The 113,390-nt window shown below is 73.6% G+C and carries 99 protein-coding genes, 1 tRNA gene and 2 pseudogenes (2 of these 102 only partly in view); 57 read left to right on the forward strand and 45 right to left on the reverse strand.

What is annotated here, in order from left to right:
• Positions 1-676, forward strand: partial view of an NAD-dependent epimerase/dehydratase family protein gene (locus ACQPW6_RS34130; protein WP_433893582.1) — the 3' portion only. 401 nt of this gene lie to the left of the window's left edge; the window shows 676 of its 1,077 coding nt (coding positions 402-1,077); its start codon lies beyond the left edge, outside the window; it ends in the stop codon at positions 674-676.
• A gap of 157 nt (positions 677-833) precedes the next feature.
• On the opposite strand, the gene ACQPW6_RS34135 is transcribed toward ACQPW6_RS34130, so the two are convergent.
• The gene (locus ACQPW6_RS34135) at positions 834-1,952 is read right to left on the reverse strand and encodes a sensor histidine kinase (RefSeq protein ID WP_433893583.1); all 1,119 of its coding nucleotides are present in this window, start codon (positions 1,950-1,952) and stop codon (positions 834-836) included.
• Entirely contained in the window at positions 1,945-2,724 is a 780-nt protein-coding gene (locus ACQPW6_RS34140) for a response regulator transcription factor (RefSeq protein WP_433893584.1), read from the reverse strand. The genes ACQPW6_RS34135 and ACQPW6_RS34140 overlap by 8 nt, the downstream gene beginning before the upstream one ends.
• A gap of 147 nt (positions 2,725-2,871) precedes the next feature.
• Between ACQPW6_RS34140 and ACQPW6_RS34145 the strand changes: the two are divergent.
• The 6 genes and pseudogenes from ACQPW6_RS34145 to ACQPW6_RS34170 all read left to right on the forward strand — a co-directional run.
• A pseudogene (locus ACQPW6_RS34145) lies at positions 2,872-3,561 on the forward strand (glycosyltransferase family 2 protein); the annotation flags it as partial.
• A gap of 170 nt (positions 3,562-3,731) precedes the next feature.
• Positions 3,732-4,403 carry a TIGR04282 family arsenosugar biosynthesis glycosyltransferase gene (locus ACQPW6_RS34150; protein ID WP_433893585.1) on the forward strand — a complete coding sequence of 224 codons (672 nt, stop codon included), beginning with the start codon at positions 3,732-3,734 and terminating at the stop codon, positions 4,401-4,403.
• The gene (locus tag ACQPW6_RS34155) at positions 4,400-5,104 is read left to right on the forward strand and encodes a methyltransferase domain-containing protein (protein ID WP_433893586.1); all 705 of its coding nucleotides are present in this window, start codon (positions 4,400-4,402) and stop codon (positions 5,102-5,104) included. The genes ACQPW6_RS34150 and ACQPW6_RS34155 overlap by 4 nt, the downstream gene beginning before the upstream one ends.
• A 501-nt stretch (positions 5,105-5,605) precedes the next feature.
• Entirely contained in the window at positions 5,606-7,213 is a 1,608-nt protein-coding gene (locus ACQPW6_RS34160; protein WP_433893587.1) for a glycosyltransferase 87 family protein, read from the forward strand.
• A gap of 76 nt (positions 7,214-7,289) precedes the next feature.
• Entirely contained in the window at positions 7,290-8,528 is a 1,239-nt protein-coding gene (locus ACQPW6_RS34165) for a M14 family zinc carboxypeptidase (protein ID WP_433893588.1), read from the forward strand.
• Positions 8,529-8,694: 166 nt separating this feature from the next.
• Positions 8,695-8,955 (forward strand): DUF1049 domain-containing protein, encoded by a 261-nt coding sequence (locus tag ACQPW6_RS34170; protein ID WP_433893589.1) that lies wholly within the window; start codon positions 8,695-8,697, stop codon positions 8,953-8,955.
• 30 nt (positions 8,956-8,985) lie between these two features.
• Here ACQPW6_RS34170 and ACQPW6_RS34175 read toward each other — a convergent pair whose 3' ends face one another.
• Positions 8,986-9,477, reverse strand: a complete 492-nt coding sequence (locus ACQPW6_RS34175; RefSeq protein ID WP_433893590.1) for a GNAT family N-acetyltransferase — start codon at positions 9,475-9,477, stop codon at positions 8,986-8,988.
• Positions 9,478-9,537: 60 nt separating this feature from the next.
• On the opposite strand from ACQPW6_RS34175, the gene ACQPW6_RS34180 reads away from it, so the two are divergent.
• The 6 genes from ACQPW6_RS34180 to ACQPW6_RS34205 all read left to right on the forward strand — a co-directional run bounded on the left by ACQPW6_RS34180 (position 9,538) and on the right by ACQPW6_RS34205 (position 15,301).
• A complete protein-coding gene (locus tag ACQPW6_RS34180) occupies positions 9,538-10,344 on the forward strand; it encodes an exodeoxyribonuclease III (protein ID WP_433893591.1) in 807 nt (268 codons plus the stop codon).
• Between the two features lie 158 nt (positions 10,345-10,502).
• Complete coding sequence (locus ACQPW6_RS34185; protein ID WP_433893592.1) at positions 10,503-11,759, forward strand: serine hydrolase domain-containing protein; 1,257 nt, start codon at positions 10,503-10,505, stop codon at positions 11,757-11,759.
• Positions 11,756-12,445, forward strand: coding sequence for an alpha/beta fold hydrolase (locus ACQPW6_RS34190; RefSeq protein WP_433893593.1), 690 nt, complete (start codon positions 11,756-11,758; stop codon positions 12,443-12,445). Before ACQPW6_RS34185 ends, ACQPW6_RS34190 begins: the two co-directional genes overlap by 4 nt.
• Before the next feature lie 188 nt (positions 12,446-12,633).
• The gene (locus tag ACQPW6_RS34195) at positions 12,634-13,515 is read left to right on the forward strand and encodes a L,D-transpeptidase family protein (RefSeq protein WP_433893594.1); all 882 of its coding nucleotides are present in this window, start codon (positions 12,634-12,636) and stop codon (positions 13,513-13,515) included.
• 305 nt (positions 13,516-13,820) lie between these two features.
• Positions 13,821-14,216, forward strand: a complete 396-nt coding sequence (locus ACQPW6_RS34200; protein ID WP_433893595.1) for a nuclear transport factor 2 family protein — start codon at positions 13,821-13,823, stop codon at positions 14,214-14,216.
• 2 nt (positions 14,217-14,218) lie between these two features.
• Positions 14,219-15,301, forward strand: coding sequence for an LLM class flavin-dependent oxidoreductase (locus ACQPW6_RS34205; RefSeq protein ID WP_433893596.1), 1,083 nt, complete (start codon positions 14,219-14,221; stop codon positions 15,299-15,301).
• A 111-nt stretch (positions 15,302-15,412) separates the two neighbouring features.
• On the opposite strand, the gene ACQPW6_RS34210 is transcribed toward ACQPW6_RS34205, so the two are convergent.
• Positions 15,413-16,504 (reverse strand): phosphatidylinositol-specific phospholipase C domain-containing protein, encoded by a 1,092-nt coding sequence (locus tag ACQPW6_RS34210; protein ID WP_433893597.1) that lies wholly within the window; start codon positions 16,502-16,504, stop codon positions 15,413-15,415.
• Positions 16,505-16,718: 214 nt separating this feature from the next.
• Between ACQPW6_RS34210 and ACQPW6_RS34215 the strand changes: the two genes are divergently transcribed.
• Positions 16,719-17,525 (forward strand): crotonase/enoyl-CoA hydratase family protein, encoded by an 807-nt coding sequence (locus ACQPW6_RS34215; protein ID WP_433893598.1) that lies wholly within the window; start codon positions 16,719-16,721, stop codon positions 17,523-17,525.
• A 47-nt stretch (positions 17,526-17,572) separates the two neighbouring features.
• Here the strand turns inward: ACQPW6_RS34215 and ACQPW6_RS34220 are convergent, their stop codons facing one another.
• The 4 genes from ACQPW6_RS34220 to ACQPW6_RS34235 form a co-directional block, all read right to left on the reverse strand.
• Complete coding sequence (locus ACQPW6_RS34220) at positions 17,573-18,436, reverse strand: hypothetical protein (protein WP_433893599.1); 864 nt, start codon at positions 18,434-18,436, stop codon at positions 17,573-17,575.
• Positions 18,437-18,555: 119 nt separating this feature from the next.
• Entirely contained in the window at positions 18,556-19,461 is a 906-nt protein-coding gene (locus tag ACQPW6_RS34225; RefSeq protein ID WP_433893600.1) for an SDR family oxidoreductase, read from the reverse strand.
• Entirely contained in the window at positions 19,458-20,153 is a 696-nt protein-coding gene (locus tag ACQPW6_RS34230) for a TetR/AcrR family transcriptional regulator (RefSeq protein WP_433893601.1), read from the reverse strand. The genes ACQPW6_RS34225 and ACQPW6_RS34230 overlap by 4 nt, the downstream gene beginning before the upstream one ends.
• A 104-nt stretch (positions 20,154-20,257) precedes the next feature.
• On the reverse strand, positions 20,258-20,929 hold the full coding sequence (locus tag ACQPW6_RS34235) for a DUF1772 domain-containing protein (RefSeq protein ID WP_433893602.1): 672 nt from the start codon (positions 20,927-20,929) through the stop codon (positions 20,258-20,260).
• 227 nt (positions 20,930-21,156) lie between these two features.
• Between ACQPW6_RS34235 and ACQPW6_RS34240 the strand changes: the two genes are divergently transcribed.
• The 3 genes from ACQPW6_RS34240 to alc all read left to right on the forward strand — a co-directional run bounded on the left by ACQPW6_RS34240 (position 21,157) and on the right by alc (position 24,515).
• The gene (locus ACQPW6_RS34240; protein ID WP_433893603.1) at positions 21,157-22,134 is read left to right on the forward strand and encodes an AraC family transcriptional regulator; all 978 of its coding nucleotides are present in this window, start codon (positions 21,157-21,159) and stop codon (positions 22,132-22,134) included.
• A 91-nt stretch (positions 22,135-22,225) separates the two neighbouring features.
• The gene (locus ACQPW6_RS34245; protein WP_433893604.1) at positions 22,226-23,149 is read left to right on the forward strand and encodes a LysR substrate-binding domain-containing protein; all 924 of its coding nucleotides are present in this window, start codon (positions 22,226-22,228) and stop codon (positions 23,147-23,149) included.
• 178 nt (positions 23,150-23,327) lie between these two features.
• Positions 23,328-24,515, forward strand: a complete 1,188-nt coding sequence (gene alc / locus ACQPW6_RS34250) for an allantoicase (protein WP_433893605.1) — start codon at positions 23,328-23,330, stop codon at positions 24,513-24,515.
• Here alc and ACQPW6_RS34255 read toward each other — a convergent pair whose 3' ends face one another.
• From ACQPW6_RS34255 to ACQPW6_RS34265, 3 genes are read right to left on the reverse strand one after another with little or no spacing between them, the layout of a single operon-like run.
• Positions 24,516-24,989: an ankyrin repeat domain-containing protein gene (locus ACQPW6_RS34255; protein ID WP_433893606.1), complete on the reverse strand. Its 474-nt coding sequence runs from the start codon at positions 24,987-24,989 to the stop codon at positions 24,516-24,518.
• A gap of 10 nt (positions 24,990-24,999) precedes the next feature.
• Positions 25,000-25,716: a hypothetical protein gene (locus tag ACQPW6_RS34260; RefSeq protein WP_433893607.1), complete on the reverse strand. Its 717-nt coding sequence runs from the start codon at positions 25,714-25,716 to the stop codon at positions 25,000-25,002.
• Between the two features lie 31 nt (positions 25,717-25,747).
• Positions 25,748-26,560 (reverse strand): maleylpyruvate isomerase family mycothiol-dependent enzyme, encoded by an 813-nt coding sequence (locus tag ACQPW6_RS34265; protein WP_433893608.1) that lies wholly within the window; start codon positions 26,558-26,560, stop codon positions 25,748-25,750.
• A gap of 222 nt (positions 26,561-26,782) precedes the next feature.
• Between ACQPW6_RS34265 and ACQPW6_RS34270 the strand changes: the two genes are divergently transcribed.
• Positions 26,783-28,849 carry a DUF5107 domain-containing protein gene (locus ACQPW6_RS34270; protein ID WP_433893609.1) on the forward strand — a complete coding sequence of 689 codons (2,067 nt, stop codon included), beginning with the start codon at positions 26,783-26,785 and terminating at the stop codon, positions 28,847-28,849.
• 36 nt (positions 28,850-28,885) lie between these two features.
• Here the strand turns inward: ACQPW6_RS34270 and ACQPW6_RS34275 are convergent, their stop codons facing one another.
• Positions 28,886-29,878 (reverse strand): ketopantoate reductase family protein, encoded by a 993-nt coding sequence (locus ACQPW6_RS34275; protein ID WP_433893610.1) that lies wholly within the window; start codon positions 29,876-29,878, stop codon positions 28,886-28,888.
• A 209-nt stretch (positions 29,879-30,087) separates the two neighbouring features.
• Here ACQPW6_RS34275 and ACQPW6_RS34280 point away from each other — a divergent pair, with 209 nt between their 5' ends.
• Positions 30,088-30,513, forward strand: coding sequence for an SseB family protein (locus tag ACQPW6_RS34280; protein ID WP_433893611.1), 426 nt, complete (start codon positions 30,088-30,090; stop codon positions 30,511-30,513).
• 28 nt (positions 30,514-30,541) lie between these two features.
• Here ACQPW6_RS34280 and ACQPW6_RS34285 read toward each other — a convergent pair whose 3' ends face one another.
• Positions 30,542-32,008: a bifunctional phosphatase PAP2/diacylglycerol kinase family protein gene (locus tag ACQPW6_RS34285; protein WP_433893612.1), complete on the reverse strand. Its 1,467-nt coding sequence runs from the start codon at positions 32,006-32,008 to the stop codon at positions 30,542-30,544.
• A gap of 54 nt (positions 32,009-32,062) precedes the next feature.
• Here ACQPW6_RS34285 and ACQPW6_RS34290 point away from each other — a divergent pair, with 54 nt between their 5' ends.
• The 3 genes from ACQPW6_RS34290 to ACQPW6_RS34300 all read left to right on the forward strand — a co-directional run bounded on the left by ACQPW6_RS34290 (position 32,063) and on the right by ACQPW6_RS34300 (position 35,643).
• Complete coding sequence (locus tag ACQPW6_RS34290; protein WP_433893613.1) at positions 32,063-32,746, forward strand: HAD family hydrolase; 684 nt, start codon at positions 32,063-32,065, stop codon at positions 32,744-32,746.
• 155 nt (positions 32,747-32,901) lie between these two features.
• Positions 32,902-34,095, forward strand: a complete 1,194-nt coding sequence (locus ACQPW6_RS34295; protein WP_433893614.1) for an aminotransferase class I/II-fold pyridoxal phosphate-dependent enzyme — start codon at positions 32,902-32,904, stop codon at positions 34,093-34,095.
• A 435-nt stretch (positions 34,096-34,530) separates the two neighbouring features.
• The gene (locus ACQPW6_RS34300) at positions 34,531-35,643 is read left to right on the forward strand and encodes an MBL fold metallo-hydrolase (RefSeq protein ID WP_433893615.1); all 1,113 of its coding nucleotides are present in this window, start codon (positions 34,531-34,533) and stop codon (positions 35,641-35,643) included.
• Here the strand turns inward: ACQPW6_RS34300 and ACQPW6_RS34305 are convergent.
• Positions 35,579-36,208 (reverse strand): annotated as a pseudogene (locus ACQPW6_RS34305) (DedA family protein); the annotation flags it as partial. The gene ACQPW6_RS34300 and the pseudogene ACQPW6_RS34305 sit on opposite strands and share 65 nt — an antisense overlap.
• Positions 36,208-37,011: an MBL fold metallo-hydrolase gene (locus ACQPW6_RS34310; protein ID WP_433893616.1), complete on the reverse strand. Its 804-nt coding sequence runs from the start codon at positions 37,009-37,011 to the stop codon at positions 36,208-36,210. The gene ACQPW6_RS34310 and the pseudogene ACQPW6_RS34305, both read right to left, overlap by 1 nt.
• A gap of 193 nt (positions 37,012-37,204) precedes the next feature.
• Here ACQPW6_RS34310 and ACQPW6_RS34315 point away from each other — a divergent pair, with 193 nt between their 5' ends.
• A complete protein-coding gene (locus tag ACQPW6_RS34315; RefSeq protein WP_433893617.1) occupies positions 37,205-39,286 on the forward strand; it encodes a phage holin family protein in 2,082 nt (693 codons plus the stop codon).
• Positions 39,287-39,304: 18 nt separating this feature from the next.
• Here ACQPW6_RS34315 and ACQPW6_RS34320 read toward each other — a convergent pair whose 3' ends face one another.
• Both ACQPW6_RS34320 and ACQPW6_RS34325 read right to left on the reverse strand, forming a co-directional pair.
• Positions 39,305-40,072 carry an SDR family NAD(P)-dependent oxidoreductase gene (locus ACQPW6_RS34320; RefSeq protein WP_433893618.1) on the reverse strand — a complete coding sequence of 256 codons (768 nt, stop codon included), beginning with the start codon at positions 40,070-40,072 and terminating at the stop codon, positions 39,305-39,307.
• A 128-nt stretch (positions 40,073-40,200) separates the two neighbouring features.
• Positions 40,201-40,782, reverse strand: coding sequence for a TetR/AcrR family transcriptional regulator (locus ACQPW6_RS34325; RefSeq protein WP_433893619.1), 582 nt, complete (start codon positions 40,780-40,782; stop codon positions 40,201-40,203).
• A 98-nt stretch (positions 40,783-40,880) separates the two neighbouring features.
• Here ACQPW6_RS34325 and ACQPW6_RS34330 point away from each other — a divergent pair, with 98 nt between their 5' ends.
• Positions 40,881-41,624: a Clp protease N-terminal domain-containing protein gene (locus ACQPW6_RS34330; RefSeq protein ID WP_433893620.1), complete on the forward strand. Its 744-nt coding sequence runs from the start codon at positions 40,881-40,883 to the stop codon at positions 41,622-41,624.
• A gap of 42 nt (positions 41,625-41,666) precedes the next feature.
• On the opposite strand, the gene ACQPW6_RS34335 is transcribed toward ACQPW6_RS34330, so the two are convergent.
• Complete coding sequence (locus tag ACQPW6_RS34335; protein WP_433893621.1) at positions 41,667-42,398, reverse strand: class I SAM-dependent methyltransferase; 732 nt, start codon at positions 42,396-42,398, stop codon at positions 41,667-41,669.
• Between the two features lie 207 nt (positions 42,399-42,605).
• On the opposite strand from ACQPW6_RS34335, the gene ACQPW6_RS34340 reads away from it, so the two are divergent.
• Positions 42,606-43,286: an SLATT domain-containing protein gene (locus tag ACQPW6_RS34340; protein ID WP_433893622.1), complete on the forward strand. Its 681-nt coding sequence runs from the start codon at positions 42,606-42,608 to the stop codon at positions 43,284-43,286.
• Positions 43,287-43,334: 48 nt separating this feature from the next.
• On the opposite strand, the gene ACQPW6_RS34345 is transcribed toward ACQPW6_RS34340, so the two are convergent.
• The 3 genes from ACQPW6_RS34345 to fdhD all read right to left on the reverse strand — a co-directional run bounded on the left by ACQPW6_RS34345 (position 43,335) and on the right by fdhD (position 46,769).
• A complete protein-coding gene (locus tag ACQPW6_RS34345) occupies positions 43,335-45,161 on the reverse strand; it encodes an AMP-dependent synthetase/ligase (RefSeq protein WP_433893623.1) in 1,827 nt (608 codons plus the stop codon).
• Between the two features lie 321 nt (positions 45,162-45,482).
• On the reverse strand, positions 45,483-45,857 hold the full coding sequence (locus ACQPW6_RS34350) for a hypothetical protein (RefSeq protein WP_433893624.1): 375 nt from the start codon (positions 45,855-45,857) through the stop codon (positions 45,483-45,485).
• Positions 45,858-45,896: 39 nt separating this feature from the next.
• On the reverse strand, positions 45,897-46,769 hold the full coding sequence (gene fdhD / locus ACQPW6_RS34355; RefSeq protein WP_433893625.1) for a formate dehydrogenase accessory sulfurtransferase FdhD: 873 nt from the start codon (positions 46,767-46,769) through the stop codon (positions 45,897-45,899).
• A gap of 164 nt (positions 46,770-46,933) precedes the next feature.
• Here fdhD and ACQPW6_RS34360 point away from each other — a divergent pair, with 164 nt between their 5' ends.
• The 3 genes from ACQPW6_RS34360 (at position 46,934) to ACQPW6_RS34370 (ending at position 48,329) form a co-directional block, all read left to right on the forward strand.
• Entirely contained in the window at positions 46,934-47,281 is a 348-nt protein-coding gene (locus ACQPW6_RS34360) for a chorismate mutase (RefSeq protein ID WP_433893626.1), read from the forward strand.
• Positions 47,282-47,461: 180 nt separating this feature from the next.
• Positions 47,462-48,127: an NAD(P)-dependent oxidoreductase gene (locus ACQPW6_RS34365; protein ID WP_433893627.1), complete on the forward strand. Its 666-nt coding sequence runs from the start codon at positions 47,462-47,464 to the stop codon at positions 48,125-48,127.
• 117 nt (positions 48,128-48,244) lie between these two features.
• Positions 48,245-48,329 (forward strand) — tRNA-Leu (locus tag ACQPW6_RS34370).
• Between the two features lie 80 nt (positions 48,330-48,409).
• Here ACQPW6_RS34370 and ACQPW6_RS34375 read toward each other — a convergent pair.
• From ACQPW6_RS34375 to ACQPW6_RS34390, 4 genes are all read right to left on the reverse strand, one after another.
• Entirely contained in the window at positions 48,410-51,340 is a 2,931-nt protein-coding gene (locus ACQPW6_RS34375) for a BTAD domain-containing putative transcriptional regulator (protein ID WP_433893628.1), read from the reverse strand.
• Positions 51,341-51,504: 164 nt separating this feature from the next.
• Complete coding sequence (locus tag ACQPW6_RS34380) at positions 51,505-53,901, reverse strand: DNAJC11 domain-containing protein (RefSeq protein WP_433893629.1); 2,397 nt, start codon at positions 53,899-53,901, stop codon at positions 51,505-51,507.
• A gap of 135 nt (positions 53,902-54,036) precedes the next feature.
• The gene (locus ACQPW6_RS34385; RefSeq protein ID WP_433893630.1) at positions 54,037-55,680 is read right to left on the reverse strand and encodes a family 43 glycosylhydrolase; all 1,644 of its coding nucleotides are present in this window, start codon (positions 55,678-55,680) and stop codon (positions 54,037-54,039) included.
• Between the two features lie 101 nt (positions 55,681-55,781).
• Positions 55,782-56,552, reverse strand: coding sequence for an AraC family transcriptional regulator (locus ACQPW6_RS34390; RefSeq protein ID WP_433893631.1), 771 nt, complete (start codon positions 56,550-56,552; stop codon positions 55,782-55,784).
• 162 nt (positions 56,553-56,714) lie between these two features.
• Here ACQPW6_RS34390 and ACQPW6_RS34395 point away from each other — a divergent pair, with 162 nt between their 5' ends.
• The 4 genes from ACQPW6_RS34395 (at position 56,715) to ACQPW6_RS34410 (ending at position 62,304) form a co-directional block, all read left to right on the forward strand.
• A complete protein-coding gene (locus ACQPW6_RS34395) occupies positions 56,715-58,061 on the forward strand; it encodes an MFS transporter (protein WP_433893632.1) in 1,347 nt (448 codons plus the stop codon).
• A 138-nt stretch (positions 58,062-58,199) separates the two neighbouring features.
• Positions 58,200-58,619 (forward strand): nuclear transport factor 2 family protein, encoded by a 420-nt coding sequence (locus tag ACQPW6_RS34400; protein ID WP_433893633.1) that lies wholly within the window; start codon positions 58,200-58,202, stop codon positions 58,617-58,619.
• A gap of 57 nt (positions 58,620-58,676) precedes the next feature.
• Positions 58,677-59,852: an epoxide hydrolase family protein gene (locus ACQPW6_RS34405; protein WP_433893634.1), complete on the forward strand. Its 1,176-nt coding sequence runs from the start codon at positions 58,677-58,679 to the stop codon at positions 59,850-59,852.
• A 187-nt stretch (positions 59,853-60,039) separates the two neighbouring features.
• Entirely contained in the window at positions 60,040-62,304 is a 2,265-nt protein-coding gene (locus tag ACQPW6_RS34410) for an alpha-L-rhamnosidase C-terminal domain-containing protein (RefSeq protein WP_433893635.1), read from the forward strand.
• Positions 62,305-62,386: 82 nt separating this feature from the next.
• Here ACQPW6_RS34410 and ACQPW6_RS34415 read toward each other — a convergent pair whose 3' ends face one another.
• The 5 genes from ACQPW6_RS34415 to ACQPW6_RS34435 form a co-directional block, all read right to left on the reverse strand.
• Entirely contained in the window at positions 62,387-62,896 is a 510-nt protein-coding gene (locus ACQPW6_RS34415) for a DinB family protein (protein WP_433893636.1), read from the reverse strand.
• A gap of 79 nt (positions 62,897-62,975) precedes the next feature.
• Positions 62,976-63,968: an aldo/keto reductase gene (locus ACQPW6_RS34420; RefSeq protein WP_433893637.1), complete on the reverse strand. Its 993-nt coding sequence runs from the start codon at positions 63,966-63,968 to the stop codon at positions 62,976-62,978.
• 104 nt (positions 63,969-64,072) lie between these two features.
• Positions 64,073-65,038 (reverse strand): carbohydrate kinase family protein, encoded by a 966-nt coding sequence (locus ACQPW6_RS34425; RefSeq protein ID WP_433893638.1) that lies wholly within the window; start codon positions 65,036-65,038, stop codon positions 64,073-64,075.
• Positions 65,035-65,970 carry a pseudouridine-5'-phosphate glycosidase gene (locus ACQPW6_RS34430; RefSeq protein WP_433893639.1) on the reverse strand — a complete coding sequence of 312 codons (936 nt, stop codon included), beginning with the start codon at positions 65,968-65,970 and terminating at the stop codon, positions 65,035-65,037. Before ACQPW6_RS34430 ends, ACQPW6_RS34425 begins: the two co-directional genes overlap by 4 nt.
• 89 nt (positions 65,971-66,059) lie before the next feature.
• Complete coding sequence (locus ACQPW6_RS34435) at positions 66,060-67,697, reverse strand: ABC-F family ATP-binding cassette domain-containing protein (protein ID WP_433893640.1); 1,638 nt, start codon at positions 67,695-67,697, stop codon at positions 66,060-66,062.
• Between the two features lie 475 nt (positions 67,698-68,172).
• On the opposite strand from ACQPW6_RS34435, the gene ACQPW6_RS34440 reads away from it, so the two are divergent.
• Positions 68,173-68,553, forward strand: a complete 381-nt coding sequence (locus tag ACQPW6_RS34440) for a hypothetical protein (protein WP_433893641.1) — start codon at positions 68,173-68,175, stop codon at positions 68,551-68,553.
• A 42-nt stretch (positions 68,554-68,595) separates the two neighbouring features.
• On the opposite strand, the gene ACQPW6_RS34445 is transcribed toward ACQPW6_RS34440, so the two are convergent.
• Positions 68,596-68,865 (reverse strand): DUF6343 family protein, encoded by a 270-nt coding sequence (locus ACQPW6_RS34445; protein WP_433893642.1) that lies wholly within the window; start codon positions 68,863-68,865, stop codon positions 68,596-68,598.
• Positions 68,866-68,995: 130 nt separating this feature from the next.
• Between ACQPW6_RS34445 and ACQPW6_RS34450 the strand changes: the two genes are divergently transcribed.
• Complete coding sequence (locus ACQPW6_RS34450; RefSeq protein WP_433893643.1) at positions 68,996-69,928, forward strand: GNAT family N-acetyltransferase; 933 nt, start codon at positions 68,996-68,998, stop codon at positions 69,926-69,928.
• A 41-nt stretch (positions 69,929-69,969) separates the two neighbouring features.
• On the opposite strand, the gene ACQPW6_RS34455 is transcribed toward ACQPW6_RS34450, so the two are convergent.
• The 7 genes from ACQPW6_RS34455 to ACQPW6_RS34485 form a co-directional block, all read right to left on the reverse strand.
• Positions 69,970-70,578 (reverse strand): TetR/AcrR family transcriptional regulator, encoded by a 609-nt coding sequence (locus ACQPW6_RS34455; protein WP_433893644.1) that lies wholly within the window; start codon positions 70,576-70,578, stop codon positions 69,970-69,972.
• The gene (locus ACQPW6_RS34460) at positions 70,566-71,363 is read right to left on the reverse strand and encodes an enoyl-CoA hydratase family protein (protein WP_433893645.1); all 798 of its coding nucleotides are present in this window, start codon (positions 71,361-71,363) and stop codon (positions 70,566-70,568) included. The genes ACQPW6_RS34455 and ACQPW6_RS34460 overlap by 13 nt, the downstream gene beginning before the upstream one ends.
• 11 nt (positions 71,364-71,374) lie before the next feature.
• Positions 71,375-72,565 carry an acyl-CoA dehydrogenase family protein gene (locus tag ACQPW6_RS34465; protein ID WP_433893646.1) on the reverse strand — a complete coding sequence of 397 codons (1,191 nt, stop codon included), beginning with the start codon at positions 72,563-72,565 and terminating at the stop codon, positions 71,375-71,377.
• Positions 72,562-74,655, reverse strand: coding sequence for an acetyl/propionyl/methylcrotonyl-CoA carboxylase subunit alpha (locus tag ACQPW6_RS34470; protein WP_433893647.1), 2,094 nt, complete (start codon positions 74,653-74,655; stop codon positions 72,562-72,564). Before ACQPW6_RS34470 ends, ACQPW6_RS34465 begins: the two co-directional genes overlap by 4 nt.
• Positions 74,656-74,665: 10 nt before the next feature.
• Positions 74,666-76,255: an acyl-CoA carboxylase subunit beta gene (locus ACQPW6_RS34475; protein WP_433893648.1), complete on the reverse strand. Its 1,590-nt coding sequence runs from the start codon at positions 76,253-76,255 to the stop codon at positions 74,666-74,668.
• On the reverse strand, positions 76,252-77,070 hold the full coding sequence (locus tag ACQPW6_RS34480; RefSeq protein ID WP_433893649.1) for a TIGR03084 family metal-binding protein: 819 nt from the start codon (positions 77,068-77,070) through the stop codon (positions 76,252-76,254). Before ACQPW6_RS34480 ends, ACQPW6_RS34475 begins: the two co-directional genes overlap by 4 nt.
• Before the next feature lie 235 nt (positions 77,071-77,305).
• Positions 77,306-78,271 carry an acyl-ACP desaturase gene (locus tag ACQPW6_RS34485; protein WP_433893650.1) on the reverse strand — a complete coding sequence of 322 codons (966 nt, stop codon included), beginning with the start codon at positions 78,269-78,271 and terminating at the stop codon, positions 77,306-77,308.
• Between the two features lie 204 nt (positions 78,272-78,475).
• On the opposite strand from ACQPW6_RS34485, the gene ACQPW6_RS34490 reads away from it, so the two are divergent.
• Positions 78,476-80,110 (forward strand): ABC-F family ATP-binding cassette domain-containing protein, encoded by a 1,635-nt coding sequence (locus ACQPW6_RS34490; RefSeq protein WP_433893651.1) that lies wholly within the window; start codon positions 78,476-78,478, stop codon positions 80,108-80,110.
• Between the two features lie 165 nt (positions 80,111-80,275).
• Here the strand turns inward: ACQPW6_RS34490 and ACQPW6_RS34495 are convergent, their stop codons facing one another.
• Entirely contained in the window at positions 80,276-82,312 is a 2,037-nt protein-coding gene (locus ACQPW6_RS34495) for a putative Ig domain-containing protein (RefSeq protein ID WP_433893652.1), read from the reverse strand.
• 302 nt (positions 82,313-82,614) lie between these two features.
• Here ACQPW6_RS34495 and ACQPW6_RS34500 point away from each other — a divergent pair, with 302 nt between their 5' ends.
• Complete coding sequence (locus tag ACQPW6_RS34500) at positions 82,615-83,430, forward strand: TrmB family transcriptional regulator (protein ID WP_433893653.1); 816 nt, start codon at positions 82,615-82,617, stop codon at positions 83,428-83,430.
• 97 nt (positions 83,431-83,527) lie between these two features.
• Complete coding sequence (locus ACQPW6_RS34505; protein WP_433893654.1) at positions 83,528-84,418, forward strand: DMT family transporter; 891 nt, start codon at positions 83,528-83,530, stop codon at positions 84,416-84,418.
• 53 nt (positions 84,419-84,471) lie between these two features.
• Here ACQPW6_RS34505 and ACQPW6_RS34510 read toward each other — a convergent pair whose 3' ends face one another.
• Together ACQPW6_RS34510 and ACQPW6_RS34515 are read right to left on the reverse strand one after the other, a co-directional pair.
• On the reverse strand, positions 84,472-85,596 hold the full coding sequence (locus tag ACQPW6_RS34510) for a winged helix DNA-binding domain-containing protein (RefSeq protein ID WP_433893655.1): 1,125 nt from the start codon (positions 85,594-85,596) through the stop codon (positions 84,472-84,474).
• 25 nt (positions 85,597-85,621) lie between these two features.
• Entirely contained in the window at positions 85,622-86,485 is an 864-nt protein-coding gene (locus tag ACQPW6_RS34515; RefSeq protein WP_433893656.1) for an enoyl-CoA hydratase/isomerase family protein, read from the reverse strand.
• A gap of 323 nt (positions 86,486-86,808) precedes the next feature.
• On the opposite strand from ACQPW6_RS34515, the gene ACQPW6_RS34520 reads away from it, so the two are divergent.
• On the forward strand, positions 86,809-87,279 hold the full coding sequence (locus ACQPW6_RS34520) for an ATP-binding protein (protein WP_433893657.1): 471 nt from the start codon (positions 86,809-86,811) through the stop codon (positions 87,277-87,279).
• 31 nt (positions 87,280-87,310) lie between these two features.
• Here the strand turns inward: ACQPW6_RS34520 and idi are convergent, their stop codons facing one another.
• Entirely contained in the window at positions 87,311-87,922 is a 612-nt protein-coding gene (gene idi, locus ACQPW6_RS34525) for an isopentenyl-diphosphate Delta-isomerase (protein ID WP_433893658.1), read from the reverse strand.
• Between the two features lie 176 nt (positions 87,923-88,098).
• Positions 88,099-89,040, reverse strand: coding sequence for a cation diffusion facilitator family transporter (locus tag ACQPW6_RS34530; RefSeq protein ID WP_433893659.1), 942 nt, complete (start codon positions 89,038-89,040; stop codon positions 88,099-88,101).
• Between the two features lie 436 nt (positions 89,041-89,476).
• On the opposite strand from ACQPW6_RS34530, the gene ACQPW6_RS34535 reads away from it, so the two are divergent.
• The 17 genes from ACQPW6_RS34535 (at position 89,477) to ACQPW6_RS34615 (ending at position 110,643) form a co-directional block, all read left to right on the forward strand.
• Positions 89,477-91,387, forward strand: a complete 1,911-nt coding sequence (locus ACQPW6_RS34535; protein ID WP_433894752.1) for a DUF5941 domain-containing protein — start codon at positions 89,477-89,479, stop codon at positions 91,385-91,387.
• Positions 91,384-92,136 (forward strand): sugar phosphate nucleotidyltransferase, encoded by a 753-nt coding sequence (locus tag ACQPW6_RS34540; protein ID WP_433893660.1) that lies wholly within the window; start codon positions 91,384-91,386, stop codon positions 92,134-92,136. The genes ACQPW6_RS34535 and ACQPW6_RS34540 overlap by 4 nt, the downstream gene beginning before the upstream one ends.
• Complete coding sequence (locus ACQPW6_RS34545; protein WP_433893661.1) at positions 92,124-93,185, forward strand: iron-containing alcohol dehydrogenase family protein; 1,062 nt, start codon at positions 92,124-92,126, stop codon at positions 93,183-93,185. The genes ACQPW6_RS34540 and ACQPW6_RS34545 overlap by 13 nt, the downstream gene beginning before the upstream one ends.
• Complete coding sequence (locus tag ACQPW6_RS34550) at positions 93,163-93,948, forward strand: CDP-alcohol phosphatidyltransferase family protein (RefSeq protein WP_433893662.1); 786 nt, start codon at positions 93,163-93,165, stop codon at positions 93,946-93,948. Before ACQPW6_RS34545 ends, ACQPW6_RS34550 begins: the two co-directional genes overlap by 23 nt.
• Positions 93,949-94,049: 101 nt before the next feature.
• The gene (locus tag ACQPW6_RS34555; protein ID WP_433894753.1) at positions 94,050-94,895 is read left to right on the forward strand and encodes a glycosyltransferase family 2 protein; all 846 of its coding nucleotides are present in this window, start codon (positions 94,050-94,052) and stop codon (positions 94,893-94,895) included.
• 81 nt (positions 94,896-94,976) lie between these two features.
• On the forward strand, positions 94,977-95,906 hold the full coding sequence (locus ACQPW6_RS34560) for an ABC transporter permease (RefSeq protein ID WP_433893663.1): 930 nt from the start codon (positions 94,977-94,979) through the stop codon (positions 95,904-95,906).
• Complete coding sequence (locus ACQPW6_RS34565; RefSeq protein ID WP_433893664.1) at positions 95,893-96,696, forward strand: ABC transporter ATP-binding protein; 804 nt, start codon at positions 95,893-95,895, stop codon at positions 96,694-96,696. Before ACQPW6_RS34560 ends, ACQPW6_RS34565 begins: the two co-directional genes overlap by 14 nt.
• A gap of 377 nt (positions 96,697-97,073) precedes the next feature.
• Positions 97,074-97,961 (forward strand): squalene synthase HpnC, encoded by an 888-nt coding sequence (hpnC, locus tag ACQPW6_RS34570; protein WP_433893665.1) that lies wholly within the window; start codon positions 97,074-97,076, stop codon positions 97,959-97,961.
• 8 nt (positions 97,962-97,969) lie between these two features.
• Positions 97,970-98,902, forward strand: a complete 933-nt coding sequence (gene hpnD / locus ACQPW6_RS34575) for a presqualene diphosphate synthase HpnD (RefSeq protein ID WP_433893666.1) — start codon at positions 97,970-97,972, stop codon at positions 98,900-98,902.
• A 127-nt stretch (positions 98,903-99,029) separates the two neighbouring features.
• Entirely contained in the window at positions 99,030-100,439 is a 1,410-nt protein-coding gene (hpnE, locus tag ACQPW6_RS34580; protein WP_433893667.1) for a hydroxysqualene dehydroxylase HpnE, read from the forward strand.
• Positions 100,436-101,506: a polyprenyl synthetase family protein gene (locus ACQPW6_RS34585; RefSeq protein WP_433893668.1), complete on the forward strand. Its 1,071-nt coding sequence runs from the start codon at positions 100,436-100,438 to the stop codon at positions 101,504-101,506. The genes hpnE and ACQPW6_RS34585 overlap by 4 nt, the downstream gene beginning before the upstream one ends.
• A gap of 97 nt (positions 101,507-101,603) precedes the next feature.
• Entirely contained in the window at positions 101,604-103,622 is a 2,019-nt protein-coding gene (gene shc, locus ACQPW6_RS34590; RefSeq protein WP_433893669.1) for a squalene--hopene cyclase, read from the forward strand.
• Positions 103,623-103,625: 3 nt separating this feature from the next.
• Positions 103,626-104,255 (forward strand): 1-hydroxy-2-methyl-2-butenyl 4-diphosphate reductase, encoded by a 630-nt coding sequence (locus ACQPW6_RS34595; RefSeq protein WP_433893670.1) that lies wholly within the window; start codon positions 103,626-103,628, stop codon positions 104,253-104,255.
• A 5-nt stretch (positions 104,256-104,260) separates the two neighbouring features.
• A complete protein-coding gene (hpnH, locus tag ACQPW6_RS34600; RefSeq protein WP_433893671.1) occupies positions 104,261-105,289 on the forward strand; it encodes an adenosyl-hopene transferase HpnH in 1,029 nt (342 codons plus the stop codon).
• 142 nt (positions 105,290-105,431) lie between these two features.
• Positions 105,432-107,414 carry a 1-deoxy-D-xylulose-5-phosphate synthase gene (dxs, locus tag ACQPW6_RS34605; protein ID WP_433893672.1) on the forward strand — a complete coding sequence of 661 codons (1,983 nt, stop codon included), beginning with the start codon at positions 105,432-105,434 and terminating at the stop codon, positions 107,412-107,414.
• A gap of 3 nt (positions 107,415-107,417) precedes the next feature.
• The gene (locus tag ACQPW6_RS34610; protein ID WP_433893673.1) at positions 107,418-108,881 is read left to right on the forward strand and encodes an aspartate aminotransferase family protein; all 1,464 of its coding nucleotides are present in this window, start codon (positions 107,418-107,420) and stop codon (positions 108,879-108,881) included.
• Positions 108,882-109,314: 433 nt separating this feature from the next.
• Positions 109,315-110,643 carry a serpin family protein gene (locus ACQPW6_RS34615; protein WP_433893674.1) on the forward strand — a complete coding sequence of 443 codons (1,329 nt, stop codon included), beginning with the start codon at positions 109,315-109,317 and terminating at the stop codon, positions 110,641-110,643.
• Between the two features lie 25 nt (positions 110,644-110,668).
• Here the strand turns inward: ACQPW6_RS34615 and ACQPW6_RS34620 are convergent, their stop codons facing one another.
• On the reverse strand, positions 110,669-111,538 hold the full coding sequence (locus ACQPW6_RS34620; protein WP_433894754.1) for a tyrosine-protein phosphatase: 870 nt from the start codon (positions 111,536-111,538) through the stop codon (positions 110,669-110,671).
• 236 nt (positions 111,539-111,774) lie between these two features.
• Between ACQPW6_RS34620 and ACQPW6_RS34625 the strand changes: the two genes are divergently transcribed.
• Positions 111,775-112,581 carry an SGNH/GDSL hydrolase family protein gene (locus tag ACQPW6_RS34625; RefSeq protein ID WP_433893675.1) on the forward strand — a complete coding sequence of 269 codons (807 nt, stop codon included), beginning with the start codon at positions 111,775-111,777 and terminating at the stop codon, positions 112,579-112,581.
• 59 nt (positions 112,582-112,640) lie between these two features.
• Here ACQPW6_RS34625 and ACQPW6_RS34630 read toward each other — a convergent pair whose 3' ends face one another.
• The gene (locus tag ACQPW6_RS34630; protein WP_433893676.1) at positions 112,641-113,012 is read right to left on the reverse strand and encodes an ATP-binding protein; all 372 of its coding nucleotides are present in this window, start codon (positions 113,010-113,012) and stop codon (positions 112,641-112,643) included.
• A gap of 266 nt (positions 113,013-113,278) precedes the next feature.
• Here ACQPW6_RS34630 and ACQPW6_RS34635 point away from each other — a divergent pair, with 266 nt between their 5' ends.
• On the forward strand, positions 113,279-113,390 hold the beginning of the coding sequence (locus ACQPW6_RS34635; RefSeq protein WP_433893677.1) for a helix-turn-helix domain-containing protein. The gene runs 713 nt beyond the window's last position; 112 of the gene's 825 nt are visible here — the first part of the coding sequence; it begins with the start codon at positions 113,279-113,281; the stop codon falls past the right edge of the window.

A 113,390-nucleotide genomic window follows, 5' to 3' on the forward strand; every position in this document is an offset into this window, starting at 1 on the left:
GCACGGCACCGTGCGGCCAGGACCCCGGCAGGTCGCCGACCTCGACGCGGGACGCTTCGAACCGCCCTGCCCGCGGTGCGGCGAACCGCTGGAACCCGGCCTGGTCGACGAGGACGCGCCCACCGATCCGCGCAACGTCTACGCGGCGACCAAGCTCGCCCAGGAGCACCTTTCCGCCGCGTGGGCCCGCGCGACCGGCGGCCGGGCGACGGCCCTGCGCTACCACAACGTGTACGGCCCCGGGATGCCCCGCGACACCCCCTACGCCGGTGTCGCCGCACTCTTCCGCTCCGCGCTGGCCCGCGGTGAGGCGCCGGCCGTCTTCGAAGACGGCCGCCAGCGGCGGGACTTCATCCACGTCGAGGACATCGCCGCGGCCAACCTCGCCGCGCTCGCCGGCCTGGACGCCCGCCCGCCCGGCACGCTGCGCGCGTACAACGTGGCAACCGGCCACCCCCACACGGTGGGCGGCATGGCCACGGCCCTCGCCGCGGCCACCGCGGGCCCGGCCCCCCGGGTGACCGGCGAATACCGCCTGGGCGACGTCCGCCACATCACGGCCTCGGCGGCCCGCATCGCCCAAGACCTCGCCTGGACCCCCAAGGTCTCCTTCACGGAGGGCGTCACCACCTTCAGCACCTCCCCGCTGCGCGGCGCTTCCCCCTCCGTCCCCTGACCCTGGCTCCCCGGCGCGGGCCGGAAACTACCGCAAGCGCCTGGGCAGTCGGCCGCCCGCAGACGCGCTCTGGCTGATCGCGCAGTTCCCCGCGCCCCTGGGGTGGCCGGGGATCGTTGTGCCCGGGTGGGCTCGCGTCGCTGGGGGTGGCCGGGGGTCAGGATCGGGCGGCGGGGAGGACTACCTCGAAGCGGCAGCCGCCGGGGACGTTGCTGACCGCGGCGCGGCCGTGGTGGGCCTCTACGATGCCGCGGACGATCGCCAGGCCCAAGCCGGCCCCAGCGGGAGGCGTCCTCGCTCCCGTGCCGCGCCAACCCGTGTCGAACACGCGGGGGAGATCGTCCGCCGGGATGCCGCCGCAGCCGTCGGTGACCGAGAGGACGACCACGCCGGTCACCGTGTCGTGCCGGGCGGAGACCGCCACCGTGCCGTCCGCCGGGGTCCGGTGGATCGCGTTGGCCAGCAGGTTCGCCAGCACCCTGGTCATCTCCCGGCCGTCCACCTCGATCGGCACCTTCTCCACACCGTCGCCGACCAGCCGCACGCCGTGCTCCGCGGCGAGCGGGTTCGCCCCGGCTATCGCGTCACCGACCAGGTCGTACGCCGACATCCGCGCCGTGGTCAGCGCCAGCACACCCGCCTGGATCCTGGACAGCTCGAACAGGTCGCCGACCATCCCGCTCAGCCGGTCCACCTCCGCCCGTATCTGCCGGTGGTAGCGCGCGGGATCCTCCGCGATCCCGTCCTCAAGCGCCTCGGTCATCGCGCGCAACCCGGCCAGCGGGGTGCGCAGGTCATGCGAGATCCACGCCACCAGCTCCCGCCGCGAAGCCTCGAGCGCCCGCTCGCGCTCCCGCGAGTCGGCCAGCCGGGCACTGGTGGCGGCCAGCTCGCGGCCGAGGTCGGCCAGTTCCGCGGTCGGCGGCCCGGCCGGCGGGGCGAACGGGCCGCCGTCGCCGAACGCCCGGGTCGCCGCCGTGAGCGCCCGGCTGCCCGCCACCACCTGGCGCCCCAGCAGCAGCGCCACCGCCAGCGAGACGACCGCCGCTATCGCGCACACCGTCGTCACCACCCCGAGGTCGTGCTCCGACAGGAACATCGCCCACGCCACCGACAGCGTCCCGGCGAGCATCGCGCCCACCGTGACGGCAGCGATCACCGCGAGCGACACCGCCAGCGAGCGATTCCGCAGCAGCCGCAGCGCCACCGCGCCGAGCAGCCCGACCACCGCGGCGCCGACCGCCGCATAGGCGGCGATGAGCAGCACGTCACGCATCGTCGCCCACCCCCTCCGGCGCCGCGCCGGCCCCCGCACCGCCGTCCGGCCCCTCCGCGTCGAACCGGTAGCCGACCCCCCACACCGTGCTGATCAGCCGCGGCCTGGCCGGATCGTCCTCGACCTTCTCCCGCAGCCGCCTGACGTGCACGGTCACCGTGGACAGATCGCCGAACTCCCATCCCCACACCCGCCGCATCAGCTCCTCCCGCCCGAGCACCCGGCCGGGGTGCCGCAGGAAGAACGCGAGCAGGTCGAACTCCCGCACCGTCAGCAGGAGTTCGTCCGTGCCGCGGAGCGCCCGCCGGGCGGCAGGGTCGAGCGCGAGGCGGCCGGAGCGCAGCCACGGCCCCGGGGCCGGCGCGCTGCCGGCCCGGCGAAGCACCGACTCCACCCGCAGCACCAGCTCGCGCGGGCTGAACGGCTTCGTCACGTAGTCGTCGGCGCCCACCTCAAGCCCGAGGATCCGGTCGTCCTCGTCGCCACGCGCGGTGAGCATCACCACCGGCAGCGGCCCGTCCTCCCTGATCCGCCGGCACACCTCCAGACCGTCCATGCCCGGCAGCATCAGGTCGAGCACCACCAGGTCCGGCCGCGCCGCCGCGGCCCTGGCCACCGCGGACGGCCCGTCCGCTGCCCGTTCCACCGCGAATCCGGCCCGGTCGAGATAGCTCGCCACGACCTCGGCCACGGTCGGGTCGTCGTCCACGACGAGGACCCGCCGGCGGGCCTGGGCCTGCGCGGGCGGAACGGGAGCGGATGCGGTACTCATGCGGACGAGTCTGACATCCACCACTGACAGTGACCACGGGCCCGGACCCCGGAGCGGCGGACGTCCGCGTTTCGTAAGGACCTCATGCCCGGAATGCCGGTTTCCGGTCCGTAGGGTGATCGCGTGACCAAGCCATCGCCCGCTCTCGTGGACGTCGTCCTGCCCTGCCTCGACGAGGCCGCCGCCCTGCCCTGGGTGCTGGCCCGCATCCCGCCCGGCTGGCGGGCGATCGTGGTGGACAACGGCTCCACCGACGGCTCCGCGCGGATCGCCGCCGAGCTGGGCGCGCACGTCGTCGCCGAACCCGTGCGCGGCTTCGGCGCCGCCTGCCACGCCGGGCTGCTCGCCGCCACCGCGGACGTCGTCTGCTTCCTCGACTGCGACGGCTCACTCGACCCCCGGCTGCTGCCGCGCGTCGCCGACCCCGTACTGGCCGGCACCGCCGACCTGGTGATCGGCCGCCGCCGCCCCACCACGTTCCGCGCCTGGCCGCCGCACGCCCGGCTGGCCAACCTCCGGCTCGCCCAGTTGGTCCGCCGCCGCACCGGCCTCCCCTTGCGCGACCTCGGCCCGATGCGCGCCGCCCGCCGCACGGCGCTGCTCTCCCTGCCGCTGACCGACCGCCGCTCCGGCTACCCGCTCCAGATGGTCGTCAGCGCCGCCGACGCGTCCTGGAGCATCACCGAGACCGACATCCCCTACACCCCGCGCACGGGCCGCTCCAAGGTCACCGGCACCTGGCGCGGCACCTGGCACGCGGTCCAGGACATGACCGCCGTCCTCCAAACCCCACCACCCCCGCCGGCGCCCGACCCCCGGTTTCCTGCGGGGCGCGGGGAACTGCGCGATCAGCCGACCACTGGCGGGGGGTCCGGTGGCGGCCGCAGGTGGCTGGGTGTGCGGCTGACCCCTGGGCCCCGGCCCCCCCAGGGGCGCGGGGAACTGCGCGATCAGCCCCCACCGGCCGGCAGGTCCGGCGACCGTTCAGGCCGCTCGGCGGTCCGCCGATGACCGCCGCCGCTCACACGACCCTCCTGGTCATCGCCAAAGCCCCCGTCCCCGGCCGGGTCAAGACCCGGCTGACACCCCCGTACACCCCCGCCCAGGCCGCCGCCCTCGCCGAGGCCGCCCTCATCGACACGCTCGCCGCGGGCCTGCGGCTGCCCGCCGCCCGCCGCCTGCTCGTGCTCGACGGCGTCCCGGGGGACTGGACCCCGGCCGGATACGAGGTCGTGCCGCAGGCTGCCGGCGGGCTGGACGCCCGGCTGGCCGCGGCCTTCGGGCGATGTACCGGCCCCGCCCTCCTCGTCGGCATGGACACCCCGCAACTGGACGCCGACCTGCTCGCCCCGGTCTTCGGCCCAGGCGGCTGGGACGGCCGCGACGCGTGGTTCGGCCCGGCGGCCGACGGCGGTTTCTGGGCGCTCGGGCTGGCCGAGCCCGACCGCCCCGACCTGCTGCTCGGCGTCCCGATGTCCACGGCGAGCACCGGAGCCGTACAGCGCGCCCGGCTGACCGACGCGGGCCTGCGGGTCGCCGACCTGCCCCTCCTGCGTGACGTGGACACCGCCGCCGACGCCGCCGAGGTCGCGGCCCTCGCCCCGCACACCCTCTTCGCCAGGACCCTGCGCGAGACGGCGGAGCACCGCACGCTCGCTACCGGCGGAGCCGGCCGGTGAGCCTGGTCGCGAGGGACGCGCCACCGCTGGCCGGCGGCACCGCGGTCTGGGGCGGCGACCCGTACGCGCGGGCGATGGTCCGCGGCCGGGGCCCGCTCTACCTGCGGCGGGACGACGGATGGCTGCTGCCGCTCGAAGTCGAACGCTGGTGCGCGCCGCCCGACGAGGCCGACCGCACGCTGCTGGCCCGCTGCCGCGGGTCCGTCCTCGACATCGGGTGCGGACCAGGGCGCCTGGTGGCGGGCGCGGCCCGGGCCGGGGAGCCGGTGCTCGGCGTGGACGTCAGCCCGGCCGCGGTCGCCAGGACCAAGGGCACCGGGGCACCCGTCCTGTGCCGTTCGGTGTTCGACCGGCTGCCGGGGGAGGGCCGCTGGGGCACGGCACTGCTCGCCGACGGCAACATCGGCATCGGCGGCGACCCCGGCGCCCTGCTGCACCGGGTGAGCCAACTCCTCGCGCCCGGAGGCCGGTTGCTCGCCGAGGCGGCGCCGCACGAGGTCGACGAGCGGCTGAACGTCCGGGTCGAGGACGGCCGGGGCCGCCGCGGCCGCGACTTCCAGTGGGCCAGGCTCGGACCGGCCGCATTGCGCGCGGCGGCCCGGGCGGCCGGCTGGACGGTGACGGAGGAGTGGTCGGCGGCCGGCCGGCACTTCGCCACGCTCGTCCCCGTCCTGCTCCCGGCCCCGGCCGAACACAACTAGCGGGCCCCGCAAGCGAGTCGAGCCAGGCCCAAGAGCCGCACCGCGAGGGCTACTTCACGCCTCGGCTTCACGTCCCGGCGGCGGCGCCACCGCGCCGCCGCCGGCCGCGCCCCCGCGCACAGCAGCGCCGGCCCCAGCACCGTACCGACCGGGATCGCCCAGCCGCGCGGATAGCCCAGCGGCAGCACGGACGGGTTCGCGGCCCGGCCCGACCAGTACCGGGATCGCCACCACCGTCAGCCTGCCCGCCACCACGAACGGCCGGCGCAGCCGGGCGCGCCGGCCGGCGCCGAGCCCGAGGCCGAGCCGGGACCACGGCGGGCGCCACGATGCCGTCGTGCAGGATCGCCGCGCCGACCAGCCACTCCAGCACGCCGGACCGGTCCCGTACGTCCTGATTGGTCAGCGGCCACCCGCCGAACCCCGTCGACCCCTTACGGATCACGGACGTCGGCCCTTCGAACCCGCGCCGGCCTGCTGACGGATGCGAGCGTGTGGGCTGTGGGAATCCGTTCGATCACCGTCATCGCCCAGCGCCGGGCCGCCACCGGCCCTCAGGAGCCCGGGGCCCCCGGCAAGACCCCGGCACCGCCACCCCCGAAGGCCGAACCGCCCCGGAACCCCGGAGCCGCCGGGGAGACAGGGACACCCCGGGAGCCCGGGACACCACTAGCGACCGGTGCGCCCCCCGCGCCCGAAAATGCGGCCCGCCGCGCCCTCCCCGTACTGCTCCTCACCCTGCTCCTCGCCGGCCTGGTCACCGTCGTCATCGAGACCCTCGCCGTCGGCGGCGACTTCGGGCACGTGTACCGGCTGCCGTACTGGTACGCGGCCGGCTGGGCGCTGTTCGGCGCGGCGGTGCTCGTCGTACGCAAGGTGCCGCGCCGGGCTGCCTGCTGGCTGATCGTGGCCGGCAGCGTCGCGCTCGCGCTGGCCGGGCTGAGCACCGCGCCCCGCACCAGCGACGACATGTACCGCTACGCGTGGGACGGCAAGGTGCAGGCGGCCGGCTTCTCGCCGTACGCCTACCCGCCGGACGCCCCGCAGTTGGCGGGGCTGCGCGAGCCGTGGCTGTTCCCGCCTCGGTCCGACCCCGCCTCCCGGGCCGGCGGCGACGGCTGCCCCGGATGGGACCTGCGGCCGGTCTCGGCCACCACCTGCACCCGGATCAACCGGCCCACCGTGCACACCATCTACCCGCCGGTGGCCGAGGGCTGGTTCCTCGCCGTGCACGCGCTGTCGCCGTCGGGGTCCCGGTGGAAGCCGATGCAGGCCGGCGGCGCGCTCCTGGCCGTCGGCACCACCGGGGCGCTGCTGCTCGCGCTGCGCCGCCGCCGTGCCGACCCGCGCGGCGCCGCCGTGTGGGCGTGGTGCCCGATCGTGCCGATCGCGTCCGTCAACGACGCGCATGTGGACACCCTCGGCGTGCTGCTCACCGTCCTCGCGTTCGGTCTGACCGCGGGACGGGCCCGGCGCGGCGCGCTGCTCGGCGCCGCCATCGCGGTGAAGCTGCTGCCGGTACTGGCGATGCCGGCCGCCCTCGCCCGGCGCGCGCCGCGCGAATGGCCGAGAATCGTGCTGCCCGCCGTCGCCGTGATCGTGCTGGCGTACCTGCCGTACGTGCTGCGCTCCGGTTCCGGTGTGCTCGGATATCTGCCGGGCTATCTGCAGGAGGAGGGCTATGAGGCGGGCAGCGTACGCCGGTTCGCCCTGTTGCGGCTGGTGCTTCCGGACGGCGCGGCCGGGCCGGCCGCCATGCTGTCGATACTGGCCGTCGCCGGGTACGTGCTGCTGCGCGGTGACCGGCGGCGGCCGTGGGGCGGGGCGCTGCTGGTCACCGGGAGCGCGCTGCTGCTGACCTCTCCGGCGTACTACTGGTACGCCCTGATCGTGGTCGCGCTGGTGGCACTCGACGGCCGCTGGGAGTGGCTGGGAGTACCGCTCGCCGGGCTCGCCGTCTACACCGGCAGCCGCACGGAACTGGACGCCGACACGCTCCAGACGGTCGCCTACGGCATCGCCGCGGCCCTGGTGATCGCGGGCGCGCTGGTCCGCGGGAACAGAATCGGTAGCACCGTTGACACCCCGCCGGAGCCCGTGCCGTACTGACTGGATTGAATCGATATCGACTCGATGTCGTAATGCGGTCGCGGCCATCACGCGCTTCGGCTCCAGGGGGATTGCGGTGACGGGAGAGCGGTATCCGACGACGGCGGAAGTCGTCACGGGGGCAAGGGAACTGACGCTGCGCTATCCGGACCTCTGCCATCTGGGGGTGGTCGGCAGATCGCGGGCGGGGCGGCCGCTGCTGATGCTGACGGTCGGCAACGGCTCGCGAAACGTCCTGGTGGTGGCCGGTCCGCACGCCAACGAGGCGGCCGTCGGCGGCGCCACGGTGCTGCGGCTCGCGGCCCTGATCGCCGCCACCCGGCAGCGCGGCGAGGACGACGGCAGCGCCTGGCACTTCCTGCTGTGCATCGACCCGGACGGAGCCGTGCTCAACGAGCCCTGGCTGCACGGACCTTACACGCTGCGCAGCCACTACGAGCACTTCTTCCGGCCATGCGCCGCCGAGCAGCCGGAGTGGCTGCCGCACAGCGGCGAGGCCGAGGCGGCGGCGCTGCCGGAGACCCGCGCGCTGGTCGGGGTGCTCGACTGGCTGCGGCCGGTGCTCCAGTGCTCGCTGCACGGCATCGACGTCGGCGGCAGCTTCGTCCAGCTCACCAGCGAGGTGCCGGGGGTGCCGGAGCGGATCAGCAAGTCCGCGGCCGAGCTGGACATCCCGCTGGAGCGCGGCTCGTCCGACGCCTTCCAGTGGCCGAGCCCGGGGCCCGGGGTCTACGTGATGCCGCCGCCGGACGACGAGGTCGCGGTCGGCGACGGCGCGCACTCCACCTGGGCGCATGCCAGGCGCTACGGGGTGACGGCGATCGTCGAGGTGCCCATGTGGGCCTGCGACCGCGCCGCCGACACCAGCCCGCACCCCGATCCCGAGCAGGCGCTGCGGATCGCCGGGGCCGCGCTGCGCCGCGATCTGCCGCTGGTGGCCGAGGTGTTACGGGCCATCGCCCCGCAACTGGGCGGCGGCGACTGCGCGCTGCTGCGCACGGTGCGCGAACTCGTCGCGCTCGGGCCGCGGCTGACCGCAGACTGGGACCCGGCGGTACGGGCCCTGGACGCGGCCCCGCTGCCGCCGATGACCAACGCCCGGGTCACCAGCATCGAGGTCTACGCCCAGCGGGTCCCGCTGCGCGCCGCGGCCATGCTGCGCAGGATCGCCGACGTGCCGCTGGTGGCCCGGCTGGTGGACGAGTGGTGCGCCGCCTACGAGCGCGCCTACAGCCCGCGCTGGATACCGGTCGCCGACCAGGTCGAGCAGCAGGCCCGCAGCGTGATCGCGGTCTACGAGGAGATGCACGTGTGACGGACACCTGCGTGCGGATCGTTCACCCGTTGGGAGGAGCCCGCGGCCGTGCCGCACGCGGAACCGGCCGCGGACGCCGATCATGAACGCACGGGGTGACCGCCAGGGGTGACCGCAGCGCCGAGCCGCCGTCGCGGCCCGGCCGAGCCGAGAGCAGGTGCGCGCGATGAGCTCCGACAAGACGACGTCCAAGGCGACGACGAGCGAACGGAGCATGAGCGCGCTGCTGACGCCGGCCCGGATCGTCGTCGCGGTGCTCGGCGTGCTGGCGCTGGTCTTCATCTTCGAGAACACCCGGCGGATCAAGATCCGGCTGCTGATCCCCGAGGTGACGATGCCGCTGTGGGCGGCGCTGCTCCTCACCTTCCTCATCGGCGGCCTGTGCGGGCTGTTCGCCCGCCGCAGCAGGCGGCGCAGCGCGCGGTAGATCCTTAGACCTGAGGAGGACGGGTCCGGCTCAGCCGGCCGGCGGGACCAGCGGCTTGCCGAGGCACCTGCTCAGCTCCTCGTGCCGGTAGATGCCGAACTTCGTCACCGGCAGATAGCCCGACGAGGTGTAGAGGGCGATGGCCTCGGGCTGCTTCGTACCGGTCTCCAGCACCATCCGGCGGCGGCCGGCCGCCGCCGCGCTCAGCTCGAGTTCCGCCAGGATCGCGCGGGCGATCCCGCGCCCGCGCGCCGCGGGCAGGACGAACATCCGCTTGATCTCCGCGTCGCCGTCCTCGTGCCCCTCGGGCGAGGCGTCCTGCGCCCGCCAGCCGCCGCTGGCCACCGCTTCGCCGTGCTCGTCGTAGGCGAGCAGGTACAGCCCGTTGGGCGGGTCGAAATGGGTCGGGTGCATCGGGGTGGCGTCGCCCTCGTCGCCGTACCGCAGCATGTACTCCTGCTGCACCAGGCCGTCCAGCTTCATCGCGTCGGGGTCGTCGTACCGAACCGTTCTGATCTCCACCCCGCCATCGTACTGGCGTACGGTACGGGACCTGTCCGAGGTCCCGGGTATCGTCCTGGGATGCTCACCGTCGCATCTGTCAACGTCAACGGGCTGCGCGCCGCCACGAGGAAGGGCTTCCTGCCCTGGCTGGAGGCCACGGCCGCGGATGTGGTCTGCCTCCAGGAGGTGCGCGCCGAGCCCGACCAGCTGCCGGCCGCGCTGCGTGATCCCGAGGGCTGGCACGCCTACCACGCCCCCGCCACCGCCAAGGGCCGCGCCGGGGTGTCCGTGCTCACCCGGCAGCAGCCGGCGGCGGTCAGGGTCGGCTTCGGCTCCGCCGGTTTCGACGGCTCGGGCCGCTACCTGGAGGTCGATCTGCCGTCCTCCGGCGGCGGGCTCACCGTCGGCAGCCTCTACCTGCCCTCCGGGGAGGTCGGCACCGAGCGGCAGACGGAGAAGTTCCAGTTCATGAAGGAGTTCTTCGTCCACCTCGAAGCGCTGCGCGACCGCGCCGCCGCGGCCGGCGGCCACGCCGTGGTCTGCGGCGACTGGAACATCGCCCACCGGCAGACCGACATCAGGAACTGGCGCGGCAACCAGAAGTCGGCCGGCTTCCTGCCCGAGGAGCGCGCCTGGCTCACCGAGGTCTACGGCTCCGGCTGGACCGACATCGTGCGCGAGCTGCACCCCGAGGGCGACGGCCCCTATACGTGGTGGTCCTACCGCGGCAAGGCGTTCGACAACGACTCCGGCTGGCGGATCGACCACCAGGTGGCGACCGGCGCCCTCGCCGCGGCGGCGACCTCGGCGGTCGTGGAGCGCGCCGCCTCGTACGAGCTGCGCTGGAGCGACCACGCGCCGGTGACGGTGACGTACGACGTGTGAGGCGGGCACCCCTCACCTGTCGCCGGGCGGACGAACGGTTCGTTTACCCCCTTACCGGACCCGTTCGCCGTTTCGCGGAACGCGCTGCCGCCGGAACCGATGAGTTCGCGCCGCGCCGCCGGTCTCCCCTGTGACCGTTACGAGGAGAGGGCCGGCCGATGACCGAACTGACAGACGTCCTGCGACGCCATGTGATCACCGCGGAGCCGGGGACGCCGGCCGCGCCCGGAGCGGTGGCACTGGTGGCGCGCGGCGACCGGGTCGAGGTGGCGGCCGTCGGCACCCGCGAGGCCGGCGGCGGCGCCCCGATGCGGCGGGACTCGATCTTCCGGATCGCCTCGATCGGCAAGCCGCTCACCGCCGCCGCGGTCATGATGCTCGTTGACGACGGCCTCATCGCCCTGGACGACGAGGTCAGACGCTGGCTGCCGGAACTGGCCGCGCCCATGGTCGTCCGGCTGCCGGATTCGGCCGTGGACGACGTGGTGCCCGCCGACCGGCCGATCACCGTCGAGGACCTGCTCACCTTCAGGGCCGGGTACGGCTTCCCGTCCGACTTCTCGCTGCCCGCGGTCCAACCGCTGTTCAGCGAGCTGAAGCAGGGCCCGCCGATGCCGCAGACACTGCCGGGGCCGGACGAGTGGATGGCGACGCTGTCGTGCATCCCCATGCTGGGCCAACCCGGCGAGTTCTGGCTGTACAACACCTGCTCCGACATCCAGGGCGTGCTGGTCGCCCGGGTCACCGGACGCTCCTTCCCCGACTTCCTCGCCGAGCGGCTGTTCGGGCCGCTGGGGATGGCGGACACCGGGTTCCACGTCCCGGCTGCCGAGTTCGACCGCTTCACCAGCTTCTACCGGCCTGACCCCGCTGAGGAGTCCGGCATGCGGCTCGTCGACGCCCCCGGCGGGCAGTGGTCGAGCGCGCCCGCGTTCCCGTCCGGCTCCGGCGGCATGGTCTCCACCGTCGACGACTGGTACGCCTTCGCCCGGATGCTGCTCGCCGGCGGCACGTTCGGCGGGCGCCGGCTGCTCAGCGCCGACTCCGTACGGCTGATGAGCACCGACCACCTCACCGCTCAGCAGCGCGCGGCAGGCACCCTGTTCCTGTCCGGCCAGGGCTGGGGCTTCGGCGGCTCGGTCGACGTCAACGCGACCGACCCGTGGACCACCCCCGGCCGCTACGGCTGGGTCGGCGGCTCCGGCACCACGGCGCACATCGACCCCGCCACCGGTATGACCGCGATCATGCTCACCCAGCTGGAGATGTCGGGGCCGGTCCCCGCCACCCCGATGCACGAGTTCTGGAAGTACGCGGCCTCCGCCACCGCGAAGGCGGCCGCCGGCACCGCAAAAACGGCCTCCGGCACCACGGAACCCGCCTCCGCCACCACAGAAACGGCTGACCGATCATGACGACCTTCGTTCTCGTTCCCGGCGCCGACGGCACCGCCTGGTACTGGCACCTGCTCGTACCGGAGTTGCGGGCCCACGGGCACCGGGCCGTCACCCCCGACCTGCCCTCCGAGGAGGGCGCGGGGCTCGTGGACTTCGCCGACGCCGTCGTGGCCGCGGTCGAGGCGAGTCCGCCGGACGCCGGCGATCCGCTGGTGGTGGTCGCGCAGTCGCTCGGCGGCTTCTCCGCGCCGCTGGTCTGCGACCGGCTGCCCGTCGAGGAGATCGTGCTGCTCAACGCGATGGTGCCGGTGCACGGCGAGAGCGCGGGGGAGTGGTGGGTCAACACCGGCCAGGCCGCCGCCAGATCGGCGTACGCGGAGGAGATCGGACGCGGCCCCGACCCCGAGTTCGACCCGCTCGCCGAGTTCTTCCACGACGTGCCGCCCGAGGTGGCCGAGCAGGCGATGGCGGCCGAGCCCCGGCCGGTGCCGTCCACGTTCTTCGCCGACCCGTGGCCGCTCGAACGCTGGCCCGCGGTGCCCACCCGCTTCCTCCAGGGCCGCGAAGACCGGCTCTTCCCGCTGGAGTTCCAGCGGCGCGTGGTGCGCGAGCGGCTGGGCATCGAGGTCGAGGAGATCCCCGGTGGCCATGTGCCGGCCCTCGGGCATCCCAAGGAGTTGGCCGCCGCGCTGCTCAGGTCCTGAGCCGGCGGCAGGGGCCGGCCGGTCGCGCGGTGCCGGCCGGTGCCGGCCGGTGCCGGCCGCCCACGTCTGCCCGCCCGGCCGGTACGACACCAGCGCGCCGCACCGGCGCAAAGGTGAGTCGGCGGACTAATCGGGCGGTTGGCGACCCCGGTGTCGGGGAGCGGGGGAGGCTTGGGAGGATTGTGGGGATGACTTCTGCTCCCGACCGCCCGTTCCCCGACAACACCACCTCGTCGGCCCGCGGCCGGCACCGCCATCGGCGCCGTCGCAGGACGATGCGCCGTGGTGTGTTCGCGGCTGCCTCCGGGGTGTTCGGGGTGGCGGTGATCGGCGCCGGGTACGTGGTGCTCGTCGAGGGCCACGGCTCGTCCGCCGAGGCCAGCGCGAAGGTCCCGCCGCGGCCGAGTTCGACCAGCGCGCCCGCGCCCGCCGCCACCAAGCCGGCCGCGCCCGGCACGATGAGCGTCCGCGACGCCGCGCCCAAGGTGATCACCGGCCTCGGCCCGAAGACCCGCGCCGCCATCCCGGCGTCCACCAAGCAGGTGCTGGTGGCCTCGGGCAAGGCGAAGAACTCGGCCGACTCCACCGTGACGCTGTGGACCCGTACCACCGACGGCGGTTGGAAGGCCGGTGCCGTCTGGCCCGCGCACAACGCGCTGCGCGGCTGGACCAGCGACCACCACGCCGGCGACCTGCACAGCCCGATCGGCGTCTACACGCTGCATGACGCCGGCGGCTTCGAGAAGAACCCGGGCTCGAAACTGCCGTACCACCACTCGTCCGCGTTCCAGGCGGGCGGCGTCGGCTTCGACGGCGAGCCGCTCGACGAGGCGTTCGACTACGTCATCGCGATCGACTACAACCGGGTGCCCGGCCACTCGCCGCTCGACGGCACCCAGCCGCTCGGCGCCGGCCGCGGCGGCGGGATCTGGGTGCACGTCGATCACGGCGGCCCCACGCACGGCTGCGTGAGCGTGGCCGCGTCGCACATGGTCGACCTGCTGCACACGCTGGTGCCCGCCGACCACCCGGTCATCGTGATGGGCGACCACGGCTCGCTCGCCGAATAGCCCCCGCCGCCGCCCGGGTCGGACGCCGCGGGCCGGTTCACCGCGTCACGGAGTCAACTGCCGCCGCTCCGTGGGGAGTCGGCCGATGGAGGCTCGGGGGGCCGGTTACTCCCACGGGAGTACGGGTCCCGGCGGCCCGCACTGACCGGGGGAGTACCGCCGAAACATCCTGCCGGTCGATGTCACATCGGGGCCCCTCCGGGAGTCTTGTGGTTACCGGAGACGTGTACCGGAAACCGCATCGACCGACGGGGGCCGCGCCCCCGGCCCGCACCGCACTCCCCGCGGGCAATGGAGGCATCGGCATGGGCATGGACCACGACCAGGATCTGGCGGACTTCGCACGGCGCTGGACCGAGGCGGAACGACTCGGCGACGTGGCGGCGCTGGACGCCCTGCTGACCGCCGACTTCACCGCGGTGGGACCCCGGGGCTTCGTACTCGACAAGAAGCAGTGGCTGGACAGGTACGCCTCGGGGGCGCTCATCCATGACGCGTTCACCTGGGAGGACGTGACCGTGCACCGGTACCGGGGCGCCGCCGTCGCGGTGGGGACGCAGGGGCAGCAGAGCATCTACGACGGGCGGGACGCGGACGGCTACTTCCGCGTGACGCAGATGATCGTCGAGGAGGACGGCGTCTGGAGACTGGCGGCCGTGCACCTCAGCCAGACCGGCGTCCACCGAGGACCGGAGGCATAGCCATGCGGATCAGCATCAGTGTCGACGAGTACGCACACAGTGCCGAGGGCGACGAGAACGCCCAGCGCTTCCAGAGCGCTCGGCGCGTCCAGGGCGTCCAGGACGTCCACGGATTCCAGAACGCACGAAGCGGCCAACCGCACGCCGGAGTAGCAGAGTTGGACGAGGTCGTCACGGCGGCCGAAGGGCTCGGCATCGACACGGTGTGGATCGCCGACCGGCTGCTGGGCGGCGGCGCGGCCGACGACGGCACCGGCGCGCGGGACGGGCTGCTGCCGGCCGGTTCGCCCGACGAGGAGCTGCTGACGGCCTACGCCACGCTCGGCTTCCTCGCCTCGCGCACCGAACGGGTCAGGCTCGGCGCGATGGTGGGCCCGGCGGGCCGGCTCGCGGCGGGACCGCTGATCAGGGCCGTGGGCGTGCTCGACGTGTTCTCCGGCGGCCGGGTCCGCCTCGGCGTCGGCGCCGAGACGGCCGAACCCGCCCCCGGGGCGGCCCCGTCGGCGCCCGCGGCGGAGTTCGAACGGATCGAGGACCTGCTCAGGGTCGCCCACCTGCTGTGGGCCGACGACCGGGACCCGTCAGCCGGCCTGCTGCCCGTTCCCGCCGAGCCGTACGACCGCCCGTACCCGCCGGTGCTGATCGCCGGGCACGGTGAGGCGCGGATGCTGCCGCTGGTGGCCCGCTACGCCGACGCGTGCGACCTGCTCGACGACGGCCAGGGGGACGCCGCGCTCAGCGGCAAGCTCGACGTGCTCGCCGTGCAGTGCCGCAAGGCCGGACGGGCGGTCGGGGAGATCGACGTCTCGGCCGGCGTCCGGCTGCACCCGGAGGAGCCGGCCGCCGAACTGGTCGCGCGCTGCCGCCACTTGGCGGAGCTCGGCATCGGCCATGTGCTGCTCGGGGTGGACGGTCCGTGGTCGGCGGAAGCGCTGCGCACCCTCGCCGGCGCCGCGCCCGCCGTCCGCGCTCTGCACGGCGATCCGCACGGCGATCCGCACCACGAGCCGGAACGGGGAGGGCAGTTCGCGCTCCTCGACACGGACGGGCTGTCCGCCGGGATCGCGCGGAGCATCCCGGCCTGACGGTCCCACCGGGCGCGTCGGGCGCCCGAACGGCAGGCACCCGGTGGCGAGTTCGCCTGCCACCGGGTGCCTGCCGCCGTTCACGGCCGTGCTGCTGTGCGTTGCCTGGTCTCAGCCGCGCGGTACGACCAGCGACTGGACCTGGGGCAGGCCCTTCCAGTCGTTGGAGGCGATGGTCGCGTGCGCCTTGGCCAGCTGCGCCACCCGGGCCGCCGCGTCGGCCGGCGCCGGGTTGACGTCGTCCAGGGCCGGCGCCACGTTCTGCGAGTCGGTCATGAACAGCAGGTAGTGGTTGGTGTCGTACCAGCTGGTGTCGATCGACCCGTTGAGGTAGGTCGCCGCGTCACCGTCGAACGCCACGAACCACGGCCGCAGCGAGGTGTCGGAGTAGCGCGAACGCGGGTCGCCCGCCTGGGCGTTGTGCACCGAAGGGAAGATGTTCGCCTGCGCCGTCTTGCCCTGGCTGTGCAGGTCGCGCAGGTAGGTCGCGTACTCCTTGTCCGTCCAGAGGCTGTCGGTCGGGTTGGCCTCCTCGACGGTGCCGGGGATGACTTCGAGCAGCACCCGTCCCGCGAGCTGCTGCCGGGTCGGCCAGTTGCCGGCCTTGGCGGCGTCGTCCAGGGTGGCGTACTGGCCGCCGCCCGGCTTGTTCAGCAGGTCGTTGGGCTTGTAGACCAGGCTGCCCAGGTGCGCGCTGATCGAGCTGTCGAGCTTGGCGGCGCTCATCCCGAAGGTCGCCTGGAAGCCGGCCTTCAGCTCCAGCTTGATGATCAGCGGACCGTGCCCCGGGTGCGCGCCGAGCCAGACCCGTACGTCGTCCAGGCAGCTCTCCAGGTCCTTGTTGGCGCCGCCGGAGTACAGCTGCGAGGCGGACGAGGCGTTCACGCAGTTGTTGCTGTTGCCCAGCGGGTTGGAGTGGCTGACCTTCCACTCCTGGGTGACGAAGTCGTCCCAGACGTCCAGTTCGATCATCGAGGTGCCCGTGTCGAGCGCCTGCGCGAGATAGCTGAACGTGGCGGGGTCGTAGGTGTTGTGCAGTCCGGACGCGGTGCTGCCGGACAGCGGAAGGGAACCGGTGTCGGCGGCGGACGCGGTCGCGCCCCCTCCGGCTCCGGCGAGGGTGAACGCCAGGCACGCGGTGAGCGTGCCGAGCAGTGCCGTGCGCAGTCGTGTGGCGACTCGGCTGGACAGCGGACGGGTCACGTGTGTCCTCCTGTGGGGGGCGGCTCTCTCCGTCAGGACGGTGCCGGGAACGCATGAATCGGCGGAGACATGACACATAACACCACCTGGAATCGCGCTGTCAGCTCCGATTCGAGCCGAACGCGTCGGCGGGGGGCGTGAGTTGGCGGCGGGCGGGAGTGGCTGCTCGGCGTCCGGGGTTGCGGCTGGCAGGCTGGTCCAGCCCAGGTGACGGATGTGCGAGCCCGTCACGCCCGACCGAGAGGTGATGTCGATGACCGAGGCCGGGACGGCCGTACGCACCGAGCGCGCGGCGGCGGTGAGCACCGTCGTGCTGTCCAGGCCCGGGACGCGCAACGCGGTGGACGGACCCACCGCGCGGGAACTCGCCGTCGCCTTCCGGGCGTTCGACGCGGACGAGGAGGCGGCCGTCGCCGTGCTGTGGGGCGAGGGCGGCACCTTCTGCTCGGGCGCCGACCTCAAGGCGATCGGCACCGAGCGCGGCAACGTGGTGGCGGAGACCGGCGACGGACCGATGGGGCCGACCCGGATGCGGCTCGGCAAGCCGGTGATCGCCGCCGTGGCGGGCCATGCGGTCGCGGGCGGCCTGGAGTTGGCGCTGTGGTGCGACCTGCGGGTCGCCGAGGAGGACGCGGTCTTCGGCGTGTTCTGCCGGAGATGGGGTGTGCCGCTGATCGACGGCGGCACCGTACGGCTGCCCCGGCTGATCGGCGCGGGCCGGGCCATGGACCTGATCCTCACCGGCCGCCCGGTGGACGCGGCCGAGGCGCTGGCCATCGGCCTGGTGGACCGGGTCGTACCGGTCGGCACCGCGCGCGCCGCGGCCGAGCAACTGGCCGCCGAGATCGCCGGCTTCCCGCAGACCTGCCTGCGGCACGACCGGCTCGCGCTGCTCGAACAGCAGGGCCTGTCCGAACAGGACGCGCTGGCCGCCGAGTTGCGGCACGGCAGGGTGTCGCTGGCCGAAGCGGCGGCGGGCGCGGCACGGTTCGCGGCGGGCGAGGGGCGGCACGGCTCCTGACGCTGTGTCGGCGGTGCCGCTTCCAGGGCGCGTCGGCGGCGCGGTGGTCAGCGGCTCGCGAGATACCGCAGTCCCTGCTGGAAGACGGCCCGCGCCCCGGAGTTGAGGCGGGCGGCCCACGGCGGATCGCTCTCGCCGCGCTGCCGGCACCAGCAGGCCAGCGCGTAGCCGAACTCCCGCTCGCTGAGGTAGCCGAGGTGGTGGGTGGGGTCGAGCGCGTTGCCGGTGAGCATCCGCTCGGTGAGGTCGCCGAGCGGCAGGACGGAGAAGCCCGACGCCGATCTGGTGAACCGGTAGGCGGCGTTGGCGTTGAAGACGCCCATCCCGAGGAAGACCGTCAGCAGGTCGGTGAGCCGCTCGTGATCGACGTCGATCCCGTCGATCCGGCGCTCGCCCAGCAGCCGGACGTGCCCGAGTTCATGGGCGATGATCGCGGCGAACGCGGCCGGGTCCGCGGCCTCCCGCAGGTCGAGTTCGATCAGCGAGCGGCCGAGCACCTTGCGGTAGGTGCCGACGGTCCGGTGCCGTTCGCGCGGCCGCGCGGGGAGTTCGTCCGGCGCGGGCCCCTCGAAGCAGTGCACCGCGAGCCGGTCGGAGTCCACGTCCATCACCGCGCAGACACCCGCGACCAGCCGGTTCACCTCGGCGAGGCCGCCGGTGAAGCCGGCCGGCAGCAGCGGCGGCAGCGGCAGGGCGACCTCGCGCCGTGCGGCCTCGACGCCGAAGTCCCGCTCGCACCACGCCAACCAGGTCTCGATCCAGTCCCGTTCGGCCGCCGGCACCGGACACGCGCCCGACGGCTCGGCGCGGACCCACGGCTTCTCGCCGGTCGTCGTCAACTGCGGCCTGCGCGGCGGCGGCCGCAGCCCGTCCCGCAGCACCCGCTTCCACCGGTCGTCTCTGCCGTTCACGTATCCGGCCCCCGCCGCTACGTGCCCGTACGCGCCCCGAACGGGGCTTCTTCCAGGATGACGCGCCATCCGCCGTCGCGGTTGCCGATCGCGCGGCCCGGGGCCGGCACCGGCGCGGGCTACAGCGGATCGCCCAGCGGGCCGGCCTCGGCCTCAAGGGACTCGGCCCAGTGCGCGGCCCAGTCCGGCCGTGAGCCGTCGGCGTCGGTGAAGCCGTACTCCCGCGACAGGTTCCACGTCGCCAGCGCCCGGCCGCTCTTGGCCATGATCTCCGGATCGGCGGCAAGCGCGGCGACCGCCCGGCCGAGATACGCGGGCGACTCGGAGAAGGCGAAGTGCTGGTCCTTCGCCGCGCCCTCCTGCCAGGTGTCCTCGGTGACGCCGAAGCCTTCGAGCAGCGCCTCCGAGCGCAGGAAGCCCGGGGTGAGCGCCACCGCCGCGATGCCGTACGGGCGTAGCTCCGCCGCCTGCGCGAACGCCAGCCTGATCACCGAGGACTTGGCGAGGTCGTAGAAGAAACTGCCCCGGTAGCGCGCCGAGTCGCCGTCGGTGATCTCCAGCACCAGGCCCTCGCGGCGGGCGACCAGCAGCGGCAGGGCGTAACGGCTCGTGATGATGTGGGTGTCGATCGCGCGGCGCAGCAGCCGCAGCCCCCGGTCGAGATCCTGCTCCCACAGCGGGTGGTCCCAGTCGGTGAGCGGATCGCCGCCCCAGACACCGTTGACGAGGATGTCGAGCCGGCCGTCCTGCTCGGCGCCGATCCGGTCCACCAGCGCGCGTACGGCGGCGGGTTCGCCGTGGTCGGTACGCACCGCGATGCCGCGCCCGCCGGCGGCCGTGACCCGTTCCGCCGTCTCCTCGACGGTCTCCGGCCGGTCGAGATCGGACCGGCCGGCCGTCGTACTGCTGCGGCCCGTGACGTAGACGGTGGCGCCGGCCGCGCCGAGTTCGACGGCGATCCCGCGTCCGCCGCCGCGGGTCCCGCCTGCCACCAGGGCGACCTTTCCTGCCAGCGAGGGTGTCATCGGGGCTCTCCTGTCGTGGGTGCGGGCGCGGTTGGAGCGGTGGGGCCGGTGGGCCGCGTGGCCGGGCCCGTCGGCGGCGGCGAACCGGTCGGTGGCGGGCCCGTGAGGTGCGGTGCCAGTACGGTGGCCAGCGCTGCGCTCAACCGCTGCGCGAGCGTGCCCTCGCGGTCGACGGCCCACAGCAGGCCGGCGCCCGAGGTGACCGCCAACGCCGCCTCCGTCAGGGCGCCGACGCCGGGGAAGCCGTCCCGCCGGAGTTCGCCCGCCTCGGCGGCCTCCGCCAACAGGCCGGTGACCGCGCCGCGTCGGGCACGCTGTATGGCAAGCGCCCGCTGGTGGAAGTCCGGGTCGGTCAGGTCGACGCAGAGGAACGCCAGGTGGTTGGCGTAGGACTCGGGGGTGGCCAGCGGCTCCGCCCACTCCACCAGGAGCGCCGTCAACGCGGCCACGGCGGACGGGTGTCGGGCGCGGATCCTGGCCGGCCGCTCGGTCATGCCGTCCAGCGAGTGGTCGGCGATGGCGAGCAGCAGTCCGCGTTTGGAGCCGAAGCGCTGCATCAGCGTGCCGGGCACCACCCCGGCCTGCTTGGCGACCGCCGCGAGCGTCAGCCCGTCGGGCCCGCTGCGGCCGATCACCTCGACCGCCGCACGCAGGATCGTCGCGTCGTCGATCGTCCGGGGGCGCCCGGCCATGGCAGCAGCTCCTTCGCAGTCGTCGCGGCTTTAATAAATGATCGTTCATTTATTAAAGCACACGGAGCGCTCCGGCAGATCCGCCCGGTGCCCGGCCCCGAGGTTCAGGCCCGGCCGGCGGTGCGCATCGCCCAGGCGAGGCAGCCGAGGGCGGCGGTGCAGGCGACGGTACGAGCGGTGTTCCAGTGCACCCAGGTGGACTCGAAGTGCGCCCGGACGGCGGCGGGATCGTGGATCCCGCCGACGCCGCCGGCCGCGGCGAGCTTGTCGTTGAGCGGCACGTTGAGGCCCATGGTGATGAACAGCGAGAGCGCGTAGAGCACCACCCCGGCGATGATCCAGGGCAGTGCGGAGCGTCCCTCGCCGCGCCAGTGCAGCGCGGCGGCGACCCCGCCGAGCACCAGGGCGCCGCCGAAGGCCAGCCCGAACCACCCGTTGAGTATCGACACGTTGATGCGCTGCATCGCCTCGATGAACGTCCCGTCGTCGGCCTTGCCGAGGCCCGGCATCACCGCGACGGAGAAGGCGAAGTAGAGGCCCGCCATCAGACCGGTGGTGAGGGTGGCGGCGAGCAGGACGAGGCTGCGGATGTCGCCGTTCACGGCAACTCCCTTCGAACGGGGGGCGGGTGGAGGCGGGACCGGCAGTCGGCCCGGCGGGCGCGGGAATCCCGGCTGCGGGCGGTGGTGTTGGCGCTGCTGGTGCTGCGGCTGGTTCGACCAGGGCTGCTGGGGGCCGGAGTTGGTGGGGTGCCCGTAGGGCGAGGTCGTCGTCATGTCCTCAGTGAAGCGGTGCGGGCGGGGGCCGGACCATCGCTGAAAAGCTCATCGGCATGCGCGGGCGTCCAGGGTCCTGGCCGGGCGCGGGTGTTGTGCGGCGGGGGCTCGCCGGGGCCGGTCGTTGCGCGTGCGGCGTCGTGCGACGGGCGTTCTGCCGGGTGGGCGGTCCGGCTGCGCGATCGGGGACCGTCCCCTTCGAACACCGGTCGAATAAGCTGAACGCCATGGACGCACTGGCGAGTCTGCTCGACGGCCCGCGGGCCCGCGGGGCCTTCCTGCTGCGGTCGGTCCTCACCACCCCCTGGTCGCTGCGGATCGCCGACCGGGCCCCGCTGACCTTGATGTACATGGTGTCGAACGGCGGTTGGGTGGTGCCAGACGGAGCACCGCCGGTGCGGCTGCGCCCCGGCGACATCGCGGTGGTGCGCGGCCCGGCGCCGTACACCGTCGCCGACGATCCGGCCACCGAGCCGCGGATCGTCATCCAGCCCGGCCAGGTCTCGACCACCCCGCAGGGCGAGGAGCTGTGCGAGGAGATGGACCTCGGCGTGCGCACCTGGGGCGACAGGACGGACGGCGAGGAGGAGCAGCCGGATTCGGCGGTGCTGATCAGCGGCACCTACCAGATGCACGGCGAGATCAGCGGCCGGCTGCTGACGGCGCTGCCGCAGGTCCTGGTGCTGCCGGGCGACGCCTGGAGCAGCCCGCTGCCCGCCCTGCTGTGCGACGAGATCGTGCGGGACCAGCCCGGCCAGGAGGTCGTCCTCGACCGGCTGCTCGACCTGCTGCTGATCGCGGTGCTGCGCGCCTGGTTCTCCCGGCCGGAGACCGGCACGCCGGCCTGGTACGCGGCGCAGAGCGACCCGGTCGTCGGCCCGGCGCTCGGGCTGCTGCACGAGGGTCCGGCGCATCCGTGGACCGTCGCTGAACTGGCGGCGCGGACCGGCGTGTCGCGGGCCGCGCTCGGCCGGCGCTTCACCGAACTCGTCGGCGAGCCGCCGATGTCGTACCTCACCGGCTGGCGGCTCGCGCTCGCCGCGGACCTGCTGCGCGAGCCGGACGCGACGATCGCCGCGGTCGCGCGGAAGGTGGGGTACGGGAGCCCGTTCGCGCTGAGTGCGGCGTTCAAGCGGGTGCGCGGGGTGAGCCCGCAGCAGTACCGGGAGGCGGCCGGGCGCGAGGCGGCGGCTGCCGCTTCGTAGGGCCGCGTTCTTCGCGGTTCTCCGCGCGGGGGCCAGGTTGCTGACGGTGGGCTGGGCGAACGGTTCGTGGCGCACTGTTTAGGCTGGCTGCATGAAAGACTGGGACCTACGGAAGCTGCAGATCCTCCGGGCGCTGCATGACACCGGCACGGTGACGGCCGCGGCGAACGCGCTGCGGATGACGCCCTCGGCCGTCTCGCAGCAACTTGCCGCGCTGTCCAAGCAGGTCGGCACTCCGGTGATCGAGGCGCGCGGGCGCGGGGTGCGGCTGACCGGCGCCGCGCACGTACTGCTGCGGCACGCCGAGGTGGTGTTCGCCCAGCTGGAACGGGCCGGCGCCGAGCTCGACGGCTACGCGCAGGGGGAGTCCGGGCTGGTACGGGTCGGCACGATCGCGACCGCCATCACCCGGCTGGTGGTACCAGCAGCCGAGCTGCTGCGGCGCGCGGCGCCCGGCATCACCTTGTCGGTCCGCGAGACCGAGGCCGCCGAGGTGTACGAGGACCTGGCCGCCGGCGACGTCGATCTGGCGCTCTCGCTCGCCGTGGACGCACCCACCGCCCGCGATCCGCGATTCGTGCTGTTTCCGCTGCTCACCGACCCGCTGGACATCGCGCTGCCGGCCGCGCACCCGCTGGCGCGGACCCCGGGACTGCGGCTGGCGCTGCTCTCGGAGGAGCCGTGGATCTTCGGCAGCCGGGGGCCGTGGCGCGAGATCACGCTCGCGGCCTGCGCGGACGCCGGATTCGTCCCGGAGCAGGCGCATGCCGCGGCTGACTGGCCGGCCATCTTCGCGCTGGTCGCGGCGGGGATGGGGATCGCGCTCGTGCCGCGGATGGCGACCTCGGGCGGGCTGCGGAGCGAGGTCGCGGTGCGGCCGCTCGAAGCGGACCGGCCGCGGCGGCGGATCGTGGGGGCGGTGCGGGCCGGGTCGGAGGACGCGCCGTTGCTGCGGCGGACGCTGGGGGCGCTGCGGCAGGCGGCGGAGCTGGATCCAACCGTTCAGTTGGACTGAACGGTTGGTTCAGTAAGTTTCGATGGACGTGAAGGGTCGGGCTGGCGGAGAGTAGTGGCATGACGACAGCGGGACCGCGCCGGAGGATCTGGCCTCTGGCCGGTGGGTCTGACCGCTTCTGATCGCTACATCTGACCGAGAGGTCTGACCGCCACATCTGACAGAGGGGGCAGCGGGGATGACGACGCAGGGGAGTGCTGTACGGCACGGCGCCGGAGCGGGTGCGGGGGCCGGGGCGCGGGGGGAGGCGCGGTCGTTCACCGACCTGACCTGCTTCACGGGGGACGCGCTGCCGTACGGGGGCGGGAATCCGTACGCCGACTACCGAAGTACGCCGCTGCCCTTCGCGCAGCTGCCGGATCTGGCCGACCGGCGGCTCGGGGCGGGGGTGGTCGCGGCCAATGACGAGTTCTTCGCCGACCGGGAGAACCTGCTGGTGCGCGAGCCCGCGGTCTTCGACCCCGAGCGCTTCGCCCACAAGGGCAAGGTGATGGACGGCTGGGAGTCCCGCCGGCGGCGCGGAGCGTCCGCGGGGGAGCCGCATCCGGGACCCGGTGACCACGACTGGGCGCTGATCCGGCTGGGGGCGCCGGGGGTGATCCGCGGCATAGTGGTCGACACCGCGCATTTCCGCGGCAACTACCCGCAGGCGGTATCGGTGGAGGCCACCGCCCAGCCGCTGTCCGCGTCGCCCGAGGAGCTGCTCGACCCGGCGGTGGAGTGGACCGAGCTGATCGCCCGCACACCGGTCGCCGGCCACGCGGAGAACGGGTTCGAGGTGCATGTGGAGCGCCGCTTCACGCATCTGCGGCTCCGGCAGTACCCGGACGGCGGGATCGCCCGGCTGCGGGTGTTCGGCGAGGTGGCGGCCGACCCGGCGTGGCTCGCCGCGCTCGGCACCTTCGACCTGGTGGCGCTGGAGAACGGCGGCGTCGTGGAGGACGCCTCCGACCGGTTCTTCTCGCCGCCCGAGCACAGCATCCTGCCCGGCCGCTCCGGCCGGATGGACGACGGCTGGGAGACCCGCAGGCGCCGCGACACCGGCCACGACTGGGTGCGCTACCGGCTGGTGGAGCAGGGCGTGATCAGGGCGGTCGAGATCGACACCGCCTACTACAAGGGCAACTCGGCCGGCTGGGTGGAGCTGTGGGCACGCGACGGCGAGGAGGGCGAGTGGGCGCCGCTGCTGTCCCGGGTCCGGCTCCAGCCCGACACCCTGCACCGCTTCCTGGTGGACCCGCTGCCGGCCACCCATGTGCGGATCGACATCTTCCCCGACGGTGGCGTGGCCCGGCTGCGGCTGCACGGCTCGCTGACCGACCGGGGAGCGGCCCGGCTCACGGAGCGGATAGCGGCGATCAGCTGATCAGCTCGCGCCGAACCGGGCCAGGAGCTTGTCGTTGCCGAACATCCGGGCGGTGTCGATCGCGGACGGCACCCCGGCGGCCGGATCCGCGCCGGCCTCGACCAGGGCGTCGATCACCTGCTGCTCGCTCTTGAACACCGCGCCGGCCAGCGGGGTCTGGCCCCGGTCGTTGGCCCGGTCGGCGTCGGCGCCGCGCTGGAGCAGCGCGAGGACCGTCTCGGCGTTCCCGTGGTAGGCGGCCAGCATCAGCAGCGTGTCGCCCCGGTCGTTCGTCAGGTCGGCCGGCACCCCGGCATCGACGTAGGCCGCCAGGGCCGCGGTGTCGCCCTGCCGGGCGAGGTCGAAGACCTTGGCGGCGAGCTCCAGCACCTCGGGGTCGGGAGCGGGCGCGTCCCCGGCGGCAGGTCCGTCCTCGGCGGCGGGGCCGTCCTCGGAGGAGGGCCGGGAGGTGGGCGCGGGGGTCGGCTCGGTCATGATCCACACCCTATGCGGAGCAGTCGCCCTTGAAGAAGGAGATCAGTACGCGCTGCGCCGGCTGGTCGCCGACGCGGACGTCGAGCGGCACGCAGGCGCGGCCGTCGCCCGCGACGAAGAAGCCGCCGGGGAAGCCGGTGGCGGCCTTCTGGCAGCTGCGGAAGACCACCGAGGTGGCGGGGGAGTTGTCGGAAACCTCGCCGTATTCGAGGCCGGCCCGGGCCCGTTGCTCGGCGCCGACGGTCACGGTGACCTCCGCGCCGGCCTGCAGCCGGGGGCCGATCTTGTAGAACCAGCCGCCGCCGCTCTGGCTGCCCCAGGTGTTCTGGTCGCCGGTGGCCAGGCTGCGCAGGTCCGGCCAGGTCAGCGGGCCGATCGTCACATCGTTCTTGTCGGAGGAAGCGGAAGGGGTGTCGGACGTGGACGGAGCGTGGGAAGCCGGCGGGCCCGATGCCGGGGCGTGCGAGGCGGGGGCGTGCGAGGCGGGGGCGCCCGATGTCGGGGTGCCCGACGAGGGGGGAACGGGCTGGCGGGGGCGGCTGATCCAGCCCTGGACGCACTCCACCGGCCGGGGGCGGTCGATGCTGCCCTCCGGAGGTGCGAAGGAGGTGCTGACCTGGGTGTCGGCGTTCGGACGCGAATGGTTGCCGCCGCCCGAGGTACAGGCCGACAGCAGGGCGGCCACCCCCACCGTCACAGAAGCCGCACGCAGCACTCCACTCCGCATGGACACCACCCCTCATCAGGACGGTACGTCCTCAGCCGAGCGGCGGCCAGACCACCAACTGCCGTATGAGATCGGCGTCCCCGGTCATCCGCAGGGCAGGACCGTCGAGCGGGTACCGGCGGTGGAGGGCCAGCAGCAGGTCGCCGGCCGAGCCGTGGAGTGTCGCACCCGGCTCCGGGCCGTCGCCCGGTCCGCCGCGCACCGCCGAGGCGCCGGTGGCGTCCAGGATCAGCGTCCAGGCCGGGCCCTCGTGGGAGACCAGCGCGACCCGTTCGGGGGCGTGCGGCCAGCCGTCCATCGAGCCGAAGCCGACATGCAGGAACTCGTCCACCGCGTCCAGGGCCATGTGCGGGGGCAGCGGCTGCTCGGCGCCCGCCGCCTCCTGGGCGTCCCAGGCGTGCATCGCGGCCTCCAGCACCTGGTGCCTGGCCACCGCCCCGGCCGTCGCGGGATGCCCGGAATCCGCCCACCACGTCCAGCAGCCGGCCTCCTCGCCCGCGGCGCGCAGCGCGTCGAGCAGCACCGCGGTGGACCGGGCCGACCAGTCGAGCAGGTCGGCCGATGGCTCGGCGCCGCGCACGGCCTGCTCCGCCGGCGGCCGTGCGGCGGGACCGGCCGCCACGGTGGCGGCCCAGAACCGCTGCACCTGGCTGACATGCGCGACCAGGTCGTGCACGCTCCAGTCGGGGCAGCCCGGGACGCGCGCCTCTGGCCGAGCCGAGCAGGCCGCCTCGCGCAGCGCGTCGGAGCGGTCCTCGATCCGTTCCAGCCGGTCGGCGAAGAGCGGCTCGGGGAACGGCGGTTCGGAGAAGCGGGAGCCGGACGGGGTGCGCGAGGACGTCATGGGGACCGTTGTAGCAGCGCCCTCGGACAGCGGCCGACCGCGGGGCCGGGCGCCGAGGGCCGGCCGGCGGATCGAACCGATGACCGTTTCCGTGGGTTTTGCCCAACCCTGACCATGGCAGGCCCTGTTCAGCGCGGCGGGAACCCTGTTCCATGGTCATCAGACGGCCGCCGCAGCAGAGGGCGGCCACGCGTGCAGGATGAGGTGGCCTTGGCTACGACCGTGCGACGTACCGCACTGAGCATTCCGGCGGCTCCGCTCGGCCCGGAGAACCCGCTGCCCGCGCTGCGCCCGCTCGCCGCACTGCAACCGCCCGCCGTTCCGGCCGGCCAGGTACTGCCCGCCGACATGGCCAGGCAGATCGGCTACGCGCCGCTGCGCTCGGTGCTGCCGGTCCGGATCCTCGACGGCTACGGGCGGGATCGCGCGCCGGCCGAGTTCGACGCGCTGGTGATCGAGAACGACCGGCTGCGCGCCACCGTGCTGCCAGGGCTCGGCGGCCGGCTGTACTCGCTGTTCCACAAGCCGACCGGTCGTGAACTGCTCTACCGCAACCCGGTGTTCCAGCCCGCCGCGCTGGCGCTCGCCGGTGCCTGGTTCTCCGGCGGCGTCGAGTGGAACCTCGGCGCGACCGGCCATGCCGCCCACACCTGCGCCCCGCTGCACGCGGCCCGGGTGCCGGCGCCTGACGGCGGCGAGATGCTGCGGCTGTGGGAGTGGGAACGGCTGCGCGACCTGCCGTTCCAGATCGACTTCTGGCTGCCGGAAGAGTCCGACTTCCTCTACGTCGGCGTCCGGGTCCGCAACCCGCACGACCGGACGGTCCCCGCCTACTGGTGGTCCAACATCGCGGTGCCGGAGACCGAGCGGAGCCGGGTGCTGGCCCCCGCGGAGGCCGCCTGGCACTTCGGCTACTCGCGCGCGCTCAGCCACGTTCCGGTGCCGGCCGCCGAGGAGGGCACCGACCTCAGCTACCCCGCCAGGGCCGGGCGGGCCGCCGACTACTTCTTCGACATCGGCGACGGCGACCGGCGGTGGATCACCGCGCTCGACGGTGAGGGCCGCGGGCTCGTGCAGACGTCGACCGATCTGCTGCGCGGTCGCAAGCTGTTCGTGTGGGGCCGCGGTTCCGGCGGCCGGCGCTGGCAGGAATGGCTGACGGAACCGGGCACCGGCGGCTACCTGGAGATCCAGGCGGGCCTGGCCCGCACCCAGCTCGAACACATCCCGATGCCCGCCGACAGCGACTTCTCCTGGCTCGAGGCGTACGGCCCGCTCGCCGCCGACCCGGCGGTCGTGCACGGCGACGACTGGGCCGCCGCCCGCGCCGAGGCGGCCGGCCGGCTGGAGCAGGCGCTGCCGCGCGGCACCGTGGAGGCCGCCTACGCGAGCTGGCTCGACCACGCCGACACCGAGCCCAAGGACATGCTCGCCACCGGCTCCGGCTGGGGCGCGCTGGAGACCGCCCGGGGCCACTTCCAGCTGCCCGGCACGCCGTTCACCGCCGGCACCCTCGACGACCGGCAGAAGCCGTGGCTGGAACTCCTGCTGGCCGGGGTCTTCCCGCGGCCGGCCGCCGACACCCCGCCAGGACCCTCGCTGGTCTCCCCGCAGTGGCGTGAACTGCTCGAAGAAGCCGACACCTACCCGGGCAACGAGTGGTTCCGCGACTACTACCTGGGCATCGCCCAGTGGGCCGCGGGCGACCGGGCCCAGGCCGTCCGCAGCTGGCAGCGCTCGCTGGCCGCCCACCCGTCTCCCTGGGTGCTGCGGGCGCTGGCGGTCGCCGAGGACGACGCCGGCGAGACCGGCCGGGCCGCCGACAACTACCTGGCGGCGTACGACTGCCTCCGCGAGACGTTCCTCGACGGCGCCGATCCGACGGGCCCGGCCGGGCAGGCGGCGATCGAGGTGCGGCGCGCCCTGACCCTGGAGGCGGTCCCGGTGCTGCTCGCCGCCGGCCGGCCCGAAGACGCCGAACGAGTCCTGGACCACCCGCTGCCCGGCGGGGACGGGCGGCTGCTCGACGGCGGCCGGATCAGGCTCCTGCGGGCCAGGACCGCGCTGGCCCTGGGCGACGCAGCTGCCGCCCGAGCGCTGTTCGACGAGGGCTTCGAGGTGGCCGACCTCTACGAGGGGGCGGAGACGCTGACCGACACCTGGTTCGCCGTGGCGGAACGGCTGCTGGCGGGCGAGGGGCAGGTCACCGAGGAGATACGCGTCCGGGCCCGCGCCGAGCACCCGCTGCCGCCCGGCTACGACTTCCGGATGAACACCGAGAGCCCGTGACCGGGAGCCGGGGCCCCGGGAGCGCGCGGCGGGGCCTCAGCGGCCCGCGTCCAGGAGCGCGGTCAGCTCGGCGGCGGTCAGGTCGCCCGGGCGGCGGCGCTCCCGGGCGAACCGGCCCGCGGTGCGCTGGACGGCCTCGTTGAGCGGGGTCGGGACGCCGAACCGGCGGCCGAGCAGCACGATCTCGCCGTTGAGGTAGTCGGCCTCGATCGACCCGGTGCCGCGCATCAGACTCTGCCAGGAGGAGCCGCCGCCGCGGGCACGGCCGTTCAGGGTGCGCAGCTCCACCCGGTCGCCGCGCACCCTGGCCTGCTCGGCCGGAGTGACCGGTGTGATGCCGGCGGCCTCCAGCGCGGCGGCGCCCTCGGCCTTGATCCGGCGGAACAGCTCCTGCTGCCGGTCGTCGTCCACCGGACCGCGTACCGCTTCGAGGGCGTTGGCCAGGTTCGACAGCAGCTTGCCGTACTTCCAGGCCATGACGTCCGGGACGACGGGCGCGTCGAAGCCCGACTGCGACAGGTCGGCCGAGATCCGCCGGGCGGTGTCGTCGGTGCCGGACGGGTAGCGGCCGAGGTGCAGGATGCCGGTCAGCGGCGCGCCCGGTGCCTGGACGACTCCGGGCTCCAGGTGCGAGCTCGGCATCCACACGCACATCGGGTACACGTCGCGGAAGCGGCGCAGGGCGAGCCGTTCGTTCTCCACGCCGTTCTGGGCGCAGACCACCGCGGGGCCGCCGGCGCCGGGCCGGTCGGCGTAGCCGCTCCAGGTCTGCAGGGCGGCGGCGGTGTCCTGGGTCTTGGTGGCGAGCAGCAGCACGTCGTCGGGGCGGGGATCGAGGTCGGCGGGGCCGTCGACCACCGGGATCGGCAACGTCAGGGTGCGCTCGGGCAGTTCGAGCCGCAGGCCGTGGGCGCGCAGCGCGTCGCGATGCGCGCCGCGGGCGACCAGGACGACATCGTGCCCGCTGTCGTAGAGCCGCCCGCCGATCGTTCCGCCGACCGCGCCCGCGCCGATGATCAGGTATCTCACCCGCCCCAGCCTGCCACGCCGGGCCCGCCGCCCGCCGCGCCGGCCACCCGCCGGACAGCCGGCGACTCGATTTCGGGGCCGCGGGGGGCATGCTCCGCGCCCTGCCGGGTACGTGCCCGGTTCAGCGGCCCCCGAGCGGCCGGTCCGCGCAGCCGACTCCACCCACACCCCATCGCGCACGCAGAAGCGGCGAGAGGAAACCAAAAGCGATGACCGACATCAACTCCGACGGCGCCCTGCCCCCCGCGCAGCGTGCCCTGCACGAGATCGCCCAGGGCAGCGAGAACGTGATCGCGCTGAGCACGCTCGCGGTGAGCGAGGTGCTGCTGCCGGTGCCCGGCGTCGAGGAGCTTCCGGCCGGCGTGAACGGCGCCGAGCTGCCCCGCGAGATCCAGCTCCCGGTCTACGAGCAGGAGGACGGCCGGCAGCTCGTGCCGGTCTTCACCTCCGAGACCCGGATGGCCGACGCGCTGCCCAGCACCCGCAGCTACCGGTTGGTCCAACTGTCCGCGCTCAGCGGCGCCTGGCCGTCCGACGAGCTGATCCTGTCCATCGACACCGGCAGTCCCGACGCGCTGAGCATCTCCGGTGAGGGGGTCCGCGCCCTGGCCGGCCTGGTCGGCGGCAGCAACTGACCACCGGCGGCCGGCCCGGGGCGCCCGCTCACCCGCGGTAGACCACGAGCCCGCCCGGCACCTTGTCGAGCAGCAGCTCCCCGGGCGCGGGCGCCACCTCACCGTCGCAGGCGAGGTGGACGCCGGCGCCCGGAACGCGTACCCGCAGCCGGGGCACCGCGGCGGCCTCGTACACCGGCGACCTGGTCAGCACCCCGGTCAGGGCCGCGCCCACCAGCCGGGTCCTGGCGTACGGACCGCCGTCCACGATCCGCACGTCCAGCCGCCCGTCGGTCAGGTTCTTGCGCCGCACCGGGGCCAGACCCACGCTGGAATACCGGCAGTTGCCCGCGAACAGCAGCCACACCGAGCGCGGCCGGCCGTTGATCTCGATCTGCACCGGCTCGCAGGTCCGCAGCACGTGCACCGCGGCCAGCACCCCGGCCGGCCAGCTGCCGACCCGCCGCGACCAGCGCTCCCGTACCCGCACCAGGTCCGGGTACGAGCCGATGCTGAAGGTGTTCAGATACGGTTCGCCGGCCGCGCCCGGGGTGTCGAGCACGGTGGTCCTGGCCACGTCCACCCCGGCGGCCCGGCCGGCCAGCACGGCCTCGGCGGTGTCGTCGATGGTGTTCAGGCCCAGGTCGAGGGCGAAGTGGTTGCGGGTGCCGCCGGGGAACACCGCGAGCGGCAGCCCGTGCCGCAGCGCGACGGCCGCGGCCAGCCGGATCGTGCCGTCGCCGCCGCACACCCCGAGCGCCCCGCTCTGCTCGACCGCGGCGCGGGCCGCCTTCTCCAGTAGTTCGGCGAGGTCGTCGTCCTCCGTGCACTCGACGACGTCCGCTTCCGGCAGCGCCGCGGCGATCCGCACCTCGGGGGTGGTCAGCAGCGGCGGCGGCCCGGCGGCGGTGTTCACCACCACATGCAGCCCGGCACCGTCGGGCAGCGCGGGGGCCGGGGCCTTCGGCCCCGGCTCGGGCCGTACGGTCGCCGGCGGGATCAGCGCCCGCACGGTCAGCGCGGCGCCGACGCCCAGGGCGCAGCCGACCAGCACGTCGCTGGGGTAGTGCACGCCGGTGTAGATCCGGGAGAAGGCCACGCTCGCCGCGATCGGCGCGACCACGGTGCCCCAGCCCGTCGACTCCAGGGCGGCGCCCGCCGCGAAGGCCGCGGCCGAGGCGGCGTGCCCCGAGGGGAAGGAGGAGGTGATCGGCTGCCGGTGCAGCTGGCGTATCACCGGAACGGCGTCCAGGATCGGCCGGCTGCGGCGTACCGCGCCCTTGCCGACCGTGTTCACCGTCAGCGAGGCCAGGGCCAGCGAGCCCAGGCCGCGCGCCGCGGCCCGCCGCCCGGACGGTCCGCCCGCCGCCGCGATGCCCGCGGCCACCGCGAACCACAGCCGGCCGTGGTTGGCCGCCCGGCTCAGCTTGGGCAGCACGGGCTCCGCGCCCGGCCAGTGACGGCCCGCCACTTCGGCGAACAACGCCTTGTCCCAGTTCTTCCAGGGGTACGTCATGCCGCTCGGTTACCCCTCGTCGGCCGCGGCACGCCGCCGCTGTACGCTCCCCGGGTGAGCGCACCCCGCCAGGCACCGGATCCGGCGTCCCGGCACGACACACCGGCCCTGGTCATCTTCGACTGCGACGGCGTCCTGGTCGACAGCGAGAAGATCGCCGTCAAGGTGGACGCGGTGGTGCTGGCCGGCCTCGGCTGGCCGCTCGCCGAGGCCGAGATCGTCGAGCGCTTCGTCGGCCGGTCCTACGGCGACATGATCGCCGAGGTCGAGGCGCACCTCGGCCGCCGGCTGCCCGACGGCTGGGACGCCCCCTACCGGCACCTCTACCTGGAGGCGTTCGAGGCCGAGCTGACCGAGGTGGACGGGGTCACCGAGGCGCTCGACGCCCTCACCCTGCCGACCTGCGTGGCGTCCAGCAGCAGCCACGAGGGGCTGCGGCACAGCCTCGGCCTCACCGGTCTGTACGAGCGCTTCGCCGGGCGGATCTTCAGCGCCGAGGAGGTCGCCCGCGGCAAGCCCGCGCCCGACCTGTTCCTGCACGCCGCGCGCACCCTCGGGGTGCGGCCGGACCGCTGCGCGGTGGTCGAGGACAGCCCGTACGGGGTGGCCGCGGCCCGCGCCGCCGGGATGCGCGCGTACGGCTACTGCGGCGGCCTGACTCCGGCGGGCCGGCTGGAAGGCCCCGGCACCGTGGTCTTCGACGACATGCGCGAGCTGCCGGAACTGCTGCTCGGCTGACGCGAACGGGGCCGCCCGGCCGCGCTGCGCGCGGACCCGTGGATCGCCCGGCCGGGGTCGCCCGGCCGCCCGCTGCTGGTGCGCGAAGCCGCGTACCGGGGCAAGGTGGGGCGTAAAGGACTTCCACCAGCGTCCCCATCCAGCGGAGGTACGGAATGCGGCCCATCTTGCCGTACGACGTCAGGCCCGACCCGGGTCTGCCGATCCCCGCGTACTGGGAGGCGAGCCTCGACCGGGCCCCGGCGGGCGACGAACCGGTGGGCGGCGGCGAACCGCTGCTGGAAGCGGCCTGCGGCTACTTCGCCCGGCGCGGCCTGCCCGGCGAGACCGGGCAGGTGCTGGCCGCGCCCGGCGCGGAACCGCTGCTGCTGGCGCTGCTGTCCGCGGTGGACGGCGACCCGGTGCTGGCCCGGCCGGCCGCCGGCTGGCAGGCACCGGTGACCCGGCTGCTCGGCCGCCGGGTGTACACCGCGCCGACCGCGGCGGAGGGCGGCGGCGTGCCCGACCCCGTCGCACTGATGGAGGCCGTCCGCAGGGCACGGGCCGAGGGCGGCGATCCGCGGCTGCTGCTGCTGTCCGCGGTGGACGACCCCAGCGGCACCGTCAGCGCGCCCGAGCTGCTGCACGAGACGTGCGAGGCCGCGGCCGAGGCGGGCCTGCTGATCATCTCCGACGAGACCTACAGCGACACGCTGCACCACCGTGACACGGTGCTGCTCAGCCCGGCCGAGATGCTGCCCGACCACACGGTGGTGCTCGCCGATCTCGGCGCCACGCTGGTGCCCTCGTCGGTGCCCGCGGCGCTGGCGCGCTTCCCCTCCACCGAGCACGGCACCGCCTGGCGGCAGCGGACCGCCGAGGCGCTCGCCGCGCTGCGCGCGGTGCTTTCCGCGCCGGTGGCGGCCGGTGTCGCTCACGTGCTGGGCGAGCCGCCCGAGGTCACCGACCGCACCGCCGCCGCGAACCGGCTGCACGCGCGGACCGCCGCGGCGGCGTACCGGGCGATCACCGGCGCGGGCGCGCTCTGCCGCCCGCCGCAGGCCGGCTTCCAGCTCTACCCCACCCTGCGGGTCGCGGGCCTGGACGCGGCGGAACTCGAGGAGCACCTCGCCGTGACGCTCGGCCGGCATGTGGCCGGCGGCCACCGCTTCGGCGACGACCCGGCGGAGCCGAGGGTCAGGATCAGCACGGGGGCGTTGCACGGGCGTACGGAGGCCGAGCGCCGCAGCACGCTCGACGCGTCCGACCCGCTGTCCCTCCCGCACGTGAACGACGCGCTCGAAGCGCTTTCCGCCGCTTTCACGGCCGCAGCCCCGACCCCCTCCAACCCGGTCCTCCCCGGCCGCTGAGGGTTCCCTCCAGGGGCAGCCGAGGCCCCCACCGCCGGGGTGGCACGAGCCGTCCCGGGACCACCCGCCGGTGGAGGGCTGATCGCGCAGTTCCCCGCGCCCCTTCGGGGCTCGTCGTCGGGCGCCGCTGGTCGCGGCCCGAGGGGCAGGGTGACGCGGTCAGTTGCGGGACCATCCGCCCGGTGGGGCTGGTGGCGCAGTTCCCCGCGGCTCGGCAAAGGTGACGTCTCGGGGCACGGGCCCCGAAGGGGCGCGGGGAACTGCGCGACAAGCCACCCACCGGCCGGGGGTCCGGAACAGCCGCAACCACCCCACCCCTCGGGCCGGGGCCGGGGCCCGGGGGGCCGGGCCGCCCGGGCGGACCTTCTCGGATCGCGAGGGCGACCGACCTCGCTTACGTTCGACGCGTCCGGTGCCCGCGCGATGGGAGTTCAGATGACCGAGCAGAGCGAGCGCGTCGTGGCCGGTCCGCGTGAACTCGCTCCCCCCTCCGTTCCGCCCGCGCCGCGGATCCCGCGGGCGCCCCGGCCGCTGGGGGAGCGGCGGCGCTGGCCGCGGTCGTTCGGCGACCGGCTGAGCGCGCCGCTGCCCAGTACCTGGGACGTGCTGCGGGCCGTACGGGAGCGGGCCGTGCGGCCGCCGGCGAACTCGCTGCGCGAGCTGCCGCTGCTGCCGGTCGAGCCGGCGCCGCTGCCCGCGGCCGGGCCCGGCGCGGTGAGCGTGACGTGGGCCGGGCACGCCAGCTGGGTGATCAGGATCGGCGGGCTGACGGTGCTCACCGACCCCGTCTGGTCCCGGCGGATCCCCGCCACCCCGGCCCGGGTCACCCCGGTCGGCGTGCCGTGGTCGGAGCTGCCGCCGATCGACGCCGTGCTGATCAGCCACAACCACTACGACCACCTGGACGCCCCCACCCTCAAGCGGCTGCCGCGCGACACCGCGCTGTTCGTGCCGGCCGGGCTGGCCGGCTGGTGCCGCCGCCGCGGCTTCACCCGGGTGACCGAGCTCGACTGGTGGGAGGCCGCCGAACTGGGCGGGGTGCGCTTCGACTTCGTGCCCGCCCACCACTGGAGCCGGCGCCGGCTCACCGACACCTGCCGCTCGCTGTGGGGCGGCTGGGTGCTCACCGACGGCACGCAGAACGGCAACCCCGGCCGCAAGGTCTACTTCGCCGGCGACACCGGCTACGGCCGCTGCTTCACCGAGATCGGCCGCGCCCACCCCGGCATCGACCTCGCCCTGCTGCCGATCGGCGCCTACGCCCCGCGCTGGCTGCTCAGCCCGGTGCACACCGACCCCGAGGAGGCCGTGCAGGCGTTCCTCGACCTGGGCGCCACCGCGATGGCCCCCATGCACTGGGCCACCTTCCTGCTGTCCTGCGAGCCGCCGCTCGAACCGCTCAACCGCCTTCGCTCGGCCTGGGCGGCCGCGGCCCTTCCGCCTGCCGCACTGTGGCCTCTTCCGGTGGGCGGCTCGCGGGTGCTGCCCGATCCGGCGCCCGGCGCAGCCGCCGTACCGCCTTGGGACCGACCGCGATCGCGAAGGTGAGACCCACCGCGAGGGCCACGCCCTGCCAGGGCTCGGGGAACAGCGAACCGCCGAGGATCCCGATCAGCTGGTACGTGGCGGCCCAGGCCAGGCACGCCGGGACGTCCCCGCGCAGGAACCTGCGCAGCGGCAGCTCCGACATCAGGCACGCCACCATCACCGGGATCCGGCCCGCCGGTATCAGCCGGGACAGCACGAGCACCGCGATCCCGTGCTCGTCGAGCCTGCGCTGCGCGGCGGCCAGCGTGTGCTCGTCGACCCGCTGCTGGAGCCGGTGCAGCCAGCGCGTGCCGCCCCGGGAGTGCACCCCGCGCAGCCCGAGCCAGTACAGCCCGGCGTCGCCCAGCAGCGCGGCGAACGAGGCCACCCCGAAGACGCCGACCAGCGCCAGCGGGTCGGTCTGGTGGAAGGCGACCACCGCGGCACTGGACACCAGCGCGCCGGTCGGCACCACCGGTACCAGCGAGCCGAGCGACACCAGCAGGAAGAGCGTCGGGTAGCCGACCGCCTGCGTGGTGCTCTCCGACGGCGGCGGATTCGCCGCGGCCGAGGCCAGGATCCCGATCACTCCGCAGTCTCCCGTCCGGCGCCGGCCACCAGCACGCTCTGCCCGTGCGCCAGCAGGTGCACCGCGACCTGAGGGGCCCGCTCGGCCGCCAGCCGGACGAACTCCGCGCCCGGCGTGTGGAACTCCTCGGGGCGCACCGCGTCCATGCCGATCGGCCAGTACGTGCCGTAGTGCACCGGCACCGCCGCCCGCGGCTCCAGTTCGGCCAGCGCCTGCGCCGCCCGGCCCGCGTCCAGGTGTCCCTGCCCGAGGAACGGCCCCCAGCCGCCGACCGGCAGCAGCGCCACGTCACACGGTCCGACCGCCTCGGCCATCCCGTCGAACAGCCCGGTGTCGCCCGCGAAGTAGGTACGCGCCTCGCCGGTCACCACATAGCCGAGCGCGGAGCTGCGCTGCGGCCCGTACGGCAGCCGCCGCCCGTCGTGCGCGGCGGGCACCGCCCGTACGGTGACCCCGCCGTCGCCCGCGGCGATCTCGGTGGAGTCGCCGGCCGCCACCTCCACCAGGCGCAGCCGGTCCCGAAGCCGGCGCAGCCCGGGAACAGCGGCGAGCGCGCCGCGCGGCAGCAGCACGGTGGTGCCGGCCGCCAGTCGGCGCAGCGAGCCCAGATGCAGGTGGTCGGCGTGCAGATGGGACACCAGCACCACGTCCGCCTGCGCGGCGGAGGGCGGCGGAAGGGCGCCGCGCCGGCGGCGCAGGTGGGCCAGCCGCCGGGTGAACAGCGGATCGGTGAGCACGCTCACCCCGGAATCCCGCACGGTCACCGTGGCATGCCCCCACCACGTGATCTCCACCGCCACCGCTCCCGCCCTTCACCAGCGCCGTCCCGCCTTGAGGGTATGCCTTCCGCCGCCGGCGCCCGCCCGCCGGACGGGCACCGGGCCCGGAGTGCGGATATGGCAGGGTGGACAGGTGCCACAGCCTGGAGAGACACACCTCGGAGAGAGCAGGAGGCGGGCCGCCGGCCGTAGCGCGCTGCGGACCGTCGGACGGGTGCTCGCCGTATGGGTGGTGGCGTCGGCCACGCTGGCGGTACTCGCCGCCGTGCTGCCGGACTTCAGGATCGAGGCGCCCGACGGCGACAGCCCCACCCAGATCGCGATCACCGCCGCGATCGGCGCGGGCGCCTTCGGCGTGCTCAGCGCGCTGGTGTGGCCGCTGCTGGTACGGGCCCTGCTGCTGGTGCCCGCGCTGGTGCTCGGCGCGCTGGTGTTCTTCCTGAACGGCTCGCTGCTGCTGGTCGCGCTGCGCTTCACACCGGACGGCCGCGGCGAGGTCACACCGGCCACCGCCGTGGTGATCGCCGCCGTGATGTCGGCCGCGTCCTCGGCGACGAGCACCGCGCTCGCCGTGCGCGACGACGCCGCCTACGGCCGCCGGCTGGCCCGGCTCGGCGGACGCAGGCGCCGGCACGCGGGCGACCCGCCGCTGCCCACCACCGCGGGCACGGTCTTCCTCCAGCTCGACGGTGTCGGCCACGACGTGCTGCGCGGCGCTCTCACCTCCTCGCCGCCCGCGATGCCGACGGTGGCCGGCTGGCTCGGCAGCACCCACCGGCTCACCGGGTGGCGTACCGACTGGAGCAGCCAGACCGGCGCCAGCCAGCTGGCCATCCTGCACGGCACCAACCACGACGTGCCCGCCTTCCGCTGGTTCGAGAAGGAGACCGGGCAGGTGATGGTCTGCAACCGGCCGTCCAGCGCCGCCGAGCTGGAGCGCCGGGCGGTGGCACGTACCGGCTCGCGCGGCCTGCTGGCCGACGACGGGGCCAGCCGCGGCAACCTGTTCACCGGCGGCGCGCAGCAGTCGGCGCTGGTGATGTCGGTGGCGGCCCGCCGCACCAGGTTCAGCCGCTCCAGGTCCGGCTACTTCGCCTACTTCTCCGACCCGGCCAACGCGGTGCGCACCGCCTGGTCGTTCGCCGCCGAGGTGGCCCGCGAGGTCATCGAGTCCAGCGCCTCACGGCTGCGCGGGGACCTGCCGCGGATCAAGCGCGGCGGCCTCTATCCGCTGCTGCGGGCGTTCGCCACCGTGGTCGAGCGTGACGTGGCGGTGGCCGCGGTGGTCGGCGACATGCTCGCCGGGCGCACCGCCGTCTACGCCGACCTGGTCGCCTACGACGAGGTGGCGCACCACTCGGGCCCGCACAGCAAGGACGCCCGCAAGGTGCTGACCCGCCTCGACCGCTCGGTGCGGCTGATCGCGGACGCGTCCAGGTACGCGCCGCGGCCGTACCGGATCGTGCTGCTGTCCGACCACGGCCAGAGCCACGGCGAGACGTTCGAGGGCCGGTACGGCATGTCGCTGCGGGAGCTGGTCAGGGCCGGCTGCGGGCTGCCCGCGCACGCCCGGCGGACCGGGCAGCGGCGGCCGGCCGGCGGGGCCGAGTCCCGCACCGCGGCCCGCAGCGCGCTGCGGCGGCCGGAACGGGGGCGGCGCAGCGCGGAGGAGGCGGCCTGTGAGGGGCCGCCCAGCGACCCGATCGTGCTGGCCTCCGGCAACCTCGGCCTGGTGTCGTTCCCCGACATCGCGGGCCGGGCCACCCGGGAGGAGATCGACGCGCGGGCACCGCGGCTGATCGACGTGCTCACCCGGCATCCGGGCATCGGCTTCGTGCTGGTGCGCAGCGCCACGCGCGGGCCGCTGGCGCTCGGCCGGGACGGCGCGGAGCACGAACTCGCCACCGGCCGGATCACCGGCAGCGACCCGCTGGCGCCGTTCGGCGAGGGCGCGGCGCACGCCCTGCGCCGCGCGGACGGCTTCCCGCACACCGCCGACCTGATGGTCAACTCCGCCTGCCGGCCGTCGACGGGCGCGGTGTTCGCCTTCGAGGAGCAGGCCGGGTCGCACGGCGGGCTCGGCGGCCCGCAGAGCCACCCCTTCCTGCTGCACCCGGCGGAGCTGCCGCTGCCGGAGACGGCGCTGACCGGGGCGGAGTCGCTGCACGCGGTGTTCCGCGGCTGGCTGGCCCCGCCGGTGCCGTCGCAGGCGGCCCCGGCGGACTGCCCCGGCACGGAGCAGGAGCAGGAGCAGGAGTCGCTGCCGCGGGCGACGGCGCCGCCGGTCAGCACCTGAGCGGCAGCGGGGCCGGGGTCAGGCCGAGGCGCCGCCGTCGACCACCAGGTCGGTGCCGACGGTGAACGCGGCGGCGGGGGAGGCCAGATAGAGCACGGCGGCGGCGATCTCCGCGGTCTCGCCGGCCCGGCCGACCGGCACGACGGCGCTCAGCCGGGCCGCCTTGTCCGCCGCGCTCTCGCCGGGACGCGAGGACATCGGGGTGTTCACCGGGCCGGGGCTGACCGCGTTGATCCGGACGCCGTCGGCGATGTGGTCGAGCGCGGCGTTGCGGGTCAGTGCGCTGACCGCGGCCTTGGACGCGGCGTAGGCGGCCATCCCCGGCAGCCGCCGGTGCGCGCCGATGTTGGACGAGATGTTGACGATCGCGCCGCCGCCGTGCGCGCGCATCCAGCGGATCTCGTGCCGCATGGCCAGCAGCAGCCCGGTGACGTTGGTGTCGAGCAGGTGCCGCCAGTCGGCCTCCTCGATGTCGGCGACCGGCCCGGGCGCGATGGCGGTGCCGACGTTGTTGACCGCGATGTGGAGCCCGCCCAGCCGCTCGGCGGTGTCCGCGACCAGCCGCCGCACCCCGGCCTCGACGGTGATGTCCGCGGTGATCGCCGCCGCCTCGCCGCCGGCCGCCTCGACCAGGGCGACGGTCTCCTTCAGGGTGCGCTCGGTGCGGCCGGCCACCGCGACCCGGGCGCCCTCGCGGGCGAAGGCGAGCGCGACGGCCCGGCCGATCCCGCTGCCGGCCCCGGTGACGAGGACGGACGTGCCGGTGAAGTTCTCGGACTCGGGCATGGCTTCTCTCCGTCATCAGTCAGCGATGTCAACGTAAAGGTCAAGGTGAATAACAGAACGATCAGTCTGGAATGAGGCCAGAACTGGCCCGTAAACCGGCCAGGAACCCCGCATGAACCCGGTGGGAGTCAGTCGAGCAGGGCCAGCGCCTGCGCCGCCGCGTCCCGCACCCGGTCCTGGCCGCCGCCCGCCTTGCCGACCACCCGCAGCCCCTGGAGCAGGACCACCAGCATCCGCGCCAGCGCCCGCGGATCGCGCCCCGCGGGCAGCTCGCCCTGCGCGCCGGCCCGGATCAGCGCCGACCGCAGGCCGGTCTCCAGCAGGTCCCAGCTCTCCGCCACCTGCCGGGCGGCCGCCTCGTCGTGCGGGGCCAGTTCGACCGCGGTGTTGGTCAGGAAGCAGCCGCGCCGCTGGTCGTCGTCCGCCGACAGCTCGGCGTAGCCGGTCACCACCGCCCGTACCGCGGGCAGCGCCGGGCCCGGCTGGGACAGGGTTTCGAGCAGCGCCCGGTCGCGGGCCTCGGAGTAGCGGCGCAGCGCCAGCAGATACAGCTCGTGCTTGCTGCCGAAGGTGGCGTAGACGCTGGCCCGTCCGATGCCGAGGGCGGCGACCAGGTCGGCCATGGACGTGGCCTCGTACCCGCGCTGCCAGAACAGCTCAAGCGCGCACTGGAGTGCGGTGTCCGGGTCGAATTCCTTGGTCCTCGCCATACCGCCGAGCCTACGATCAAGCAGAACGATCGGTCAAGAAAGCAGAAATCGTCAACCTTGAGTTGACGGCCCCGCAATCGTCAACTTAACGTTGACGCATGGCAGAGAACCCGGCAGAACAAGAGCACCCGGTCCGGCTCGGTGACCTCATCGAGTACGTCAAGCAGCAGCACCCCGGCTTCGATCCGCTCGAAGACCTCGAACACGCCGTCACCCTCGGCTCCCACCTCGGCGACCTCGCCGACCAGCTCATCGGCCACTTCGTGGACCAGGCCAGGCACGCGGGCGCCTCCTGGACCGACATCGGACAGCACATGGGCGTCAGCAAGCAGGCGGCCCAGAAACGGTTCGTGGTCAAGCTCCCCGAGGGCCTCGAACTCGACGTCGAGGCGAGCTTCGGCCGCTTCACCCCGCGGGCCCGACGGGCCGTCACCGCGGCTCAGGAGGAGGCCAGGGACGCCCGCCACCTCGCGATCGAGCCCGAGCACCTGGTGCTCGGCCTGCTCGCGCAGCCCGACACGCTGGCCGCCCGCGCGCTGGCCGAGCTCGGCGCCACCCCCGAGGCGGTGCGGGCCGCCGTGGCCACCCCCGGCACCGGGAACAAGGCGCAGAAAGGCCATCTGACGGTCAGCCCGGCCGCGAAGAAGGCGCTGCAACTCGTCCTGCACGAGGCCGTCAGGCTCGGCCACAACTACATCGGCACCGAGCACATCCTGCTCGGCGTGCTCAGCGACCACGAGGACCCGTCGGCGCGGGCGCTGACCGAACTCGGCGTCAGCCACGAGGCCGCCGAGCGCTGGGTCGTCGACGAGCTGGACCGGCTGACCTCCGGAACCGGCTGACCTCCGGAACCGCCTGACCCGCGGTCCGCGGGCCCCGAGCGCTCAACTCTCCTTGCGCAGCGCCAGCAGCCGGTACACCGGGTCGCCGCGCGGCACCTCCGGGTCCGGCAGCAGTGCCAGCTCCTTCACCAGCGTGCCCGACGTCTCCTCGTCGAGCAGCAGCGCAGAGGCGAAGTAGCCGCGCTGCACGTCCCCGGCCATCCGGGCCGGGGACCGGCCCTGGCCGTGCCCGGTGAAGCGCGCCTCGCCCACCCTGCGCAGCCCGTGCTCGGAGGCCACCGCCGTGATCCGGGAGGCCGCGTCATTGGCCCGCCGCACCCGGAAGGGAGCGATCAGCCGGTCCACGTCGCTGTGCACGTCGTGCGCCGCGTCCTTGTCCACCGTCGTCACGAACGTGCCGCCCGGGCGCAGCACCCGCGCGCACTCCGCGACCACCGCGGGCGCGTCCGGCAGCAGATGCAGCAGCCACACCGCGCTCACCGCGTCGAGCGAGTCGTCGGCGAACGGCAGCCGCCGGCAGTCGCCCTGCACCACCGCGGGGCCCAGCCGGCCGGCCGCCGCGCCGAGCATCCCGGACGACGCGTCGACCCCGAACACCCGCAGTCCCGGCCGCATCAGCCGCTCGCTGACGAGCCCGGTCCCGCACCCCACGTCGAGCAGGGTGCCGGCCGGCTCCGGCACCAGCGCCAGGACCGCCCGCGCGGCCGAACGGGCCCGCGGCACACCGCCCCTGGTGGCGTCGTAGCGCGCCGCTTCCACGTCGTAGTCCAGCATGGGGCAGATCCTAGAGGCCGCAGGTGAACGGGGCCGCCCCCGTGGTCTTGCGCGCCGGTTACGCCCTGAGGCGCGTGTTACGTCCTGCCGCCTCCGCCGGATCCGCCCACCGTGCGCCCGGCAACCGGTAGCCTCACGGACCCGGAGTGCGTACGACTCGGAGTGCGTACACACTCAGAGTGCGTACCAGGGGGGAGCGGGGGAGCGATGACCGGCACGGGCGCGGACGAGGGCGGGCGGTCCGCGGTGTCGCGGACCAGCCCGGAGACCAGGCAGCGGCGCGGGGATCTCGCGATCCGCCCCTTCCCCGACGTCACCGCGGGCACCCCCGCCGACCAGCGTGCCGCGCTGGCCGCGCTGCGGGCCTGGGCCGAGCAGGCGGCCGAGGACGCCATCGACTGGTACCTGCTCGACAAGCGCCGCAAGCGGGTCAGCTCCCGCGTGCTCCAGAGCCTCGCCATCGTCTTCGCGGTGGCCGGCGCCGCCGTGCCGCTGGGCACCGCGGCCGCCGGCGGCTCCGGCCAGGGCTGGGGCTATGTGCTGCTCGCGGTCGCGGCCGGCTGCAAGGGCTTCGACTACTTCTTCGGGCTGTCCTCCACCTGGATGCGGGACATGTCCGTGGTCCAGGCGCTGCGCGGCGAACTCAACGCCGTCCGCCTCGAATGGGCCGCCGACGTGCTGCGGGCGGGACCGGCCGCGGCGCCGCACGCGGGCACCGCCGAGCCCCTGGCCGCTGCCGAGGTCGAACGCCAACTGGCCCTGATCGGGCGCCTGGTTGCGGCGGTGCGCGGCCAGATCGAGGGCGAGACCGCCGAATGGCAGGTGGAGTTCAGCTCCCGTACCCGGCAACTGCAGGAGCAGGGCGGCCTGCCCGCCTCGGGCCGCTGACACCGGCTGACCCGCGCTCACACCCTCTGACACACGGGGGCCGGTCGCTCAACCCCGGTACAGCGCCTCGATCTCGTCCTCGTATACGTTCTCGATCGCCCGCCGCTTCAGTTTCAGCGACGGCGTCAGCGTGCCGCGCTCCTCGCTGAACTGCGAGCCCAGGATGCGGAAGGTGCGGATCGACTCGGCCTGCGAGACCAGGGTGTTGGCCGCGACGACGGCCCGCCGGATCTCGGTCTCCAGATCCGGGTCGTGCACCAGCTCGGCCGGCGGCAGCCCCGGCTTGCCGCGCATGGCCAGCCAGTGCGTGACGGCCTCCTGGTCCAGGGTCACCAGCGCCGCCACGTACGGGCGGTTGTTGCCCACCGCCACGCACTGCCCGACCAGCGGATGGGCCCGTACCCGTTCCTCCAGCGCCACCGGCGACACGCTCTTGCCGCCGCTGGTCACCAGGATCTCCTTCTTGCGGCCGGTGATCGTCAGATAGCCGTCCTCGTCGAGCGAGCCGATGTCACCGGTGGCCAGCCAGCCGTCCCGCAGCACCTCGTCGGTGGCCTTGGGGTTGTTCAGATAGCCCTCGAATATCTGGCCGCCGCTCAGCCAGATCTCGCCGTCGTCGGCGATCAGCACGGTGGTGCCCGGCACCGGCTGCCCCACGGTGCCGAACCTGGTCTGCTCGGGCGGGTTGGCGGTGGCGGCGGCGGTGGACTCGGTGAGGCCGTAGCCCTCGTAGATCGTCACGCCCGCGCCGCAGAAGAACAGCCCGAGCCGCCGCTCCATCGCCGAACCGCCGGAGATCCCGTGCCGCACCCGGCCGCCGAGCGCGTCCCGCACCTTGCTGTAGACCAGCTTGTCGTAGAGCTGGTGCTGCATCCGCAGGCCCGCGCTCGGGCCCGAGCCGGTGCCGAACGCCTTGGCCTCCATCGCCTCCGCGTGCCGCACCGCGATGTCGACCGCCTTGTCGAACACGCTCAGCCTGCCGCCGGCCTCGGCCTTGCGGCGGGCGGCCTGGAAGACCTTCTCGAAGACGTACGGCACGGCCAGGACGAAGGTCGGCCGGAACGCGGCCAGCGACGGGATCAGATCGGACGCGGCCATGCTCGGCTGGTGCCCGAGCCGGATCCGGTGCCGCACGCAGGCCACCTCCACCATCCGGCCGAAGACGTGCGCGAGCGGCAGGAAGAGCAGGGTGGACGGCTCCTCGCCCGGCTTGCTGGCGAACACCGGCTCCCAGCGGGCCACCACGTTGTCCGTCTCGGCCATCAGGTTGGCGTGCGTGATGACGCAGCCCTTGGGCCGGCCGGTGGTGCCCGAGGTGTAGATCACGGTGGCGACCGCGTCAGGGGTGACCGCGAGCCGGTGCCGTTCCACCACGTCGTCGCCGAGGTGCCGGCCGGCCTGCGCCAGCTCCCCGACGCAGTCGGCGTCCAGCTGCCACAGCCGGGTCAGCCGGGGCAGCTCGTCCACGGCCGCGCCGATCGTCATGGCGTGGTCCTCGGACTCGACGATCGCCGCCACCGCGCCTGAGTCGTGCAGCATCCAGCGCAGCTGCTCCGAGGACGAGGTCGGGTAGACCGGAACGGAGCGGGCGCCGATCGCCCACAGCGCGAAGTCGATCAGCGTCCACTCGTACCGGGTGCGGGCCATCAGCGCGACCGGGTCGCCGAACCTGATCCCCTCGGCGAGCAGGCCCTTGGCGACCGCGAGCACCTGGTCGCGGAACTCCGTCGCCGTCACGTCCTGCCAGTTGCCGTCCTCGTCCGCGCGGGACAGCACGACCCGGTCGGGGGCGTGCCGCGCGTTGCCGAACACGGCGTCCGCCAGACCTCCGGCCTGGGGCACGGTGACCAGCGCGGGGACGGTGAACTGACGCAACGGCTGCTCTCTCCTCTGACCCCTCGGTGCGGGCCCGTAAAGTACCCGATCCTGCGGCCGGGTGGGAGGCCGTCGGAGCGACCGCAATATCGGACGTCTGTGCTGGTCGGGCCCGCTTTCCCGGCTGGGCCACGGGGTCTGCCCCGCGGGTCGGCGCGCCGCGCGGTTCCGGCCACCGGGGATCTGCACGAAATCTGCCCGGTCCGGGCACCGTCACTCCACTGACTCGGCCCCTTTCCGCTCCTTCAGCCTCCCTCGTCCCGCTGGTCACGGCAGTGCCGCCGGCAGTGGCATACGCCTGGGCCCCCAAGCGCGCCCGGCTCACCTCCGCAGCGCGCAGACCACCGCGACGACCAGCGACCAGGACGTGAAGAGGCCGTAGGCGAACAGCGCGCCGCCGCGGTCGCCGGAGAGCAGCTGGCGGGTCAGCACCCAGCCGAAGAACAGCACCTCGGCCGCCGCGCCGGCCAGCCCCCACACCGGCCGCCAGATCCCGGCGATCAGGGCCGCCGTGGTGAGCGTGTGGAAGACGCCGACGGCCGGCACCAGCCAGGGGCGCCGGCCCTCGCGCAGGCCCAGCCGGGTCAGGCTGTCCAGCCGCTCCACACCGGGGCCGAAGCGGGCCAGGGCGGCGAGCGCGGACGGCACCACTTCGAGCAGCAGCAGGACGGTCAGGACGGCGCTCAGCGCGAACATGTTCTACCCCCGGATGACTCACCAGCACGCATGTGCGGATCAGTGTGCCGGTTGGACCGAGGGCAGGGCGATGCGGTCTTCCCCCGCGTAGACGTTCATCGAGCTGCCGCGCAGGAAGCCGACCAGGGTCAGGCCGGCCTCGGCGGCGAGGTCGACCGCGAGCGAGGACGGCGCCGAGACCGCCGCCAGCGCCGGGATGCCGGCCATCACCGCCTTCTGCGCCAGCTCGAAGGACGCCCGGCCCGACACCATCAGTATCTCGTCGCCCAGCGGCAGCCGGTCCGCGAGCAGCGCCCGGCCGATCAGCTTGTCCACCGCGTTGTGCCGGCCGACGTCCTCCCGGACGTCCAGCAGCTCGCCGTCCGGGGTGAACAGCGCGGCGGCGTGCAGCCCGCCGGTCCGGTCGAAGACCGCCTGCGCCGCGCGCAGCCGGTCGGGCAGCGCGGACAGCAGCTCGGGGGTCAGCCGCGGCAGACCGGGGCCGGCCATCGGCAGCCGGGCGGCGGTCCTGACCGCGTCCAGGCTGGCCTTGCCGCACAGGCCGCAGGAGGACGAGGTGTAGACGTTGCGCTCCAGGGAGATGTCGGGGACCGGGACGCCGGGGGAGAGCGTCACGTCGACGATGTTGTACGTGTTCTCGCCGCGCCCGGGCGGCGCGCCGGGGGCCGGGGTCGTCGCGCCCGCGCAGTAGGCCACCGAGGCGACCTCGCCGGCCGCGGCGAGCACGCCCTCGCTGACCAGGAAGCCGACCGCCAGCGCGAAGTCGTCGCCCGGGGTGCGCATGGTGATGGCCAGCGACTGGCCGTTCAGCCGGATCTCCAGCGGCTCCTCGGCCACCAGCGTGTCCGCCCGGTGGCCGGCCGCGCCGTCCCTGATCCGCAGTACCCGGCGCCGCTCGGTGACCCGTCCCATGTCCCACCAGTCCCGGTTGTCTCGTCATTCCGTGCCGTCCGCCCGCCGCGGGGTCCCGCGGGTGATCCGAGTGCCGGGTACCCGCCGCGAGCGTGCCATAGGGTTGATGCCGACCGCGCAGCCGCGGACACACAACCCCGGACCTCTCAGGATGGCAGACCGAGATGAGCGACCAGCCGACCGCCGAGAACCACCTGGTGGGCGACGAGCAGGCACTGGCCAAGCTGCGGGCGCTGCGCGGCAGCATCGACAACCTCGACGCGGCACTCGTGCACCTGCTGGCGGAGCGCTTCAAGTGCACCCAGGAGGTCGGCGAGCTGAAGGCCGCCCACCACCTGCCGCCGGCCGACCCGGCCCGCGAGGCCGACCAGATCGCCCGGCTGCGCCGGCTGGCCGAGGACGCCCGGCTGGACCCGGCCTTCGCGGAGAAGTTCCTGAACTTCATCGTCGGCGAGGTGGTGCGCCACCACCGCGCGATCGCCGCCCGGCCGCGGCAGGACGGCCGGGCCTGAGCGGGCTCCGCCGACCCGCTGCTTCCGGCCGGTTCCGGTGATCGCTTCCGACCCGAAACCCTGTGCCCTGTCCATGCGTTGAACGTGGTGACGGGCCGGACGGCGCCGCACCGTCGCGGCCCGATCACCGGCCCGTGCACGCGTTCGATCGGTGAACCACGCACACATATGGAGCGGGACATGAAGCTCACGATCTTCGGGGCGACCGGGGGCATCGGCCGGCAGGTCCTCGACCAGGCCGTCGCCGCGGGGCATGAGGTGACGGCGGTGGTCCGCAATCCGGCCAAGGTCGGCCAGGACGTCCACACCGTCACGGCCGATCTCTCCGCTCCCGACCCGGAGGCGCTGCGTGCCGCGGTCGCCGGGGCCGACGGGGTGCTCTCCGGCCTCGGGCCGCGCGGCAAGTCCGACGCCGGGGTCACCTCCTCCGGCACCCGGGCGATCGTCGCGGCGATGCAGGCGGCCGGCGCCCGGCGGATCATCACCGTCAGCGCCGCCCCGGTCTCCACCACCGCCTCGCCGGGCCGGCCGAACCCGCCGAAGCACGACGAGGGCGAGGGCCCGCTGATGCGCTACCTCGGCACCCCGGTCAGCCACCTGATCCTCGGCAGGCACTTCACCGACCTCGCCCTGATGGAGGACGTGCTGCGGGACAGCGGCCTCGACTGGACGGTGGTCCGCCCGCCGCGCCTCACCGACAAGGCCCTCACCGGCGTCTACCGCACCGCGAACGGCCACAACCTCAAGGGCGGCAGCACCATCTCCCGGGCCGACACCGCCCACTTCATGCTCGCCGCCCTGACCGACCCGGCCACCGTCAAACAAGCCGTCGGCATCGCCGACTAGCCCCCGCGCCGGCCCCGGACCGGCCCTCACCCCCCGCAATCACAGGTGAGAACCACCCCGATTCCTTGCTACCCTTGACCTGTCACCGCGCAGACCTCGGTCGCAGCGGCACACCTGGTCCGGGTGGCGGAATGGCAGACGCGCTAGCTTGAGGTGCTAGTGCCCTTTATCGGGCGTGGGGGTTCAAGTCCCCCCTCGGACACACATCACCACCCCAGTATCGTTCGGGCCGGTATCCACGCGGCCCGGACGATTTTCTGTTTGAGGCGGCGCCCGGCCGGGTCAGGGGGATGACGGGGGCGGCGTCGTCTGGGGGTGGTGGGTGTCGGTGATGGTCTGGCGGAGTCGTAGGGCACGGTCGTGGTGGCGGCGGGCCAGGTCGGGGGCGTCGGCGGCGGCCAGGTCGCCGATCAGCTGCCAGCACGCGGCTTCGTCGTGGCGGTCGCCGTGCCGGTGGAAGATGCCGGCCGCGCGCTCGAGTGCCAGGTCGGCCAGGTCCCGGTCGGGGCGGCCGGCGTGTACGCGGCCGACTTCCAGCAGGGTGTACGCGGCGCACCGCTCGTCGGCCATCTCCTCGAAGGTGGCCAGCGCCTGGCGCAGGCAGCGCAGTGCCTCGTCCGGATCGCCGCGCTGGTCGTGCAGCCGGCTGCACCGGCGCAGCACGACCGCCACCCGGTGCGCGTCGCCGAGCGCCTCGGCCTGGTGCAGGGCCTGGCCGAACCAGGTCTCCGCCTCGTCCAGTCGGCCGAGCATGAGCCGCATCACGGCCATCGAGCAGGACAGTTGCGCCTCCAGGTGCCGGTCGCCCTCGGCGACCGCGATGCCCAGGGCGTGCCCGATGCGGTCGGCGGCCTCGGCGAACCGGCCCTGCACCCGGCTGACCGTGCTCAGCGCCGCCACCGAGAGCGCCTCGCCGCGCTTGTCGCCGCCGTCCTCGCAGAGCCTGATGGACGACTCCAGGGCCCGGGTCGCCTCGCCGAACTCGTCCTGGTAGATGTGCAGTTGGCCCAGGTCGCGCAGCAGCACCGAGATGCCGCGCGCGTTGCCGGCCGCCTCGGCCGCGGCCAGGGCGAGCCGGTGGCCGTGCTCCCAGTCCTGGTACAGGCACCGGTGGTCGTAGTAGGTCACCGCGCCGGCCGCCAGCTCCCAGGCCAGCTCGTGGAGTCCCCAGTCCGCGGCCAGCTTCACCGCGCCGAGCAGGGTGCTGCGTTCGGCGTCGAACCAGCCGACCGGGTCGGCCGTCAGCCGGTCCGCGACCGTGTCGGGCAGCGGCCGGCGCGGCGCGGAGCCGGGCTCGCCGGCCAGCAGCCCGGCCGGCAGCCGGCCGGTGGCGCGCCCGGCAAGGTCGAGCCAGGTGGACAGCACCCGGACGACCGCTTCCCGCCGTTCGGCCGGCGGCAGCCGGGCGGCGACCTCCACGGCGCAGGTCCTGATCAGGTCGTGCAGCCGGTAGCGCGGCTGGCCGATGGCGTCGGTGGCGGTGAGCCGCACCAGGCTGGCGTCCACGAGGCTGTCGAGCACCTCGTCGGCGTCCGGCCGGTCGAGCAGCGGGCCGATCACCCAGCCGGGCAGGATGTGGGCGCCGAGCAGACCCAGCAGGCCCAGCGCGCGCACCGCGTCGTCCGGCAGCAGCCGCAGGCTCAGTCCGACGCTGGCCCGCACGCTGAGGTCGCCGATCCGCAGCTCGGCCAGCCGCCGGGACTCGTCCTCGATCCGCTCCCGCAGCACCCGCAGCGACCAGGCCGGGCGGCCGGTGAGCTTGGCGCCGGCGATCCGGATCGCCAGTGGCAGGTTGCCGCAGGCGCCGAGGATCGCGTCGGCCTCGGCCGGCTCCTGCTCGACCCGCCGCCGCCCGACGATGCCGGTGAACATCTCGTGGGCCTCGGCCGGGCTCAGCACGTCCAGGTCGATGTGCCGGGCGCCGGGAAGGTGCGTCAGCAGGACGCGGCTGGTGATCAGCACGGCGCAGCCGTCGGCGCCCGGCAGTAACGGCAGCACCTGGTCGGCGTGCCCGGCGTCGTCGAGCACCACCAGCATCCGGCGGTCGGCGAGTAACGACCGGTAGAGCGCGGCCCGTTCTGACACCCCGCCGGGGATCGCGCCGCCGGCCACCCCGAACGCGCGCAGCGCCTCGGCCAGCATCAGCGCCGGGTCCCGCGGCTCGTCCGACGTCCCGGCGAGGTCGAGGTAGAGCTGCCCGTCGGGGAAGGAGGCGCTGGCCAGCCGGGCGGCGTGCGTCACCAGGGAGGACTTGCCGACACCGGGGCCGCCCACGACGACGGCCACCGGGGCCCGGTCGGGCGCCGACGGGTCGAGCAGCCGGGCTACCTGCGCCAGCGCGTCGATCCGGCCCACGAAGTCGGGGACGTCCAGCGGCAGTTGGCGCACCGGCAGCGCCATGACCGGTTCGGCCGCGTCCTTGCCCGGACCGTCCGGGAGGGTGCCCGCGGGTCCGCCCGCCGGGACGGGGGCCGCCAGCGACGGATCGGCGGCCAGGATGCGCCGGTGCAGCGTCTGGAGCGGCGGGGTGGGGTCGACGCCGAGCTCGCCGGCAAGAGTGCGGCGCAGCCGCTCGTACACCTGCAGCGCCTCGCCCTGCCGCCGGCACCGGTACAGGGCGACCATCAGGTGCTCCGCGACATGCTCGTCGAAGGGGGACTCGCGCAGCAGCGCGGTCAGCTCCTCGATGACCTCGCGATGCCGCCCCAGGCCGAGTTCGATGCTCAGGCACAGCTTGTGGGTGGCCGCGCGCTTCTCGTTCAGCCGTGCCGCGTCCAGCTCCAGGACCCGGCTCGATATGCCGGCCAGGGCGGTGCCGCGCCAGCAGGCCAGCGCGCGCCGCAGCGCGACCGCGGTCTGCGGCGGCGAGGTGTGCCGCTCGGCGAGCCGCCGCTCGTGGTCGAACTCCAGCAGGTCCAACTGCTCGCGTTCCAGATGGATCTGGTAGCCGCCGCGCCGCGTGCTGATCAGAGAGCGGGGCGCCCCGCTCACGGCGAGGTTGCGGCGCAGCCCGGACACGGCGTCCTGCACCTGGCGGACCGCGGTGGCGGGCACTTTCCCGTCCCACATCACGGCAACGAGCTGGTCCATGGCGACGAGGTCGTTCGCACCGACCAGGAGGGCGGCGAGCATCTTGGCCTGCCGCGCTCCGTCGAGTCGAACCTCGGACCCCGTGACCTGGGCGTACAGCGGCCCGAGCACGCCGAATCTCATGTCCCCCGACACCCCACGATCAGTGCCGAACCCCCGTTTGACCCGGCAGTGGCACAAATCCTAACGCTGTACCCTGCCCCGGCCAGGTCGAAGATCAGCCATCCGCAGCCAGGTGGCACGCGGCGCTCATCACGTCCTGCGCGCCACCGTTTCGCGGTCCGCGCTCACAGGGCCGACTGGAGCCCTTCGTAGCGCACCGACCAGCGGCGGTCCGCCGGGAAGCCCGGGGCGTGGCGGTCAGGTGCGCCGGTCCAGCCGGCCGCCATGAACGCGACGGCGTACAGCAGCGCGGCGTTGCTCGGGAAGTAGGGGAACGGGCCGCCGCCGGCCAGCCCGGCGTCGTCGAAGCTGAAGTTGTCGGTCGGATAGAGCAGGAAGTCCACGGCGTCGTCGGTGCGGCCGAGGCGCGCGGCGCACATGGCGAGCATCGGGAAGTCCCATCCCCATGTCTGGTCGAACTGCCAGCCGCTGAAGACCTTCTCGGCGGTGCGGGCCATCGTGGGGACGTCGACGCCGTCGCCCGGCAGCCAGCCGTACGGGCCGATCAGCGCCGGGTGCTCGTAGTTCCACTGCGTCCACATGTCCTGGACGCCCTCGTGCAGGACGTACGTGCCGTCCTGCACCGGCAGCGCCGCGAGCCTGTCGTGCACCCGCTGCCACTGCGGATCGGCGTGCAGGCCGAGGCGTTCGCGCCACTGCTGCGCGATCCGCAGGCCGAACCGCCAGTAGGCGAGCTCGAACGTCGGGTTCTGAGTGGTCTTCGGGTCGGTGTTCTCCGACACGACGTACATGGGCGGGCCGAGGATGTAGCGGCTGGTGTCCTCGTCCCAGAAGGCCCAGGAGGAGAGGAAGTCGGCGGTGTCGAAGACGATGTCGCGCCACTTGTGCAGGGTGCTCTCGTCGGGATGCGCCTGGTAGTCCATCTCGGCGAGGAAGAGCGGATGCGGCTGCTGCCACACCAGCAGGGCGTGGATGACGTGCGGCGACTCGCGGCCGTCGGCCGTCGTGCACTTCGGCCAGCGCGCGCCGCGGAAGCCCTGGAACTCGGCGCGTTCGAGCGCCGACCGGTGGAAGCGCTCGTAGACGTCCAGGCTGCGGTCGAGCATCGGCCAGCGGTTCCACAGCGCCCACTGCGCGCCGTGCCACCAGTACATCTCCATGTGGAACTTGCCGTTCCAGCCGTTGTTGACGAGCCCGGCCTCCTGCGGCGGCAGCGAGCCCGCCTCGTTGACCCGCATCAGGTACTGGGAGAGCACGACGCGCCGCTCCAGCTCGGGCCAGCGCGAGTCGGTGCTCGCGGACAGGTCGACCGCGCCGCCGGAGAGCCAGAACTGCCGCCAGGCGCGGGTGCTCGCGGAGAGTGTCGCGCTCGACGTCGGCGCCGACTTCGCCGGTGTGGGAGCGTAAGTGCAGGTGAACCGCAGCTGGTTGGTGCGGCCGGCCGCGGCGAGACGGTAGCGGTGCCGGTCGGCCGCCGCCCCGATCGACAGGGTCTGGCCGTCCTGGACGACGATGTCCTGGTCCTGGCCGGCATAGGTGTAGCCGAGCTCCAGCCGCTTGGCCTGGCCGGGCGCCGGGTCGCCGAGGGTCAGGTAGTTCACCTGCAGGATCAGCGAGTTGCCGGTGACCAGCTGCGCGAGCTTGCCGGTGACGTCGGCCCAGTGGCCGTCGGTCCCGTACCGCGCGGTGCGGATGACGAGCTCCCCGGCACCGGAGCCGGTGCCGAGTCCGGTGAGCACGCCGTGGCCCTCCCAGGCGAGCGCTGCGTGGTACTCGGTGGAGTCCAGCCGGTGCGTGATGTCGGCGCGATTGTGCCCGTGCGGCGTCATCGACGTCGTGTGGGCGTCCGGGGCGCCGTAGGTCCCGACGTACGAGGCGAACTCCTGCCCGTCGGCGTAGGGGAAGTCGAGGAAGACCGCCAGCCGTCCGGCGGCGACGAGCGGCGAGTCGATCTGCACGGCGACCGTGTCGTGGTCGGGGTGGCAGCAGGTGCGGACGTGGACGGGTTCGCCGGCGACCTCGAACCGGCTGTCGATGACGCCGGTCCACAGGTCGAGTTCCTGGTGGATCCCGGTGATGTCGTCGGCGGTCGCGGCGCGGCCGTCGGGCATCGACAGCTCCATGCCGATCCGCCCGAGGTTGAGGCGGGCCGGGTTGGCGTAGAGCCAGGCCGACAGTTCGGGCTGGTCCGGGTTGGGAATGGGGTAGTCGACCGGGCGGCCGTGGGTGTCCCAGACCTGGCCGCGGAAGTCCGACGGCTGCTGGCCGGCTGGCAGCGGGAAGCTGTGCCACCCCCAGTCCGACATGGTGTTGAACGGCACGAACGTCTGCAGCCCGGTGATGTCGACGCCGAACGCGAACCCGCCGTTGCCGACCTGTAGCGGGCTCTGCGTGTCGAGCTTCCCGCGCACCACCCGATGCCGGGCCACGACGGCCTGCCGGTCGATCGGCCGCATCGGCTCGCCGTGCCCCGGCCCGCCGGCTGCGGCGGCGGGCTCCGCGGAGACCCCGGCCACCGCGGCGGCGGCCGACCCGGACAGGAACTTTCTGCGGCTGACCATACGTGTGCCTCCTGGCTGGCTGAGGGAACAGTCATCGGTGCTGACCGGCGGCGGCCGCGAGTGCCCGGCTGTACGTACAGCCTCTGAACGTTCAATCGAACGGGCGCTCTTGCCCCGCGGTCCTTTCGCGGGCCGCTACTTCGGGTGCCCGGGGTGCCCGGGGTGCCCGGGGTGGGCCGGGTGGCCCGGGTGGTGCGCGCCGGGCCTGCTGACGCTGGTCGAGAACTTGAGCGACCGCCCGGCCTCGGCCCTGAACGTCGAGCCGTTGTCGTTGCTGTACGACTCGCCGCCGCCCGGGTAGGGGCCGTTGTCGTTGTACTCAAGGCCGTAACAGCCGGTGTCGGAAGCCGACCTGACCATCAGCCCGTAGCGCTGCCCGGCCGTCACGGCGATGCCGGGGGCCACCGTGACCTCCCGAGGCGACCAGCCGATCCGCGCGGCCGGCACGACCGTCGAACTCAGCGCCGCGCCGGTCGGCAGCGACGAGCCGTCCGCCCGGTAGACGCTGATCTCCAGGCCCGCGTCCGGATTCCCCGACTGGAAGCCGGTGTACGAGACGGCCGACAGCGTCCCGCTCCGCCCGGCCACGAACGTCTGGAACCTGGCGATGCCGGAGCCCACGTCGCAGTAGCTGCGGAAGCCGCTGACCCCGTCGGCCTGGTCGGCGTCCGGCGGCGGCACCTGGTGGCCGGCCGAACCGGTGGCCAGGGCGAGTGGGAAGGAGTTCTGACAGGTCATCGGCGAGATCGCCCCGGTGCCGGTGAACCGCAGCGGCGCCCAGTAGTAGTTGGCCAGCGCCTCGTTGCGCTGCCCGTTGTTCCACAGGTCGCTGGCGTAGAGATACGCGGTGCCCGAGGTCGTCGGGATCTCGGAGACGAACGAGGGCTGGCCGCCGCAGGAGTCCGCGCTGATCTTCACGGGCGCCGACCAGGGGCCGAGCGGGCTCGGCGCGGTCCGGTACGAGGTGCCGGTGCCCGCGCAGTAGCCGCAGTTGGGGTCGGAGTAGGTCAGGTAGTAGACCCCGCCGCGCTCGAACAGGGACGGCGCCTCGGTCTGGCTCTGGCCGAGCCGGGTGTAGTCGCCGGTCCCGGTGAGGTAGTCGGGGGAGAGCCGTTCCACGACGAGGTCGCCGTTGCTGCGCCAGTCGGTGTAGACGAGGTAGCCGGTGCCGTCGGTGTCGACGAAGACGTCGTGGTCGCCGTTGTTGACGCCCTTCGCCGGGGCGTCGTTGTTCACCGCGAGTGTCGGCTCGGGGGCCTCGGTGAAGGGACCGGCCGGGTTGGAGCTGGTCAGCACGCGGAAGCCGACGCTGTTGTCGTACACGTTGACCCAGAGCACGTACTTGCGGGTGCTCGCGTCGTAGCCGATGTGCGGCCGGAAGCACCCGTAGGTGGCGCCGTCGCAGCGGCCCTGCCAGACCCCGCCGGTGGCGTCGAAGAGCTGCCCGCGGTCGGTCCAGTGCACCAGGTCGGGTGAGGTGTAGACCTTGAAGCCGCAGAACGGCGATGTGGTCGCCTGCCAGGCGAACCCGCAGTCGTAGCTGGTGCCGTAGAGGTAGTACGTCCCGTTGAAGAAGTCGATCTCGCCGTCGTGCGCGTCCACCGCGTTGCCGTCGGTGTCGAACCTGACCACCTGGTCGCCGAGCGCGTCGAAGTTGGTGACGGTGGTGTTGAACGAGTGCCGGGGCGCCGCCGCGGCGGGCACGGCCGGCAGCAGCATCCCCAGCGCGGCGGCCAGGATCAGCGTCACCGCCCAGCGGACGGCGTGCGGGGTTCTCATGGGGGACCTCCGTGATTGAAACGGTTCAATACGGTTGCCCGTTACCGTAGCCCACCCGGGTGCCGCACGTCAGCCCCTCGGCGGGTGGTCAACTGCCTTGGTCATGACGGTGTTCTGGCGATTCCGCGCGCCGTCGCCCGGTAACCGCCGGGCGTCTGGCCGATGGTGCGGGTGAAGGCGTCGATGAAGGCGCTGGTCGTCGCCCAGCCGCAGCCGAGGCCGGCCTCGGTGACCGTGGCGCCCTCGGCCAGCCGGATCATCGCGTGGAACACCCGCGTGATGGTCCGCCACTGCGGGTAGGTCATCCCGAACTCGCTGCGGAACAGCCGCGCGAGACTGCGCTCGCTCACCCCGGAGTGCCGGGCCAGCCACTTCACGGTACGCGGCTGCGCCAGATCCTCCTCGGTCAGCGCGCAGGCCCGGACCAGCCGGGGGTCCTGCGGCGTGGGCAGAGTGAGCGGCTGGACGGGCGAGCGCCTGAGCCGGTCGCGTACGACGGCCAGCAGCCGGTCCGCCTCGGGCGCGGACAGGCCCGGGACGCTGCCCGCGATGAGCAGCTCGCGCAGCAGCGGGTCGATCGAGACGACCGTCGGCGCCGCCGGGTTCAGCGGCGCGTCGTCCGGGTGGAAGGCGAGGGTGTGCACATGGCTGGGCCCGTACACCCGGTGCTGGTGCCAGGTGCCCGCCGGGATCCACATCGCGCGGGCGCTCGACGCGACCCAGGACGCCTCGTCGGTCCTGACCGCGAGGACGCCGGTGCTGAGGTAGACGAGCTGGTGGTACGGGTGGCGGTGGCGGCCGATCGTCTCACCGGCGACGTGCTCGTGCCGGGTGGCGGCGGGCCACCCGTCCGGTTGGCTGTTTTCCGGCATATCCCGGCAGGATACGGGAACGCCGGACTGCCGGCCGGGCCGGACCGCCTCAGCCGGTTCAGCGGTGGGCACCGGTCCTGACCGCCTCCCCGGCCGTTTTTCGATACAGGAAGGCAGGAATAAGGAAGGCTTGCCTTACCCGGGTGCTTCAATGTGTTGTACATGAATACGGCAACCCCCTCCTCCCGGGCCCCGCGCCCCGCGGAGTCCCGCGCCCGACGCGTCGGCAGGCACCTGCGGGGGACCGCCCTCGACACCCGGCCGCTGAGCGTCCCCGCCTACCGGCGGCTGCTCGCGGGACAGGCCTTGTCGTTCATCGGCACCACGGTCACCGAGGTCGCGGTGCCGCTCCAGGTCTACCGGCTGTCGCACTCGTCGCTCTACGTCGGCCTCACCGGGCTCGTCGGCCTGGTGCCGCTGATCGTCTTCGGCCTGTACGGCGGTGCCATCGCCGACCGGGTCGACCGCCGGCTGCTCTACCTGTGGTCGGCAAGCGTCACCTGGGCCGTCACGCTCGCGCTGTTCGCGCAGGCGCTGCTCGGCGTCGACTCCGTCGGGCTGCTCTTCGTGCTGGTGGCCGTCCAGACGGCGGCGTTCGCGGTGTCGTCCGCCGCGCGCGGCGCGATCATCCCGCGGGTGGTGCCGGCCGGGATGGTCCCCGCCGCGAACACCCTGAACTTCGCCGCGGGCAACCTCGGCCAGGTCGCGGGACCGCTGCTCGCCGGCCTGCTGGTGAGCCTGCCGCACGGCTTCGCGCTGGCCTACGGGGCCGACGCCGTCCTCTTCACCGCGCTGCTGTACTCCACGCTGCGCCTTCCGCCGGTGCCGGCGGCCAAGACGGCCACGGCGGAGGGCCCCGGAGGGAGCGGAATGCGGCTGGTGTGGGAGGGGCTGCGCTTCATCGGCTCGCACCCGGTGCTGTGGATGTCCTTCGCGGTGGACATCGCCGCCATGGTGCTCGCGATGCCGACGGCGCTCTTCCCCGAGGCCGCCGCCACCCGCTTCCACGGCGGCGCGGGACTCCTCTACTCGTCCATCGCCATCGGGTCGATCGCCGCCGCCGCCGTCAGCGGATGGATCGGCAAGGTGCGCCGCCAGGGGCTCGCCCTCACCGTCGCCGCCGCCACCTGGGCCGCCGCCGTCGCCCTGGCGGGGACGGCCCGCAGCCTGTGGCTCGCGGTGGCCCTGCTCATCTTCGCGGGCGCCGCCGACCTGGTCAGCGCCGTCTACCGGCAGACCATCCTGCAGAGCTACGCCCCCGACGAGATGCGCGGCCGTCTGCAGGGCGTGTTCACGGTCGTCGTCGCCGGCGGACCGCGGCTCGGCGACCTGCGGGCCGGGGCGGCGGCCTCGGCGGCCGGCCTGACCTTCGCCTGGTCGGGAGGGGCGGCGCTCTGCCTGGTGCTGGTCCTGGTGGGCGGGCGGGCCGTGCGGCCGTTCTGGCGTTACGCGACGGCCCCGCCGGCGGCGGCGGAAGAGCCGCCGGTGCCGGAACCGCGGGCCGCGTAGCGGGCCCGGCCCGGGGGAGCGCCCGGGGGAGCGCCCGGGGGAGTGCCGGAATGAAGGGCGCGGCACGCCCGTCGCCCGGTAGGGCGCCTCCGAATGGCGCGCCGGGTGCCGACCGCCAACCCTGGAGGGACCCCAGTCATGAACGGAGCAGCCGTGCCCGGTCTAGATCAGAGCAAGCTCGAACGGAACAAGAACGTCGTCATCGACTACTACCGGACGGCGTTCGGCGGCGACCCGCGGAAGGCGGTCGCCGACCACTTCGGCCCGCGCTACACCCAGCACAACCCCGACGCCGAGGACGGCCCCGAGGCGTTCATCGGCTTCGTCACCTGGCTGCGCGGCGAGTTCCCCGGCCTGCGGCTGGACATCAAGCGGGTGATCGCCGAGGGCGACATGGTGGCCACCCACTCCCACCTGGACCTCGACCCCGGCGACCCGGCCAACCCCGGCCGGGCGCTGGCCGACTACTTCCGGCTGGAGGACGGCAAGGTGGTCGAGCACTGGGACGTGATCCAGGACGTCCCGGCCCGGGCGGCCAACGGGAACGGCATGTTCTGAGCACGTTCCGAGCCCGTTCTGAGCGGACCGGTGACGGCGGTCCGTAGGATGCGTGCCATGCCGGACGACGTGACGCGCCCCGAGCCCTTCAGCCCGCAGACCGACCCCGCCGCTCTCACCGATCTGCGCGCACGGCTGCGGGCCACCCGGTGGCCGGACGCCCCGGAGGACGCCGGCTGGTCGCTCGGCACCGACCTCGGGTACCTGCGCGAACTCGTCGCCTACTGGGCCGACGGCTTCGACTGGCCCGCCCAGGAGGCGGCGCTCGCCCGACTGCCCCGGTTCCGCGTCCCGCTCGGCGGCCTCGGCATCCACTTCGTGCACGCGAAGGCCGTCGCACCGGCCGGTCCCGTGCTGCCGCTGGTGCTCAGCCACGGCTGGCCGGACTCGTTCTGGCGCTACACGAAGGTGATCCCGCTGCTCACCGACCCCGGCGCGCACGGCGCCGACCCCGCCGACGCGTTCGACGTGGTGGTGCCCGACCTGCCGGGCTACGGCTACTCCGACCGGCCCGCCGGGCCGCCGCTCAACTCCATCGCGGTGGCCGGCCTGTGGGCGCAGCTCATGGACGTTCTCGGCTACCCGCGGTTCGGCGCGGCGGGCGGCGACCTCGGCAGCCACGTCAGCCGCTACCTCGCGCTGGACCACGCGCCGCGGGTGGTCGCCGTGCACCGCACCGACGCGGGCCTGCCGCCGCTCACCGGCGGCCCCACCGACCTGGTGCCGGAGGAGCGCGACTGGCTGCGGCTCGTCGCGGCCTGGGGCGCGGCCGAGGGCGGCTACGCCGCCATGCACCGCACGAAGCCGCAGACCGCGGCCTTCGGCCTCACCGACTCGCCGGTCGGACTGGCCGCCTGGATCGTGGAGAAGCTCCGCGGCTGGAGCGACTGCGACGGCGACATCGAGCGGTCCTTCACCAAGGACGAGATCCTCACCAACGTCACCCTCTACTGGCTGACCGGAACCATCGGCTCCGCGATGCGCATGTACCGGGCGAACGCCGAGATCCCGCCCGCGCAGCTGATGCGCCGGGTCGAGGTGCCGTCCGGCTTCTCGATCTTCGCGGGCGACGTCGTCCGGCCGCCGAGGGCGTGGCTGGACCGCACCGCGAACACCGTACGGGCGACCGAGCCGGCCCGCGGCGGCCACTTCGCCGCGTTCGAGGAGCCCGAGCTCTACGCGGAGGAGCTGCGGGAGTTCTTCCGCCCGTACCGCGCGGCGATCACCGCCTGAGCCGGCGGTTCGCCGGCGCCGCCGGCGAACCAGATCGCGCACACCTATGGACGGGCGGTGAAACGCCCCCGTAACCTGCTCGGCGGCCGGTAGGCCGGACAGCGAAGTAGTGGTCGGCTTTTTTGAAACGATTCAAAACTCATAGCTCAAAGGTGCATTCGCACATCAAAAGATGCAAAGGAGATCCATGGCACTCCTCATCCGCAGAACCCGCACCGCCGCCGCGGCGATCGCCGCCGGAACCGTCGTACTCGCCCTGCTGCCCGCCTCCGCTCATGCGGCGGCCGGCCCGGCGCACGGCCGCGGACCTGGGCACTCGGCGGCCGACAACCCCTGGGCCGCCGGGGCCGGTTACACCCCGCGGCCCGGCGACTGGCGGCCGTACGTGCTCGCGCCCACCGGGCACACCGTCGCCCCCGCGCGCGTCCTGTCGGCCGACCCGCGGGGTGGAACGATCCAAGGCGACCCGAAGGCCGTCCTCGGCGGACACGGCAAGCCGGTCCGGCTGACCAGTACCGGCGACCGGTCCCGATCCCCGCTGCTCACGCTGGACTTCGGCAAGGACGTCGGCGGCAAGATCCGCGTGCACGTCGCGGGCGCCTCCGCGACACCGCCCCAACTGCACGTCTGCTTCAGCGAGTCGCAGCAGTACGCCGCCACGCAGCCCGGCGACAACAACGGCGAGGCCGCCCAGGCACCCGGCTGCGACACCGCCAACATCTGGAACGGCTACCCCGGCCAGCCCTACACCTACGACGCCGACAGCCACACCCTCACCCTCGACACCGCCAAGCTGCCCGCCACGCTCACCGACTCCCAGCCGCGCGGCGGCTTCCGCTACGCGACGCTCTTCCTGGACGGCCCCGGCTGGGTGGACCTCGGCGCGGTCTCGCTCGACTTCGGCGCGGCCCCGCAGCAGAAGTCCCCGGCCGGCTACCAGGGCTGGTTCCTGTCCAGCGACGACCAGTTGAACAAGATCTGGTACGCGGGCGCCTACACCGTCCAGCTCGACACCTGGATGTCGGACACCGCCAAGAGCTGGCCCTACGCCACCGGTGAGGCCGACCACTCCGACAGCCAGGTGCCGAACGCCGACCCCTCCAAGGAGGTCATCTTCGACGGCGCCAAGCGCGACCGGGTGGTCTGGCAGGGCGACCTGGCGGTCCAGGCGCCGGTGACCTACCTCAGCACCGACGACACCGACGCGGTGGACAACTCGCTGTCCTCGCTGGCCGCGCAGCAGCTGCCGGACGGCTACATGCCGGCCGAGAGCCTGGTGGGCCCGCACAACCAGGACGAGATCCGCACCTACGGCGAGTACGTGACCTGGTTCGTCTACAACCAGTACGAGCACTGGCTCTACACCGGCGACCGCGCGTACCTCGACAAGTGGTGGCCGGCGCTGACGAAGGCGACGGCCTGGCTGGAGTCGGTGCGCGCCCAGGACCCGCAGGGGCTCATCGCGTTCGGCGCCGTCAACTCCTGCGGCCACTACGGCTACAGCGACTGCGGGCACGAGACGTACGTCAACGCGCTGTACGTCCGCAACCTCCAGGAGATGGCCCAACTGGCCACCGTCCGCAAGGACGGCGCCTCGGCCGGGGTCTACGCGGCCCGCGCCGACGTGGTCAAGAAGGCCGTCAACGACCAGCTGTGGGACCCGGCCGTCGGCGCGTACCGGCTGTCCCGGGAGATCCCGGGCGCCTACCCGCAGGACGCGAACGCCGCCGCCGCGCTCACCGGGGTCGCCGACGCGAGCCAGGCGCGCAGCGCGATGGACTACCTGCGCACGACCAGCTGGGGCCCGTACGGCGCCATGACCGTCGCGCCCAGCACGCCCAACGCGTCGATCTCGCCGTTCTACGAGCCGCTGCCCAGCGGGTTCGAGGCGAGCGCGCGGCTGGGGCTGCCCGACACCAGCGGAGCGCAGCAGACCGCGGGTCTCGACCTGATCCGTACGTTCTGGGGGCACCAGCTGGCCGGCGACCCGGGCAGCACCTTCTGGGAGAAGGCCGACCTGTCGGGGCAGCCGGGCATCGCCCAGTTCACCAGCCTCGCGCACGGCTGGGCCTCCGGGCCGACGATCAGCCTGACCAACCAGGTGCTGGGCGTACGGCCGACCGGCGCCGGGTTCTCCTCCTACGCCGTCGCACCGGTGCCCGGCGACCTGACCTGGGCGCAGGGCCGGGTCCCGACCCCGCACGGCGCGATCAGCGCGTCCTGGCGCTCGTCGCACGGCGCCTTCACGCTCAGCACGGACGCGCCGCGCGGCACCACCGGGGACCTCGCGGTGCCCACCTCGGGCCACAAGGTGCGTGTCGTCCTGGACGGGCGGACCGTGTGGAACGGTACGAGGGCCGTCGCGGGCGCGCAGGTGACCGGCGACGGGGTGAACGTCACCGTCAGCGGGGTGCGCGCCGGGCACCACACGCTCACCGCGTACACCGAGTAGAGCCGGGGGCACGCGCAGGTGGCCCGGAGCGGACGGGAGTGCCGTCCGCTCCGGGCCACCTGCGTGACACCGCCTGCCGCCGTCAGTCGCCGGTGCGGCCGTCGAGCATCTCGCGGATGATGTCGAGGTGGCCGTTGTGGCGGGCGGTCTCCTCGATCAGGTGCAGCAGGATCCAGCGCAGGTCGGGGTGCCGGGGCTCGTTGCGGCCGAGCCGGCGCTTCGCCTCGGTGTCCAGGTCGTGCGCGGCCACCAGTTCGTCGTACTTCGCGCACTGCTCCTCGTACCGGGCGACCAGCTCGGTCAGCGGCACGTCGAGGGCGATCCGCATCTCGCGGTCGGGGTCCTCGTCGGTCCACGGGCCCTCGTCCTCACCGCCGAGGAAGACCACCTCGAACCAGTAGTACTCGACCCAGTGCAGATGGCTGATCAGCCCGCACACCGTCATCAGCGGCGAGCCGGGAAGCAGCGCCTTGCGCCCGTCCTCAGGCGCCAGGTCCTCGCACTTCATGCGTGCGGTGGCGCGGGCGTAGTCGAGGAAGGTCGTCAACTGGGCGCGTTCGTCCCAGCTCGGAGGCGTATCGGTGCGTGTCATCGCAAGCGATGCTGCACTCCAGGGCGCCCCGTGTCGAGCCAATAACCGCGCGCGCCGCCGCGCGCACGTGCCCCCGGGTTCAGTAGCGGGTGCCGGTGGCCGCCGGGACGGCGTCGAGCAGCGCGAGCTCGGCCTCCGGCAGGGTCAGATCGGCCGCCGCCGCGTTGTCCGCCAGGTACTTCGGGGTCTTGGTGCCCGGGATCGGCACCACGTAGCGGCCCTGGGCGAGCACCCAGGCCAGGGCGACCTGCGCCGGGGTGGCGCCGAGCCGCTCCGCGACCGCCCTGACCGTGCCGACCAGCTCCAGGTTCGCCCGCAGCGCGTCCTGCTGGAAGCGGGGCAGCGCCCGCCGCATGTCGTCGGCGGGCAGGTCCTCGAACGACGAGAAGCGGCCGGCCAGGAAGCCGCGGCCGAGCGGCGAGAACGGCAGGAAGGCGATGCCCTCGCGCTCGCAGTACGGCAGCACCTCGGTGCCGGGGTCGCCGGGCCGTCCGGTCGGCGCCGGGTCGCGGGTCCACAGCGACAGCTCCGACTGCACCGACGTCACCGGGTGCACCGCGGCGGCCCTGGAGATCTGCTCGACGGTCACCTCGGACAGGCCGAGCCCGCGCACCTTGCCCGCCTCGACCGCCTCGGCCATCGCGCCCCAGGTCTCCTCGACCGGCACCGCCGGGTCCACCCGGTGCAGCTGGTAGAGGTCGACGTGGTCGGTGCCGAGCCGGCGCAGGCTGTCGTCGATCGACCGGCGTACGTGCTCGGGCCTGCCGTTGTTGGTGTACGTCGGCCGGCTGCCGCGGTGGTGCTGGCTGACCAGGCCGACCTTCGTGGCGAGCACGGCCCGGTCCCGGTACGGTCCGGCGAGCGCCCGGCCGACCAGCTGCTCGTTGGTGAACGGCCCGTAGACGTCCGAGGTGTCGATCAGCGTGACGCCCAGGTCGATCGCCTGCCGGATGACGTCCACCGAGACGGCGTCGTCCCGGCCCTCCGGGTCGTAGGCGTGGGTCATGCCCATGCAGCCGAGGCCGATGACGCCGACTTCGGGGCCGTTGGTGCCGAGCGTGGTGACGCGCATGGAACTCCTTGTCACGTTTCAGGGGGACGGGGTCCGCGGCCGCGGCAGATCCGGAGCCAGGGGAGGCCGACCCTTCCAGCCTGCCCCTTGGAGTGTGCTCCACGTCAAGCCGGCGGCTCCGGCCGGCCGCCCACCACGGCGACCGCCGCCGCGCCCGCCCGGCAGCCCAGGGCCAGCGCCGCAGGCAGGTCCGCGCCCGCCAGCCGGGCGGCGAGCAGGCCGCCGGTGAAGGCGTCGCCCGCTCCCGTGCTGTCCACCGCCCGCGCCGGCACGCCGGGAACGCGGGCGGTCAGCTCGCCGCCGTACGCGGCCAGCGCGCCTTCCGATCCCAGCGTCACCACCACCGTGCCGCCGTACGTCCGGCTCAGCTCGACGGCCGCGAGGGCCGGTTCGGCCGCGCCCGACAGCAGCATCGCCTCGGCCGCGTTGGGCAGCAGCAGGTCGGTGCCGGCGACGTCGGCGAGGAAGCGCGGCACGCCGGCCTGCCGCAGGAAGCCCGCGGAGGCCGGATCGACGCTCACCGGCAGCCCGCGGGCCCTGGCCGCCTTGCCGACCAGGGCGGCCAGTTCGCGGCCCGGCGCGGCGAAGAACAGATAGCCGGACAGGTGGACGCGGGCCGCCCCGTCGAGCAGCGCCTCGTCCCAGTCCTCGGGGCCGAGCCGGAGCGCGGCGCCGCTGTCGGTGACCAGGGTGCGTTCGGCGTCGGCGTCCACCAGGGCGATGACGACGGCGGTCGGCAGCTCGGCGTCGATCCGCAGGACGGGGTCGACGCCGGCGCGCAGCAGCGCGTCCCGGTGCCAGTCGGCGGTGTCGGAACCGGCCCTGGCCAGCAGCCGGACCCGGGGGCCGGGCGCGGGACGGGCGCCGGGGGAGGGGCCGTCGCCGAGGCGAGGGCCGGGGGAGTGGGCGAAGTGGGCCGCCCAGCAGGCCACGTTGGCGGCAGCGCCGCCGGGGCGCAGCGCGATCCGGGCCGCGGTGTCGGTGTCGCGGGCCAGCGGCTCGCGGTGCCTGGCCACCACGTCGGTGACCACGTCGCCGACGACGAGCAGGCCGTCGCCGTCGCCGGTCACGGCTGCCGGGACCACTGCACCGCGATCCCGGCCGCCAGCGCCACGTTGCCGCGTACGGCAGCGAGGTTGGCCTCAAGTGACGCGCCGCCGGTGTGCTCGGTGAGGTAGCCGAGCAGGAACGGGGTGATCGCCTGGCCGGTGATCCGCTCGCGGTCGGCGGCGGCCAGCGCGTCCGCCAGCACCCGGTCGTGCAGGCCGGGGTCGAGCTGCTGCTCGCGGGCCACCGGGTTGGCCACGATGAGCGCCGACTCGTGGCCGCCGAGCACATCCTGCGCGCGCATCACCCGGGCCACCTCGTCCGGCGTGCCCGCCGTCCAGTCCACCGGCTCGCCCGAGTCGCTGAGGTAGAACCCGGGGAAGCGGTCGGTGCCGTAGCCGATCACCCCGACGCCCAGCGTCTCAAGACGCTGCAAGGTGGCCGGCACGTCGAGGATCGACTTCACGCCCGCGCACACCACCGTGATCCGGGTGCGGGCCAGCAGGCCCAGGTCGGCCGACTCGTCCTGCACGGTCGTCCAGCCGCGGTGCACCCCGCCGAGGCCGCCGGTGCCGAACACCCGGATCCCGGCCCTGGCCGCGAGGAACGCGGTCCCGGACACGGTCGTGGCCCCGCTGGCGCCCGCCGCGAGGGCGGGGGCCAGGTCGCGGAAGCCGAGCTTGCGCAGGTCCTGGTCCTGCGCCACCCGTTCGACCTGGTCCTTGTCGAGGCCGACCCGCGGCACCCCGTCGAGCACGGCGACGGTGGCGGGCACCGCCCCGGCCGCCCTGACGATCTCCTCCAGCTCGCGGGCCACCTGGAGGTTGCGCGGCCGGGGCAGGCCGTGCGCGATGATGGTCGATTCCAGCGCCACGACGGGCGCGTGCCGGGCGAGGGCGTCCGCCACCTCGTCGGACAGGGTGAGGCCGGCCGGTACTGCTCCACGAGTGCTCATGACCATTGCCTGGCGCGGCGGGGGCGCCGCCAAACCTCCGGCCGCGCGCCCCGCACACGTCCCACACCCCCGCCGCGCCCGTGCGCGCCTCACACGTCGGCCGCGTCCACCTCCCTCAGGACGCCGTCCTCGATCCGCAGCCAGCGGGTGATCTCCAGCGCCCGCAGGAACGGCAGGTCGTGGCTGGCCACGACCAGCGCGCCCTGGTAGGAGGCCAGCGCGGTGGTCAGCTGCCGCACCGAGGACAGGTCCAGGTTGTTCGTCGGCTCGTCCAGCATCAGCAGCTGCGGGGCGGGCTCGGCGAGCATCAGCGCGGCCAGCGTGGCCCGGAAGCGCTCGCCGCCGGACAGCGAGGCGGCGAGCTGCTCGGCCCGGCCGCCGCGGAACAGGAAGCGCGCCAGCCTCGCCCGTACCGCGTTGTCGCTCGCCTCCGGCGCGAACCTGGCCACATTCGCCGCCACGGACTCCTCCTCGTCCAGTACGTCCAGCCGCTGCGGCAGGTAGCGGTCGGGCACCGACACCAGCATCGAGCCGGCGGCCGGCGGCAGCTGCCCGGCCATGGTGCGCAGCAGCGTCGTCTTGCCCGCGCCGACCGGGCCGGTCAGCGCGATCCGCTCCGGGCCGCGCACCTCCAGGTCGGCCCGGAGGCCGTGCCGGGTCTCCAGCGCGATGAGCGACAGGACCGTCCGGCCGGCCGGTACCGCGGTGTGCGGCAGGTCGATCCGGATCTCGTCGTCGTCGCGCACCGCGAGCACCGCCTCGCCGAGCCGCCCCTTGGCGGTTTCCAGCCGGTCGACGTGCAGGCCGCGGTGCTTGCCCGCCGAGACCTGCGCGGTGCGCTTGCGGGCGTTCATCACCGCCCGCGGCTCGCGCTTGATGGCGTACATCTTCTTGCCGTAGCTGACCCGGCGGTCCAGCTTCTCCCGGGCCTCGGCCAGCTCCCGCTTCTGCCGCTTGACGTCGGCCTCGGCGGCCCTGACCATCCGCTCGGCGGCCTCCTGCTCCACCTCCAGGGCGTCCTGGTAGGCCGACAGGGTGCCGCCGAAGGAGCGCACCCCGCCCTCCCGCAGGTCGGCGATCTGGTCGACGTGCTCAAGCAGTTCGCGGTCGTGGCTGACCACGATCAGCACGCCGTTCCACGACTCCACCGCCGCGTAGAGCCGGCGCCGGGAGCGCAGGTCCAGGTTGTTGGTCGGCTCGTCGAGCAGCAGCACGCCGGGCCGGCGCAGCAGCAGCGCCGCCAGCCTGAGCAGCACCGACTCGCCGCCCGACACCTCGCCGACCGTGCGGTCCAGGCCGATGCCGTCAAGTCCGAGCGCGTCCAGGGTGGCGCGGGCGCGCTCCTCCACGTCCCAGTCGTCGCCGACGGCCGTGAAGTGCTGCTCGGCGGTGTCGCCGGCCTCGATGGCGTGCAGCGCGGCGCGGGCCGCGTCGATGCCCAGCGCCCGGTCGACCCGCAGCGAGGTGTCGAGCGACGTGTCCTGCGGCAGGTAGCCGACCTCGCCGGTCACCTTGACCGAGCCGGCGACCGGGGTGAGTTCGCCGGCCAGCAGCTTCAACAGGGTCGACTTTCCCGCCCCGTTGAGCCCGATCAGGCCGGTGCGGCCCGGGCCGGGCGCCCACTGGAGGGCGTCGAAGACCGGGGTGCCGTCCGGCCAGTGGAAGCCGAGGCCGGTACAGGTGACGGAAGCGGCGGTGCGGTGCGTGGGTGCGGTCGATGATGACAAGGGGGCCTCCCGGTCGCGGTGAGTGGCGGGCAGTGCGGAGACATCTGCGACTGACCGGGACACCGGGAGTGCGTGCGGGGTACGCCGTCCGTCCGCGGAACGCCGGCGGCGCTCCGCGGAGGCGCCCCGAGGGGCACGCGGACATCAAGGACGTACGGAGCGGCTGCCGGCGCAGGCCGGCGGTCGAGGTCGCACACACGCGCCGCGCGGCACCGGGAACGGCACACTGCGCGGGCAACGGTGACCCGGGACCTCAACCAATCAACGGCCTGCTCCTGTTCGGAAGGCGGTACGGCCGGTACCGGCGGCTGCCGGGCGGCGATCTCGACCGCCTTGAGGCTAGGACCGCGAGCGCCGCACCCGCAACGGGATTTCCGGCCGCCCGACCAGAACCACCGCCCGGCGGACCGGGCTCAAGCTGAGGCGCTGGGAACGCGGGTGTACGCGGCGCGGGCGGGCGTGAGAGATTGCCGCTGTGACGAGCGACGCGGCGGGGGCCGCACCTGACGACCGGCTGCCGTCGGCGCTGCGCGCGAGTGCCGAACTGGTGGCGTGGGTGGCGACGCCCTGGTGGCTGGCGGACAGCTCGTGGCCGCTCGCGGTGGCCGCGCTCGTCCTGCTGATCGGCCTGCCGACGGTGTTCGCCACGCCTGGCGACAAGGCCCGGGTCCTGGTGCCCGCGCCCGGCTGGGCGACCATCGCCCTGGTGCTGCTGCAACTGGTCGCGGCCGTGGTCTCCTCGTGGGCCGCCTGGCCGCACTGGGCCGCGGTCGTCGTCTCCGTGCTGGTGGCCGCGACCGTCGTCACGGAGCAGCCCCGCTGGCGCTGGCTGCTGCGCCGTCCCCGCACGGCCTGACCGCTCTCCGCAGACCGCGGGCGCGCTGGACCGCGGGCGCGCTCAGCGGCGGCGCGGTGGCGGCGGGAGGTACGGGGGGATGCCGCGGGCCGGCTGGTAGCGGGATCCCTGGTGCATGCGGTGGACCACGGTCAGCATGTCGGCCACCGCGACCAGGGCGATCGCCGCCATTCCGGCGGCCCAGCCGGGGTGGCCCGCCAGGGCGAAGCCGACGGAGGCCGCTGCCGCGCACACCAGGCCGAACGCGGCCAGGGCCATCCGCATCCGCAGCGGGCTGCGGGCCTGCTTGGGTTCGTATCCGGTTCTGGGCATCCGGTCACTCCCTCCTCCCTCCAGCATCGCGCGTCACAGCGCCGGGCGGGAGCCCGGCCGGCGCCCGTCCCGTCAACGGGTGCGGAAAAACAGCGGCGCGCGGCCGGGGCTCGGCGTAGGGTGCGTCAGCATGACCTTGATCATCCGTGACTACGTGCCCGCGGATCGACAGGCCGTGGCCGCGATGATGCGGGCGGCGCTGCCCTATCTGGTGACGACGCCGCAGCTCGTGGACGCCCAGGTGACCGCCGCCCCGGTCGCCCAGCACTTCCGGATGCTGGTCGCCGACGACGACGGCCGGATCGTGGGCTGCGCCCGGGTCGGGCTGCTCACCGACACCAGCGAGCCGGGCCAGGGCAACGCCAATCTCAACGTGGCCGCCGCCGACCGCGGCCGGGGCATCGGCAGCGCGCTGCTGACCGCCGCCGAGCGCCACCTCGCGGAGGTCGGCGCCACCACCGTCTACACCTCCGTGACCGGCGACCCCGCCTCGCGGTCCTTCGCCGAGCACCACGGCTACCGGCAGGGCCGCTCGGCCACCTTCTTCCGGCTCGACCTGGCGCCGGGCGCCCCGCTGCCGGACCCGCCCCCGCTGCCCGACGGCTTCACGGTGCTGCCGGCCGCCGCCTTCGCCGACGACCCGCGCCCGCTGTACGAGGCCGACGAGGAGAGCGTCCGCGACGAGCCGGGCGACGTGGCCGCCGACGCCATGAGCTACGCCGACTGGCGGGTCCAGACCTGGGACCGGCCCGGCTTCGACGCCGACCTGACCACCGCCGTGGTCGTCGACGGCGTCGTGGCCGCACTCGCGATAGCCCACACCGACGGCCGGGAACGCTACTGGTCGGGCGGCACCGGAACCCGCAGGGCCTACCGCGGCCGGGGCCTGGCCAAGGCGGCCAAGACCCACTCGCTGCACCTGGCGCGCGCCGCCGGCTTCAAAGAGGCGTTCACCAACAACGACGACGGCAACGAGCCGATGCTCGCCGTCAACCGATGGCTCGGCTACCGGCCCTGCGGCAGCGAATGGCGCTACATCCGCGACCTCCCCGCCCGCGCCTGAGCCCGCGGACAAGCCCCGGACAAGCCCCGGACGGCACGGACTCAGGTGCGCAGCGCCGCGTCGAGCATCCGCGACCACTGCCTGACGATCCCGGCCCGGCGCGCCGAGTCGTCGCTGAGCAGATCGGCCAGGCCCAGGCCGCGGGCCATGTCCAGAGTGGCCTGCACGGTCTCCCTGACTCCCGGCACCGATTCGTCCGCGCCGAGGAACTCCACCGCCAGCCGGTGCGCCTCCCGGCCGATCCTGGCCTCGAGTGCCGCCACCCCCGGCCGCAGCCGCTCCTCGTCCGACGCGGCCACCCACAGATGCAGCGCCGCCCGGAACAGCGGGCTGGTGTGCACCGTCACCAGCAGCTCGACCACCGCGTAGGTGCGGTCCGGGCCCGGTCCCGGCAGGCCCTTGGCGCCCTCGCGCACGGTGAGCATCCAGCGCTCTGCCATGTGCGCGATGGCCGCGGTGAACAGCTCCTCCCGGGTGCGGAAGTGGTGCTGCGCGGCGCCCCGCGACACACCCGCCCGGGCGCAGACCACGCCGACCGTGCTGCCCGACCAGCCGTGCTCCGACAGGCAGGCGACCGCCGCCTCCAGTATCCGCAGCCGGGTGGCGCGGCTGCGGTCCTGCTGCGGGGCGCGGCCGGTCACCACGCCCATGGCGGGTCCCGCCGTTCGAGCAGCGCCTTGATGCCCTCGGCCGCCTCCGGCGAGCCGAACAGCCGCGCGCTCTGCGCGATCAGCTCCGCCGCCGTGCCGTCGGCCAGCGCGGCCCGCAGCGAGCGCCGGGCCACCGCCTTGCTCTCCGCGAGCCCCTGCGGCGAGGCGGCCCGCAGCCCGGCCAGGATGCCGTCCAGCGCCTCGTCCTGCGCGGTGACCAGGCCGATCCGCACCGCCTCCGCCGCCCGGAAGGTCTCGCCGGTGAGGAAGTACCGAGTGGCGGCCCCGCTGCCGACCCGGTCGAGCACCGGGATCGAGGCCACCGAGGGGGCGAGACCGAGCCGGGACTCGGAGAAGGCGAAGGTGGCCGCGCTCCCGGCGACGGAGATGTCGCAGGCCGCGAGCAGCCCGAGCCCGCCGGCCCTGGCATGGCCCGCCACCTTGGCCACCACCGGCTTGGGCAGCCCGGCTATCGCCCGCATCAGCCCGACCAGCAGCTCGGGGCCGCCCGCCGGGCCGTCCGCCTTGAGGTCCGCGCCCGAGCAGAAGGTGGACCCGGTGTGGGTGAGCAGCACCGCCCGCACCGCGCCGTCGGCCGCGGCGGCGTCCAGCGCCTCGGTCAGCTGCCGGATCAGCGCCACCGAGAGGGCGTTGCGGTTGTGCGGCGAGTCGAGGGTGAGCACGGCGATGCCGCGGTCGTCCTCCCGGCGCAGCAGGGGCGCGGTGGTCACGGGGGTTCTCCTCGGTGGGACGTGGGCGATGGCAGTCGGGGAGCGGGGCGTCATCCGGTGGCCGCTCAGTATGACTTGGGCAGTCCCAGCGTGTGGTGGGAGACGAAGCTGAGGATCATCTCCCTGCTGACCGGGGCTATTCGGCCGACCCGGGAGGCGGCCAGCAGCGAGGCGAGGCCGTACTCCGTGGTCAGCCCGTTGCCGCCCAGGGTGTGCACGGCCTGGTCGACGGCCTTCGCGCCGGCCTCCGCGGCAGCGTACTTGGCCATGTTCGCCGCCTCGCCGGCCGCCATGTCGTCACCGGCGTCGTAGAGATACGCGGCCTTCTGCATCATCAGCCGGGCGAGTTCCAGCTCGATGTGGGCCTGGGCGAGCGGGTGGGCGATGGCCTGGTGGGCGCCGATCGGCGCCTGCCACACCTGGCGGGTGCGGGCGTAGTCCACCGCCTTGTCCAGGGCGTAGCGGCCCATCCCGAGGGAGAAGGCGGCGGTCATGATCCGCTCCGGGTTGAGCCCGGCGAAGAGCTGGAGCAGCCCGGCGTCCTCGTCGCCCACCAGGGCCTCGGACGGCAGCGCCACGTCGTCCAGGAACAGCTGGAACTGCTTCTCGGGCGCGGCGAGTTCCATCTCGATCGGCCGGTACTCGAAGCCCGGAGTGCCGCGCTCCACGATGAACAGGCACGGCTTGAGCTTGCCGGTGCGGGCGTCCGCGGTGCGGCCGACGACCAGGGTGGCGTCGGCGATGTCCACCCCGGAGATGAAGACCTTGCGCCCGGTCAGCAGCCAGCCGCCGGTCGCCGGGTCGCGACGCGCGGTGGTGGTGATGCGGTGCGAGTTGGAGCCGGCCTCCGGCTCGGTGATGCCGAACGACATCCGGGCCGAGCCGTCGGCGAGCCCCGGCAGCCAGCGCTGCTTCTGCGCGTCGGTGCCGAACCTGGCGATCACCGTGCCGCAGATCGCCGGGGACACGATCATCAGCAGCAGCGGGCAGCCGGCGGCGCCCAACTCCTCAAGGACGATGGACAGTTCGGCGAGACCGCCGCCCCCGCCGCCGTACTCCTCGGGCAGGTTCACCCCGAGGTAGCCGAGCCTTCCGGCCTCGTGCCACAGCTCGTCGGTCTGCTTGCCCGCGCGTACGGCCGCCGAGAAATAGTCGCGGCCGTAGCGGCGGGCGAGGTCGCCGACGGCCCCGCGCAGGGCACGCCGCTCGTCGTTCTCCAGCAGGGCGCTGTCGAAGGTGCCTTGGACGGTGCTCATGGTCCCTTTTCCTCCTTGACGACGGCGAGTACGGCGCCGAGTTCGACCTGCCGGCCCACCTCGGCGGTGAGTTCGATCAGCGTCCCGGTGGCGGGAGCGGCGACCACGTGTTCCATCTTCATCGCTTCGAGCCAGAGCAGCGGCTGCCCGGCCTCGACCCGGTCGCCGGGGACGAGTTCACCTATCCGGATGACGGTGCCGGGCATCGGCGCACGCAGCGAGCCCGCCGCCGCGTGCTCCTCGGGGTCGGGGAAGCGCGGCAGGGCGGTCAGCGAGACTGACACGAAGGGCGAATCCACGAACACCCGTTCGACGTAGGCGGCGACCTCGAACGCCCGTTGGACGCCGGCGATGCCGAGCACCACCCGGTCCGGGCCGGCCGAGACCAGCGTGACGTCGTCGCGGTACCCCTCGGCCAGCAGCCCGGTGCGGCCGAGCCGGTACCTGACCTCGTACTCGCGCCCGCCCGGCAGGCTGCGGAAGCGTTTCAGCTGCGGCTGTGAGGCAACGTTTCGCCACCCGCCCAGCCGGACCGGCACAGGACCGCCGCCGGCCGCCCGCCCCGCCGCGTCCGCCAGCGCGGCGGCCAGCGCGGCGAACCGCTCGGCCGCCGGCCCACCGCCGGCCACTTCGGACGGCCCGGCCGCCGTACCTGACGCGGCCGTCCCCGCACCCGAGGTGGCCGTCCCCGCCGCCGACGGGTCGGCCGCTTCCGCCGCCCCCACCCCCAGCTCCGGGCCGAACCGGTCGAGAAACCCGGTGTCCAGCCGCGCCGCGCCGAACTCCGGGTGCCGCAGCGCCCGTACCAGCAGGTCGCGGTTGGTGACCGGGCCGTGCAGCCGGGCCCGTTCCAGGGCGTGCGCCAGCCGGCGCACCGCCTCGGCGCGGGTCGGCGCCCAGGCGATCACCTTGGCGAGCATCGGGTCGTAGTGCACGCCGACGGTCTCACCGCCGGTCACCCCCGCGTCCACCCGCAGCCCCGACTCCCGGCCGGTCGCCGGCACGCCGAACTCCACGTCCACACCAGGGAATTCCAGCCGGAACAGCGGGCCGGCCTGCGGCTGCCAGCCACGCCCCGGATCCTCCGCGTAGAGCCGCGCCTCGACCGCGTGGCCGCGCGGGACCGGCGGCCGCGGCGGCAGCGCGGCCCCCTCGGCGATCCTGATCTGCCAGCCGACCAGGTCGAGGCCGGTCACGCACTCGGTCACCGGGTGCTCGACCTGGAGCCTGGTGTTCATCTCCAGGAAGTACGGCCGGCCGTCCGCGCCGACCAGGAACTCCACGGTGCCCGCTCCCGTGTAGCCGATCCGCCGGGCCGCGCGGGCGGCGGCCTCGTGCAGCTCGGCGCGCAGCGCCTCGCCGATGCCGGGGGCCGGCGTCTCCTCGATCACCTTCTGGTGCCGCCGCTGGAGCGAGCAGTCCCGCTCGCCCAGCACCCACACCGTGCCGTGGGCGTCGGCGAGCACCTGCACCTCGACATGCCGGGCGCCCTCCGCGTAGGGCTCGACGAACACCTCGCCGTCACCGAACGCCGACGCGGCTTCAGCTCCGGCCGCCGCCAACTCCTCCTCCAGGCGGCCGAGATCGCGCACGATCCGCATGCCGCGCCCGCCGCCGCCCGAGGCCGCCTTGACCAGCACCGGCAGGTCGGCGGCGGTGACCGCCGCCGGGTCGAGCGCGCCGAACAGCGGCACCCCGGCCGCCGCCATCAGCTCCTTGGCACGGGTCTTGGAGCCCATCGCCTCGATCGCGTCCGGCGGCGGACCGATCCAGGTGAGGCCCGCGTCGAGCACCGCCCGCGCGAACCCGGCGTTCTCCGACAGGAATCCGTAGCCGGGATGCACCGCGTCGGCGCCTGCCGCGAGCGCCGCGGCCACCAGCAGATCGGCCCGCAGGTACGTCTCGCCCGGCGCGTCGCCCGGCAGCGCGACCACCGCGTCGGCCTCCCGTACGTGTGCCGCGCCGGCGTCCGGGTCCGAGCGGACCGCCACCGTGGCGATCCCCATCGCCCGGCAGGTCCGGAAGACCCGGCGGGCGATCTCGCCGCGGTTCGCCACCAGGACCGAGGAGATCGGTGTGTTCGTGGTCATGGCCCTCACCTCACATCCGGAAGACGCCGAAGCCGCCGCGCGCGCCCTCGACCGGGGCGCCGTGCACGGCGGACAGGCAGATGCCCAGCACCGACCTGGTGTCACGCGGATCGATCACGCCGTCGTCGTAGAGCCGGCCGGACAGGAACATCGGCAGCGACTCGGCCTCGATCTGCTGCTCGACCATCGCGCGCAGCGCCGCGTCCGCGTCGTCGTCGTACGGCCGGCCCTTGGCCGCCGCCGACTGGCGGGCCACGATCGAGAGCACACCGGCGAGTTGGGCCGGGCCCATCACCGCGGACTTCGCGCTCGGCCAGCTGAACAGGAACCGCGGGTCGTAGGCCCGGCCGCACATCCCGTAGTGCCCGGCGCCGTAGCTCGCCCCGATCAACACCGAGATGTGCGGCACGCGGGAGTTGGAGACGGCGTTGATCATCATCGCGCCGTGCTTGATGATGCCGCCCTGCTCGTACTCGCGACCCACCATGTAGCCGGTGGTGTTGTGCAGGAACAGCAGCGGGATGTCCCGCTGGTTGGCCAGCTGGATGAACTGCGCCGCCTTCTGCGACTCCGAACTGAACAGCACGCCCTGCGCGTTGGCCAGGATGCCGACCGGATAGCCGTGGATCTCCGCCCACCCGGTGGCCAGGCTCGTCCCGTACAGCGGCTTGAACTCGTCGAACGCCGAGTCGTCCGCGATCCGCAGCAGCACCTCGCGCGGGTCGAACGGGGTCCGCAGGTCGCCCGGCACGATGCCGAGCAACTCCTCCTCGTCGTACCGCGGCGGCAGCGGGTCCCGGCGCGGACTGGGGCCCTGCTTGCGCCAGTTGAGCCGGGCGACCACCCGGCGGGCGGTGCGCAGCGCGTCCGGCTCGTCCAGGGCGAAGTAGTCGGCGAGCCCGGAGACCCGGGCGTGCATGTCGGCGCCGCCCAGCGACTCGTCGTCGCTCTCCTCGCCGGTGGCCATCTTCACCAGCGGCGGGCCGCCGAGGAAGACCTTGGAGCGCTCCTTGACCATGATCACGTGGTCGGACATCCCCGGCACGTAGGCGCCGCCCGCCGTGGAGTTGCCGAACACCACGGCCACGGTGGGGATGCCGGCCGCCGAGAGCCGGGTGAGGTCGCGGAAGAGGGCGCCGCCGGGTATGAAGATCTCCTTCTGGCTCGGCAGGTCCGCGCCGCCGGACTCCACCAGGCTGATCACCGGCAGCCGGTTGGCGAACGCGATCTCGTTCGCCCGCAGCGCCTTCTTCAGCGTCCACGGATTGCTGGCGCCGCCGCGTACCGTCGGATCGTTGGCCGTGATCAGGCACTCCACGCCCTCGACCACGCCGATCCCGGTGACGATCGACGCGCCGGTGGTGAAGTCGCTGCCCCAGCCGGCCAGCGGGGAGAGTTCGAGGAACGCCGTGTCGGGGTCGAGCAGCAGCTCGATCCGCTCCCGGGCCGGCAGCTTTCCGCGCTCCTGGTGCCGCTGCCGGTACTTCGGGCCGCCGCCCGCGAGCGCCTCGCCGTGCGCTGCCTCCACCTCGGCGAGCCGGGTGAGCATCGCGGTGCGCCGCTCGGCGAAGCCGGCGCCCCGGGTGTCGAGCGCGCTCATGAGGCATCGGTGCGCGAACTGCCGCCCGGCGCCCGGCCCTTGCCCGGCGGGCCGGCGAACGCCTGCGCGATGGAGAGCCATTCGGCCGCGTCCGGGCCGTCGGCGCGCAGCGCCAGGTCGTCGCGGTGCCGGCGCTGGACGGCGAGCAGGCAGAAGTCCAGCGCCGGGCCGGTCACCCGCTGCTCGGCGTCCTCCGGCCCGAAGGTCCACAACTCGCCGCCGGGGGAGCGCAGTTCGACCCGGAACTCGGCGGCCGGGGCGGGCCGCCCGTGCAGCGCGAAGGCGAAGTCCCTGGTGCGGACGCCGATCCGGGCCACGTGCCGCAGCCGCTCGGTCGGCGCCCGCCGCACGCCCAGCGCCTGCGCGACGTCCTCGCCGTGCGCCCAGGTCTCCATCAGCCGCCCGGTGGCCACCGCGCCGGTGCTCATCGGCGGCCCGTACCAGGGGAACCGGACCCCGGAGGGCTGGTCGGCCAGCACGTCGAGCAACCGCGCGCGGCCGGCCCGCCAGCGTTCGAGCAGGGTGCCGGGCGGCAGCGCGCCGCCTTCGTGGGCGGCGTCATCGACGTAGGTGTCCAAGTGGGCGACGGCGTCCGCGAGTTCGGCGGTGTACCGGTCGGGGTCCTGTACGGAGAGCAGCGCGCGGCCGTCGGTCCAGTGCAGGTGGGCGATCTGGTCGGCGATCGTCCAGCCCTCCGCGGGGGTCGCGGTGGCCCAGCGGTCCGGCGGCAGCGCGGCGACCAGGCCGTCGAGCGCGTCGCCCTCGTCCCGCAGGTCGTCCAGCAGGCTGCGTACGGTCGTTCCCGGATCGGGCATGGCCACCCCTCGCGTGACGCGCGGTCAGGACAACGGCGGCGGGTCGGCACACCGCCGCGGCACGAGCGTGCCAGCGGGCCCAGGAACAATCAAGCGTGCATGCATGATTTGTGGCGGGCAAAAAGCGGGACGGGCGGCCCCCACAGCCGCCCGTCCCGCCAACCCCCGTCGCCCGGTGGCGACACCCCCGTCGCCCGGCAGCCGGGTCGCGACACCCCCGTCGCGCGAAATGAGCTCAGGCCCGCGCCGCCCGGCGCGCCAGCAGCGTGGCCCGGCGCTCGTCGAACCGGGTGGCCTGGTCGTTCAGGCCGTCCATGAACAGGCCGAGCTCCTCCTGCGCGAGCACGCCCTCCGGGCCGAGCCCCGACACGTCGAGCACCTTCAGGTGCCGCAGCACCGGCGTCAGCACGTCGTCGTGGTGGATCCGCAGGTTGTAGATCCCGCCGATCGCCATCCGGGCCGCCGCCCGCTCGAAGCCGGGCATGCCGTGCCCGGGCATCCGGAAGCCCACCACGACATCGCGGATCGCCTGCATCGCCAGGTCGGGCGCCAGCTCCAGGGAGGCGGCCAGCAGGTTCCGGTAGAAGACCATGTGCAGGTTCTCGTCGGTGGCGATCCTGGCCAGCATCCGGTCGCACACCGGGTCACCCGACTCGCGCCCGGTGTTGCGGTGCGAGACCCGGGTGGCCAGTTCCTGGAAGGCCACGTAGGCCACCGAGTGCAGCATGCTGTGCCGGTGGTCGTGCTCGAAGCCCTCCGACATGTGCGTCATGCGGAACCGCTCCAGCTCCACCGGGTCGACCGCGCGGCTGGTCAGCAGGTAGTCGCGCATCACGATCGCGTGCCGGCCCTCCTCGGCGGTCCAGCGGTGCACCCAGGTGCCCCAGGCGCCGTCGCGGCCGAAGATGCTGGCGATCTCGTGGTGGTAGCTGGGCAGGTTGTCCTCGGTGAGCAGGTTCACCACCAGCGAGATCCGGCCGACGTCGGACACCGGCGACTGGCCGGGGGCCCAGGCGTCGCCGCCCATGATCCCGTCGAAGTCGCGGCCCTGGGTCCACGGCACGTACTCGTGCGGCATCCATTCCTTCGCGACGCCCAGGTGCCGGTTCAGTTCCCGTTCCACGACCTCTTCGAGCGCGTAGAGCAGCGTCGTGTCGCTCCAGACATCGGGTCCGGCGCGATGGGGCGAGGTGAGGGTCACGGTGGCTCCTGGGGGACGGGAAGCGGGGGACGGGGGGTGTTGCACCTACGGTGTCGTAAGTTACGCAACCGTAGGTTAAGGCGGCGTAAGGAGGCAACCGGAGGGCGTACCGCCCGGCCGGTACGCCCGGCCCCCCGCTCGGTTCCGGTGCCGGCTCCGCGCCCGGCCCGCTCCCGCCGGGTGCCGAGTAGGATCATGGCCCTGATGAGCGCCACTCTCGTAGCCAAGGATCTCGCCGCCGGGCACGGCGACCGCACCCTGTTCTCCGGCCTCGACCTGGTCGTCGCACCCGGCGAGGTGATCGGTCTGGTCGGGGCCAACGGCGCCGGCAAGTCCACCTTGCTGCGGCTGCTGGCCGGGCTCGACACCCCCGAGGGCGGCTCGCTGCGGCTCAGCCCGGCCACCGCCACCGTCGGGCACCTGCCGCAGGAGCCCGAGCGCCGGCCGGAGTCGGTACGCGACTTCCTGGCCCGCCGCACCGGGGTCACCGCCGCCCAGGCCGCGCTGGACGCCGCCACTCAGGCGCTGGTCCACGGCGCTCCCGGCGCCGACGACGCCTACGCCCTGAGCCTGGACCGCTGGCTGGCGCTCGGCGGCGCCGACCTGGACGACCGGGCCGAGGAGGCTGCCGCCGCGCTCGGCCTCGGCGTCGGCCTCGACCTGGAGATGCCGGCGCTCTCCGGCGGCCAGGCCGCCCGCGCCGGGCTGGCCTCGCTGCTGCTCAGCCGCTACGACGTCTTCCTGCTCGACGAGCCGACCAACGACCTGGACCTGGACGGCCTCGAACGGCTGGAGAAGTTCGTCACCGGGCTGCGGGCCGGCACCGTCCTGGTCAGCCACGACCGCGAGTTCCTGGCCCGAACCGTCGACCGGGTGGTCGAACTCGACCTGGCACAGCAGCAGGTCGCCACCTACGGCGGCGGCTACAACGCCTACCTGGAGGAGCGCGACCGGGCCAGGCGGCACGCCCGCGAGGAGTACGAGGAGTACGCCGACACCAAGGCGGGCCTTGAGGCCCGGGCCCGGATGCAGCGCGGCTGGATGGACAAGGGCGTCAGGAACGCCATGCGCAAGGCGCCCGACCACGACAAGATCGCCCGCAAGGCGCGCGCCGAGGGCAGCGAGAAGCAGGCCGCCAAGGCCCGGCAGACCGACAAGATGATCGAACGCCTCGAAACCGTCGAGGAGCCGCGCAAGGAGTGGGATCTGCGGATGGAGATCGCCGTCGCGCCCCGCTCCGGCGCGGTCGTCGGCACCCTGCGCGGCGCCCGGGTGGCCCGCGGCGGCTTCGTCCTCGGCCCGGTGGACCTGCAGATCGACTGGGCGGACCGGGTGGCGATCACCGGGGCTAACGGCTCGGGGAAGTCCACGCTGCTCGCCGCGCTGCTCGGCCGGCTCCCGCTGGACGAGGGCCACGCCGCGCTCGGCCCCGGCGTCGTGGTCGGCGAGGTGGACCAGGCCCGTGCGCTGTTCCGCGGCGGCGAACCGCTGCTCGACGCCTTCCGGGCGCCGGCGCCGGACCTCGACCCCGCCGAGATCCGCACCCTGCTGGCGAAGTTCGGGCTCAAGGCCGGCCACGTGCTGCGGCCCGCCGCGACCCTCTCGCCCGGCGAGCGCACCCGGGCCGCGCTCGCGCTGCTCCAGGCCCGCGGGGTGAACCTGCTGGTGCTGGACGAGCCGACCAACCACCTCGACCTGCCGGCGATCGAGCAGCTGGAATCCGCGCTGGCCGGCTACCAGGGCACGCTGCTGCTGGTCACCCACGACCGCAGGATGCTGGACGCGGTGCAGGTCACCCGCCGCATCGAGGTCGCGGACGGGCGGATCACCGAGAACTGAGCGGACCGGCGGGAACCGGTTGTGCGCCTTGTGCGTCGCATCCTTGTCGGGTGGACGGCGGTGGCCGTGGGGATACGGCGGACCCGGGCCGGCTGTGGGGGCCGGTCCGGGCCCGTCGCTCACCGTCCCTGAGGACGGCTCAGATGCCTTGCCGCGGAACCGGGCTCAGCTCACGTTGAGCGCGGTGTCGTCGATCAGGAACGAGGTGGCGAGGGTGGAGTCCTCGGTGCCGGTGAACTTCAGGGTGACGGTCTGGCCGGCGTACGAGGAGAGGTTGACGGTCCGCTGGACGTAGCCGGTGCCCTTGTTGGCGTTGGAGTAGCTGGCGACGGTGGTGCTGCCGGCCTGGACGGCGAGCTTGTCGTAGGCGGTGCTGCTGGTCTCCTGCGAGGAGATGTACAGGTAGTAGCTCAGGGTGGCGCTGGTGCACGAGGCGGGGATGGTCACCGACTGGGACAGGGTGTCGGTGTGGGTGGTGCCGTAGCCGTCGAGCCAGGCCTTGTACGAGCCGCTGTGCGCGGGGGCGTCGGCGCTGTTGTCGATGACGCCGGAGGACTGGGTCCAGCCGGTGGCGCCGCTCTCGAAGCCGGGGTTGGTGAGGATCTGGCCCGCGGTGCAGCCGCCGCCCCCGCCCGAGGTGGTGACGGCCCAGCTGAAGCTGGTGCTGCCCGAGGCGTTGGTGGAGTCCTTCGCTGTCACCGTGACGCTGGAGGTGCCGGTGGCGGTCGGGGTGCCGGAGATCAGGCCGCTGGAGGCGTTGATCGACAGGCCGGCCGGCAGGCCGGTCGCGGAGTAGGTCAGGGACTGGCCGGACGCGGAGTCACTGGCGTGGATCTGCAGCGAGACCGCGGTGTTCACCTTGGTCGACTGGTTGCCGGGGCTGGTGACCGTCACGGTGTTGCCGCCGCCGGTCGAGCCGTTGGTGAACGCGGCGGTGCCGTTCGGCGTGCCCAGGCCGGTGGGGCCGTCGTAGCCGGACTTGGCGGTGCACAGGTAGCTGCCGCCGCAGGAGCCGTTGGAGCCGGAGGTCACGTCGTTCAGCGAACCGGTGTGGGAGTAGGGGTAGGAGGCCGGCGTCGTGCCGGACGCGGGGGTGCCGGCCAGCGCGTAGACCGAGGCGATGATCGGCGACGAGGCGCTGGTGCCGCCGTAGACCTGCCAGCCGCTCGCCTGGTAGCTGTCGTAGACGGCCAGGCCGGTGGCCGGGTCGGCGACGGCGGAGACATCGGCGATGGTGCGCTTGGAGCAGCCGGTGTCGGTCTGCCAGGTGGGCTTGGCGTCGTAGGCCGAGCAGCCGGAGCCGGTGCCCTCGGTGCTCGAGGTGTTCCAGACCGTCTCGGACCAGCCGCGGGTGGTGCCGCTGGCGCGCTTGAGCGCGGTGCCGCCGACGGCGGTGACGTACTTGGACGCGGCCGGGTACTCCGCGCCGTAGCCCTCGTCACCGGAGCTGACGGTGATCGCCACGCCGGGGTGGTTGAAGTACTGCGAGTCCGCCTGGGTGTCGGAGGAGTCCTCGCTGCCGCCGTAGCTGTTGGAGACGTACTTCGCGCCGAGGCTGACGGCCTCGTTCACCGCGGTGCCCAGGTCGTCCATGCTGGCGCTGGTGGCCTCGACCAGCAGGATGTGGCACTGCGGGCAGACCGCGCTGACCATGTCGAGGTCGAGCGAGATCTCGCCGGCCCAGCCCGAGTCGGGGCTCGGGTAGCTGGTGCCGCCGGTCTGGTTGACCTTCTTGAAGCAGCCGTTGGCCGTGGTGCAGGCCGGCAGGCCGTACTGCGCGCGGTACGTGCTCAGGTCGGCCGCGGCGTTCGGGTCGTCCTGCGCGTCCACGATCGCCACCGTCGCGCCGGAGCCGGCGGAGGAGGGCAGGGCGTAGGCGCTGGCCAGGTCGGTCGGGCCGTAGCCGGAGGGGGTGGCGTCCGGGGTGATGCCGAGGTGGTGGGCGACATCGGTACGGGTCAGTGCCAGGCAGGCCATCTGGCCCTGCTTCGCCGGCGCGGCGCAGAGCCGCTCGGTGTGCGCGGGGGTGGCGGCGGCCGAGGAGCGGCTGACGGCCGCGTGGCTCGCCGGCGCGGGGCTGCTCGCGACGGACGGGCCGGCGGCGGCGACCAGGCCGCCGGTGACCATGGCCGCGACGGCGAGTACCGCCACCGAGGCACGGCGGACGGCCCGTCTGGCCCGCCCGGGGTTTGTTGACTGCAATGAACTGCCCTCCATGGGGGGATCTGCTCCCGAGGGCGTCCGCTCACGGTGATCTATGTCAAGGTCATGACAATCGATCATGGAACGGCATCGCCTGGGACTTCGTGTGGCGCACGTTCACTGGTGATCCGGATGTCAACTACGGCTAACTGTCACCACGTTCAGTGGTGGCTGACGATGAACGTAGTGAAACCCGCGTCAAGGGACCACCGGCTATTGGCAAAGGATTGCCCTCGACTTCCTGGCCGCCGCACCCCTCCGACCTTCCGCACCGTGATCCGCTCCGTATACCTTGAGGCGCCATGGACACCGAGGAAGAACCGGTCAACGACCTTGTCGCGCTGGGTCTCGCGCGGTACGAGGCGCGGGTCTACCTCGCCCTGGTGCGGCGCGAGTCGTACACCGCGGCCGAGGTCGCCAGGGAGGCCGACGTGCCGCGGCAACGCGTCTATGACGTGCTGGACACGCTGGTACGGCGCCGGCTGGCCACCGCGCACCCCGGCCGGGTGGCCACCTTCTCCGCGGTCGCGCCGGAACTCGCCGTGGCCCGGCTGATGGCCCTTCAGCGCGAGTCGCTGGAACGCCTCGACCGGGTCTCGTCCGCGCTGACCGCCGCGCTGGTGCCGGTCTGGGCCGACGGCAGGAACCAGACCGTCCCGCTGGACTACGTCGAGATCCTGCGCGACCCGAAGTCCATAGCCGAGGCGTTCACCGACATCCAGGCGCAGGCCAGGAACGAGCTGCTGAGCTTCTGCAAGCCGCCGTTCGTGGCACCGGCCGCCAACACCTCGGGCATCAAGGTGACCCGCAGGCTGCGCCGGGCCGGCGGCACCGTCCGGGCGATCTACACCAACGACGCGCTGGACGACGCCGGCGTGCTGGAGAACGTACGGCGGTTCGGCGCGGCGGGGGAGGAGTGCAGGTTCGCCGAGCAGCTGCCGCTGAAACTGGTGGTCGCCGACGCGTCGCTGGTGCTGTGCGACATGCCCGACCCGGTGGCCGGTACGGACACCACCACGGCGCTCTACATCGAGCACCCGGCGCTCGCCGCCTGCCTGCGGCTGGCCTTCCTGACGGTGTGGGAGTCCGCGCAGACCGTGCCGAGCGCCCGGCCCTGACCGGCGCGGACCGCGGCCACCGGGCAGGTGTCCTGAACAGCACCTTGTGTGCGCGTGGAAGCCCCGTACACGGGGGTTGCGGCATTACAGTGACCGCGTGGCCGTGTTCCTGCTGGGAGTCAGTGCCGCGTGCTGCCTCGGTTTCGGGTTCGTGCTGCAGCAGCGTGCGGCTGCGCGTGCCCCGCTCGCCGACTTCCTGTCCTACCGGCTGCTGCTGCGGCTGATCCGGATGCCGGACTGGCTGCTGGGAATAGGGCTGATGGTCTGCGGCCAGGTGCTCGGGGCGGTCGCCCTGGCCTACGGCGAGGTGTCGCTGGTCGAGCCGCTCACCGCCACCAACCTGCTGTTCGCCATGGCGCTGTCCCGCTGGCTGACCAAGCAGCCGCTCGGCTGGAGCGGCTGGAGCGGGGTGGCGCTGCTCGCCCTCGGCGTCACCGCGTTCATCGTCGCCGGGCAGCCGCGCGGCTCCGACACGTCGGCCGGCGCGCTGCGGCACTGGCTGGTCTTCGGCATCGTCGCGGGCATCGCGCTGCTGCTCACGGTCAAGGCCCGCCGGTTGCAGCCGGCCAGCGAGGCGGCGCTGCTCGCGCTGGCCGCCGGCCTGGTCTACGGGCTCCAGGACGCGCTGACCCGGGTCTGCGGGCAGATCGTCAAGGACGAGGACGCGGCGATGCTGTTCACCCACTGGCAGCCCTATGCGGTCGGCTTCCTCGGCCTGACCGGCGTCCTGCTGGTGCAGAGCGCCTTCGAGATGGCCCCGCTGCGGATGTCGCTGCCCTCGCTGACCGCGGCGCAGCCGCTGGCCGGCATCGCCTGCGGCGTCGGCTTCCTCGGCGACCGGCTGGTGGTGACCACGGGCGCGCTCGCCTGGGAGGCGGCCGGCCTCGCGGCGATCGTCGTCGGCATCATCATGCTCGGCCGCCACCCGGCGATGCCGGCCGGCACCGCCGACGAGGCACCGTCGGTGGGCGCGACCCGGCTGTCCTGACCCGGGCTGTACTCGGCTGTCCTGACCCGCGCGGCACGCGGCCGGCCCCGCCGTCAGGAGGGCGCGGCCCACTCCCAGCCGGCCGGGACGGACAGGAATCGGCCCAGATCGGCCGTCTCGGCGTCCAGGGCGGGTTCCACCGCCGCCGGGAACGGGGCGACCAGCGGCTCGACGTGCAAGGTCAGGCCCGCGGCCCGGCGGGTGTGCCGCCAGGTGGCGACCACCTCGCCGTCGTACAGCACGCAGGGCATGAGCAGGCCGCCGCCGGTGGCGATCCGGCGGGCGATGGACGGCGCGAGCAGCAGGTCGCGGTCGGCGTAGCCCAGCAGGTACGGGTCGAAGTGGCCGGTCAGCCGCACCCCGGCCGACTGCTCAGGCGGCCCCGTGCCGGCCGCGACCGCCAGCGGGCCGTCCGGCCCCCCGACCTCCGCGATCCGCTCGCCGGCCGCCGCCCGGCCGCGCCGGGCCGCGCCCAGCGGCAGCCCCGACCAGCGGGCGAAGTCCGCCGCCGTGGACGGACCGTAGGACGTGACATGGCGCACCGCGAGCTCGGCCAGCGCCTCGTCGCCCTCGGGGCCGCCGGCGGGCACCGCGGCCAGCCACTCCTCGCGCAGGACGTACGTGGACACGTCGGCCGCCGCCTCGGGACCGCGGCAGACCAGGCCCATCGCCGCCGCGTAGAGCATCAGGTGCGCCGGGGCCTGGCTGCGCGGGTCGAGGACGATGCCGTGGCCGGCCAGGGCGGCCACCACGCCGTCCCTGGTCATCGGCGGCCGGCCGGCCAGCACCCGTTCCAGGGCGGTCAGGGCCCGCCCGCACAGCTCGTCGTCCAGGCCGAGCTGCCGGCGCCGGCCGCGTGCCGAGTCGGCCACCCGCTGCCCCAGCAGCGCGGTCAGCCAGCGCAGATCGGTGGCCGGCACCGCGTGCAGGGTGCCGCGCATCAGCCAGCCGCGCACCACGCCGCGGTCGGCCGCCCCGCAGGCCGCGTCCAGGTCGGCGGCGGTCAGCCCGCCGCTCCTGGCCCGCACCTGGAGCCGCGCGGCCTTGGCGTCCTGCGCCTGGAGGCCGCCCGCGAGCCGGACGGCGGCCGGCACCGTGCGGCCGGCGCCCTCGTCGCCGTACAGGCCCTGGGCCCGCGCGCGCCAGCGCCGTACCTGGGCCGCCGTGAGGCCGGTCATCGCTCCCCGTTCCCCGTTCGTCTGTTCAGTCCGCGGCCGGCGACCAGGTGAACCGCGGGTCGCGGCGCTCCAGGAAGGCGGCGACGCCCTCCGCGGTGTCGCCGCCGGCCGCGGCCTGGCGGGACCAGTGCGCGACCTGGATCGCGTCCGGCGTCGCGGTGATGAACTCCTTCGCGGCGGCCTGGGTGAGCCGGGACCGCGAGGCGAGCACGCCGGTGAACTCCCGTACCCGCTTGTCCAGGCCGTCCCGCGGCAGCACCTCGTCCACCAGGCCGGTGCGCAGCGCCCGCTCCGCGTCGATCGTCTCGGCCGAGAACAGCAGGTGCTTGGCCGTGGACGGGCCGGTCAGCTCGACCAGCCGCCGGGTGGAGGAGGCCGGGTAGACGATGCCGAGCTTGGCCGGGGTGATCGCGAACCTGGCGTCCTGCGCGGCGAAGCGCAGGTCGCAGGCCACCGCGAGCTGGCAGCCGCCGCCGACGCACCAGCCGCGGATCGCCGCGAGGGTCGGCTTGGGGAACGCGGCGAGCGCGTCCTCGGCGGCGACGGCCGCCTCCTGCGCGGCGCGCAGTCCGCCGGGGCCGGTGAATCCAGTGATGTCGGCGCCCGCGCTGAAACCGTCCCCGGCGCCGGTGAGCACCACCGCCCGCACCGCGGGATCGGCCGCGAGCTCGTCGAGCAGTCCCGGCAGCGACCGCCACATGGCGGGCGTCAGCACGTTGCGGCGGGCCGGATTGCTGATGGTCACGGTGGCGGCGCCGTCCGCGACCTCGACCAGCAGCCCGGGACCGCCGGCAGAACCGTCACCAGAACCGGAGCCGGGCCCGTCGCCAGAACCGGAGCCGGGCCCGTCGCCGGGAGTGGGGTCGGCGCCTGGACCGGTCGTGGACATGCGGTCTCCTCACGGATGCGCGGACAGACGTCAGCAGGGGCGGCCCGGGCGCGGCTGCCGCCCGCCATCGGATCCTATCGACGCCCCACCCTCACCCCGCGCCGCACAGCTCGGACATCGGCGCTCGCAACCGGTCGACTCCGATCGGAAAAGCGACAAATATCGCCTCGTCCGGTCGAAAACCGCGGAAAGGCGTGGACTTACGGTTTCCTGCCATCGGGGCCGGTCCCGTTACGGACACTCGAAGCTGTGAGGCGGAACCACCGGGACCACCGGCGGGAACTGCGGGGAAACGTCACGCGAAGGCGATGGTGGGTGCGGTCATGGAGGTCCGCGGGAGTGTCCCGCCTGGTCAGGCACCGCCACCGAGAGCGTACGAGGGAGCCTGGCGGTTCACCGCGCCGGCCGTGGACTCGTCCGTGCCCCAGGTCAGGCAGGGAGTCAGGAAGCTGGTCGCCGACCAGGGGGTGCCGATCGACGACGACACGCTCTACGGGCTGCTGCTGATCGTCTCCGAGCTGGTCACCAACGCCGTCAAGCACGCGGCCGTGCTGTCACCCGAGGTGGCCGTGGAGGTCGCGGTCGGCGCCGACTGGATCAGGGTGGCCGTCGAGGACAACCACCCGTTCCGGCCCAGGGCGCTGGAGACCGACCACGCGAGGACCGGCGGGCGGGGGCTGCTGCTGGTCAAGACGATCACCGACGAGGCCGGCGGCTCCTGCGACGTGACGCAGACCCCGACCGGCGGCAAGGTGATCTGGGCCGCGCTTCCGCTGCGGCCCCCGGTCCTCTGAACCGCCCGCGCCCCCGCGAAGGCGAGTGCCGCTACCAGCCCGCCGAGGGACCCGTCAGCTCGCGTACCGCCGGCAGCGCCGCGTCAAGAACCGTCTGGAACCACGCGGAGAACGGGCCGTCCGCGCGCAGCGCGGCCAGGTCGGCGGGGCTCGCGAAGGCCGTCTCGCCGATCTCGTCCGGATCGGGCAGCAGCGGTCCGCGCACCAGGCCCACGTACAGGTGGTTGTACTCCTGCTCGACCAGGCCGGACGCCGGGTCCGGGTGGTTGTAGCGGACGGTGCCGGCCTCGCGCATCAGCGCCGGCGCGGCCCCGAGCTCCTCGGCGGTCCGCCGGGCGGCGGCCACGAACGGCGGCTCGCCCGGGTACGGGTGCCCGCAGCAGGTGTTGGACCAGACACCGGGGGAGTGGTACTTGCCCAGCGCCCGGCGCTGGAGCAGCAGCCGCCCCTCGTCATCGAAGAGGAAGACCGAGAACGCCCGGTGCAGCCGGCCCGGTGCCAGATGCGCCGACAGCTTCTCCGCCGTACCGATCGTCACACCGGTCTCATCGACCAGTTCGAGCATGATCGGTTCGGCGACGTCGGTCGGCGCCGGGGCAGCGGTGCGGTAGTCGGATCGGCCCGTGGCAGGACTGGTTGCCATTTCCATCCTTCGCATTCGACGACAAGCCCATAGTCTGCCTCACCACGAGCCTTCGCCGACCCGCGCATCGCGTCGGGCCACCGGCGCTCGGGAGCGCGTACGACCCGGCGGCGTACGCGTCGTTCCGCCGCCCGGCGGGGCCGAGAGTCCGCGGTCCGGCCGGCCGGCCGGTGTGCTCAATGGCACAGCCGGGCCTCGTGCTCCGCGTGGCCCACCGGCTCCAGCTGGAACGTGCAGTGCTCCACGTCGAAGTGCGTGCCCAGGCAGCCCTGGAGGTCGTGCAGCATCTTCTCGTAGCCGACCGACTCCAGCACGTCCTGGCTGACCACCACGTGCGCGGACAGCACCGGCAGGCCCGAGGTGATCGTCCAGGCGTGCAGGTCGTGCAGCCCCACCACGCCCGGCAGCCCCTCGATGTGGCTGCGCACCTCGCTCATGTCCACGTCCTTGGGCGCGGCCTCCAGCAGCACGTCGAGGGCCTCGCGCAGCAGCCGCCAGGTGCGCGGCACGATCAGCAGCCCGATCAGCAGCGACGCCACCGCGTCCGCCTGCCGCCAGCCGGTGGTGAGGAAGACCACCGCGGCGAGCACCACCGCCAGCGACCCGAACGCGTCGGCCATCACCTCCAGGAACGCCCCGCGCACGTTCAGGCTCTCGGCCTGGCCGCGCATCAGCACCAGCAGCGAGACCGAGTTCGCCACCAGGCCGATCAGGCCGAAGACGATGGTGGCGCCGCCGTGGAAGTGCTGCGGGACCACCAGCCGCCGAACGCCCTCGTAGAAGATGAACGCGCCGACGCCGAACAGCAGCACCGCGTTGATGACCGCGGCCAGGATCTCGGCGCGGGCGAAGCCGAAGGTGCGCCGGTCGCTCGGCGGCCGGGCGGCGATGTGCACGGCCAGCAGCGCCATCGCGATGCCGGCCGCGTCGGTGGCCATGTGGCCGGCGTCGGCGAGCAGTGCGAGCGAGCCGGTGACCGCGCTGCCGACCACCTCGGTGACCAGTACGAGCAGGGTGATGCCGAGCGCGGTCAGCAGCCGGCCGCGGTGCGCGGCGGTCGCCGTGCCGGCGGCCGGGCCGTGGCCGTGTCCATGGCCGTGCGAGTGCCCTGCGCCCATGGACCCCTTCCTTCCCTGAAATCCCTGCGAGCCCCGAAACGCCGCGTGAAGCCCCCGCGAACCCGCGCCCCGGTCGCCCTCCGGCGGGTCGGCAGGCCCGGTCACCGGGGGCGCGGCGGTCAGTCAACACCGATTACGCACCGTGGGCAAGCCGGTACTGGAGACCGTTGTCATGTGCGGTGACCTGCGGTGATGAGTCGCGTGGCAGCGGTAGCCGATCGACCGGGGCCGGCGCTCCGCGCTGGTCACGGGCCCGGCCCGGCGCCATACGGAGACCGCGGGAGGTGAACCATCACACTGTGTTTGCCAAGTGTGGACGAACTGGTGGTGAACTGCGGGCTACGGTGATCGGATAGCCTCTGCGGTCGTGCCTGGCCAGGCTCCCGCCGGCCGTCCGCTGGCACGGCCGCCGTTCGCTTCCAGGGAGTGAGTTCCTCTGCCGACCCCGACCGCCTTCCTCACCGGCCCGCCCGCGGCGGGAGCGCCGTCGCCGCTGACGGACGATCTGCGGGCGCTGGGATTCCAGGTGGCCGAGGCGGACACGCCGGGTGACCTCGCGGCGCGGCTCGCCCGGGTGCCCGCGGCCGAACGGGTGGCCGTGGTCGACCGCCGCTTCCTCGGCCACCGGCACTCCCTGCGGCTCGCCCTGACCGACCCGCGGTTCGACGCGGCGGCCGTCCCGGGCGCGTTGTCGGTACGGGGCCCGGCCCGCGCCGCGCTGGAACGCGCGCTGGCCGGCCGGCTCGACCTGGACCGTCCCCCCGCCGCCGCGGGCCCGGCGCTGAGCACCCGCTCCGACCTGCTCCCCGACGCGCTCACCGCCCGCACCGACGTGCTGCCCGACGCCCTCGCCGAGGCGCTGGACACCCCGGACGGCGCACCGCACCGCCCCGAGCTCGGCGTGCTGGTCGCCGCGGTGCCCGCCGACGAGGCCGGCCGGGCCGCCGCCGCGGAGGCGGTCGCCGCGGTGGACGAGGAGGCGGTCCGGCTGCGCGGCGCGGTCAAGTCCCGCGACGGCTTCTTCACCACCCACTTCATCAGCCCGTACTCGCGCTACCTGGCCCGCTGGTGCGCCCGCCGCGGCCTCACCCCCAACCAGGTGACCACCGCCTCGCTGCTGGTCGCGCTGATCGCCGCCGGCTGCGCCGCCACCGGCAGCCGGGCCGGCTACGTCGCCGCCGGGGTGCTGCTGCTCGCCTCGTTCGTCCTCGACTGCACCGACGGCCAGCTGGCCCGCTACTCGCTCCAGTACTCGACGCTCGGCGCCTGGCTCGACGCCACCTTCGACCGCGCCAAGGAATACGCCTACTACGCGGGCCTGGCCCTGGGCGCGGCCCGCGGCGGCGACGACGTCTGGGCGCTGGCGCTCGGCGCGATGGTGCTCCAGACCTGCCGGCACGTGGTGGACTTCGCCTTCAACGAGGCCAACCAGGACGCGGGCGCCGACGAGAGCAGCCCCACTGCCGCACTGTCCAACCGGCTCGACAGCGTCGGCTGGACGGTCTGGGCCCGCCGGATGGTCGTACTGCCGATCGGCGAGCGCTGGGCGCTGATCGCCGTGCTGACCGCGGCCACCACCCCGCGGATCACCCTGACCGTGCTGCTGATCGGCTGCGGCCTGGCCGGCTGCTACACCACGGCCGGCCGGCTGCTGCGCTCGGTCAGCCTCCGCCGCGGCCGTGCCGGCACCGGCAAGCAGCCGGTGCGGCGCACCGCGCGGGCCGCCCGCGCCCTGGCCGACCTCTGCGACAGCGGCCCGCTCGCCGAAGCGGCCGCCCGGCTGCTGCGCCCGGTCGCCGGCCGGCTGCCGTCCTTCGGGCCGCCGGCGGTGGCGCTGCTGGGCGGAGCGGTGGTGGCCGGCACCGCCGCGCTGGCCCCGCACGGCAGCTGGTGGCCGGTGCCGGCGGCGATCGTATACGTACTGACCTCGGGACTTGCCGTCTCCCGGCCGCTCACCGGAGCGCTGGACTGGCTGGTGCCGCCGTTCTTCCGGGCGGCCGAGTACGGGACGGTGCTGGCGCTCGCAGCCGTCAGCCAGGTGAACGGAGTATTGCCTGCTGCTTTCGGCCTGGTGGCTGCCGTCGCCTACCATCACTACGACACGGTGTACCGCATCCGCGGCGGCACCGGGGCGCCACCGCGGGCCCTGGTGCGCGCGGCCGGTGGACACGAGGGCAGGACTCTTCTCGTCACCCTCGTGGCCGCCCTCGCCCACCGCACCGGTTTCACGGTCGCGCTGACGGTGCTCGCCATCGCGCTCGCGCTGCTGGTCACCGCCGAGAGCATCCGCTTCTGGGTGTCCTCAGGGGCACCCGCAGTACACGACGAATCAGGAGAACCCGCATGATCGGCCTTGTGCTGGCGGCCGGCGCCGGAAGGCGCCTGCGCCCCTACACCGACACCCTGCCCAAGGCACTGGTGCCGGTCGGAGCCGAGGGCGACCAGGACGGCGTCACCGTGCTCGACCTGACGCTGGGGAACTTCGCCGAGATCGGGCTGACCGAGGTCGCGGTCGTCGTCGGGTACCGCAAGGAAGCGGTCTACGCGCGCAAAGCGGCCCTTGAGGCCAAGTACGGCCTGACCCTCACGCTGATCGACAACGACAAGGCCGAGGAGTGGAACAACGCCTACTCCCTGTGGTGCGCCAGGGACGCGGTGGCGCACGGAGTCATCCTGGCCAACGGCGACACCGTGCACCCGGTCTCGGTGGAGCGGACGCTGCTCGCCGCGCGCGGCGAGGGCAGGCGGATCATCCTGGCCTTGGACACCGTCAAGCGGCTGGCCGACGAGGAGATGAAGGTCGTCACCGAGCCGGGCAAGGGCGTGCGGCGGATCACCAAGCTGATGGATCCCGCCGAGGCCACCGGCGAGTACATCGGCGTCACCCTGATCGAGGCCGAGGCCGCCGGCGAACTGGCCGACGCGCTGAAGGCCACCTTCGAGCGCGACCCCGACCTGTACTACGAGGACGGCTACCAGGAACTGGTCGACCGCGGCTTCACCATCGACGTGGCACCCATCGGCGACGTGCCGTGGGTGGAGATCGACAACCACGCCGATCTCGCCCGAGGACGGGAGATCGCGTGCCAGTACTGACCCGGCTGATTCCCTCGCCGGTTGTCGTGGACATCAACGGCGGGGCGCTCGCCGACCTGTCCAGGCTGCTCGCCGACCAGCGGATCTCCGCCTCCGGCAAGCTCGCCATGGCCATCAGCGCCGGCTCCGGCGTCAAGCTGCGCGACCGGCTGGCCCCCGAGCTGCCCGGCGCCGACTGGTTCCTGGTCGACGGCGGCACCATCGACGCGGCCGTCAAGCTCGCCGACGCCATCCGCGGCAGGCGGTACGACGCGGTGGTGGGCCTCGGCGGCGGCAAGATCATCGACGTGACCAAGTACGCCGCCGCCCGGGTCGGCCTGCCGATGGTGGCCGTCGCGACCAACCTCTCGCACGACGGCATCTGCTCGCCGGTGTCCACCCTGGACAACGACAACGGCCGCGGCTCCTACGGCGTCCCCACCCCGATCGCGCTGGTCATCGACCTGGACGTGATCCGGGAGGCGCCGGCCCGCTACGTGCGGGCCGGCATCGGCGACGCGGTCTCCAACATCTCCGCCATCGCCGACTGGGAGCTCTCGCACAAGATCACCGGCGAGCCGATCGACGGCCTGGCCGCCGCGATGGCCCGCGGCGCCGGCGAGTCGGTGCTGCGGCACCCCGGCGGCATCGGCGACGACTCCTTCCTCACGGTGCTCTCCGAGGGCCTGGTGCTCTCCGGCATCGCGATGTCGATCAGCGGCGACACCCGGCCGTCCTCGGGCGCCTGCCACGAGATCAGCCACGCCTTCGACCTGCTGCACCCGCGGCGGGCCGCCGCGCACGGCGAGCAGGTCGGCCTCGGCGCGGCCTTCGCGATGCACCTGCGCGGCTCGCACGAGGAGTCCGGCCTGATCGCGGAGACGCTGCGGCACCACGGCCTGCCCGTACTGCCCGGGGAGATCGGCTTCACGGTGCCGGAGTTCGTCGAGGCGGTGCACTACGCGCCGCAGACCCGCCCCGGCCGCTACACGATCCTGGAACACCTGGAACTCTCACCCACCGAGATCAGGGACGCATACGCCGACTATGCCAAAACCATCAGTAGCTGAACTGCGCCCGGTCGTTCACCCCGGTGGCATCAAGGACCGGAAGAACGGCGAGCACTGGGCCGGCCGCCTGTACATGCGTGAGCTGTCGCTGCGGTGTACCCGGGTACTCGTCGACTCGCCGCTGAGCCCCAACCAGTACACGTATCTGATGATCGTGTCCGGGGTCGCGGCCGGCGCCGCCCTGCTGGTCCCCGGGCTGGCCGGCGGCATCCTCGGCGCGCTGCTGATCCAGCTCTACCTGCTGCTGGACTGCGTGGACGGCGAGCTGGCCCGCTGGCGCAAGCAGACCTCCACGGTGGGCGTCTACCTGGACCGGGTCGGGCACTACCTGTCGGAGGCCGCGCTGCTGGTCGGCTTCGGGATCAGGGCCTCCGACGTCTTCCACCGCGACGGCGGCAGCACCCAGTGGCAGTGGGCGTTCCTGGGCACCCTGGCGGCGCTCGGCGCGATCCTGATCAAGGCCGAGACCGACCTGGTGGACGTGGCCAGGACCCGGCGCGGGATGCCCGCCGCGCAGGAGTCCGCCAACGTCCCCCGCTCGTCGGGGGTGGCACTGGCCCGGCGGGCGGCCGGCGCGCTGAAGTTCCACCGGCTGGTCGGCGGCGTGGAGGCCTCGCTGCTGATCCTGGCGGCCGCGGTCGCCGACTTCCTGCACGGCGACCTGCTCTTCACCCGGATCGCGGTCGTGGTGCTCGCCGCGGTCGCGGTATTGCAGACGGTGCTGCATCTGGTGAGCATCCTGGCGTCGAGCAGGCTCGCATGAACAGTCGCGTGAACAAGAAGACGGCCCGGAACCCGCGGGGCACCCGGAGCACGCAGGAGACCCGGGAGGCGCCGCTGAAGGTGGGCGCGGTCGTGCTGACCATGGGCACCCGCCCCGCGCAGCTCCAGGACCTGCTCGACTCGGTCGCCAAGCAGCAGGGCCCGGCCGTGCAGATCGCGGTGGTCGGCAACGGCTCGCCGCTGCCGCCGCTGGCGCCCGAGGTGCGCACCGTCGAGCTGCCGGAGAACCTGGGCATCCCCGGCGGCCGGAACGCCGGCGTGGAGCTGTTCGGCCCGGCGGCCGACGAGCTTGACGTGGTGATGTTCCTGGACGACGACGGGGTGCTGCCGTTCGACGACACCGCCGAGCTGGTCCGCCGCGCCTTCACCGCCGACCGGCGGCTCGGCATCATCAGCTTCCGGATCGTCGACCCCGACACCGGCGTCACCCAGCGCCGGCACGTACCGCGGCTGCGCGCCTCCGACCCGATGCGGGACTCCCGGGTGACCACCTTCCTCGGCGGCGCCTGCGCGATCCGCACCGAGGTCTTCCGGGACGTCGGCCTGCTGCCCGCGGAGTTCTTCTACGCGCACGAGGAGACCGATCTGGCCTGGCGCGCGCTGGGCGCCGGCTGGATGATCGACTACCGCTCCGACCTCGTACTGCACCATCCGGCGACCGCCCCGTCCCGGCACGCGGTCTACCACCGGATGGTGGCCCGCAACCGTGTGTGGCTGGCCCGGCGCAATCTGCCATGGCCGCTGGTCCCGGCCTATCTCGGGGTCTGGTTCGGGCTGACCCTGGCCCGCCGGCCGTCCCGTCCGGCGCTGCGCGCCTGGCTCGGCGGCTTCCGTGAGGGCTGGACCACGGACTGCGGCGAGCGGCGGCCGATGAGCTGGCGGACGGTCTGGCGGTTGACCCGGCTAGGCCGACCCCCGATCATCTGACAAGCTCGGAACCTGAGAGCATCAGGCGCAGCCCGGGAATCCCCCTGCCCGGCGCGCACCTTGAGGACGAAAGTGTCAACTGTGAGCGATACAACGCACAATGGTGCGGTCGCCGTCGGTGCACCACCAGCACCGTCGGCCGATGACGGCCTCAGCCCCTCCCAGCTCGCGGCCAAGTACGGCCTGTCCGTCAGCGGCGCCCGGCCCGGGCTGGCGGAGTACACCCGGCAGCTGTGGGGCCGTCGACATTTCATCAACGAGTTCGCCAAGGCGAGGACCCAGGCCCAGTACACTCAGGCCCGCCTCGGCCAGCTCTGGCAGGTCATGACACCGCTGCTGAACGCGGCCGTCTACTACCTGATCTTCGGTCTGCTGATCGGCACCAGCAAGGGCATCGACAACTTCATCGCCTTCCTGGTCACCGGCGTCTTCATCTTCACCTTCACGCAGTCCTCGGTGCTCAGCGGCGTGCGTGCGGTGGCCGGCAACCTGGGGCTGATCAGGGCGCTGCACTTCCCCCGGGCCTCGATGCCGGTGGCGCTCACGCTGATGCAGCTCCAGCAGCTGCTGATGTCGATGTTCGTGCTGGTGGCGATCGTGCTGATGACCGGCGAGGTGCCGGACGCGTCCTGGCTGCTGGTCATCCCGGCGCTGCTGACCCAGTGGGTGTTCAACACCGGCCTGGCCCTGATGGTGGCCAGGATCGGCAGCAAGATGACCGACCTCGCTCAGCTCATGCCGTTCATACTCCGCACCTGGATGTACATGTCCGGTGTGATGTACAGCATCGACAAGCTCACCGCCACCGCCCCGGGCTTCGTCCGGGTCCTGCTCGACCTGAACCCGGTCGCGGTCTACATCGACCTGGTGCGGTTCGCCCTCATCGACAGCGTCACCTCCTCGCAGCTGCCGCCGCACGTGTGGGCGTCCGCGGTGGGCTGGGCGGTCGTGGTGGGCATCGGCGGCTACGTGTACTTCTGGAAGGCGGAGGAACAGTATGGCCGTGGCTGAGCAGCAGACAGCGGAGCGGATCCAGGCACCCTCCGACGCCCGGGTCCCCACCGTGATCGTGGACGACGTGCACATCGTGTACAAGGTGCACGGCGCGGGCACCGGACGGGGTACCGCCACGGCGGCGCTCGGCCGGCTGCTGTCCCGCAAGAGCTCGCCCAACGTGCGCCGGGTGCACGCGGTGCGCGGGGTGACCTTCACCTCCTACCGGGGTGAGGCCATCGGCATCATCGGCTCCAACGGCTCCGGCAAGTCGACCATCCTGCGGGCCATCGCCGGGCTGCTGCCGCCCGAGAGCGGCAAGATCTACACCGACGGCCAGCCGTCCCTGCTGGGCGTGAACGCGGCGCTGATGAACGACCTGACCGGCGAGCGCAACGTGATCCTCGGCGGTCTCGCGATGGGGATGTCGCAGGAGGAGGTCCGGGAGCGCTACGACGGGATCGTGGACTTCTCCGGGATCAACGACAAGGGCGACTTCATCTCGCTGCCGATGCGGACGTACTCCTCGGGTATGGCGGCGCGGCTGCGGTTCTCGATCGCGGCGGCCAAGAACCACGACGTGCTGATGATCGACGAGGCGCTGGCCACCGGTGACCGGGCGTTCCAGAAGCGCTCGGAGGAGCGGATCCGGGAGCTGCGCAAGGAGGCCGGCACGGTCTTCCTGGTCAGCCACAACAACAACTCCATCCGTGACACCTGCGACCGGGTGGTGTGGCTGGAGAAGGGCGAGCTGCTGATGGACGGCCCGACCGACGAAGTGATCAAGGCGTACGAGAAGCACAAGTAGGCCGCCTGACGCACCGCGCAGCATCGCTCACAACTCGAAGGCCCCCGCCGGATGATCCGGCGGGGGCCTTGCGTTGTCCCCCGCATGGACCGCACATGGGAAGGGTTTCCGGCCGGCCGGGGAAGGGATCCGACGTGCCGTCAGAAAATATCACCACGTGTCACGCCCCCGGCGTACGCCGGACAACGGCCGGACGTAAGCTGTACCGGTGCTGGGAGCCTGCCGATGATCGATACCGCGTGCGCGACGCCTGGCGCGGCGTGTCCGAAATGGGAACATTCGATTGGGCGGTGTAGAACGGGGGATGTGGCGGCCATGAAGATCGGGACCATCCTGCTCCGGGGCACGCTCGCCGCCTGTGTGCCGGGACCCCCGCGGTGACCGGGGACGACACGTCCCGGGCGGTCCTGGACAAGGCCGCGCGCGAGAACTTCCCGGTGGCACCGGTGTTCCTGCCGCGCGCCTGGCGCCGGGACCTGATGGCCGTCTACGGATTCGCCCGGCTGGTGGACGACATCGGCGACGGCGACCTGGCCGCCGGCGGCCGGAACGACGCCGTGCTGCTGGGCCTTGACGCCGACACGGCCGACGACCGGATCGCGATGCTCGACGGCTTCGAGGCCGACCTGCGCCGGGTCTTCGACGGCACCCCCCGGCACCCGCTGCTGACCGCCCTGCAGCCCACCGTGCGCAAGCACTCCCTGACTCCCGAGCCCTTCCTCGGCCTGATCGCGGCCAACCGGCAGGACCAGCAGGTCCGCCGCTACCCGGCCTACGGCGACCTGCTCGCGTACTGCGAGCTGTCCGCCAACCCGGTGGGCCGGCTGGTGCTGTCCATCACCGGCACCTCGACACCCGAACGGATCCGCAGGTCCGACGCGGTGTGCACGGCGCTGCAGATCGTCGAGCACCTGCAGGACGTGGCCGAGGACCTCGGCAGGGACCGGATCTACCTGCCGGCCGAGGACATGAAACGCTTCTCGGTGGACGAGGCCGACCTCGCCGCACCGAGCGCCGGACCGCAGGTCCGGGAGCTGGTGGCGTTCGAAGCCGAGCGCGCGCGTGAACTGCTGGCCGAGGGCACTCCCCTGGTGGGCAGCGTTCGTGGCAGGCTTCGGTTGCTGCTGGCCGGTTTCGTGGGCGGCGGGCGCGCCGCCCTGAGAGCGGTTGCGGAAGCGGGGTACGACGTCCTGGCGAAATCGCCGAAGGCCACCAAGTCCAGCCTGCTGCGTGAGGTGGGATCGACATTGCGAAGAGAGGGGTGAGCCGGACCATGAACGGTTCTGCCCACACGTCCGGACCGGTACTTGCGGCATACAGGTACTGTGAGACCGTGACTGGCCATGAGGCCCGCAACTTCGCGTACGGAATCCGTCTGCTGCCCACTCCCAAACGGCAGGCGATGTCGGCTCTCTACGCGTTCTCCCGGCGGGTCGACGACATCGGGGACGGCGAACTGCCGCCCCAGGAGAAGGCCGTCCGGCTCGACGCGACCAGGGAACTGCTGACCAGGGTCCGCGAGGGCCGGGTCGGCGAGGACGACACCGACCCGGTGGCCGTCGCGCTCGCCGACTGCGCGACCAGGTTCCCGATCCCGCTGGAGGGCCTGGACGAACTCATCGACGGCGTGCTGATGGACGTCCGCGGTGAGACCTACGAGACCTGGGACGACCTGGCGCTGTACTGCCGTTGCGTGGCAGGCGCTATCGGACGTCTGTCCCTTGGCGTGTTCGGCACCCCGAATGGGCACGATTCTGCACGTGCCGCCGAATATGCCGACACGCTCGGCCTTGCCCTGCAACTCACCAACATCCTGCGGGACGTCCGCGAGGACGCCGGCAACGGACGGACCTACCTGCCCGCCCGCGACCTCGCCAAGTTCGGCTGCGCGGCCGGCTTCCACAGCGACACCGCGCCGCCCGGCTCGGACTTCGCCGGCCTCATCGAGTTCGAAGTGGGCCGGGCCCGCGCGCTGTTCGCCACCGGGTACCGGCTGCTGCCGATGCTCGACCGGCGCAGCGGCGCCTGCGTCGCCGCGATGGCCGGCATCTACCGCCGGCTGCTCGACCGGATCGCCGCCGACCCCGAGGCCGTACTGCGCGGCCGGGTCTCGCTGCCCGCACGGCAGAAGGCGTACGTCGCGATGCGCGGCCTGGCCGGGGTGGACGCCCGGCGCACCACCCGCCGGCCACGGGGCGACGCGTGAGACCCACCCGCCAAGGCGCGGGTCCGGCACGGCACGCGAACCGACAGGCAACCAGGAAGACGCGCACGGCGTCACTTTCCGCAACAGCTCACCGCGCCCGGCGCGGCGCGGCTCAAGGGGAGGACGCATGACGACCACGCAGGCGGCGACGGGACGGCTCCCGGACCGCGGCGCAGTGGTGGTGGGCGGCGGCCTGGCCGGCATCACGGCCGCGCTCGCGCTGGCCGACTCCGGCGTGCGGGTCACCCTCACCGAGGCCAGGCCGCGGCTCGGCGGCCTGGCGTTCTCCTTCAAGCGCGGCGATCTGACGGTCGACAACGGCCAGCACGTCTTCCTGCGCTGCTGCTCCGGCTACCAGTGGTTCCTCGACCGGATCGCCGCCCGCGACCTGGTGACCATTCAGGACCGGCTGGACGTGAAGGTGCTCGACGCCGACACCATGCGGTCCGGGCGGCTGTCCCGGGCCGGCCTGCCGGTGCCGCTGCACCTGGCGGCCAGCCTGGCCCGCTACCCGCATCTGAGCCTGCGCGAACGGGCCTCGGTGGGCCGCGCCGCGCTCGCGCTGCGCGCCCTGGACCTGGCCGACCCGGCCCTGGACGAGACCGACTTCGCCAGCTGGCTGGCCGCCCGCGGCCAGTCGCCGCGCACCATCGAGGCGCTGTGGGACCTGGTCGGCGTCGCCACCCTGAACGCCACCGCGGCCGACTCCTCGCTGGGGCTGGCCGCCATGGTCTTCAAGACCGGGCTGCTCACCGACCCGGGCGCGGCCGACATCGGCTGGGCCACCGCGCCGCTCGGCGACCTGCACGACGGCCGGGCCAGGGCCGCGCTCGACGCCGCCGGCGTGCGCACCATGCTGCGCACCCGCACCAGCGGTATCAAGGCGACCGCCGAGGGCGGTTGGCAGGTCTCGGTGGAGACCGGCCCCGGCCGCGGCGAGCAACTGGAGGCGGATACGGTGGTGCTCGCGGTCCCGCAGCGCGAGACCCACGACCTGCTGCCCGAAGGCGCCGTTCCCGACCCGGAAAAGCTGTTGCGCATCGGCACCGCCCCGATCCTGAATGTGCATGTGATCTACGACAGACAGGTACTTGCCGGGCCGTTCCTCGCGGCCCTCGGCACCCCTGTGCAGTGGGTCTTCGACCGCACCAGGAGTTCGGGACTGACCGGCGGCGGCCAGTACCTGGCGGTGTCGCAGTCGGCGGTCGCCGACGAGATCGACCTGCCGGTGGCCGAGTTGCGCGAACGCTACCTGCCGGAGCTCGAACGGCTGCTGCCCGCCGCCCGCGGCGCCGGCATCCGCGACTTCTTCGTCACCCGGGAACGCACCGCCACCTTCGCGCCCACCCCGGGCGTGGCGGCGCTGCGGCCCGGTCCCGTGACCCGGGCCCCCGGCCTCTACCTGGCCGGGGCGTGGACCGCCACCGGCTGGCCCGCGACAATGGAGAGTGCGGTGCGCAGCGGTCTGCATGCCTCCCGAGAAGCTTTGTCCGCCCTCGGGCTGCCATTCGACAACGGCGTCCTGGAGGCGGCATGAGTGCTATTGGTGCAACCAGAGGAGAGAACGTGACCGCTGCCGGCGTCATCGCGCTGCTGGAAAACGGCCGCATCCTGACCACCCCTGTGCTCCGAGCGGCAGTAGACCGCCTGGCCCCGCCGATGGACACCATCGCGGCCTACCACTTCGGCTGGATCGACCACACCGGCCGGCCGGCCGACGGCGACGGCGGCAAGGCCGTACGCCCCGCACTCGCCCTGCTGTCCGCCCAGGTGGCCGGCGCGTCGGCCGAGACCGGCGTGCCCGGCGCGGTGGCGGTCGAGCTGGTGCACAACTTCTCGCTGCTGCACGACGACCTGATGGACGGTGACGAGCAGCGCCGGCACCGCGACACCGTGTGGAAGGTGCACGGCCCCGCGCAGGCGATCCTGGTCGGCGACGCGCTGATGGCGCTCGCCAACGAGATCCTGCTCGAACTGGGCACCGTGGACGCCGCCAGGGCGACCCGCCGGCTGACCACCGCCACCCGCAAGCTGATCGACGGTCAGGCCCAGGACCTCTCGTTCGAGCACCGCGAGCGGGTCACCGTCGAGGAGTGCCTGAACATGGAGGGCAACAAGACCGGCGCGCTGCTGGCCTGCGCCTCCTCGATCGGCGCGGTGCTCGGCGGCGCGGGGGACGCCGACGCGGACGCGCTGGAGGAGTACGGCTACCATCTCGGTCTGGCCTTCCAGGCGGTGGACGACCTGCTGGGCATCTGGGGGGACCCGGCGACCACCGGAAAGCAGACGTGGAGCGATCTCCGGCAGCGCAAGAAGTCGCTGCCGGTGGCCGCCGCGCTGGCCTTCGGGGGCTCGGCCGCGGACCGGCTGGGTGAACTGCTGGCGGCGGACGCGAAGAATCCTGAAAACGGTTCGCTCAGCGAGGAAGAGTTCGCCATGCGCGCGGCGTTGATCGAAGAAGCCGGTGGCCGGGAATGGACCTCTCAGGAGGCCAGAAGGCAGTACGCAACCGCGATCGGCGCGTTGGACAAAGTGGACATGCCGGATGAAATTCACCGTAAGCTCGTAGATCTGGCGGATTTTGTGGTGGTTCGCGAGAAGTAAAGAACAAACTGTGGAGCGCTGACGTCGCCGGACCCTCTCATGTGACGGCCGACGGCCGCCCCAACACCGCAGAAGTCTCAACTGCAAAGGGGAAGCCATGACAGCGACGACCGACGGCAGTCCAGGTACGCCATCCCACCGGACACCTTCGGCCAGCAGCGCCTCGGAGCCGGACCCTGTTCCATCCGGCGGAACCGAGGCGGTGGCGCAGCATGCCGTGCAGCGCGCCGCAGACCACCTTCTGGCACGGCAGCACCCCGACGGATGGTGGAAGGGCGACCTCGAGACCAATGTGACGATGGACGCCGAGGACCTGCTGCTCCGGCAGTTCCTCGGGATCCAGGACGAGCAGATCACCGCGGCCTCCGCCCGCTGGATCCGCTCGCAGCAGCGGGAGGACGGCTCCTGGCCGACCTTCCACGGCGGTCCCGGTGATGTCTCCGCCACCATCGAGGCGTACGTCGCACTGCGGTTGGCCGGCGACTCGCCGGACGAGGGGCACATGTCGCTGGCCGCGAAGTGGTCGCGGACCGAGGGCGGGGTCGCCGCCTCCCGGGTCTTCACCCGGATCTGGCTGGCCCTCTTCGGCTGGTGGAGCTGGGACGACCTGCCGGAGATGCCGCCGGAGATCATCTATCTGCCCAAGTGGATGCCGCTGAACATCTACTCCTTCGGCTGCTGGGCCCGGCAGACCATCGTGCCGCTCACCGTGGTGGCCGCCCACCGCCCGGTCCGCCCGGCCCCGTTCGGCATCGACGAACTGCACATCAACCCCGCGCAGCCCAACCCCAAGCGGCGCAGGGCCCCGATCACCAGCTGGGACGGCGTCTTCCAGCGGCTGGACCAGGCACTGCACGTCTACCGCAAGTTCAGCCCGCGCCCGGTGCGGCGCAGCGCGATGAACGCCTGCGCCCGCTGGATCATCGAAAGACAGGAGGCGGACGGCTGTTGGGGAGGCATCCAGCCGCCTGCCGTCTACTCGGTGATCGCCCTGCACCTGCTCGGCTACGACCTCGACCACCCGGTGCTGAAAGCCGGGCTCGAGTCGCTGGATCGTTTCGCCGTCTGGCCGGCGGACGGGATGCGGATGATCGAGGCGTGCCAGTCGCCGGTCTGGGACACCTGCCTCGCTGTCATCGCGCTCGCCGACGCCGGCCTCGACGCCGACCACCCGGCCCTGGTCAAGGCCGCCGACTGGATGCTCACCGAGCAGATCACCCGCCCGGGCGACTGGTCCGTGCAGCGGCCGCAACTGGCTCCCGGCGGCTGGGCCTTCGAGTTCCACAACGACAACTACCCGGACATCGACGACACCGCCGAGGTGGTGCTCGCGCTGCGCCGGGTGGCGCACCCCGACCGGGCCAGGCTCGACTCCGCCGTGGACAAGGCGGTGCGCTGGAACGTCGGCATGCAGTCCAGGAACGGCGCCTGGGGCGCCTTCGACGCGGACAACACCAGCCCGTTCCCCAACCGGCTGCCGTTCTGCGACTTCGGCGAGGTCATCGACCCGCCGTCGGCCGACGTCACCGCGCACGTGGTGGAGATGATGGCCGCGCTCGGCCTCGAACACGACCCGCACACCCAGCGCGGCATCGACTGGCTGCTCGCCGAGCAGGAGGAGGACGGCTCCTGGTTCGGCCGCTGGGGGGTCAACTACATCTACGGCACCGGCTCCGCCGTACCGGCGCTGGCCGCCGCGGGCCTGGCCGCCGACCACCCGGCGATCCGCCGCGCGGTGGACTGGCTGCGCTCGGTGCAGAACGCGGACGGCGGCTGGGGCGAGGACCTGCGCTCGTACTCCGACCGGGAGTGGGCCGGCCGCGGCCACTCCACCCCCTCGCAGACCGCGTGGGCGCTGATGGCGCTGCTGTCGGCCGGCGAGCGGGACAGCGAGACCGTCGCCCGCGGGGTGCGCTGGCTGGCCGACAACCAGCTGCCCGACGGCTCCTGGGACGAGCCGTACTTCACCGGTACCGGCTTCCCCAGGGACTTCTCCATCAACTACCACCTGTACCGCATGGTCTTCCCGCTCACCGCCCTCGGCCGCTACGTCAGGGACGAGCCCTTCGGCACAGCGGGTCAGCACGTCACCACCGCCGTCGGAAAGGGGGCCTAGTCCGTGCCACGGACTCGACCTCCGCTGCTGGTGGTGTGCGCCCTGCGCATCGAGAGCCTCGCACTGCGCAGGGGAGTGGCCAAGGCCGCCGCACCGGAGCAGACGGGCGGCCGGCCGGTCGCCCTGCTGCGCACCGGTATGGGGCCGGAGGCCGCGGACCGGGCCGTACGCCGTGCCCTGCACGGCCCCGGCCTGGACGAGGCGGAAGAGGTGTCGGTCCTCGGCACCGGGTTCTGCGCCGGGCTCGCGCCCGGCATGCGGCCCGGTGACGTGGTCGTCTCCGACCAGGGAGACGGGGGCGCGGCGCTGGCCGCCGCGCTGAAGGCCGCCGGCTTCACCGTGCACACCGGCCTGCTGGCCGAGTCCGACCATGTCGTGCGGGGCGCCGAGCGCACCGCACTCGCGGCGAGCGGTGCCATCGCCGTCGACATGGAATCCGCCGCCATGCGGCGCGCTGCGCTCGCCGAAGGAGCGCACCGTGTCGCGGTGGCCCGCGTCGTCGTGGACACGCCCGAGTACGAACTCGTGCGCGTCGGAACGCTTCGCACCGGGATCATCGCATTCCGGGTGCTCAGAGATCTTGTACCTGCCTTTCTCGATTGGCACCGCACTACCGCGCTCCCCTGGAGGTGAGCTAGATGGCTATGCCGCTCCGTCAGACCGTCCGTGTCGCGTCGTACCTCTTCGAACAGAAAATGGTCAGGCGACGCGAAAAGTTCCCGCTCATCGTTGAACTCGAACCGCTCTTCGCCTGCAACCTCGCCTGCGAGGGCTGCGGCAAGATCCAGCACCCCGCGGGAGTGCTGAAGCAGCGCATGCCGGTGGCACAGGCCGTCGGCGCGGTGCTCGAGTCGGGGGCACCGATGGTCTCCATCGCGGGTGGCGAGCCGCTGATGCACCCCCAGATCGACGAGATCGTCCGCCAGCTGGTGGCGAAGAAGAAGTACGTCTTCCTCTGCACCAATGCGATGCTGCTCCGCAAGAAGATCGAGAAGTTCACCCCTTCGCCTTACTTCGCGTTCACCGTTCATATTGACGGCATGCAGGAGCGGCACGACGAATCCGTTGCCAAGGAAGGCGTTTTCGAGGAGGCGGTGGAGGCCATCAAGGAGGCCAAGCGCCGCGGTTTCCGGGTGACCACCAACTCCACCTTCTTCAACACCGACACCCCGCAGACGATCATCGAGGTGCTCAACTACCTCAACGACGACCTGCAGGTCGACGAGATGATGCTGTCGCCCGCGTACGCCTACGAGAAGGCGCCCGACCAGGAGCACTTCCTCGGCGTCGAGCAGACCCGCGAGCTGTTCAAGAAGGCGTTCGGCGACGGCAACCGGCGCAAGTGGCGGCTCAACCACAGCCCGCTCTTCCTGGACTTCCTGGAGGGCAAGGCGGACTTCCAGTGCACCGCCTGGGCGATCCCGAACTACTCGCTGTTCGGCTGGCAGCGCCCCTGCTACTTGATGGCGGACGGCTACGTCCCCACCTACAAGGAGCTGATCGAGAAGACCGAGTGGGACAAGTACGGCCGCGGCAAGGACGACCGCTGCGCCAACTGCATGGCGCACTGCGGCTACGAGCCCACCGCCGTACTGGCCACCATGGGCTCGCTCAAGGAGTCCATCAGGGCCGCGCGCGAGACGGTCGCGTCCAACCGCGCGAAGTGACCTCCCGATGACGGAGGCCGAGCCATCGGCGACGGCGGATCCCGCCGCGCCGGTGGCTCACCCCGTGGCCGGCCCGACGGCACCCGTGGCAGCGGCCGGCCACTGAACGCAGCAATCCCGGCAGAGGGAACGAGGTCCACACATGTCGATGCTGGAGACCGTCCGCAGCCCGCGCGACCTGAAGACACTGCCCGACGGCCGGCTCGATGAGCTGGCCGCCGACATCCGCCACTTCCTCGTCCAGGCGGTCGCCAGAACCGGCGGCCACCTGGGGCCCAATCTCGGCGTGGTGGAGCTGACGATCGCGCTGCACCGCGTCTTCGACTCGCCCGCCGACCGCATCCTGTGGGACACCGGACACCAGTCCTACGTGCACAAGCTGCTCACCGGCAGGCAGGACTTCTCCAAGCTCCGCAGCAAGGGCGGGCTGTCCGGCTACCCGTCGCGGGCCGAGTCCGAGCACGACGTGATCGAGAACAGCCACGCCTCCACCGTGCTCGGCTGGGCCGACGGCCTGGCCAAGGCCAACCAGGTGCGCGGCAAGGACGACCACGTGGTGGCCGTCATCGGTGACGGCGCGCTGACCGGCGGGATGGCCTGGGAGGCGCTGAACAACATCGCCGCCGCCCGCGACCGCCCGCTGATCATCGTCGTCAACGACAACGAGCGCTCCTACGCGCCCACCATCGGCGGCCTGGCCAACCACCTCGCCACGCTGCGCACCACCGACGGCTACGAGCGCTTCCTGTCCTGGGGCAAGCAGGTGCTCGAACGCACCCCGGTGATCGGCCAGCCGCTCTACGAGTCGCTGCACGGCGCCAAGAAGGGCTTCAAGGACGCCTTCGCGCCGCAGGGCATGTTCGAGGACCTGGGCCTGAAGTACCTCGGCCCGATCGACGGCCACGACATCGCCGCGGTCGAGTCCGCGCTGCGCCGCGCCTCCCGCTTCAGCGGCCCGGTGCTGGTGCACGTCCTCACCGAGAAGGGCCGCGGCTTCCCGGCCGCCGAGCAGGACGAGGCCGACCGCTTCCACACCGTGGGCGCGATCGACCCGCTGACCGGCCGCCCGCTGGCCCCGTCCGGCGCCCCCTCCTGGACCTCGGTGTTCGGCCAGGAGATGGTGAAGATCGCCGACGAGCGGCCCGACGTGGTCGCGATCACCGCCGCCATGCTCCAGCCGGTCGGCCTGGCCGGCTTCGCCCGCGCCTACCCGCACCGGGTCTTCGACGTCGGCATCGCCGAGCAGCACGCCGCCACCTCGGCCGCGGGCCTGGCCACCGGCGGACTGCACCCGGTCGTCGCGGTCTACGCGACCTTCCTCAACCGGGCCTTCGACCAGGTGCTGATGGACGTGGCGCTGCACAAGTGCGGGGTGACCTTCGTCCTTGACCGGGCCGGCGTGACCGGGGTGGACGGCGCCTCGCACAACGGCATGTGGGACATGTCGATCCTCCAGGTGGTGCCAGGACTGCGGATCGCCGCGCCGCGCGACGCCGACCAGCTGCGCGCCCAACTGCGCGAGGCGGTCGAGGTGTCCGACGCGCCCACCGTGATCCGCTTCCCGAAGGAGAGCGTGGGCGAGGCGCTGCCCGCACTCAACCGGATCGGCGGCATGGACGTACTGCACCGGCCCGGGAGCGGCCAAGGCAGCGACGTGCTGCTGGTCGCGGTCGGCGCGCTCGGCGGCACCTGCCTGGCCGCGGCCGACCTGCTCGCCGGGCGCGGCCTCGGCGTCACCGTGGTCGACCCGCGCTGGGTCAAGCCGGTGGACGCCGCCCTGCCGGAACTGGCCGCGCGGCACCGCCTGGTGGCCGTGGTCGAGGACAACGGGCACGTCGGCGGGGTCGGTTCCGCCGTCGCCCAGGCACTGCGGGACGCCGGAGTGGACGTCCCCTTGCGTGACTTCGGCATCCCGCAGCAGTTCCTCGCGCACGCCAAGCGCGGCGAGGTGCTCGCCGACATCGGCCTGACCCCGGCGGAGATCGCCGGCCGGATCGGCGCCGCGCTGGCCCGGATCGACGCCCGCGCCGAGGACCGGCGGAGCGGACCGGCCGCACCCGGCGGCGTACCGGCGCAGCCCCCCGCGCATACTTCGGTACGGATCCACGCACGCAAGGAGCAGTGAGCGATGACAACGTCTGACGCGCGGCCCGAGGCGCCGGCCGAGGTCCTGGCCGAAGTTCCCGCCGAAGCTCCGGCCGGAGCCCCGGCCAAGGGCTTCGACCTGGCCACGCTGCTCGCCGAACGCGGCGCGGAACGCTACGACCTGCACGCCGAGTACCTCAACCACCAACTGCCGCGGATGCTGCACACCATCGGCTTCGACAAGGTCTACGAGCGGGCCGAGGGCGCGCACTTCTGGGACGCCGACGGCGAGGACTACCTCGACATGCTGGCCGGCTTCGGCGTCATGGGCGTCGGCCGGCACCACCCGGTGGTCCGCAAGGCGCTGCACGACGTGCTGGACGCCGGCCTCGCCGACCTCACCCGCTTCGACTGCCAGCCGCTGCCCGGCCTGCTCGCCGAGAAGCTGCTGACCCACTCGCCGCACCTGGACCGGGTGTTCTTCGGCAACAGCGGCACCGAGGCGGTCGAGACGGCGCTCAAGTTCGCCCGCTACGCCACCGGCAAGCCCCGGGTGCTCTACTGCAAGCACTCCTTCCACGGCCTGACCACCGGCTCGCTCTCGGTCAACGGCGAGGAGGGCTTCCAGGACGGCTTCGCGCCGCTGCTGCCCGACACCGCCGTGGAGATGGGCGACCTCGACGCGCTGGCCAGGGAGTTCAAGCGCGGCGACGTGGCCGCGCTGATCATCGAGCCGATCCAGGGCCACGGCGTCTACATCCCGCCGCCCGGCTACCTGCGCGCCGCCCAGGAGCTGCTGCGCAAGCACAAGGCGCTGCTGATCTGCGACGAGGTGCAGACCGGTATCGGGCGCACCGGGACGTTCTACGCGTACCAGCAGGAGGAGGGCGTCGAGCCCGATCTGCTGACCGTCGCCAAAACGTTGTCGGGCGGCTACGTCCCGATCGGGGCCACGCTCGGCAAGGACTGGATCTTCAAGAAGGTCTACTCCTCGATGGACCGGGTGCTGGTGCACTCCGCGAGCTTCGGCTCCAACGCGCAGGCGATGGCCGCGGGCCTGGCGACGCTGTCGGTGGTGGAGGACGAGCAACTCGTCGAGAACTCACGGCGGTTGGGCGATCTGCTGCGTACCCGGCTGGCCGCGCTGACCGACCGGTACGAGTTGCTGAAGGAGGTGCGCGGCCGCGGTCTGATGGTCGGCATCGAGTTCGGCCGCCCCAAGTCGCTCGGGCTGCGCAGCCGCTGGACGATGCTCCAGGCGGCCCGCAAGGGCCTGTTCGCGCAGATGGTGGTGGTGCCGCTGCTCCAGCGGCACCGTATCCTCACACAGGTCTCCGGGGACCACCTGGAGGTCATCAAGCTCATCCCGCCGCTGGTCATCGACGAGGCGGACGTGGACCGCTTCGTGACGGCGTTCACCGCCGTGATGGACGAGGCGCACGGCGGAGGCGGCCTGATGTGGGACTTCGGGCGGACACTGGTCAAGCAGGCGGTCGCCAACAGGTAGCGGACTGGGGAGCACGATGGCGGGATGGTGGCGAAGGCGCGGACGGTCGGCAGCGACCAAGGAGACCCCGCCCCCACCACCCGTAACCCCGCAGCCCCCGGTAACCCCGGCTGCCCCGGAGCGGCCGCGCCCGGCTGTGCCCGAGGGTCAGGCGGCGCCGCCGGTTGCCCCGGAGGGACTTCGGCCGCCGCCGATGGCGCCGGTTGCCCCGCAGCCCCCGGTTACGCCTGAGGTTCAGGCGGCGGCGCCGGTTGCTCCCGAGGCGCTTCAGCCGCCGCCGGTCGTCCCGGACACGCCGCCGGTTGAGCGGCAGGCGCCGGTCGGTCCTGTCACGCGTCGGCCCGTGCCGCCGGTCAGCCCGCAGGCGCCGCGGAAGCGGTCCGCTCCGGGCGCACCTGTCGTGTCGCGGCCGGCGCAGCCGGCGGCCCCGGCCGTGCCCCGGACCTCGCCGCCGCAGGGGCCGCCGCGGCCGCCGCGTATTCCGGCCGTTCCCGGGCTGCCCGGGGCTCGACGGCGAGTCGCCGCGCGGCGGCCCGCCACCGCTTCCGATCCGCTGGCCGCGCTCGACGCCGGGACGGTACGGGCGGTCAACCGGCTCACGGTGCAGTGGGCGCCGGCCGCCACCGCCGACGGCCGGGGCGGGGACGGCGGCACCGCGTTCAGTGCCGTCGGGCTCTGGCCGCTGCTGGCCTTCCTGGCCGGCGGTGCGGGCGGTCCCGCCAGGGACGAACTGGCCGCCGCCCTCGGCGTGGACGCCGACGGTGCCATCGCCCGCGGCCGTGCGCTGCTCGAAGCGCTCGCCGCCGCCGACGGCGTCTCGGCCGCACTCGGCGTCTGGACCGCCGCCAAAGTGCCGCTGCACCGGGACTGGACGGAGCGGCTGCCGTCCACCGTGCCGGGCCGGCTGACCGGCGACCTCGCCACCGACCGGGCCGAGCTCGACGCCTGGGCCGCCGCGAACACCGGCGGACTGATCGAGCGGATGCCGCTCGACCTCACCGAGGCCGAAATGGTGCTCGCCACCGCGCTCGCCCTGGAGACGACCTGGCAGCAGCCGTTCACCACGGATTGGCGGAGGCCGCGGCAAGGGCCCTGGGCGGGCCGCGAGCTGGCCGGGCTGTTCCGTTCGAGCTCCGACCTGGGCGATCTGCGGGTCGCCGCCGACACCCCCGCCGGGCGGCTCACCGTGCTCACCGTGCGCGGGAAGAACGCCCTGGACGTCCACCTGCTGCTCGCGGAGCCCGGCGTACCGCCCGCCGCGGTGCTCGCGGCAGGCACCGCCACGCTGGCCGGCGATCACCCGGCCGAGCCGGGGGACCGGCTGCCGGACGGACCGGCCGGGCCCGGCGTCACGGTGAGCCGGGTACACAGCTGGGACCAGCAGGACCAGCTCTACGCCGAGACCGTCGCCTTCACCGTCAGCGCCGACCACGACCTGATGACCGACCCGGCGCTGTTCGGCCTCGGCACCGCCTCCGACACCAGCGCCGGCCACTTCCCCGGGGTGAGCGACTTCCCGCTGGCAGTCGGCGAGGCCCGGCAGGCGATCACCGCGTCGTTCAGCGCCGAGGGGTTCAGGGCCGCCGCGGTCACCGCGACAGGGCTGGCGGCCGCGGGAGTGCCCCAGCAGACCGCCAAGATGGTCAGCGTCTGCTTCGACCGCCCGTTCGGCTTCCTCGCGGTGCACCGGGACACCGGCCTGGTGCTGACGGCGGGCTGGGTCACCGACCCGCTGTCAGCGCCCCCGGGCAACGGCTGGTAGGCGTAGACCGGACCCGGTCCTCGCCTCAGCCTGCCGCGGCCTCGGTGAGCAGCAGCTCGCGCAGCCGCTCCCGGCGCTCCGGGGTCAGCCCGAGGCCGTCCTCCAGGTAGCGGTCGACCGAGCCCCAGTGCTCCTCGATCGTGTCGAAGGCCGTCCGCAGGTACTCCACCCGTGCCTCGAAGAGCGGATCGAGCAGCTCCCGCACCGCGGGCTCGATGTCGGCGCCGGTGCTGCCGTCGCCGCGCACCACCCGGTAGCGGCGGTGCTTGGCGTTGCTCTCCAGGTAGTCGGCCTCGATCGCGGAGCGCCGCACCCCGAGCGCCAGCAGGATCACCGCGATGGACGTGCCCGCCCGGTCCTTGCCCGCCGCGCAGTGCAGCAGGGCGGGCACCGCGGCGGCTCCCGAGCCGGGCTCGGTGAGCAGCGCGAGCATCCGGCCGTGCTCGGCGGTGCGCTCCAGGATCAGCCTGCGGTACGAGCCCGTCATCCGTGCCGCGGCCCGGCCGTCGCCCAGCAGCTCCTGCAGGGAGGGCAGGTCGCCGTTGCGCACCAGCCGCCAGAAGTCGGCGTCGGAGTTCCGCGCGGGGTCGCTCAGCGGCATGTTCACATTGCGGGTGCCGGGCAGCGCCGCGTCCGGGCCCTCCAGGGCTATGTCGTCGCCGTTGCGGAAGTCGAAGACCGTGTGCAGGCCGAGCCCGGCCAGGAACTCCGTGTCGTCCGGCGTGGCGTGCGCCAGGTGCCCGCTGCGGAACAGCACGCCGTCCTTGACCCGGCGCCCGTCGTCGGTGGGCAGCCCGCCGACGTCGCGGAAATTGCGCACCCCGGTCAGCTCCGGCTCCGGTACTGACGGTGTGGACTGCTGGACTTCCTGGGTCACCGGCGCTCCTCTGGTCATCATGGTCTCTGGCGGTTCGTACCCCTGTCGTGTGCCGTACAGCCATGCTGGGGCACAGCCGACGATACGGCAGCGGCGGCAACGACATACCGAACGGTATGTGGCCACTGCACGATCAGCGCGCCACGTGTCGCTATTCCGGCCCGGCCGGTTTTGACCTGGTGGGATGAATCACGTCGCGTCAACCCCTCCTTACGGTCGCGTAAGTCACACCCGGAGGAGAAAGATGGACCGACGTGGCTGACGATTCGCAGAGAGACGACAAGGGCGCCATCGGGTCGTACACCGCGGTGGGGGACAGCTTCACCGAGGGCGTCGGGGACCCGGGGCCGGACGGCCGATACGTCGGATGGGCCGACCGGCTCGCCGTCCTGCTGGGGGACCGGCGCGAGGAGTCGGGCCGCGGCGCCGACTTCCGGTACGCCAACCTCGCCGTGCGCGGCCGGCTGCTCGACCAGATCGTGGCGGAGCAGGTGCCGCGCGCGGTGGAACTGGCCCCCGACCTGGTGTCCTTCTGCGCGGGCGGCAACGACATCCTGCGCCCCGGCGGCGATCCCGACGCCATCGCGGAGCGCTTCGAGGCCGCGGTGGCCGAGCTGACCGCCGCCGTCGGCACCGTTCTGGTCTGCACCGGCTTCGACACCCGTGACGTGCCCGTACTGCGCCATCTGCGCGGCAAGATCGCCACCTACACCGCGCATGTGCGGTCCATCGCCGACCGCTACGACTGCCCGGTGCTCGACCTGTGGTCGCTGCGCTCGGTGCAGGACCGCAGGGCCTGGAGCGAGGACCGGCTGCATCTGTCGCCCGAGGGGCACACCAGGGTCGCGCTGCGGGCCGCGCAGGTGCTGCGGCTCGACGTGCCCGCCGATCCCGACCAGCCGTGGCCGCCGCAATCGCAGCGGCTGCCCTCCGAGGTGCGCCGGGACAACATCCACTGGGCCAGGGAGTACCTGGTGCCGTGGATCGGCCGGAGGCTGCGCGGCGAGTCCTCGGGCGACGACGTCCAACCCAAGCGTCCGGACCTGCTGCCGCTGCGATAGCCCGGGAAAGCCGGGGGAAGCCACCTAATCCAGGCGGGTCCCGTGCTCCGGGGAAAAACTCAATGGGGCGCGCGGTGAGCGGCCAGTTCGGCCCACACCACGCGCCCCGTACCGCTCTCGGCCGGATCGGAGCCCCAGGCCACCGAGAGCATGCTCACCATGAGCAGCCCCCGGCCGCCTTCCGCGTCGGCCGTGGCGGCACACGGCACGGGTACCCCCGTTCCACGGCCCTGATCTGCGACTTCGAGCCGTACTACCGTGCCGGAGTCATGCAGGACGCAGGTGATCTTCTCGCTGTCGGTGTGCCGCACCGCGTTGGTGAACAGTTCGGTCACCACGAGACCCGCGTCGTCGCGCAGTTCCGAGTCGGCACCCCACTCGCCCAGGCGTGCCCGTATCCGCCCGCGGGCGTCCGCTACGGACGCACTCAACGCGGGCAGCCGGAACACGTCACGGCGGCCGGGGTCGCCGATACCTTCGCGACGCGCACGCCGCAGGGCATCAGGTGAAGGAACCACTCCGTAACTATGAGGGTCGTGCCCGACACATGGCAAGGTCCGTTCTGTAATTTGCAGATTCAACCAGAACAGGCTGTTGTGCTCGCTGACGGCATGACACACTGCTTGTCAGTCAAGGAAGTTGGAGGATGAGGCACGTGATGGACCCCCGGCCGGGAGGTGCTCCGACCGTTCTGCGCATGGTGCTCGGAAAGCGGCTCCAGGATCTGCGGGAGAGGGCCGGCCTCAGTTTCGAGCAGGCCGGCCAGGCGCTGGATGTGACGCATGCCACAATCCGGCGGATGGAGAAGG

This window comes from Streptomyces sp. CA-111067 (assembly GCF_050956065.1).
GTDB lineage: Bacteria > Actinomycetota > Actinomycetes > Streptomycetales > Streptomycetaceae > Actinacidiphila.

Coding starts and splice junctions, on each gene's coding strand:
- ACQPW6_RS34215 (WP_433893598.1), top strand. CDS start 16,719: ATGTGCGAGCCCGTCACGCCCGACCGAGAGGTGATGTCGATGACCGAG.
- ACQPW6_RS34450 (WP_433893643.1), top strand. CDS start 68,996: ATGACCTTGATCATCCGTGACTACGTGCCCGCGGATCGACAGGCCGTG.
- hpnE (WP_433893667.1), top strand. CDS start 99,030: ATGACGACCACGCAGGCGGCGACGGGACGGCTCCCGGACCGCGGCGCA.
- ACQPW6_RS34245 (WP_433893604.1), top strand. CDS start 22,226: ATGAAAGACTGGGACCTACGGAAGCTGCAGATCCTCCGGGCGCTGCAT.
- ACQPW6_RS34200 (WP_433893595.1), top strand. CDS start 13,821: ATGGGCATGGACCACGACCAGGATCTGGCGGACTTCGCACGGCGCTGG.
- ACQPW6_RS34205 (WP_433893596.1), top strand. CDS start 14,219: ATGCGGATCAGCATCAGTGTCGACGAGTACGCACACAGTGCCGAGGGC.
- hpnH (WP_433893671.1), top strand. CDS start 104,261: ATGGCTATGCCGCTCCGTCAGACCGTCCGTGTCGCGTCGTACCTCTTC.
- shc (WP_433893669.1), top strand. CDS start 101,604: ATGACAGCGACGACCGACGGCAGTCCAGGTACGCCATCCCACCGGACA.
- ACQPW6_RS34365 (WP_433893627.1), top strand. CDS start 47,462: ATGAAGCTCACGATCTTCGGGGCGACCGGGGGCATCGGCCGGCAGGTC.
- ACQPW6_RS34415 (WP_433893636.1), bottom strand. CDS start 62,896: ATGACACGCACCGATACGCCTCCGAGCTGGGACGAACGCGCCCAGTTG.
- ACQPW6_RS34420 (WP_433893637.1), bottom strand. CDS start 63,968: ATGCGCGTCACCACGCTCGGCACCAACGGCCCCGAAGTCGGCGTCATC.
- ACQPW6_RS34520 (WP_433893657.1), top strand. CDS start 86,809: ATGGAGGTCCGCGGGAGTGTCCCGCCTGGTCAGGCACCGCCACCGAGA.
- ACQPW6_RS34340 (WP_433893622.1), top strand. CDS start 42,606: ATGACCGGCACGGGCGCGGACGAGGGCGGGCGGTCCGCGGTGTCGCGG.
- ACQPW6_RS34565 (WP_433893664.1), top strand. CDS start 95,893: ATGGCCGTGGCTGAGCAGCAGACAGCGGAGCGGATCCAGGCACCCTCC.
- ACQPW6_RS34265 (WP_433893608.1), bottom strand. CDS start 26,560: ATGACGTCCTCGCGCACCCCGTCCGGCTCCCGCTTCTCCGAACCGCCG.
- ACQPW6_RS34470 (WP_433893647.1), bottom strand. CDS start 74,655: ATGACCACGAACACACCGATCTCCTCGGTCCTGGTGGCGAACCGCGGC.
- alc (WP_433893605.1), top strand. CDS start 23,328: ATGACGACGCAGGGGAGTGCTGTACGGCACGGCGCCGGAGCGGGTGCG.
- ACQPW6_RS34620 (WP_433894754.1), bottom strand. CDS start 111,538: ATGACCAGAGGAGCGCCGGTGACCCAGGAAGTCCAGCAGTCCACACCG.
- ACQPW6_RS34255 (WP_433893606.1), bottom strand. CDS start 24,989: ATGACCGAGCCGACCCCCGCGCCCACCTCCCGGCCCTCCTCCGAGGAC.
- idi (WP_433893658.1), bottom strand. CDS start 87,922: ATGGCAACCAGTCCTGCCACGGGCCGATCCGACTACCGCACCGCTGCC.
- ACQPW6_RS34445 (WP_433893642.1), bottom strand. CDS start 68,865: ATGCCCAGAACCGGATACGAACCCAAGCAGGCCCGCAGCCCGCTGCGG.
- ACQPW6_RS34325 (WP_433893619.1), bottom strand. CDS start 40,782: ATGGCGAGGACCAAGGAATTCGACCCGGACACCGCACTCCAGTGCGCG.
- ACQPW6_RS34540 (WP_433893660.1), top strand. CDS start 91,384: ATGATCGGCCTTGTGCTGGCGGCCGGCGCCGGAAGGCGCCTGCGCCCC.
- ACQPW6_RS34140 (WP_433893584.1), bottom strand. CDS start 2,724: ATGAGTACCGCATCCGCTCCCGTTCCGCCCGCGCAGGCCCAGGCCCGC.
- ACQPW6_RS34360 (WP_433893626.1), top strand. CDS start 46,934: ATGAGCGACCAGCCGACCGCCGAGAACCACCTGGTGGGCGACGAGCAG.
- ACQPW6_RS34430 (WP_433893639.1), bottom strand. CDS start 65,970: ATGAGCACTCGTGGAGCAGTACCGGCCGGCCTCACCCTGTCCGACGAG.
- fdhD (WP_433893625.1), bottom strand. CDS start 46,769: ATGGGACGGGTCACCGAGCGGCGCCGGGTACTGCGGATCAGGGACGGC.
- ACQPW6_RS34180 (WP_433893591.1), top strand. CDS start 9,538: ATGCTCACCGTCGCATCTGTCAACGTCAACGGGCTGCGCGCCGCCACG.
- ACQPW6_RS34230 (WP_433893601.1), bottom strand. CDS start 20,153: ATGGCCGGGCGCCCCCGGACGATCGACGACGCGACGATCCTGCGTGCG.
- ACQPW6_RS34610 (WP_433893673.1), top strand. CDS start 107,418: ATGACAACGTCTGACGCGCGGCCCGAGGCGCCGGCCGAGGTCCTGGCC.
- ACQPW6_RS34410 (WP_433893635.1), top strand. CDS start 60,040: ATGGCACTCCTCATCCGCAGAACCCGCACCGCCGCCGCGGCGATCGCC.
- ACQPW6_RS34185 (WP_433893592.1), top strand. CDS start 10,503: ATGACCGAACTGACAGACGTCCTGCGACGCCATGTGATCACCGCGGAG.
- ACQPW6_RS34225 (WP_433893600.1), bottom strand. CDS start 19,461: ATGACACCCTCGCTGGCAGGAAAGGTCGCCCTGGTGGCAGGCGGGACC.
- ACQPW6_RS34260 (WP_433893607.1), bottom strand. CDS start 25,716: ATGCGGAGTGGAGTGCTGCGTGCGGCTTCTGTGACGGTGGGGGTGGCC.
- ACQPW6_RS34190 (WP_433893593.1), top strand. CDS start 11,756: ATGACGACCTTCGTTCTCGTTCCCGGCGCCGACGGCACCGCCTGGTAC.
- ACQPW6_RS34330 (WP_433893620.1), top strand. CDS start 40,881: ATGGCAGAGAACCCGGCAGAACAAGAGCACCCGGTCCGGCTCGGTGAC.
- ACQPW6_RS34380 (WP_433893629.1), bottom strand. CDS start 53,901: ATGGTCAGCCGCAGAAAGTTCCTGTCCGGGTCGGCCGCCGCCGCGGTG.
- ACQPW6_RS34530 (WP_433893659.1), bottom strand. CDS start 89,040: ATGGGCGCAGGGCACTCGCACGGCCATGGACACGGCCACGGCCCGGCC.
- ACQPW6_RS34555 (WP_433894753.1), top strand. CDS start 94,050: ATGGGCACCCGCCCCGCGCAGCTCCAGGACCTGCTCGACTCGGTCGCC.
- ACQPW6_RS34320 (WP_433893618.1), bottom strand. CDS start 40,072: ATGCCCGAGTCCGAGAACTTCACCGGCACGTCCGTCCTCGTCACCGGG.
- ACQPW6_RS34300 (WP_433893615.1), top strand. CDS start 34,531: ATGACCGAGCAGAGCGAGCGCGTCGTGGCCGGTCCGCGTGAACTCGCT.
- ACQPW6_RS34195 (WP_433893594.1), top strand. CDS start 12,634: ATGACTTCTGCTCCCGACCGCCCGTTCCCCGACAACACCACCTCGTCG.
- ACQPW6_RS34515 (WP_433893656.1), bottom strand. CDS start 86,485: ATGTCCACGACCGGTCCAGGCGCCGACCCCACTCCCGGCGACGGGCCC.
- ACQPW6_RS34170 (WP_433893589.1), top strand. CDS start 8,695: ATGAGCTCCGACAAGACGACGTCCAAGGCGACGACGAGCGAACGGAGC.
- ACQPW6_RS34285 (WP_433893612.1), bottom strand. CDS start 32,008: ATGACGTACCCCTGGAAGAACTGGGACAAGGCGTTGTTCGCCGAAGTG.
- ACQPW6_RS34585 (WP_433893668.1), top strand. CDS start 100,436: ATGAGTGCTATTGGTGCAACCAGAGGAGAGAACGTGACCGCTGCCGGC.
- ACQPW6_RS34385 (WP_433893630.1), bottom strand. CDS start 55,680: ATGAGAACCCCGCACGCCGTCCGCTGGGCGGTGACGCTGATCCTGGCC.
- ACQPW6_RS34150 (WP_433893585.1), top strand. CDS start 3,732: ATGACCGCCGCCGCTCACACGACCCTCCTGGTCATCGCCAAAGCCCCC.
- ACQPW6_RS34395 (WP_433893632.1), top strand. CDS start 56,715: ATGAATACGGCAACCCCCTCCTCCCGGGCCCCGCGCCCCGCGGAGTCC.
- ACQPW6_RS34455 (WP_433893644.1), bottom strand. CDS start 70,578: ATGGGCGTGGTGACCGGCCGCGCCCCGCAGCAGGACCGCAGCCGCGCC.
- ACQPW6_RS34510 (WP_433893655.1), bottom strand. CDS start 85,596: ATGACCGGCCTCACGGCGGCCCAGGTACGGCGCTGGCGCGCGCGGGCC.
- ACQPW6_RS34480 (WP_433893649.1), bottom strand. CDS start 77,070: ATGCCCGATCCGGGAACGACCGTACGCAGCCTGCTGGACGACCTGCGG.
- ACQPW6_RS34460 (WP_433893645.1), bottom strand. CDS start 71,363: ATGACGCCCCGCTCCCCGACTGCCATCGCCCACGTCCCACCGAGGAGA.
- ACQPW6_RS34280 (WP_433893611.1), top strand. CDS start 30,088: ATGACCGACATCAACTCCGACGGCGCCCTGCCCCCCGCGCAGCGTGCC.
- ACQPW6_RS34400 (WP_433893633.1), top strand. CDS start 58,200: ATGAACGGAGCAGCCGTGCCCGGTCTAGATCAGAGCAAGCTCGAACGG.
- ACQPW6_RS34235 (WP_433893602.1), bottom strand. CDS start 20,929: ATGACGACGACCTCGCCCTACGGGCACCCCACCAACTCCGGCCCCCAG.
- hpnD (WP_433893666.1), top strand. CDS start 97,970: ATGAACGGTTCTGCCCACACGTCCGGACCGGTACTTGCGGCATACAGG.
- ACQPW6_RS34375 (WP_433893628.1), bottom strand. CDS start 51,340: ATGAGATTCGGCGTGCTCGGGCCGCTGTACGCCCAGGTCACGGGGTCC.
- ACQPW6_RS34500 (WP_433893653.1), top strand. CDS start 82,615: ATGGACACCGAGGAAGAACCGGTCAACGACCTTGTCGCGCTGGGTCTC.
- ACQPW6_RS34335 (WP_433893621.1), bottom strand. CDS start 42,398: ATGCTGGACTACGACGTGGAAGCGGCGCGCTACGACGCCACCAGGGGC.
- ACQPW6_RS34240 (WP_433893603.1), top strand. CDS start 21,157: ATGGACGCACTGGCGAGTCTGCTCGACGGCCCGCGGGCCCGCGGGGCC.
- ACQPW6_RS34475 (WP_433893648.1), bottom strand. CDS start 76,255: ATGAGCGCGCTCGACACCCGGGGCGCCGGCTTCGCCGAGCGGCGCACC.
- ACQPW6_RS34350 (WP_433893624.1), bottom strand. CDS start 45,857: ATGTTCGCGCTGAGCGCCGTCCTGACCGTCCTGCTGCTGCTCGAAGTG.
- ACQPW6_RS34465 (WP_433893646.1), bottom strand. CDS start 72,565: ATGAGCACCGTCCAAGGCACCTTCGACAGCGCCCTGCTGGAGAACGAC.
- ACQPW6_RS34405 (WP_433893634.1), top strand. CDS start 58,677: ATGCCGGACGACGTGACGCGCCCCGAGCCCTTCAGCCCGCAGACCGAC.
- ACQPW6_RS34550 (WP_433893662.1), top strand. CDS start 93,163: ATGCCAAAACCATCAGTAGCTGAACTGCGCCCGGTCGTTCACCCCGGT.
- ACQPW6_RS34135 (WP_433893583.1), bottom strand. CDS start 1,952: ATGCGTGACGTGCTGCTCATCGCCGCCTATGCGGCGGTCGGCGCCGCG.
- ACQPW6_RS34390 (WP_433893631.1), bottom strand. CDS start 56,552: ATGCCGGAAAACAGCCAACCGGACGGGTGGCCCGCCGCCACCCGGCAC.
- dxs (WP_433893672.1), top strand. CDS start 105,432: ATGTCGATGCTGGAGACCGTCCGCAGCCCGCGCGACCTGAAGACACTG.
- ACQPW6_RS34295 (WP_433893614.1), top strand. CDS start 32,902: ATGCGGCCCATCTTGCCGTACGACGTCAGGCCCGACCCGGGTCTGCCG.
- ACQPW6_RS34490 (WP_433893651.1), top strand. CDS start 78,476: ATGAGCGCCACTCTCGTAGCCAAGGATCTCGCCGCCGGGCACGGCGAC.